This is a genomic window from Streptomyces sp. NPDC127119, assembly GCF_042677425.1.
GTDB lineage: Bacteria > Actinomycetota > Actinomycetes > Streptomycetales > Streptomycetaceae > Streptomyces.
Map to the genome: position 1 here is coordinate 114,509 of NZ_JBHXTO010000001.1, position 88,606 is coordinate 203,114.

Sequence of the window (88,606 nt, forward strand, 5' to 3'; positions counted from 1 at the left end):
CCTACAACCTCACGTCGTCGATCATGCGTGCGGCGGTCGACGACGATGTGATCGCGGTGAGCCCGTGCCGCAGCATCGATCTGCCGCCCATCGCGGTCAAACCGCCGCAGTGGTTCACGCCCGACCAGGCGCAGAGCATCCTCGACCAACTCGCTCCCGCCTGGCGGACGATGTGCCTGCTCGGCTTCTACACCGGACTGCGCTGGGGAGAACTCTCCGGCCTGCACCGCCACCGCATCGACGTGCGCCGCTCGCGCCTGTTCGTGGTGGAGGTCAACACCAAAAGCGGCATCAAGGAATACCCCAAGAGCTCCAAGAGCCGCCGGGAGGTACCGCTCCCGCCCCACGTCCTGGAAGCGTTCGAACGCCACATCCACCGGCTCGACCGCGACGCGGTGGTATTCACCACCATCACCAAGGGCCGCTCCGGGCGCCTACTCGCCGACAGCAACTGGCGCCGGCAGACCTGGTGGCCCGCCGGCGAGGCCGCCTACTGCTTCGGCGACGAGGGCGAGCTGCAGCTCGTCCCGCACTACCCGCCGCACTCCATGCGCCACACCTGCGCCTCGTGGCTCGTACAGAAGGGAGTCTCGCTCTACGAGGTCCAACACCTCCTCGGCCACGAGAGTTTCCAGACCACCCAGCGCTACGCCCACCTGCAGCCGGACGCCCACAAGGCCGTCCTGGGAGCCTGGAAGCGGATGGAGAACCCGCTCACCATCACCACATGAACGTTCCTTCACCCCTGCCCGTGCCCGACAGGGGTGAAGGCATCTCATTACGCAAATCTCGGATAAGGCGCCCAACGAGCGATAAGACTGATCGCATGGCTACAGAACCCCGCCCTCCCATCGTGTCCTCTTGCATCGAGCTTCTCGAGCGTCTTGCCCAGTTCAGCGAGAAGGTGACAAGAACGCTGCGAGGGGTGACCAAGACGTACAAGGAAGCCGAAGCAGCACGCAGCCATCTCCGCGACGCCCTCAAGTTGTCAACGCAGCTGTGCAGGGCCGTCGTTGCCTTCTTCAGGCCCGAGGGCGGAACTGCCGAAGCCTGCTAGACCTGGGCCGGCCGGGTAATGCCGGCTGCCAAGCAGTCGCTACCGTCCGAGCCGGCCGCTTTCCCGATGGTGGCGAGGACATCATGGTCGGGGAGCACGTCCACGCTGGTGCGCCACGGCCGGCCCCCGTCCACATGGCAAACCATCCACAGGCGCAGCACCCCCGACGCCGCCAGGGCTTAACTAAGCCGTGCGGGAGGCAGGTCGTAGCGGCTGACGGCCAGATACGTTTCCGGTGTGGCCGCTTCGAGGAGACCCTCGTCGCCCTCCAGGTCGAGCTTCGGCTCCTGGGGACGGCGCAGCAGGTCGCTCCAGTCACTCGTCGTTCCCCGCTGGTAGGCGTCGCGGAGCAGGGGGCGCAGCCGTGGGCGGGCCTCCTCCTGTTGCTCGCGCAAGATCCGTTGCTGGGTGAGCCGTTGTACTTCCTGGTCTTCGTCGCTGAGCCCCTGGTCGAGGGTCGGCTGATCCTCGGCGCGGAGTCCCGGGGTGCGTTGGGCAATGGCCAGATCTTCTTCGTGGAGACGTGCGCAAGCGGCGAAGAGTTTTCTGGACATGCCGAGGTGGACCTCGGTTCCAGGGATGCGGCAGGTGAGGAAGTCGTCGAGCCCCCAGGAGCGGATCTGGGTGCGCAGAGTGTGCGACTCGATGTGGAGCGCCGCTCCGCGGGCGTCCGCCCGCATGGAGAGGGTGAGGTCGTCGCTCTCCAAGGGGGTGGTCAGTCCGGAACGCCGGTGGCGGGAAGCGCGGTCGGCCGGTACCGGTACCGTGCGCAACTGAGAGGCGGGAGCGGAGCGCAGCGCCAGGTAAGCGAGCATCTGGGCACGGGCTGCAGCGATGAGCGCGTCGTCGCTGTCCCCGAGGTGGTCTTCGAGATTGCCAGGGCCGACCGCTGCGTCGTCAGCGTCGGATCCGGCCGGGGGAAGGGGCGGCTCGCCGGAACGCAGGTCATGGTCGATCGTGAGGAAGAGGTCGTCTCCGGGCCGCACGGACGCCCCGACCAGGACGATACGGTGCTTGTAGGGGCCGAGAATCTTGCTGCCGGCCTCCAGTTGCACCCACCCCTTGCGGAGCTCGCCGACGCCGACACTGCCGCCCTTGGCCTCGATCAGCCAGTACATCCCTTCCGCCTCGTGCCGTCCCCACAGGTCGGGCAGCGTTTTCTTCGGGTCTTTGAAGGTGTCGCTCAGGGCGGGTACAGGGCCGCCGAGTTCAAGGTGGTGGGTCTGTCCGAGGCCGAGCAGGGAGCGGCACGCCCACTCGGTCATCGTCATGCCCAGCCGGTAGGCGGCGGCGCTCTTCGCAGTGCGCTCGGTGCCGTGCTCGTACACCGGGTTCAGGGTCAGACGTCGGCCCTTTGCGCCCGGTACGGGGTGCCGGGACGTGACGGCGTGGGCGCCGAGGTAGGCGTACAGCGGGGAGACCCGGGCGACGAGTTCCCCGTGTGCGTACCGGGGCTGGTTCTGCAGGTGGGGGGTGACGTCGCGGCCGACCTCGGTGGCGGCCTTGATGATCTCTCGCCACGTGGCGGTCGGGGCGTACCAGCCATCGGTTGCCGGGAACCCGTCCGACGCGCTCCACGCCGCATGCTTCGCCGTGCGCCACTGCCTCTTGGGCTTGTCTGCGGGTCCGTTACGGAACAGGACCGGTACGTCGAAGCTGTCGGCGTAGGCGAGCGGCGGCTCGTCGACGGTGTGTGCGGGAATCACAAGGATCACCCTGGCACGGGTCTGGGCCCTTCCGAATACAGGGCAACGGACAGCCGATCTGCTCGACTTCCGTCGTCATGGCGCAGTCGCAGTCGCAGCCGCGTCCGATGGCAACGTGTGTTGTTGGCCTGCCACCCGCCTCACCACGATGCGCCGCTCACGGTCAGTTGGGCCAGAGGGTCGACGAAGACAGCCGGACGGAGGGCAGCTGTACCGTCCGGATCGGTGCAAGAGCGGCTGCTGCAGGTCGAACGGCTTCCTCGTGCAGGAGCCGCGCCTCCGGCAGACCGACTGGCCGCCGATACGGCGGTACGGGTATCCGGCGCCCGGCACGTTGACCTGTTCACGCCGACTTCTCGACAGCCGAGGAAATGGAAACCAGCGTAGAGGGATTTAACGAGGGTCGGCTCCAATTGATTACCGTGCCAATTGAGTCGCAGCCTGCCTGTCGACTGATCTCCCCCCGGGTATGGCCTACCCGGTGTGCTTGACGCGGGACAGACCTGCGATCCCCTGTTTTGCTACCTGCTCATTTCTTGGTTCTTGCTCTGGTTGATTGCAGCCGTGATCTCATTCGGATGTAATCAGTCGATGTCCGGATCGTCGGCTTCTTCGAAGAGATGGGCTGCGAGGTTGTCGGCCCACTCCACGGCCCAGGAGCGGAGCGGTAATGGTGTAGTCGTGGAGCCCTATGCGTCGCAGGAAGCGATATTGGCAAGGTCCAGCTTCAACCGGTCGCCGGTTGAAGGGGGGGCGAACGACGTTCTGTGCGGGCCTTGAGGGGATGTCTTCAATTCCGTGTGGGCCACCCCTGCGGGGCGATGTCAGCGCTTGCGGTGCTTGATCGACTCTAATGTCCAGGATCAGCCGCTGGCGGTCGGCCCTGTGGACGGTGAAGCGGCGTGGTGACGCAGAGTCCTCGGTGGTGTTCTGCGGGATTTTTCTCGACGCTGCGGCAATCGGTCACCCCTGCGCTTCGCCATCTGTATTCCAGGAGTTAACCGCAAATATTTACCGGATTCCCTTCGGGGGCGAGGTGGGTGGCGATTTCTCATTTTTTTCTTGACCGTGATCGATCAAGGTGTGTACAACTGGCATTCCGCTGTGAAGATCGTGTGACCAGGGGGACGCGTGCTGTCGCACATGGGGCTTGACCATTTCCGAGCTCGTCGAAGACGTACACGTGCTGTTGTGATCCTTTTGACGGTCATGGTGTTTCTCATAGAGGTGTCGGGGGCAAGCATCTCGACTGCCGTACCGGCCGCGCATTCCGGCACAGCTCGCACGGATTCAGCGGACGTCACTTCCGAAGCCGAAGCGGCGGCTGCGAAAGCAGCGGAGACCGGCCATCGTGTTGAGGTCGTCGGTGAACGCACCGAATACACGACGACGTACGCGAATCCGGACGGTTCCACGTTTTCCCTCAGCATGTCCGCCGTGCCGGTCCGGGTGAAGGACGCCGAAGGCGGCTGGGTCGAACCCGATACATCACTGGAGCGACGTGCGGACGGCCGGATCGGCCCCAAGGCGGCGGCCGTGGATGTGTCCTTCTCGGAGGGCGGGGACGGAGCCGCTCTGGCGACCGTGGCAGAGGGCGGGCGATCGCTCAAGGTCGGATGGCGGGGTGAACTACCCGAACCGACGTTGAACGGGGACTCGGCGCTATACCCGGACGTCATGCCTGGGGTGGACCTGCGGATGACCGCGACCATCGAGGGTTACCGCGAGGTGCTGGTAGTCAAGACACCCGAGGCAGCGGCGAGCGAGGAGCTGAAGGCGCTGGACTTCCCCGTCGAGACGCAAGGGGTCACGCTGCGCCACGGCGTGGGAAGCGGTCTCGACGCCGTAGACGACAATGGCAATGCCGTGTTCCGCAGCCCCGCGGCACGGCAGTGGGACTCAGCGGGGGACGCGGCGACGGCGGGAACGTCCACCATGTCGCTCCGTAGGGCCGAGGAGCCGGTGCCCGCCGATGGCGACTCGCATCCCGACCCCGCGGCCGGCCCTAGTGACGGCGACAACCTGGCCGTCCTGCCGGTCACTGCGGATGCGGATTCCATCATCGTCGTGCCCGACGCCGCTCTGTTGACCGGTGCGGACACGGTCTACCCGGTGTATGTCGATCCCGACATTTCGTGGGGTGAGTCGGAGCGCACGCTGCTGTCCTCCGACGGCGACACCTTCTACAACTTCTCCGGTGCGGACGACGGCGAAGGCGTGGGCTACTGCGGGACCTACGTGAGCGGAGAATACGGGTACTACTGCGGCTCCGGTTACAAGCAGCGCATGTACTTCGAGTTCGCGCCGACCGCGCTGCGCGGCAAGCGGGTGCTGGATGCCACCTTCCGGGTGACCGAACGCTGGTCGATGTCTTGTGAGAAGACGACCGTGCAGTTGGTGCGGACGCCGAACATCTCGTCGTCGACGCGCTGGCCCGGACCGACGAGCAACTGGGACATCATGGGTGACCGCACCGTCTCGGCCGGTCGCGGCTCGGCGTGCGATCCCGATCAGCCGGACGCACCCATTGAGTTCAATGACGATCCGGCGCAGAACTACGAGAACCTCACCAACACGGTGAAAGCGTTCGCGGCCGGTGATTTCTCCCGCCTGACGCTGATGTTGAAGGCGTACAACGAGTCGGACCCCAACGGCTGGAAGCGGTTCGACGACGATGCCGTGCTGGACGTCGACTACGTCGGTGTTCCGGCCCCGCCCACCAGTCCCGGCGTCCTGTCAGGAGAGGTCACCTCGTGTGAGACGGATGCGGGTGACCCTGATGTCCTCTCGGACCCCACCCCCACGTTCACCGCGGTGGCCCAGACCCTCGCCGGTGGTGAGAGCGGCGCGGACCTTCGCACCCACTTCTACGTGCAGAAGAAGAACGGCAGCGCGTGGGAGGTGGCCACCGAGCCAGTTCGACCGGTCAGCCCTGGATACGTCAACGACGGACAACGGGTGTCGGTCAGTTCTCCGGTCACATTCGCCGACGGCGGCACTTACCGGATGGCGGTGTTCACGCGCTCCTACTACAACGGCGGAGCGAGCTATCTGGAGTCGCACAGCACTGTGACGACCAAAGGCTGGTGTTACTTCAAGGTCGACACCACCGCCCCAAAGGCGCCGATGATCGCTTTCGGCACGACCTACACGTCATGCGCCGCCAACGCCTGCCCACCGGCCGGCGGACCGGGAATCAAGGGCGAGTTCACCTTTGCCCCGGCGTCCGGCGACGCGGCCACCGTGATCGGATACCGCTACAAACTGTCTTCCTCCAGTTCCTGGTCGCCGACGGTCTCCGGAACCACGGTGAAGAAGGCCATCGCACCCGATCTCGCCGGCACGACGGTGCTTCAGGTGCGGGCATTGGACAATGTGGGCAGTGGTCGCTGGGGTGCCACCGCGAGCGTGCGGTTCAACGTCCAGGAGAGCCCGGGTGCCAGCGGTCGCTGGCGTTTCAACGACAGCGCTGTCAATTCCGGTGAGACGCTGGCCGCCGACTCCGCGACAGCCTCGGGCACTCGTCATCCCGCCACGCTGTACACCACCGGATCCGGCTGGTCCGGCTTGGGGCGCCGCGGCTCCAGTGACCGCTCGCTGTGGCTGAATGACGTATCCGATCCAACCCGGCACGCGGGCTACGCCGCGACGTCTTCCGCCGCGGTCAACACCCAGTCTTCATACACCGTTTCGGCCTGGGCCTACCTGACGGAGAACACCGAGTACCGGACCGTGCTGTCCCAGACCGGCACCGACCACTCCGGTTTCGTCCTCTACTGGTCGGCAGGGGTCAAACGGTGGGTGTTCCGCTTCGACTGGACCGACAGCACCGGAACCCGGCGCTACGTCACCAAGAACGCGACGGCCGAAGGACCGCCGCTGAAGGTCTGGACCCACCTAGCGGCCGTCTACGACGCCGAGGGCAGGACGATTCAGCTGTACGTCAACGGACGTGCGCAGGGCGAACCGGTCGCGGTCCCCGCCGGTGGGGAGAAGCAGACCCCCGACGGGACCCTCCAGTTCGGCCGCGCCAGTTATGTGTACGGCAATTACGAGCAGTACTGGCGTGGACGTATCGATGAGGCCGCCGTCTTCCAGGAGGCGCTGCAGCCGGCCGCGATCGCCACCGAGGCCCGGCTGCTGGACTCCACCGGCACCGCGACCTCCACCGAACTCGTGGCGTCCTGGAATCCCGAGGGAGCCACCGGTACCGCACTCGCCGACCCGCTGACGGGATACGGGCACGACCTCGCCCTGTCCGGCGGAGCCTCGCTCGACGGCGAGGCGATCGTCCTGGACGGTGTCGACGACGCGGCCACCACCATGGGCCCGATCATCGACGACACGGGCTCCTTCACGGTCACCACCGAGGTCGAACTCGACCAGAGCGCGCTTAACGCCAAGGGCAACGGCTTCATCGGACAAGTGCTCGGTCAGCGCACCGCGGAAGGTTCCGCCTGGGGCCTGTGGTACCAGACGACCGGCACCGAGACGCGCTTCGACGACGACGACAACCCCTACGAAGTCCCCGTCGGATTCTGGCGATTCGGCCGCTTGGCCGCCGATGGCACCTTCACCGCCGTCGACTCCGACAGCGCGGCCGTCGTCGGCAGCCGGGTCCGTCTGACCGGGACGTACGACGCGCAGGCCGGCGCCGTCGCCCTCTACCTGGACTCCACCCAGAACGACACCGACACGCCCTACACGGCCGTCGTGGGATCCGGTGAGTTCGCGGTCGGCAAGGCGTTCATGAACAACGCGTGGCGTCACCACCTGCCCGGCAAGATCTCCGACATCCGCATCTGGGCCGGCGCAGCGGCCGACGGCACCCAACTGGACACGATGATCGGCGGCTGAACAGCCGCTGCTCCTCTTCCTCCGATTCCTTGGTCCTTTTCCCTCCGTGGCCGTGACAACGGCCGTGCCTTGACAGGGGTATGCCGTGAACACCGGTACGAGAGCGGTTCGTTGGCTGCGCGGCAGACGCGCGGTTGTCGTCGTGACGCTGGCCGTCGCACTGGCCACCGGAGCACTGCCCACCGCGCAACCCGCGGCGGCCGCCACCGGCGGCTTGGGCCGCCCCGACCTGCCGAAGCAACGTGACAGCGAGGTGCACGCGGTCGATGGCCTGGGTGCCGCGCAGGCCCGTGCGGCCGTCGCGACGGCGCGCAAGCGCAATACCGCCCAGACCCAGCGCGCAGCAGGTGAGCAGCGCTCTGCCTGGCCCGAGCCGGGCCGGGTCACGGTCGCCGTGCCCACAGCCCGATCCGACCGTTCGACCGGCCGGGCAGGCGGACTGCCGGTCACCGTGGCCCGGGGCAGCGCAGGCAAGGCGGCGGGCGGCGCATCCACGATCCGTGTCCTGGACCGCCGTACCACTGCCGTCCTCGGCGTCAAGGGCGTGGTGTTCACCGCGGCTGTCACCCGGCCGGGCCGCGCCCGCCTCACCCTCGACTACTCGGCCTTCGCTTCCGCCTACGGTGGCGGATGGGCGAGCAGACTGGCCCTGGTGCGGCTGCCGGACTGCGCCCTGGCCACCCCTCGGAAGACCGAGTGCCGCACCCGCACCACGATCGACTCGGACAACGACACCGCCGGGCAGACCGTCTCGGCCGATGTCGCGCTTGCTCCCGTCTCCTCCGTTGCGCTGTTCGCGCTGACCGCCACCTCGGGTACGTCCGCCTCAGGCGGCGGTGACTACTCGGCGACCCCGCTGTCCGCGTCCTCCGCCTGGGAGGCGGGCGGCTCGTCAGGGGCCTTCACCTGGTCGTATCCGCTGGACACGCCGCCCGCAGCGGTCGGGCCTCAGCCTGAACTGGAGTTGTCGTACGACTCTGGTGGCATCGACGGCCGTACCGCATCCACCAACAACCAGTCCACCCAGGTCGGCGAAGGCTTCGACCTGTCCTCCGGGTCCTATGTCGAGCGGTCCTACGGCAGTTGCGACAAGGACGGCCAGAGCGGCAAGTCGGATCTGTGCTGGAAGTACGACAACGCCTCTCTCGTCCTCAACGGCAAGTCCAGTGAACTGGTCAAGGACGACACGACCGGCCAGTGGCGGCTGAAGAACGACGACGCCTCCACCGTCACCCGCTCCACGGGGGCCGACAACGGTGACGGCGATGGCGAACACTGGACCGTCACCACTGGAGACGGCACCAAGTACGTCTTCGGTCTGAACAAGCTTCCCGGAGTCGGCACGGAACGCACGCAGTCGGTGTGGACGGTGCCGGTCTTCGGTGACGATTCCGACGAGCCCGGATACGACCAGGGATCCACCTTCGCGAACCGCTCCACGACCCAGGCATGGCGCTGGAACCTCGACTACGCAGAGGATCTGAACGGCAACGCCATGACGTACTGGTACACCCCGGAAACGAACTACTACGGCAAGAACGGCGCCACCACCGCCACCGCCGAGTACATCCGCGGCGGCCACCTCGACAAAATTCTCTACGGTCAGCGCGCCAGCACCCTGTTCACCGGCGTCACCTCCAACAAGGTCACCTTCTCCTACAGCGAGCGCTGCACCGCTGCCGACTGTTCGGAGCTGAAGGAGTCCACCGCGGACAACTGGCCTGACGTCCCCTACGACGCGGTATGCAAGAAGGACGCGGACTGCGACGTGCGCGGCCCGTTCTTCTTCACCCGCAAACGCCTCGCCCAGGTCGACACCTTCGCCTGGTCGACTGAGTCGGTCGCGTTCACCGCGGTCGACTCCTGGGCGTTCACGCAGAAGTTCCTGGACGGCGGTGACATAGGCGACACCAGCGACCAGACGCTGGTCCTGGACAGCGTGCGGCACACCGGCAAGAACGGCACCGACATACCCCTACCGCCGGTGAGTTTCACCTACCAGATGCGGGAGAACCGCGTCGACGCCACCGACGACATCCTGCCGCTCAGCCGTCCGCGCATCGAGAGCGTCACCACCGAGACCGGTGCGATCACCCGAGTCACATTGTCCGAACCCGAGTGCGTGCGCGGCTCGAGCATGCCGAGCGCCGTGGACCACAACACCAAACCGTGCTACCCGCAGTACTGGAACATCAACGGCGCCGAGGACGCGTCGCTCGACTGGTTCCACAAATATCGCGTCCTCGCCGTCAACGTCTCCGACCCCACCGGCAAGAACGACGCGGTGGAGAGCCAGTACTCCTACGCCGCTCCCGCATGGCACTACGACGACAATCCGTTCACCCCGGTCGACGAGCGCACCTGGTCCATCTTCCGCGGCTACGGCAAGGTCACCGTCACCAAGGGCACCGGCACCACACGTAGCAAGACCGTCTCGGTCTACCTCCAGGGGATGGACGGCGACCGTCTGCTGGACGCGGACGGCGCACTGGACGCAAGCGCCCGCCGGTCGGCCACCGTCGCGGGAATCGACGTCAGCGGCTTGGACGTCGCCGACCAGACCGACAGCGAGCCGTACGCCGGCCTCCTGCGTGAGAAGATCATCTACGACGGGACCACCCCGGTAAGCGTCGCCGTCCACGACCCCTGGTCGAAGAAGACGGCGACCCAGCACAAGTCGTATGCGGACACCGAGGCGTACTACGTCCGCGAGGCCAAGGCACACACCCACACGTATCTGACCGCCTCGTCGAGTTGGCGCACCACCACCAGTGCCACCGCCTACGACGACTACGGCATGCCGGAAAGCGTCGACAACAGCGGCGACACCGCCAAATCCGGTGACGAGACCTGCACCCGTACCTGGTACGCCCGCAACACCACCCTCGGCATCACGGCTCTGGTCTCCCGCACCCGTGTCGTGGGCCGTCCCTGCTCCGTGGCCGAGACCGCGCTGTCGCTGCCGACCTCGGCAGCGACCCCGGGGGACGTGGTGTCCGATGCGGCGACCGTCTACGACAGCGCTACTGCCACCGCCTGGAGCACCACCCAGACACCGACCCTGGGACTGGCCACCTGGAAGGGCCGTGCCTCCGCCTACCCGGCCACCGCAACCGGCGGGGAGCGCCACCCCACGTCCTGGCAGACGGTCAGCAGAACCGCCTACGACACCACGACAGCAGGACTCGGCCGCCCTCTCTCCATCACCGATGCCGCAGACAACACCACGACCGCCGCCTACACCCCCGTCGGCGCCGGCCCGCTGACCCGCACGGTCCTCACCAATCCCAAGAGCCAGAAGACCCTGACCTACCTGGATCCCGCGCGAGGGTCGAAGACCAAGGTCTACGACGTGAACACCAAGCTGACCGAAACGGCGTACGACGCGCTGGGCCGCGCCACAGCGGTCTGGCTGCCCAACCGTTCCCGCTCCTCCGAACAGTCGGCGAACTACACCTACGCCTACTCCGTCACCGCCGACGCGCCGTCCTGGACCTCCACCTCGACGCTGAAGGCCGACGGAAACACCTACAACACCAGCTACAGCATCTACGACGCCCAACTACGTCCGCTGCAGACCCAGTCCCCGACCCCGCTCGGCGGCCGCCTGCTGACCGACACACGCTATGACAGCCGGGGCCTCGCCCACGAGACGTACGCCCAGATCTTCGACCAGGACAAATCACCGAGCGGCACGTACACACGCGCCGAATACGGTGAGGCGGCCCAGCAGACCGCCACCGTCTTCGACGGGGTGGAACGCCCGACCAGCAGTTCCCTGTTCGTATACGGCGTCAAACGCTGGACGACCACAACCGGCTACACCGGTGATTCCACGGCCAGCTCCGCCCTCACCGGCGGATCCGCGACCCGTGTGATCACCGACGCCCTCGGCCGCACGGTTGAACGTCGTGAATACGCGAGCCCTTCCCCGTCCGACGCCGCCTACGGATCCGGCCCCGGCGCCGCGTACACCTCCACCTCCTTCAGCTACACCGCGGACGGCAGGGAATCGACGGTCACCGGACCGGACGACTCCGTGTGGTCCTACGGCTACGACCTCCACGGCCGCAAGGTCACCTCCGTCGACCCCGACAAGGGGAAGACCACCACCGGCTACACCGATCTCGACCAGGTCTCCTGGCTCAAGGACGCCGCAGGACGCGTGGCGATCTCCGCCTACGACGTACTCGGTCGCGTCTCCGGCACCTGGAGCGCACCGGCCACGGCCGACCTGACCTCCACCATCGAGGAACAGGTACCCGCCAAGCAACTCACCGCCTACACCTACGACACCCTTGCCAAGGGGCAGCTGGACACCGCCGTCCGCTACGTCAACGGCAGCGCGAGTACGGGTACGGCCTACACCAAAAAAGTCACCGCCTACGACGCCCTGTACCGGCCCACCGGTACCCAGCTGGTCCTGCCGGCAGGTGACGCGCTGGTGAGCTCCGGTGCGTTGCCCTCCGCCACGCTCGACTTCTCCTCGTACTACAACATCGACGGCACCCGGCAGTACACCCAGGAACCCGCTGCCGGCGGACTGGCGACCGAGAAGATCACCACCGAGTACAACGGAGTGGGCCTGCCCACCACCGTCTCGGGCACCAGCGGCTACGTCCTGGACACCAGCTACTCGGCGCTCGGAGAAACCGAGCAGCTCACCCTGGGCACGTCCGCCGCGGCCGGAACCAAGAAGGCGTACATCACCAATGCCTTCGAGGAAGGCACGGGCCGGCTCACTCAGGCCATGGTCACCGACCAGACCCACGGATACGAGCTCCAAGAGCTCAACTACGGCTATGACGACGCCGGAAACGTCACCTCGATCACGGATCCCACCACACTCGGCACCACCTCCGCGGCGGACAACCAGTGCTTCGCCTACGACGGCTACCAGCGCCTTACCGAGGCATGGACGCCTAAGAGCGCCGACTGCTCGGCAACCAGCCGCACTGCCGCCAATCTGGGCGGGGCGAGCCCGTACTGGACCTCGTACACGTACCAGGACTCCGGACTGCGCACGACCGAGACCAGCCACACCACCAGCGGCGACACGAAGAAGACGTACTGCTACGACGGCACCCGCAAGCACGCCCTGGCGGCGGTCACCACCGCCTCCTCCTGCACCGGCGTGAGCGCCGCCTACGGCTATGACGCCACCGGCAACACGACCACCAGGCCGGACGGGAGCACCACTCAGACCCTGACCTGGAACGAGGAAGGTGACCTCGGCAAACTCGTCGAGGGCAGCAGCACCACCGGCTACGTTTATGACGCCGATGGCACCCTGCTCATCCGGCGCAACGCCACCGGAGAGACCGTCCTGTACCTGGGCGCCACCGAGGTGCACCTGGATGCCAGTACCTCAACGCCCAAACGCTGGGCCCAGCGCTATTACACCGCCGGGGACGCCACCCTCGCCCTGCGCAGCAACAAGTCAGGCAGCAACACCCTGACCTGGCTCGCCGCCGACCAGCACGGCACCTCCGGGCTGGCGGTCGAGGCGAACGCGCAGGGTGTCACCAAGCGGTACTCCACCGCCTTCGGCGCTACGCGCGCGGGCTCCACCGGCACCTGGGCCGACGACAAGGGCTTCCTCGGGAAGAGCGCCGACAGTGGCACCGGCCTGACCCACCTGGGCGCCCGTGAGTACGACCCAGTGACCGGTCGATTCATCAGTGTCGACCCAGTTCTCACCACCGATCAGACACAGTCCCTCAACGGCTACACCTACGCGAACAACAGCCCCGTCACCCAGTCGGATCCCACCGGCCTGGAGTCTTGCTACCCCCACAACTGCTCGGGCAGCAACGGCACTTATGGAACGTACGAGCCGGAGAACGACCCGGCGTCGGACCAGTACGAGAACCCCAGCCCCAGCAACGGCGCGCCCTCGCTGGGAGCGGCCACCGGCAACAAGACGACGCGGCACGACCAAGCCCGCGACCGGGCGATCAAGGTGATCCAGATGCAGATCAAGAAGCTCGGCGTGAAAAATTTCAAGATCTTCACCACTATGCGAGTGGAAGGAGCGAATAAGAAATGCATGCACCCCGGCAGGAATGTTGGGGCCTCATGCAGTCACGGAGTGCCGGACATAGTCGGCTATGACCCCAACCACGACATTTACTATGTCTGGGAAGTGAAGTCCGCAGGAGTGGCCTCCAAGGCTGTACCGGAAGCCGCCTGGTATGTGAACCGTATGCGTGCGGAGAGCATGAACGCTGTATTGGGTTGGACCATCGGCGGTCCATACCACGTGGTCAATGGTGACCGGGTGATCGGCCCCGAGTCAGGAGCTGTCATCTACGGAAAACCCAACAACAGGAAGTTCAAGCGCGTGCTCAGCTCCAGTCCCGCAGCCGCTCAGCAACAGTCCCAACCTGTGCCGCAACCCACTCCTGGGCCAGCACCGGGCCCTTATCCGGGGACGGTCGATCAGCCCGGACTGGGTATCGTGCCCCAGTCGACTGACGGCGTGAGTCAATTGCCGTTGCTGGTGCCGATCGCCATCGTCGGGCTGCCCTTCGCCGTAGAGGCGGGCGGCGCAGCGGCCACAGTGTCGGTGAGCGCGGGCGTCGCAGCCAAAATTTTCGAACTGGCGGCATGAGCGAAGGAGACGGGCAGCAGCCATGAACCCCCTGGACACCCTCATCAAGCAATATGTGGTTCCGGTCGCCAAGGCGGCCGGTTTCACGAAGAAGGGCAGAGTCTTTCGTCTGGTGTCCGCCCATGGCGACCACCTGCTGATGCACTTCGACACCCATGAGGTCGACCCGGAGAAGTGTGTCTTTGACGTCACTTTCTGGATCGTTCCGTTGCCGCATTGGGAGTTCTTGAGGCGGCAGGACGTCGCCCCGTCCGAGCCCCGCGCCGGCGGTGCCCTAGCGACCTACCCTGTGGTGCCGCCGGCCGTGGTCGCCCACGAACCCGAGGAGGAGATGCCGTTCCGGTCCCGATGGGCCTTCTCCGAACCGGGGACGCGGGATGTATGTGGACGAGAACTGGCCCGTGTCCTGGTCGAGGAGGCGTTCCCGAGGGTGACGCGTCTGCTCGATCGCAAGACTTTCTTGAAGGAGACGCGAGTCAATCCCAACGGTGAGCTGGTCCTGCTGAGGGGTGCTGCGCAGAGCGAGATCATGTTGCGCATCGACGACGACCCGATCGCGGAAGTCATCGCCCTGGTCGACAAAGCGGAGGAGGACGGACTTTCTCCATCCGTCGTCACGTGGGCACGGCAGCGTTTGAAGCAACGCGCGATGTGAGGGTAATCGAGTTCGGAATTCCGGGACGATGACGCAAGAGGCTGGGCTCGGTCGGGCAGGTCACGGTTCCGCGGTCGTGGAGCTCCTCCGCATGCTGAACTCCGGCCTCTTGCGCACGCTCCTGGCCGACGACCGGGCCACCGATCTCGTAGGCGACTTCGCCGACCGGACGTACAGGATCCTGACTGGGGCGGGAAACGGCGTACCCGCCATTAAGGACCAGGGGGTATGGGAGCCGAGTGCGATACATCTTTTGGTGTAGCGCGGGTGCGGGGTGCTGTCAATTGGAGGGCGGCTCCATGTTCACCGGCCGTCGACCGTGACGCTCACTTGACGCTCCAGGTACTCAAGCGCAGGACGGCAAGCCGAGAAACTGGCTCTGAGCTGGTCTTTTCCATGGCCTGCTCAGGACGACAGCTTTTCGATGACGCATCACGTGGAGTGCGTGGCGATCCTTGAACCGGTAGGCAAGGGCGCCTGAGCTGGGGTTTTGTGGTCCGGGGTCCTGCGCTGCGCAGAGCCGGGAGTGCGGCCTGATCGCGCCGTTTGATGCGCATGGCCTGGCTCGCCGTGCGTGTCTTCCTGCGGTTCAACGGCGTCAGCGCCGGTACCGTCCGCCGCTCGTTTCCCTTGCGGCCTCCCTGCCCGGCGTACGGGTCCGGCCAGTGAGGCCGTGCCCATCGTGGCGCCGTACAGGGCGAGGGGCCGTGAACTACTGAGGTCGCGCTCAGCACCAGCGGCATCGGGAAGCGTCGGCCGGTCACCGGGTCAGTGCCTCGGCCAGTTGCTGTGGGCGGGCCGCGAACGGGGTGTGGCTGCCTGGAAGTGTGTGGATGGTGAACTGCTCGGCCGGCAGGGCCCGGTCGGCCTCCGTGATCATCAGGTCCTGTGTGGCCGTCGGCAGCGCTCGGTCGTCCGCGCAGCGCAGGAAGGTGCGGGGGATGCGGCCCCACCGGGCCGCGGTCAGGGTGATGGGCGTTGTCGGGAGGGCGAGGGGCAGGTCGGGGCTGAGCGCGGAGCGCCAGCGGTCGAAGTGGTCGGCGGGCGTGTCGTGGTAGTGGGTCTGCCTCAACTCCTCGACGTACGCGGGGTCCTGCGACAGCGGATCGATGCGTACGGCGCCCAGTGCCTCGGGATCACCGAGGTTGAGGTTCTGGCCCCGTGCGGTGGAGTTCTCGGGCGCGCTCAGGTAGTCGAAGAACCGGGGGCGGCCCGCGGGGACGAACGCGGAGAGGTAGACGAGCTGGTCGACCAGCTCGGGCGCGCGTTCCGCGGCCAGCGACGCGGGGCCGCCGCCCGCGCTGTGCGCGACGAGTACGACACGGCCGTAGCGGCGGACCCGGCGCAGTGTGTCCAGGACGGCATCGGCGCAGTCGTCCATCGTCACGTCGGCGAGCCTGGACCTCTCGGTCAGCAGACCGGGGCGGCCGGGCAGCAGGTATCCGCTGGGCAGGGGAGCGCCGAGGCCGTGTCCCGGCAGATCGACGGCGACGCTCGCGGCACCGAGACCGGCGAGCGCCCGCTGCGTCGCCGCCCACTGCCACGAGCCGTGCCAGGCGCCGTGGACCAGGACGTAGACGGTGTCGGCGGGGGAGGAGTTGGGAGGGGAGGGAGGCATGGTCCCCATCCCAAGCGATCTTCGTCCGTCGATCCAGCAGAAGATATGGCACGCTGAGTGGCGATATCTTTTGCGTATGGAGAGGTGGCAGTGTGGAAGCGCGGCATCTGCGGTATGCGCTCGCCCTTGCCGAGCACCGGCACTTCGGCCGGGCCGCCCGTGCGCTGGGTATCGCGCAGCCACCGCTGTCCAAGCAGATCGCCGACCTGGAGCGCGAGATCGGGGCCCGGCTGTTCGACCGTACGCGCCAGGGTGTGTTCCCGACCGCTGCGGGCGAGGCGTTCCTCGTCAGGGCGCGGCGGGCGCTGGAGGAGATGGCGGCGGCCGGGATCGACGCCGGACGGGCCGCGCGCGGCGAGACGGGACGGCTGCGGCTGGGGTTCATCGCCTCCGCGCTGTTGGACCCGCTCCCGGATGTCCTGGGCCGGTTCGGGCGTGAGCGGCCCGGTGTACGGCTGGAGTTGCACGAGATGGCGTCCGGCCGCGGCACCGCCGCTCTCGTCGCCGGCGAACTGGACGTGGCGGTCACCCTCGGACCGCCCCGGGGCGCAGGCGCCGAGCAGCTGGTGTCCGTCGCGGTCGGCCACGACCATCTGATCGCCGTGGTCGGCAGCGCGCACCCCTACGCGGGCCAGGCGTCGGTGAGCGTGGATCAGTTGCGGCGGCAGCCGCTGATCGTGGCCGCGGGGGAGGACGAGCCCGTCATCCATGCAGGGCTGCGCGTTCTGCTGGGCGAGGACGCGGCGGCGCTGGAAGGGGCCACCGTGGCCAGGGACGTGCACACGATCATGGGCCTGGCCGCCTGCGGGGTCGGGGTGGGCCTGGGGCCCTCCCGTATGCGGGAAGCCGCGCGGCCGGGTATCCGGTTCTGTGAGGTGACCCCTAGGACGGCGTTGCCCGATCTGGTCCTGTCCTTCGCCGACCGGGACCGTTCCCCGGCGCTGGACGCCTTCCTCGATGTCGTCCGCCGGAACTGCCCCGACGTCGGTGCCGCACTCGATCTGCGGTTGGGCCGCCGAGTATGAGGGCTGGAGCCGGCTTGCGTTGATGTGTCTCTCACCGTGGCGGTCGTCGACGCCACCGGTGGTTCATCCGTCCCGTGATGCCCTCCACCGTGCCAGCGCCGCGGGCAGGTGCTCCTCTATATGGGCGGGCAACGGCTCGTTCTGCGTCGTCGCGATGAGGGCTTTCGCCACGTCGTGGACCTTGGTGTTGGAGTGCTGGGACACATGGACCAGGATCTGCCAGCCCTCCTCGGCGGTGCACGACCAGGCCGCCATCAGCACCCCGCGCGCCATGTCGACGATCGGCCGCCGTTCCAGAGCTTTCTTCAGCTGCTCCGATTCCGCCAGGAGCTGCTCCCCGGTCGGCATCCTGCCCTCGGCGCAGCCGACTTCACGGCTGGTCTCGCGCTGTGTGCCGTGCGGGGGCCGTTCGACGAGGTCGCGCCGGGGGCCGGGGCGCTGGGAAGGGCGCATGGTGGGAACCTTCCCGTCCGTTGCTCGTCGACACATCGACACATCGACACATCGATGTGTCGGCAGTTCTGTGCCGGGTCCGGGGCGGGCTCGCCTGCGTGCTGCGTGCTGCGTGCTGCGTGCTGCGTGCCGCGTGGCGGTCCGCTTTGGTCAGCGGCCCAGCGCCTTCGCCAGTTGCTGTTTGTTCATCGACGAACGGCCGTCGATATTGCGCTTCTTCGCCTCCGCGTACAACTGGTCCCTCGTCGGCCCCTGGGCGCCGCTGTGCGCATGCTCGCCGCCGCGTTGCGGGGCCGACTTCTTGTCCCGCGCCGACGTCTTGCTTGCCGTCTTCGACTCGCCGGCGCGGGCCCTCTCCTTGTTCACGGTGCGTGCCGCGATCTCCTTCGCACGCCCCGTCGAGGTGCCGCGCTTCTCGGCGCTCTCCTTGATGTGCTCGTACTGACGCTCGCGCTTCGCGTTGGAACCCTGCGGCATGGCGAACTCCTCCCGGGCCGGGTGCGGGTGGCTCGGCCGGACCCGCGTTTCGATGATGTCCCGCGTACCCCTCGGTCGGTTTCTCACCCGGAACACGCGTTTCCCGTCTCCCATCTGATGCGGTGCCCCACCGGGGGTGCGAGTGGACGGCGACCGAACGGATGAGGGCCCCGACGTTTCACGACACGGTCGACACTGTCGGAGCTCTCGAACTCCTCGAAGTCCTCGAACTCCTCGAACTCCTCGAACTCCTCGACGTTCGCAGCCTTCCTCGTGGCCCACGGATGCATCCCCCGTCCCCTCTCGCCCAGCTCCCGACCCCGGGCCGAACCCAGCCCCCCGACCCCGGCCGACCTCGGTCGAACCCAGCCCCCGCCCACAGCAGAGCGCACCCCTGCGCCCCTCCACCCGGCGAGAACGCCCCCTGAACGTCCGCCGAACACCCCCGCGTACCCAGCCGGTTGCGTCAAGCGCTGTCACTCACGGTGTATGGGTCGCTACGCTTGTTCCGGTGCGGGCGACCCCGTATCGGACCCGCATCGGAAGCGTCAGGAAGGCGGTGCGCGGCGACATGGGTGCCACTGTCAGGGGACTGCTGGACAGCCTGTCTCCAGCGGCGGACGAGGAAGAGCGGCGTGAGTGGGCCGGCGCCTGCGCGCACGCCCTCGGTCTCGGCGGGATCGCGGTCTCTCTGGGACGGGAGCTCGTGTGGTTCAGCGACAGCACCAGCGCACGGCTGGAGGATCTGCAGTTCGTCCTGGGGCAGGGCCCCGGTCTGCTGATCGAGGACGAGACGGAGGTACGGCAGGTGCCCGACCTCGGCCGGCTGCTGGCACGGCAGTGGCCGCAGTTCGCCGCCGAGGCGGAGGAGCTGGACATCGCGGCGCTCTTCGTCTGGCCCGTGCACATCGGAGCCGTACAAGCCGGGACGATGACCGGATACCGGCGTACGCCGGGGCCGCTCACCCGGCAGCAGCTGACCGAGGGCTGGCTGGTCGCCGACGCCCTCGCCCAACAGGTCCTCCAGAACTGGCCGGCCACCTCCGCGGCACGCAACGGCCGCGGCCACACGGGCATGGTGGATCTGCACCGTGCCGAGGTGCACCAGGCCACCGGTGTCCTCAGCGCGCGCCTCGGCGTATCGCTGGCCGAGGCCCTGGACCTGCTGCGGAGCGAGGCCTACACCTCGGGCCGGACCCTGACGGACACAGCCCGGGACATCATCCGGCGGGAGCTTCCGCGATGACACCACCAGACCCGGTCGACCGCACGGAGGAAGCCCTGTGCGGGGGACAAGGAGCTTGCGCATGAGCAGGGAGCAGCACATCGCCCGCACTTTTGTGGAACTCGCCGACACGCTGGTGGAGGACTTCGACGTCATCGGGTTCCTGCAGCAGATGACGGTCCGCTGCCAGGAACTTCTCGACGTCACGGACGCCGCGGTCTTCCTGTCGCACGCGGGACCCCAGCTGTACAGCCCCGCCCCGTGCGACCCCAGTCCCGCCCTGGAGCGCGTACTGGAATGCGCCTGTGGTGAGGGCCCGGCGGTGGACGCCCACCGCACCGCCCGCGCGGTCGACGCGTACGGCCGCGGTGACGCGGACGGTCCGGGCGACGAGGCCTCCCAGTGGCCGGAGTTCACCGCGCACCTGCGGCAGGCCGGTTACTCCCTTGCCGTCGCCCTGCCGATGCGGCTGCGCCAGGAGACCATCGGCAGTCTGCTGCTCCTGCGTTCCGCCGACCGGCCCCTGGACGCCGCCGACCTGGCCCTCGCCCAGACCCTCGCCGACGCCGCCACCATCGGTCTGCTGCACGCCCGCACCATCCGGCAGCAGGACACCGTCAACGAACAACTCCACACGGCCCTGCAGAGCCGCATCATCATCGAACAGGCGAAAGGGTTGCTCGCCGCCCGCCGCGACATCCCCCTCAACCAGGCGTTCGAGATCATGCGCCGGCATGCCCGGCAGCACCGGATGCTGCTCAGCAAGGTCGCCCGGGACGTGATCGACGCCGGCTCCACGCTGCGCAGCTCCGCCGTACTGCCCCAGCCGAGCGCGACCGACTCGGAATGACGACCGACCCGGCGTGACGACCGGGCCGACTGCCGACCGGGCGGGGCGATGACCGGGCCGAGCGATGACCGTGGTGGCCGCGTGCCGACCGGCTGACGACCGCTGACGACCACGATGGGCGAGGCCGCGTGACACCGCCTCGGCGCTGACATGCCGCTGACATGCTGCGGGCGTGGCGCGGTCGTGGTGCGGACATGGCGTGGTCGTGGCGTGGGCGGCTCCGCGAGAAGCGGGGCGGGCGCCCGGCGTGTGCCGCGTACCGCCCACGCCGTCGTGCGCTTTGATCTGCGGAGGAAAGCGTCGCGCCGCGCAGGGCGCCGACGAGGCGACGACTCGTCGACGGAGTGCACGGCATGACAAGGAACACGGCCGGAAACGTGCCTGGGCACGCGGCGGGGAACGAGGCCGGCGAAGAGACGGGCGAAGAGCCCGGCACCGCCCACTGGCTCTTCGGTGACCAGCTCGGCCCCCATTTCATCGATCCCGCGCGCGGCGGCCCGCGCCGGGACGCGCCGCTGCTGATGATCGAGGCCCGCAGTGTCCTGCGCCGACGGCGGTTCCACCGTGCCAAGGCCCATCTGATCCTGTCGGCGATGCGCCACCGCGCCGCCGAACTCGGTGACCGCGTGCGGTACGTCAAGGCGGACACCTACCGCCAGGGGCTGCGCGAGACGGTGGGGGACGCCCGGGTGACCGTCCACCACCCCACGTCCCACGCGGCCCTGGCCTTCGTACGCTCCCTGCCGTCCGTACGTGTCCTGCCGGCCCGCGGTTTCCTCGTGACGCACGACGCGTTCGGGCGCTGGGCGGACGGCCGCGGTACGAAGCATCTGCGCCAGGAGGACTTCTACCGCTGGGTCCGGCAGACGCACGATCTGCTGATGGAGGGCGACCAGCCGGCCGGCGGGCGCTGGAACCTCGACCACGACAACCGGCAGCCCCCGCCGCGCGGCGCCACCGACCTGGGCGTTCCTGCCCCGTACCGCCCCCGCGAGAGCGAGATCGACGACGAGGTGCGGGCCGATCTCGACCGCTGGTCGCGCGATGGGGACGTCGAGTTCGTCGGCGAGGACGGGCCGCGCGGGTTCCCCGCCACGCGCCGGGAGGCACTGGCCGCGCTCCACCGCTTCGTCGAGCACCGGCTGCCCACCTTCGGCGCGTACGAGGACGCGGTGCTCACCGGGGACGCGACGATGAGCCACAGCCTGCTCTCCTCCTCGCTCAACCTCGGCCTGCTGGACCCCGCGGAATGCGCCGAGCGGGCGGAGGCGGCCTGGCGGTCGGGAGACGTGCCGCTCAACAGTGCCGAGGGGTTCGTCCGGCAGATCGCCGGCTGGCGCGAGTACGTCTGGCACGTCTACTGGCACTTCGGCACGCGGTACCGGGAGAGCAACACCCTGGGCCACCACGAACCGCTGCCCGACTGGTTCACGGACCTGTCCCCGGACGGGACCGACGCCAACTGTCTCAGTCACGTCCTCCGACAGGTCAGGGACACCGGCTGGACGCATCACATCCCCCGGCTGATGATTCTCGGGAGCCTCGCCCTGCAACGGGGGTGGGAGCCCGGGGCCGTCACCGACTGGTTCCACCGCAACTTCGTCGACGGCTACGACTGGGTGATGGTCCCGAACGTGGTCGGCATGTCGCAGTACGCCGACGGGGGCCGCATGACCACCAAGCCGTACACGTCCGGTGGCGCGTACATCAACCGCATGAGCGACTTCTGCGGTCCCTGCCGCTACAAGCCGACCGTGCGGGTGGGCGAGGACGCCTGTCCCTTCACCGCGGGGTACTGGAACCTCCTGCACCACCATCGCGACCGGTTCGAGCACAACCCGCGGATGACGCAGGCTGTGCGGGGGCTCGACCGCCTCAACGATCTCGAAGCGTTGCTGGAGCAGGAGCGCGACCGCAGGGACTGAGGGCTGAGGGCTGAGGGCTGGGGGCCGGGCCCCAGCCCCCGCCCCGGCGGTCCATGCCCCGGTCCATGCCCCGGCCCATGCTCGGGCCCATGCCCCGGCCCCTGCCTCGGAGAGGAACAGCACGTGGAGCCCGAACAGCAACCGCTCTTCGAGTGGTCGGACACCGTACCGGCGCCCGCGCGACCCGCGAGCGCAGATGCGGCCGAGGCGGGCCCCGGCCGGCCCGCGGCCGGGTTGTACGCGTTCCGGGACAGCCCCCAGGCCCGCCGGATGCTCGACGTACGGGAGGTGTACGCCGAACCGGCGGCCCTCGACTCCCCGCGCGGGCAGCAGATCATGGCCCGGCTCCCCGGCGTACGGGTGACCGAGGTCGACGGCCACTGGCTCATCCCCTCCCTGCACGGCAACGACGGCAACATCGCCCGCTGGGTCCGTATCAAGACCGACACGCTCGTCCTCGGCGTCAAGCACAGCCTCAGCACGCGCCCCAACGGCAGGTCGGCCGACTGGATCGCCCCCGGCCCCTCCAACGGCTGCGCGATGGCCTGCGCGTACTGCTACGTCCCCCGCCGCAAGGGATTCGCCAACCCCATCACCCTGTTCACGAACATCGAGGCGATCGTGGCCCACGTACAGCGGCACGTACGGGCCCAGGGCCCCAAACCGGAGCCCAACCAGTGCGACCCCGAGGCCTGGGTCTACGACATCGGTGAGAACGGCGACTGCTCCGTCGACGCCCTGGTCTGCGACAACACCGCGGATCTCGTCGCCGCGTTCCGTCGCCTGCCGACGGCGAAGGCGTCCTTCGCGACCAAGTTCGTCAACCCCGACCTGCTCGCACTCGACCCGCAGGGCCGCACCCGCGTGCGCTTCTCGGTCATGCCGACCGACGACGCCCGCCTCCTCGACATCCGTACGAGTCCGGTCCCCGAGCGCATCGCGGCGGCGGCCGACTTCCTCGACGCGGGGTACGAGGTCCACTTCAACCTCTCGCCCGTGGTGCTGCGCCCGGGGTGGGAGCGGGACTGGGCCGATCTGCTCCGCCACCTCGACGACGTCCTGCCCGCCCGGGTGAAGGAGCAGGCGGCGGCCGAGGTCATCATGCTGACCCACAACCAGGCGCTCCACGAGGTCAACCTGGGCTGGCACCCGCGCGCCGAGGACGTGCTGTGGCAGCCGGAGATCCAGGAGACCAAGCGTTCGCAGAACGGGGCGCTCAACGTCCGCTACGCCCTGGAGACCAAGCAGCGGGCCCTCGCGCGGCTGCGGGAACTGCTGGCAGCGCATGCGCCGTGGCTGCGTATCAGGTACGCCTTCTAAGGACGGTTCCGGGAGAGGTCCAGGAGAGGTCCGGGAAAGGTCCGGGAAAGGTCCGGCCATGGCTCCGGGAAAGCTTCCGGAAAGGTTCCGGGAAGGCTCCGGGTGAGAGAGGGAGCGGCGTGGTGCGGTTCCGGACGAGTGATCTCACGGGTCCCGGTTACGGCCGGCGCCGGCACGGCCGCGGCTTCCGCTACCTCGACACCAAGGGCAAGGCCCTCCCCGCCGGCCCGGAGACGCGGCGCGTACGCGATCTCGTCATCCCCCCTGCCTGGCAGGACGTGTGGATCTCCCCGCACCCGAACGGCCACATCCAGGCGGTCGGCACGGACGAGGCCGGCCGCCGCCAGTACCTCTACCACCCCCTCTTCCGCGAGAAGCAGGAAGCCGCCAAGCACACCCGCATCCTGGAGGTCGGCGCCGCGCTGCCCGAGGTGAGACGGCAGGTCGGCAAGGGCCTCGAAGGCTCGGGCCTGACCCGGGAGAGAGTCCTCTCGCTCGGCGTCCGCCTGCTCGACCTCGGCTTCTTCCGCGTCGGCGACGACCGGTACGCGAAGACGAACGAGTCCTACGGGCTGACGACCGTACGGCGGCACCAGGTCACCTGCGGCAAGGGCGCGGTCGGCTTCGACTACGCGGCCAAGAGCGGGCGCCGCTACTGCCGCGAGATCGTCGACGAACAGGTCTACAGCGCCGTCCGGGCCCTGCTGCGCCGCCGCGACGACGACGACCACCTCTTCGCGTACTGGGAGGCGCGCAGCTGGCACACGATCGACGCGACCGACCTGAACGGGCATCTGCGCGACCTCGCGGGCCTGGACATCTCCAGCAAGGACTTCCGGACCTGGCACGCCACGGTGCTCGCCGCCGTCGCGCTCGGGGTGTCGGCCGAGGTGGCGGCGACCTCGCCGACGGCCCGGAAGCGGGCCGCCGCACGGGCGGTCCGCGAGGTCGCCGGCTACCTCGGCAACACCCCGTCCGTCTGCCGGGCCTCGTACATCAACCCGCGCCTGTTCGAACTCTTCGACGAGGGCCGGACGATCGCCCCCGCCCTCGCGTCCCTGGGCTCCGTCCCTGTGGCGGGCGCACTGGCCACACAGCCGGTGGAGGAGGCGGTGCTCCGGCTGCTCAGCCGTTAGCGGCAACCCGTCAGCCGCAACCCGTCAGCGGCAGCCCGTCGGCCGCAACCCGTGGGATGCCGCCCGACGTGCGTACTGCCACGAAGAGCCGGACAGTGGGGAGGGCCGTCCAGCGCGGGGGCCGAGGTCGAGGGAGCGTGCGGACCGTGACGAAGGACAAGGGCAGGGACAGGGACAGGGACAAGAAGCTCAGCAAGGGGGACAAGGTCTCCTGGAGCAGTCACGGGCAGACCGTCCCCGGCAAGGTGAAGAAGAAGATCACGGGCCGCGCCGAGGTGGCGGGCCGTACCGTCGACGCCTCGAAGGACGAGCCGCAGTACGAGGTCGAGAGCGACAAGTCCGGCCGCAGCGCCGTCCACAAGCCCGGCTCGCTGCGCGAGAAGAGCAGCGGTTCATGAGTGGCGGAGGCGGAAAGACCGACACGGATCGCGCGGACACGGTCAAGGAGTTCGCCGAGGCCGTCAACATGACGCCCGGTGCCCTCAAGAAGTGGCTGGACACGGACGACTCGAAGAGCGTGGGCCAGTCGGACGGCGACGGCGACGGCGAGAGCGTGGGGCACGCGTCCGGACGCCGTGTCGTCCGCCTCCTTGAGAAGAAGAAGGCCGACCTGACCGACGCCGACGTCACCCACATGCGCAAGGTCGTCGGCTACGTGCACCGCCACCTCGAGCAACGCCCCTCGGGCGACGTCACGGACACGCCGTGGCGGTACTCGCTGATGAACTGGGGCCACGACCCGAAGGCGTGAGGGGCGTCAGTTCTGGGGATCCATGGAGCGTAGTAGTTCCAGCAGCCCCTGTGCCGGCAGCAACTGGTCTTCGGTGACGGGATCCGGGCTGAAGTGCATCAGTCCGTTGCGGAACTGGCGGCACTCCTCCAGCGCTGCCAGGAAGTGCTCCTGGTCGATGGCCCAGCCGAGCGCGGCCCAGTTCTCAGGGACTCGGAGCAGGTGCTTGTACGCCCCGAAGGTGAGGTTGGCGGCCGAGTTCACCTGGGAGGCGCGTCTCGGGGGGACCGTCGCACGGATGCGGTCGAGCGGGATGAACTGGTCGACCACGCGTCGCAGGCGTTGCTCGATCTCTTCGACGAGAACGAACGGGCGCACGCGGGTGCCGAACTGGACGGTCAGGTCGGAGGCGGTGATCAGGCCACAAACCTTGTGTTCGTGATCCCGCACGAGGACGTATCCGGACTGCTGAACGGTGCCGATCCAGTCGAGCAGGTCGTCCGACCGGTCGGCTTCCTGTCCCCTGACCGTGGCGGCTTCGAGCGTCGCCCGGGGATCTGCCATGCGGGCCCGCCCGATCGACTCCCAGCTGACGACGCCGCGCAGGCGCCCGTCGGCGTCCAGGACGGGGAGCTGGCTGTAGCCGCGCAGCACCATGACGGTCATGGCCGTCGCGAGGCTGTCGCCGACCGCCACGGATTCGGGCATGCGGTTTGCGGATTCGAGGTTGCTCACGCGGTAAGCGACGTCCTGCGGCCCGGGTTCTCCGCTGTCGCGCTCGACGAGGCGCTGCACGGCGTCCAACGCGTTGCCGGGCAGATGCGAGACAGCCGAACTGCTCGACGTGAGCCGGGTCACCGCGCTCGTTCCTGCCTCGTCCGGTTCGGCGCCGCCTGCCAGCACTGCGATCGTGCTGTCGATGCTGCCTTCGGTGAAGGGTGGCACGGTCACCAGACCCCGCTCGTCGAGGTCGTTCTTGATCTGATCGACGGCGGCCGGGTACCGACGCTGGACGCCCCAGACTGCGAGGAAGTCGCGAATGGACAGGGTGAGGGGGTCGTCAGCGGCACGGCGACGCACCTCCTCGTAGAGTTTGGTGGGTTCGGTGAGGCCTGCGGCGAACTCGTCGGCGTCGGGACGTCCTGGATCGGCCTCGCCCCCGGCCAGGGCGGCTACACGTTCCGCTGCCGCGAACCTGCTGAGTTCGAAGACGGTCAGCAGCGAGCCCATGCTGTTCTGGAGGTCGGGCTGGATCGACTGTCTGTCCACGTCCTTGACCAGCCACTCCACCCGCCGGACATGATGTGGTCCGTCGGTGACGTCCGGCCGGTGTTCGTAGTCGCCCACCACGCGGCCCACGGCCACGCGTCCCGACCTCAGCGGCAGTACTGCGAAGTCGCCCACCTGCACTTCGTGGACGAAGCGGTACAACTGGCCCGTCCAGTTCCCGACCGTGTACGGGCCCTCGTCGGGGTACGCGGCCGCCACGGCCGTTTTGATGTCCTCACGCGTGGCGAAGTCGGACAGGTCTCCCAGCTCGTTCCAGCCAACCAGGAGAAGGCCCTCCCCCAGGGCTACGTGCTCCCGCTCCCCGTTGACCCCTGCACGCACCACCCAGGCCCGCATGCTGCCCCTCCCCGCAGAAAAACAAGACACTTGATCGAGTGGCGTGACCTTATAGCGATCTCCGTTTCAACCGCCCCCGAAAACAAGCCACTTGAATATGCTGAAGAGCTGATTTCTTATGGGTCGGACGTGTCGCGCCGGGCCCCCGTAAACTGATCGACGGGATTGCGGCCGGGGGGCCGTAACCGAAGCGTGGGGGTACGAGAGCGCCGATGAAGCCGCTGGACGCCGATGCAGACCCGCCTGTGCTGGGGCCGTTCGAACTGATCGCCCGGCTGGGGGAGGGCGGCATGGGTGTCGCCTATCTGGCCCGCATGATGCCGCTGGTGGGTCACGTGGACGAACTGTCCGCGAGCTACCACCTGATCGAACCCGACGAGGGGGCGGACGCGACCGAATCTCGGTTCGCCGTGCTGAAGATGATTCAGCCCAGCCTGCTGGACCAGCCGCAGGCTCGCGAGCGGTTCAGCATGGAGATCGCCGCTGTGGGAGCCGTCGTCAGTGAACGGGTGCCGGCACTCATCGCGCGGGACTCCGAGGCACCAAAGCCGTGGTTCGCCATGGACTACGTGGCGGGGCCTGATCTGCACACGATGATAAAAGGATCCGGCACTTTCGCTTTGGGCCCGTACGCTGCGCTCGGGCTGGCTCTCGTCGACGCCCTGCGCGCGATCCACGGCACAGGCCTGCTGCATCGCGACCTCAAACCCAGCAACGTCGTCCTGGGTCCCGACGGGCCGGTGGTGCTGGACTTCGGGCTGGCGGTCCTGGTCGAGCGCCAGTCCAGCCAGGCGCTGACGAAGACGGGCGACCGGATGGGCACCCGCCCTTTCATGCCCTTCGAACAGCTCAGGGACACTAAGCACGTCAAGGAACCCGCCGATGTGTACGCGCTCGGGGCCACGCTGTTCTTCGCCCTGACGGGAAGGCCGCCGTATCCCTATATGCCACTCATGGTGCCTCCGACCTGGGATGGCGTCGATGCGGCCTTCCTGCCCCTGCTCGCGCAGATCTTGGTTCACACACCTGGGCAGCGGCCGGATCTTGACGCCGTGGACACCGGCCTGCGCACTCTGCTGGCCGATGCCGATCTGACACCCGAGCAGGCGGCGGAGCAGCTGAGGACACTGGTCGAGACTTCCGGACTGGCCCCAGAATTGCCTCCTGAAGCGCTCGCCGAACATGCCGACCCGTCCGTCCTTGAGCTGGCGCAGAAGGCAATCGACGGAGGTGCCGCACCGGACGCTCCGTGGGGTGGCGGCGCCGCGGAAGCCTCGGACGAGGACCTTGGATTCTTCGGGATCGTCGACACCGAGGAGATCGAGAGGGCCGAGGACGCGGCCGCCGAGAAAGCCGCGCCAAGTGGCTACACACCGACGGCGGTTGACGAGCCAGCGGCCCATCCCACGGCACCGACCCCGCCGGCCTCGCCTTCCGAGGTAGACGCTGACGCACCGGCAGAGCCCCAGTCGGCTCCTCACCGGACGAGCTACCGCCTTCAGCCCCCGCGGCATGCGGCGAACCAGCCCTCTCCTGGTACGCCGCCGGCCGCTCCCCGGGCCGCCTTGCGCGTCGCGGAACGCCTGCGTCGGGCCTACGCGCACAGCAGGACCCTCTAGCCCGGCGCTGCTTTCAGGGCGTTCCCGCCCTACCTCTCCGGAGCCCTAGTCTTCAGGGGACCACCGCCACTGACGGCACCGTCGGCCCGACCCGTTTCACCGCCGCAGGCACTCCTGTACGACCCGAAAGGACCCGCACACCATGTCCGACGCAGTGCCCGGCACCACCGAGGCCCGCCCCGCCCCCCGGGCCACGGCGGTGTCCGAGGGGGCCCCGCCCGCCGGCACGATGATCGAGGTGCGCGACGAGGAGTGGATGGTCCGTAACAGCAAGGAGGTGCGGCCCGGCGAGATCCTGATCGAGGCGGTGGGCGCCTCCGACCTGGTGCGCGGCCACGAGGCCCGCTTCCTCGTGCCCACGATGGACCGGCCGCGCGTGCTGCGCCCCGAGGACACGGACCTCATCGGCGACCGCTCGCCGCACTTCCGGCGCAGCCGCCTCTTCCTGGAGGCCGTGCTGCGCAAGACCCCGCTACCGCAGACCGAACGCCGGCTGGCACTCGCCGACGGGTTCCTCCTCGATCGCATGGACTACCAGCTGCGGCCCGCGCAGAAGGCGCTGGCCAATCCGCTGCGGCCGCGGCTGCTGATCGGTGACGTCGTGGGCTTGGGCAAGACCCTGGAGATCGGGGTGCTGCTCAGTGAGCTGATCCGGCGGGGGCGGGGCGAGCGCATCCTCGTTGTCACGCCGGCTCCGGTCCTCGAACAGTTCCAGCACGAACTGTGGACACGGTTCTCCCTGCCGCTGGTGCGGCTCGACAGCGCGGGTATCGCCCGCATCGAGCGCAAGATCCCGGCGGGACGCAACCCGTTCACATACTTCAAGCGCGTGATCATCTCCATGGACACCCTGAAGAACCAGAAGCGCTACCGCCCGTGGCTGGAGCCCATCCACTGGGACGCGGTCGTCATCGACGAATCGCACAACCTGATCAACCAGGGCAGCCAGCGTCGCGAACTCGCCGATCTGCTGGCGGAGCGCACGGATGCCCTCGTCCTCGCGAGCGCGACCCCGCACAACGGCAACATGCCCGCCTTCACCGGCCTGATCCGCCTGCTCGACCCCATGGCGGTCAAGGATCCCCATGCCCCGAAGGCCGATGAGCTGGAACACCTGATGCTGCGCCGCACCAAGGTCAGTACCGAGGTCGCCAAGCAGTTGGAGGTGGAGGGTCACTGGGCTCCGCGCGGCGAATCCAAGCCCTTGCGCTGCGAGGCGAACGAACTGGAGGAAGAGGTCTTCCAGGAGCTCGCGGAGCACTGGCTGAAGCAGCCCGACCAGGACGCCGGTACGGAGGACCGCCTGTTCCCGTACGTCCTGCTCAAGTCGTTCCTCTCCTCGCACCGCGCCCTGTTCGCCACCGTCCGCCAGAGGCTGACCAGGACGGGACACCACCTCCCCGACGGACACAAGATCATCGACGCTCCTCCCAGCGACGTCGACGTACGCACGCCCGAGGCCGCGTCCCTCCTGCGTCTCATGGAACTCGCCCGTGCCATCGACCGTGCGGCCGGTGAGAAGGACGGGCTGAAGGCCACCTCCAAGCTCGCGGGCCTGGTCGCGGAACTGCGCCGCATCGGCGTGGGGGCGGGCAATCTGCCCAGGGCGGTCGTCTTCTCCGAGCGCAAGGAGACTCTGGACTGGCTCGGCGAGGTACTTCCGCCACTCCTGGACTGGAAGAAGAAGGACGACGCCAGGGCCGCCGTCAAGGTGTTGCACAGCACCGGTGTCTCGGACCGGGTGCAGATGGAGTATGTCGACGAGTTCGCCCGCGCCGGCGGCGATGTACGGCTGTTGCTCACCGGCGACGGAGCGTCCGAGGGCGTCAACCTGCACCGTCAGTGCCACCACCTGATCCACTGGGACCTGCCCTGGAGCCTGATCAGGGTCGAGCAACGCAACGGCCGTATCGACCGCTACGGGCAAACCGAGCCGCCCGAGTTCCGCGCGATGATCCTCGAATCGGCCGTCGAGGGCGCGCTCGACGACACCGACATCGCGGAGAAGGTCCTTGCTCGCGAGGAGAGGGTGCACGCCATCCTCGGCGCCGTCGAGGCGGCGACGAAGGAGAACGAGGGTGCCCTCGAAGAGAAGCGTGTCATGGAGGCGCTCCTCAAGGGGGAGGCGCCGCAGCAGGCGGTGGAGGACCTGGAAGCCGTTCCGCTCGGCGACGACGGCGTCGCCCCGGCGGACCTGCCGCTCGCGCAGCAGCTGAACGCCGAGTTCGGCGCCGACGGCGATCCGTTCGAGGACGCTGCCTTCAGCTTCGACGTGGACTACGAGAGTGAAGCCGGCTTCGACTTCGACGACGATGCCCCGGACACCGCCGAGCCGGCGGACGAGGCACCGCCGTCGGAGCCCGCCGTCGCGAAGAACGACCTGCCTCCGCTCCACTTCGTCGACGAGCTGCGCCTGTTCACGGACCGCCGTGACTACGTCCTGGCCGGCCTCGACGAACTGGCGGACCTGGAGTCCTTCCGGCTGGACACCACCGTGAACGGCACCGACCTGAGCTTCGACACCCCGCAGGACCTGGCCGACCGGCTCGACGTGCTTCCGACCGGATACCTGCGTGACCAGGGGATCACCAAGCGGATGAAGCTCACCTTCAGCAAGAAGGACGCGGCCGAGTCCCTGAAGCGGGCCCGTGAGGACGCGGACTCGTCGTCGCTGTGGCCGGACGCCCACTACGTCGGCGAACTACACCCCGTCATGGAGTGGATCACCGACAAGGTCCTCGTGCAGCTCGGCCGACAGCAGGCCCTGGTGATCCAGGTGGACCGCACGCAGGTCTCCGATCCGGTGTTCCTCACCCAGGGCGTGTGGTCCAACAAGGACGGCAGGCCGACGGTCATCGCCTGGCTGGCCGTCGACCGGCTGGGGCGCTCCGGAGAGGAACCCCGGGTGAGGCCGCTGACCCGCACCCTTCTCAGCGAACTCGGGCTGAGCCCGGACATGCCGGACCACTTCGCCGAGGGCGACCCGACCGCGCTCAAACAGCACGTGCCCGCGGCCGTGGCGGCCACCCGCCAGGAGATGGACCGGCGGCGTGCCGACGCGGAAGAGCTCGTCGACCGCCCGCTGACGGAGTACGAGCAGCGGGTCGGCCTCTGGCGCGAGCAGCCGCTTCCCGGCTTCAGCGGCGGTCGCACCGCCCGCGAACGCGCCGCCGAGAACCTCGAAGAGGCGGCGTCCCGGCTCCGCACGACGGGCGACCCGATGGTGCGGGTCCTGGCCGTCCTGGAGCCCAGCGCATGACCGTCTCTCCGTCCATGACTTCCAGGCCTTCCACGACCGACGCGATCCGGCAGGAGCAGCAAGCGTGAAGTTCGACGCTCTGACCAACGAGGGCGAATACTTCCCGCCCTTCTACTTGGACGAGATCCTGCCCAAGCAGCTCAAGACGGGCCGCCTGAAGGATTGGACGGCCGAGGAGCGCCAGGGCCGCCCGACGCCGCGGCAGGGACTGCGGAACCTCACGAGTTCCTACCTCGACGTACGGCTCAGGGTGGGTGGTGAGGCGGAGAAGTACAACGTCCTGCCCGACGCCGAAGGGATCGCGGCGCAGCAGGCGGCGACCGAGGCGCTGAAGGCCCATCCGGGCACGGACGGGCCGCCCGCGTTTCAGCCCGCGACCGCCCCACGCGCGTACGACGACAGCCCGGAGGGCACCTGGCGTGCGGGCATTGCCGCCTGGCACGTACAGGTCCTGGATGCCCTCGGTTTCACCCCGAGCCCCGGACACCTCACTATGCAGGGTGCTGCCGGTCCCATCGCGGTGCCGGTGGCCCACAGCGAGCCGGGCATCGTCGTCCTCTCTGGCGGTTTCGCCGACGACCTCGCCGCCACGCGCGGCGAGGGCTCCGCCAACCGCCTCGCCGTCCCGGTCCGCATCGCCTCCGGCAAGTCCCTCACCACAGTCGCGGACCTGGCGGCCTGGCTGCTCTCCGCCGACGACGCGCCCCGCTACGCGCTCCTGCTGTTCGGCGGAGTACTCGTCCTCGCCGACCGGGAGAACTACGCACGCGGCCGTCACCTCGCGGTCAGCCTGGAGGTGGCACTGCCCCGCAAGGGCATGAAGGGCGCGACGGCGGGCGAACTCGACGTGATCGCCGCCCTGTTCGGGGCGCAGTCGTTGCGTCCGGCCGAGGACGGCGGGGACGACGACATCGCCCGCCTGGTCGCGGAGTCCCGCGACCACTCGGTCGGCGTGACCGCCGATCTGCGCGAGGGCCTCAAGAAGTCGGTCCAGCTCGTCGCCAACGAGGTCTTGAAGCTGGCCGGTAAGCGGAAGGTCAGGCCCGCCGACCTCCCCGAGTGGCTGCCGGGCCCCCTCGCGGAGCGCGATGCCCTGCCGCGCCTCCTCACCAAGGAGTCGCTCCGCTACCTCTACCGCATTCTTTTCCTGCTGTACGCCGAGGCCCGCCCCGAGCTGGACATCCTCCCGATGAAGAGCCCGGAGTACGCATCCGGCTACAGCGTGGCCCGCCTGCGCGAGCTGGTGGTCCAGGAGAAGCTGTCCAGCGCGTCGCGCGACCGCCACCATTTCCACGACTCCCTGGCCCTGCTGTTCGACAAGGTCTTCACCGGCCACCCGGCCGCCGACACGGTCACCTCGCGCGAGGCGCTTCCGGCCGCCGTGGACAGAGAGACGGCCGAACTCTCCGAGGAGGACGGCTACGAGGGCGTACGCATCGAGGCCCTGCGCTCCCGTCTCTTCGACCCCGAGTCGATAAAGCTCGTGGACCAGGTGATCACTCACCCCGACGACATCGCCCCCGACGGCACGGTCCCCGACACGGCCCGCCGCCTCGACCTGCGCCTGCGCAACAAGGTGCTGCACCAGGTGCTGCGCAACCTGACCGTCGTCGAGGGCCGGGGCCGTGGCGGGCGCGGCGGCTTCATCTCGTACGCCAACCTCAGCATCAACCACTTGGGTGCGGTGTACGAGGGCCTGATGTCCTACACCGGGTTCATCGCTGACGTGCCGTTGTACGAGGTCGCCAAGGGCGGTGATCCCAGCGGCGGTTCGTGGCTGATCCGGGGAAGCCAGATGTCCTCGGGGCGGTACCCGGACGGTCCGGACGACAGCGTGTTCGTGAAGACGGAGGTGAACCCGCAGACCAATGAGCGGGTGCCGCTGCCGCACAAGGTCGACTCGTACGTCTACCGGCTCGCCGGCCGCGACCGCCAGACCAGTGCCTCGTACTACACGCCGGAGTCCCTCACCCAGGCCACCGTCGAGCAGACCCTGCGCTTCCGCCTCGACGAGAAGGGCGAGGTCGATCCCAAGGAGCCGGAGAAGGCCTGGATCAACGCGGCCGACGTCCTGAAATGGCGTGTCTGCGAACCGGCGTTGGGTTCCGGCGCGTTCCTCAACGAGGCCGTCAACCAGCTCGCCGAGCTGTACCTGAAGCTCGCGCAGCGGGAACGCGGCGTCGACATCGACCCCGAGGACTATCAGCGCGAGCTGCAGAAGGCGAAGGCGTACATCGCCCTGCACAACGCGTACGGCGTCGACCTGAACGAGACGGCGGTCGAACTCGCCGAGATCTCGTTGTGGCTGAACACCATGCACCGGGGCATGAAGGCCCCCTGGTACGGCCTCCACCTCCACCGGGGCAACTCCCTGATCGGTGCGGCGCGCAAGGTGTACCCCGGCAACAGCCTCAGCAAGGGCGGCTGGCTGACGTCGAAGGACCAGCAGCGGCCCCGGCACGTGCAGTTGGGCGAGCGGCTGAAGACCCGCGAGGTGCACCAGTTCCTGCTGCCCGCGATGGGATGGGGGTCCATCGGGGAGAAGGTGTCCCTGCGCACGCTGAAGAAGGGGACACCAGAGGAGACGGTCAAGGCCGTGGTCGACGGCGATGTCGTCGACTGGCTGGAGCCGGAACTGGTCGAGGCGATGCGCAAGTGGCGTTCGGCGATGCGCCGCAATCCGAAGGGGGACCCCCGGCGGAAACCGCCGAAGCCGAAGGCGGCGCCCACGCAGGAGAAGCAGGCGGAGAAGGACGCGGAGCGTGGGCAGGGTGCCTTCGATCTCGGTCTGGAGATCTGGGAGCAGCCGTCGCTGGGTGTGTTGTCGGTGGACGGCCTCGGCGGGGGCGATGGCGGTGGGTCCGCACGGGTCAAGGCTGCCGCTGCTTCACCGGCCAGGGCCGTGCAGGACGACGACGAGGAGCCCGGGGTCCGTACTCAGACGGGACGCCTGATCGGGCTCGCCCGGCGCGTCGAGTACCTGTGGGACCTGGTTGTCATGCGGCTGACGCTCTCCGAGCAGGAGATCTCGCGGTACGTGGATGTGTGGGGGGCGCCGGGCCCGGCGGGTGGGCGGCGTTCTCCGATGGACCGGGATGCGGTGTTGAAGGCGTTGCGGCGGAAGGGCACGCCGTACTGGCGGATCAAGCAGGTCATGGACGCTTGGTGCGCGCTGTGGTTCTGGCCGCTGGAGGAGATCGGGCTGCTGGACGGTTCGGACGACTTTCACTACCGGCCGCACGGGGAGGACGTGACCGGGCTGGCGAAGGGTGACGCGAAGCGGCGGGTCGCGCTCAAGTCCCTGGATGACTGGATCGAGTTCGCGGAGTCCGTTGTCGGACGGGTCGACGTCGACACCGAGGGGGAGGGGCGGCAGGCTTCGTTGCTGTCCTTCGAGGGCGTGGGGAGCCTGCGCGAGCTCGATGAGAAGGAGAAGGAGCTCGACTGGAAGATGACCGAGGCCACGGCCTGGTCGCGGCCGGCGGACCTCGGGGGCACGTTCCCCTGGTACGAGACGGTGCAGCGGATCGCCGAGGAACGGGGCTTCTTCCACTGGGAGTTGAACTTCGCGCATGTCTTCGCGGAGGGTGGGTTCGACTTGATGGTGGGGAATCCGCCGTGGGTCCGGCAGGAGTGGTTCGAGAATTCCGTTTTGGCCGAGATTGAACCGTGGTTTGTGTTGGGCGGAAAGGAGGCAGAAGATCATCGGGAACAGAATGTTGCAAAAATCCTGAATGTACCCGAAAATCGGTCATTCTACCTAGGTGAGCTGGAGACTGTTGCGGGTGTCTCTGATTTCCTTTCATCGGCTGACACTTATCCAGAGCTGGTGGGTACGCGTCCAGACATGTATCGCGCGTTCATGTCGTTGGCTTGGCGGGCTTCAGGTGAGCGGGGAGTCGCAGGCCTTATCCATCCGTCGACGCACCTGACGGGTGGGCGAGAGGGGAATTTGAGGCTGGCGGCATATAGGCATTTGCGTTTTCACGCAGACTTTACTAACGAGCTTCTGATCTTTGCAAATCCCGTAGGCAACAGTAGTCATTTTAGCGTCAACGTGTACGGTCGCGACAAAGAGATTAGCTTTCAGCATATGAGCTGGTTGCTGCATCCTAGCGTTCTTATTAAATCGGTGCGGCATGATGGAAAAGGTCCGATGCCGGGCGTAAAGAACGACGGCAAGTGGGACCTGCGGGCGCATGGTGGGCGCATCGTCAGTGTAAACAGCGCCCGCCTTGCGCAGTGGCGCAAACTCGCGGGTGAGGAAAATTCGCCACCTGTTGAACAAACCAAATTGCTCTTCCCGGTAACGCAGGCTGAGGAGGGGGCCCTTGCTGCACTTGCGAACTGGACGCATCGACTCGCTGCGCTCGACCCCCGTGTCACCATCGGATACTACGAGACGACAGACCGTAAAGCTGGCCATTTCGCCTGGAAGCCCGGGCAAGTTGACGGCTGGCGGGATGTGATTCTTCAAGGCCCGCTAATCAATGTTGCGACGCCATATCATAAGCAACCGCCTGAGGGTGGTTCAAAGAGTATGCGTGACTACGAGGCGTGGGATCACCGCAACCTTCCTGAAGATGCGGTGCCGCGTACGAACTACCGTCACGTTGGACCCGGATCAGGATTCACTGCGACACAAGACCGCTGGGTGGACCACGGTCGGATTGCGCAGCTTAGGGGCGACTCGATGGCGGTCGCAGCCGCAGAGGCGGACGTTAAGGCGACCGATTCCGCGCTGGAGGGGAGCAGTCTTAACGAGGCTGTTGAGGAGCTAATGCGAGTGGCGAGCATGCGGCCCTATGCGGAGTTTTACCGAGTGGCGTGGCGTAGGCAGATTGCCTCTAATACCGAGCGCAGTCTTTTCGCGGCACTTATTCCGAACGGCCCAACGCACATCGACCTGGTAAATTCCATGTCGCTTGCTGATCCTGTGAATACTACACTGACTGCCGGTTTCATGGCGGCATTGCCGTTGGACTACTACTTGCGCGCTACTGGGCGCAACGACCTTCGCGTCGGCGAGGCGAGGACGCTTCCTGCTCCCACGTCGGGCCATCCCCTTGGTCCTGCCCTCCTGTTGCGCACCCTCCGCCTCAATTCCCAAACCAATGCCTACGCGCCTCTCTGGGAAGAGCTGTACGACCCCGCCTGGCAACAAGACAGTTGGGCCGCCACCAATATCTGGCCCAACTCCCTGCCTCCGCTCGCCGAGGGTGTAGCCCGTACCTGGACGCGCGACACCCCCCTCCGCGCAGAGTTCTCCCGCCGCGCGGCCCTCGTAGAGATCGACGCCCTCGTTGCCGTCTGGCTTGGCATCAGCGCTGCCCAACTCGTCGCGATGTACGACGCCAGGTTCCCCGTGCTCCAGCAGTACGAGGAGAGCATGTGGTTCGACGGCACCGGTCGCCGTATCGCCAAGGCGCATCAGCAGCACGGTTACGGCCAGCCCAAGGACGCCTGGAAGCAGCTCAGTTCGCACGAGGAGTTTCCGAACGAGGCCACGCTTCCGACCGGCTACGCTGAACCCCTCTACCGAGCCAGTCGCAGGGATGAAATGCGAGCCGCTCACGCCGAGTTCACCCGTCGTCTGCGTGAGGCCGGCTGGGAGCCCGGTGACACCCAGCCTCCGGAGGCCACCGGCACCTGATCCGGCGTACCACGCACAAGAGCCCTGCCGCCCGCCCGACAAGGACCGGCAGGGCTCTTGTATACGTAAGACCGTCAGGCGGTGTGCTCCACGAGAGCCGCCCCGACGAACCCCGCCCACGCTTCACGCGACACGTGTACGACCGGTCCGGCCACGGCCTTCGAGTCCCTGACGTGTACAGCTTCCGTACCAGCCGCGATCTCCACGCACTGACCACCCTCGGTTCCGCTGTAGCTGCTCTTGAACCAGGTGAGGTCCGACACGACGGCCGAGGACTCAGCGTTGTTCATAGCGATTCCAACAACCCTTCGATGAAAGCCAACGACTCTCGCGGAGTGAGAGCCTGTGACCGGATAATCCCATAGCGCGCAGCAGCGAGAACCGTCTGTTCCGGATCGGTCTCAAGGGCGCTGGTGGCGTGTGCCTCTGAGTACACGAACTTCCTGCTGTCCTTGCGCGTGACGACCGTGAACGGGCCGTTCACTCCGGCGTTGTCCTCGCAGTCGAGCGGCATGACCTGGATCTCGACGTTTCGGTTCTGGCCGATCATGAGGAGGCGCTGCAACTGTCCCCGCAGCACATCGTTGCCACCGTAGCGGTGCCGCAACACAGCCTCGTCCATCACGAAACCGAGTAGTGGCGAGGGGCGTCGGTCGAAGATGTCCTGCCGAGCCAGCCGCGCGGTCACCCGCTGATCGATTGTCCCCTGGTCCAGGGTCGGACGCCGCATGGCAAGCAGTGCCCTCATGTACTCCTCGGTCTGGAGCAGACCGTTGACGACGTGCGTGTCGTACATGAGCAGCTCGATGCACTCCTTCTCCAGCGCTGCCATCCCCTGGAAGAAGACCGGGTACTGAGCCCGCTCCACCTGCTCCTTCCACACGGTCAGCAGCCCGCCCGCTTCCAGTGCTTCATCTGCTTGGTCGATGGTTCTGGGCGACGGAATCCTGCGTCCCTGCTCGAACGAGGCGATGCTGGCGGCCGAGTACCCCAACCGCTTTCCGAACTCCTCGCGTTCCATCCCTGCCCGCACCCGCAGCGTCTTCATGCTCTGTCCGAACGCGGCCACTACACTGTGGCCGGACTTGTCGGCAGCCCGTGGCGCGGTGCCGTCGTCGTTGTCCCAGCCCTCCCCGAAGGTCACCGCCGCCCCCTCGGCCCCCGCAACGACCCCCGCCCCCGCGCCCACATCCCCACGCTGATCCACCACTACCGCCTCCCCTGGCCCAACGCTCTCCTGGGAGCGTCGTCACGCCGCGCGTCTCGTACCCGTAGAGGCACCGCACGTACAACCAGATCGCGTCGGTGCGTCACCACTGGTCACGCTACGCGACTACCAGGACCGTTATCGCCATGACGAGCAAGCCCGGCAGCCCCAGCCGCATCGCCCAACCCGCGCGCCCCATCGATCACTTGATCGCCCCGCACCCCCTGTTCGACCACACCTTCGAGATGTGCTTCACCTCCACACCCCGGGGTGCGCGCCTCGCCCGGAGACTGGTCGCGCACCGGCTGGACACGTGGGGGATCCCGTACGACACCGGCCCGCACGACACCATCGTGCTGATCGCCGCCGAGCTGACCGCCAACGCCGTCCGGCACGGGCACGTCTCCGGCCGGGACTTCCACCTACGCCTGCGCGCGACCACCCACGCGCGGACCGCCCGCGTCGAGGTCACCGACGCCCGCGCCGAACGCGTACCACCCCGGCCGGGAGCCCTGCTCGCCCCGGATGTCGAGTACACCGGCGGCCGAGGGCTCCTCCTCGTCGCCGAACTCGCGACCCGCTGGGACTGGCACCTGCGGCCTGACGGTCCGGGCAAGACGGTGTGGGCGGAGTGCGACATCCCGGGGCGTGACCCTTCGCCCGAGAGGTCGCAGTAGGGCCGTGTATTACGTAGAGATCACCGCGTCGGAGTTCGACCGGAACGCTTCGAAGATCTTGGACGCCGCCGAACGCGGCGAGCGCATCACTGTGACCAGGAACGGGCGGCCGGTCGCCGTACTGTCGCCGGTGACGGACGACACCGTGCTGCTCCACCCCGTCGATCCCATGGGCGAAGACGCATATGCGCCCGTCCTCCACAGTGGCTCGGCCGTCGATGGGTCGACCGGACGCGGCTTCCGCTTCACGGGGTTCGGCGCGGCTCGTCGCCGATTCGTAAGGAGCGTCCGCGTCCCCCGACGCGGACGCTCCCGAACCCGCGGTGCGCCAAAAGGCCGCGGTTGCCGCGTCCGACTTCACCGCGCGCCCCCGAGGCGCCTGCCGCGTTCGGCCACTGCCGAGCACGCGCATCGCGCCCGCGCCGCCGAAGCAGCGGCGCTCGCGCACGTCCGCGACCAGGCGGCCGTCCGGCGGTACGCGGTCCCGGAGGTGGAGCCACACCTATCCACCGCCCTCGTTACCATGCGCCGGTACCCGCAAATCGGGCTGACGGACACGATGAACGTGGTGATGGCCGTCGAGTACCGTACGGACGCGATCCTGACCCTGGACCGGCGCCACTTCAGGATGGTCAGGCCTCTGACGGGGCACACGGCGTTCCGTCGCTGGCCGGACGACCTGTGAGTGAGGGGCGCGTCAGCGGGTCCGGCTGATCCCGCCGAACGCCGGAGCGCTGTCAGACCTCCACCGTAAAGTAGGGCGTGATCGATTCCGATCGTCGTGGTTCGCATTTCGGATTCCAGGACGGTTGGTCGGATCGCATGCCGGAACACGGGAGACGGGGGCAGGGCGCGTCATGAGACCCACACTCGCCGCGCAGACGCTGCGCGACACCACGGTCGAGTATCTGACGACGACGTTCGCGCTGGCCGAGCCCGACACCCAGGACGCGCTGGAGGACTTCCTCACCGACCCGGCCGACGGGCTGTTCCGTGGCCCGTACCTGCGCATCCGGCGCCCCTTCCGGCCTGCGGTGGACGGGTGGCAGCGGCACTTGGACTGGCAGCAGAAGGACTTCCAGCCCTACGCGCACCAGGCGGAGGCGTTCGCCCGGCTGACCAGCAAGGACGGGCACCGGCCCGAGCCGACCCTGGTGACCACCGGTACCGGCTCCGGGAAGACGGAGTCGTTCCTGATCCCCGTGCTCGACCACTGCCGCCGGGAGCGGCAGGCCGGGAAGGCCGGGATCAAGGCCGTACTGCTGTATCCCATGAACGCGCTGGCGGGCGACCAGGCCGGCCGGCTCGGCAACCTGCTCGACGAGGACCTCCGGCTCTCCGACGTCACGGCGGGGCTGTACATCGGGGAGGCGTCCGCGGCGCGCGGCTCGCAGCCGCCGTACGGGCGGGTGATGGTGGACCGCGCCGAGATCAGGCGCAACCCGCCGGACATCCTGATCACCAACTACAAGATGCTCGACCTGCTGCTCCAGCGGCAGCAGGACGCTCCCCTGTGGCGGGACGCCGACGTCGCGTACGTCGTGATCGACGAGTTCCACACCTACGACGGGGCGCAGGGCACCGACGTGGCGATGCTGTTGCGGCGGCTCGCTGCCGTCGTCGGAGCCGCGGAGCAGGGCCGGCCGCTCGGGTCGATCTGTCCCGTGGCGACGTCCGCGACCCTCGGGTCAGGGAGCGCGGCGGGCGGGGCGCGGGCCATGCTGGACGTGGCCTCGCAGGTGTTCGGCGTACGGTTCCCGGACGACGCCGTCGTGGGGGAGGACCGGCGGGACATCGAGGAGTTCCTCGCGCCGGTCGATCTCTCGTTGCCGCTGCCGTCCCCGGCGGAGCTGGCCGGCCTACCGGACCCGGTGCCTACCCTCGGTGGAATGGACGCGGTGGCGCGGGCCACCGTGGCGTGCGACACGGCCGACCCGCGCGAGCTGGGCCGGCGGCTGCTGGCCCACCCGCTCACACACGCCCTGCTGCGCACGAAGGACGCGCCACTGACGGCCGTCGAGGTGCTGGAGGAGTTCGACGCCACGTCGGCGTGGCGGGCCGCGGCCGTACAGGACCCCGAGACCGCTGCCGCCGCCCTCGCGCGCTTCGTGGCACTGATCTCCGTGGCCCGCGACCCCGAGGCGCCCGTCGGCAAGGAGCGGCCGCTGCTGCTGGTGGAGACACACCTGTGGCTGCGGGCGCTGTCCAGGGTGCTGCGGTTCGTCGCGCCCGAGCCGGTGTTCTCCTGGTCGGACGACGACCAGGCGGCCCTCGCGGCACAGGACCGCGCCGACGCCGAGCGGCGGGTGGTGGCGGTCGCCGCGCAGGTGGAACGCCGACGGAGGGTGCGGTCCTCGGGACGGCTGCCCGCCGCCTACTGCCGGCACTGCGGCCGGTCGGGATGGTCCGCGATATGCCCTGACCGCAATCCGCAGGACCTGGTGCACGAGCCGGACGAGATCTACCGCGCCAGCGTGACCGGCGGCGCCGCCAAGGGCCGCGTGCGGGCCATGGTCCAGGCCACCCCGGCGGAGGCCGCCGAGCAGGCCCGCGCGACGCTCGCCCGCCGCGTCCAGCGCGGTCGCCGGGGCGCCGCGCACGACGCGACTCTCATGGTTTTGGAGGACAACGGCAAGGCATTGCGCAGACTGGATCCGGACGAGGTCTTCCTCGACGGAGGCGGCATCGCCGCCGCTCCGGACAACGGTGTTTTCGTGTGGGTCTGGTACGAGAACCAGGAAGCGGGCGACTACGCCAAGCAGGACCGCTGCCCGGCCTGCGGGCAGGCCCAGGGCATCCGCTTCCTCGGTGCCGGTGTCGCTCCGCTCGCCTCCGTCGTGGTGACCCAGCTCTTCACGGGTGGCGAACTCCCCGACCGTGACGAACAGAAGCGGGACCGCCGCAGGACACTGATCTTCAACGACTCGGTGCAGGACGCCGCCCACCGCGCGGGCTTCGTGGCCAGCCGTGCCTGGAAGTTCTCACTGCGCTCGCTCATCCACGAGCAACTGGCCGAACGTGTCCGCACGGATGCGGGCTTCGCGGCCGACGGCGTCCCCCTCAACGAGCTGATCGCCGCCCTGGTGAGCCGGGCCGCCGTACCGGAGGAGAAACTCCTCGCCTCCGTGGTGCCGCCCGACCTGCACGACGTGGACCCGGTCAAGCGCCTGCTCGCGGGCAAGAGGCGCATCCCGGAGTCGACATGGGACCTGGTCGGCGAGCGCCTCGCCTTCAACACGCTGCTGGAGTTCGGTCTGTACTCCCGCCTCGGCCGCACTCTCGAACTGACCCGTACGGTCGCGGCCGAGGTGCATCTGCCCAACGCCGAGCGGGCGGCCCAGACGGCAGCGGCCCTGTTCCGTGTCCACGAGGAGCGGCTCCTGCCCGTCGCCGCGGTGGCAGCCGACGAGCAGGCCGCAGGCCCCGAGGCGGATGGCGTCGGTACCGGTGCGCCGAAATACGCGCTGCCCGCCGAGGGCAGCCCCGAGCGCCTGCGCTACTTCGAGGGGTACATTCGCGGACTCCTCGAACACATCCGGCAGATCGGCGGCATCCACCACACCTGGCTGGACGGCTTCATCGACCAGGAGGGCCGCAGCCGCCATCCGGTCTCCACGGGCCGCCCGCCGGGCATGCCCGCGTTCGGCCGCCGCTCAGAGGCACCCGCGTTCGTCCTGGTCGGCGCCCGCAGCGGAAGTACCGACTTCGAGCGGGTGGACACCCGGGACAGCTGGTACGTCGACTTCACGCAACGCTGCCTCGGCCTGGACCGGGATCTCGCGGGAGCCTACCTGGCCGAACTGTTCGAGCAGCTGGCGGACGACCAGATCGGCGCGCTGGCGCGGCGGCGGACCAATCCGGCCGACCGGCAGCGGGAGCACGGCGTGTACGGGCTCACTCCGGGCCACGTACGCGTGCGGCCATTGGACGACGAGCAGACCGCCCTCGCCGTGCTCACCTGCCCCGCGTGCGGCTGGACGCAGACCGTGCCGCCGGAGCGCGCCTCCGTGTGGCAGGGCATGCGCTGCCCGCTGAAGCGCTGCGAGGGCGCTCTGACCCGGCCGTCGGCCGAGGCGGGCGGCCGGGCCGCCCGCGACTACCGCTCCGACTACTACCGCCGCCTGTACCGGGAGGCCAAGCCGTACAGCGTGGTCGCCGCCGAACACACCGGAGTGCTCAAGCGTAAAGAGCGCGAGGAGGTGGAGAAAGGCTTCCGGCGCGGCGTCAAGCACACCGACCCGAACGTGCTGTCCTGCACCCCGACTCTCGAACTCGGCATCGACATCGGACAGTTGGAAGCGGTCATCCTAGCCTCCCTGCCGCCGTCCACGGCCGGTTACGTGCAGCGGGTCGGTCGCGCCGGACGTTCCACCGGCAACGCCTTCATGGTGTCGCTGGCCGACACCAGCCCCCGTGCGCTGTACCACCTCGCCGAACCGCGACACCTGATCGCGGGTCCGATCCTGCCGCCCGGCTGCTTCCTGAGCGCCGGTGAGCTGCTGTGCCGCCAGTACACCGCGTTCCTCGTCGACCGGGCGGCCCGGGGCGCCCTGGAAGGTGTCCTCCCGCTGCCGGACCGGGTCACGCAACTCGTCGGCCGTACCGGGTGGCTGAAGCAGTTCCGCAAGGCCACGGCCGACCGGGTGGACCTCGCGAACGAATTCCTGCGTCTCTTCCCCGAGATCGACGGGGTCCCCGGCTCGGGCGCCTCGGCCGACGCCCGCAAAGCGCTGCGCCGGTTCGCGAGCAGCGGACTGGCCAAGGCGCTGGACGACGCGGAGCGGGCGTGGGAAGCCGAACGCGCCGAACTCGCCGAGCGCCGCGTCATGATCAACGAAGCGGCGGACGCGCTCCAGGAAGCCGTGGAGGACGAGGCGAAGGAGAAGCGGTCCCTGGTCCGCGAGGCGGCCGGCGTCGCCAAACGGCTCCAGCAGATGGCCCAGTCCGACGCCCAGGGCTTCCTCGTCGAGCACGGGCTGCTGCCCAACTACAGCCTCGTCGAGGACGGCGTACGGCTGGAGGCGATGCTCAGCTACAAGGAACCCGCGCGCAAGGCACGTACGGCGGACGGGGGAGGCGAGAAGGCCGACGCGCCCAGAGCGAAGTGGAGCACCGACCCCCGCGTCTACGACCGGCCGGCTGAGGCAGCCCTCACCGAACTGGCCCCGGGCAACGCCTATTACGTACGCGGCTACAAGCACGAGGTCGACGGCTTCGACCTCGGACCCAGCAGGAAGGACACGCCCGGCGGCGTCCCTGTGGGGCTGCAGAGCTGGCGGGTCTGCAAGGAGTGCGGACACGTCCGCACCGGCGCGCATGCCGAGCAGGACACCTCGCCCTGCCCGCGCTGCGGCGGCCCCGGCATCGGCGGGCGCAACGCCCTGTTCCAGGTGGTCGTCCCCCGCAAGGTGACCGCCCACGACAAGCGGGACGACGCCCGGATCGTCGACGACCACGACAACCGCATCCGGACCACGTACAACACCGTGACCGCCGTCGACGTCGACCCGAAGGACATCAAGGAGACCTGGCGGCACCAGAAGACCACCTTCGGTGTGGACCACGTCCGCGAGGCGGTCATCCGTCGCTTCAACCTCGGCAAGTCCAGGCACGGCCGCCGCAGCGACACCTACTTCGCCGGTACGGAGGTGGCGACCCCCACCGGATTCACCGTCTGCCCGCGGTGCGGAGGCGCCACCGACCGGGAACCCGGCCACGGTCCCACCCAGGACTCGCTCAGCCAGTCCCTGCTCGGCCGGGCTGAGCTGGCACACCACCGGCCATGGTGCTCCACCCGGCGCCGCGACAAGCAGGCCCGACCCGAAGACGTGCAGGTGATCACCGCCACCGAGCACCGCACGGAGGCACTGCGCATCCTGCTGCCCGCCGCCACCCTGAACGTGCCCGAGCGCCTCGCCTCCTTCTCCGCGGCCCTGCACCTCGGCCTCGCCCTGCGCTACGGGGGCGACCCGGCGCACATCCGCTCCGCGCCCGCCACCGAACCCGACCGGGAGACCGACCTCACCCGCAACTACCTGGTGCTGTACGACGCCCTGCCCGGCGGGACCGGTTATCTGCAGCGCCTGGTGGACCGCGACGGTGAGGAGTTCCGCGCGGTGCTCGCCGACGCCCAGCGCGTGCTCCGGGCATGCCCCTGCGCCGACGGCCCGCGCCGAGCCTGCCACCTCTGCCTGCTCGGCTACGCCCCGGAACGGGACTATAAGGACCTCGACCGACAAGAAGCCCTGTGGATGCTGGATGACCTGCTCGGCGCCGACGGGCGGAGCCGGTGGGACGTCCGCAAGGAGTCCGCCGACGCCGAACTGCGGTTCGTCGACCAGGCGGAGAGCGACCTGGAGCGCCGCTTCATCGAATGCCTCGACCGCTGGATCAAGGACCCCGGGAACGAGGCCTCGGCGGGCCACGACCAGACACCGACCGGCAGGCACGGCAAACAGCTCACCCTCACCCGGCCGGACGGCGGCCCGGTCCGCTGGGAGGTCGTCGCCCAGAAGGACCTGCACGGCTACCGCACCCGCCCCGACCTGCTTTTCCGCCCCGTCGCCGGAGAAACCGCGACCGACGGGGCACCTCCGCTGCCGATCGCCGTGTATCTCGACGGCTACCGCTGGCACGCCTCCTCCCGCACCAACCGGATCGCGGCCGACTCGGCCAAGCGGGCCCTGCTGCGCGCCGACGGAATGTTGGTCTGGCAGATCACCTGGGACGACGTCATGGTTTGGGAGAAGGAGCTGAAGGCCGAGCCGGCGGACGTGGACGGGGCGCGCGATCCGCTCGCCCCCGTCCTCGCGGGTCCCGAGGCCGATGCGGCCTGGCCGCCGTACGACGTGACATCCGACAGCGGAGCGGGCGCCATGGTGCGCAAGCAGTGGGCAGCCTCAAAGCGCGATCCCTCGGAAGTGGACGCCCTCCTGTACGGCGGAGCGATTCCCTCCCTGCTGGCGTTCCTCCGCGACCCACGGCTGAACAAGTGGCAGCAGCTCGCCCAACTCGCCGTCAGCGCACCCGCGTTCCTGCGCAAGAAGGACCTCGTGGACGCCGACCCGGCCACCGCGGCCGGATGGATCGAGGCCGCCGTCCGTGACGAGCCCGGCCCGGCCGTCGCAGGACAGGGACTCAAGCTGCTGCCCTTCCGGGACTGTTCGGGGCTGCCGCTCACCCTGGCCGGAGCGCGGCGTGCCGACGGCAAGGGACTGCGCTGGAGCGCTCTCGTCGTACTCGACGACCGGCCCGAAGCCGTCGAGGGTGACAGGCCCGAGCACCGGCGCCGTTGGAAGGCATGGCTGAGCTGGGGCAACATCATCCAGTTCCTCGATCCCACCGGCGCGGGCCAGGCGGACGGGCTCGCTCTCGCCCGTACCACCCTCGACACCTTCGACGCCTCTCTGCTCGCTGCCACCGCCGGTCCGGGCACCGGCCTGTTGCCCGCGCTGCGTGGCGAGGCACCGGGCACGGGGCTCCACCTGGCGTACGACATCGACGAAGCCGAGGACGGCTCGCCTGTCGGAGCCGGAGCCACGGAGGGCGAAGAGCGACCGGCAGCCGAACGCGAAGGTCAACCGGCTGCCGAGGCGCCCGCGGACATGACGCCTGTGGAACGAACAGCCTGGGAGCTGGTCCTCGGAGAGCTCTCCAAGTGGGGCGACCCACAGGTCGCGGCCCTGGCGCAACGCCTGGCGGCTCATGCGGATGTCCCGGCAGGCAAGACGAGTTGGGACGTCGACGGTGTGTCACGCACGGTCGAACTCGCCTGGCCCGCCCATAAGATCGGTATCGTCCTGTCGGAGGACGCCGAGGACACCCAGTACATGGCGCAGTGCGCGTCAGCGGGCTGGCACGTACGCGCGCCGGGTGACTGGGACGTGGAGGAACTCGCCCGCATGCTGGGTGAGAAGGGGGTCGCGCGATGAGCAACGGGGTGGGCCGTCCGGTGGGCGGGGCCAGGACGCGGGTGCAGGTGGGGTTGCAGGCCCACGAGGACATTCGACGCCGTGGCGGTTCCGTGGGTGACACGGTCGGCACCTTCGTCCACCGGCTGCGCGCCGACCGGACCAACCGGGCACTGCGCCGAACCTTCCTGCGGGCCGCCGGCGACAACGGAGACCTCTACCTCGCGCACGCCGACACCCACTGCATGGTCCTGCTCCTGTCCACCGACGACGGGGACGAGATGCGCGTCCTCGCGGTGCGCGACGGATCCCTGGCCCGCGATGAACTCGCCCGGCTGACGGTCGAGATCAACACGGTGTCGGGTGCGATCGAGGTGGTCGACCAGAGTGAGGTCAGCGCCGAGGTCGTCGCTCTGCCCGATCGGTCCGAGGCCGCTCAGGGGGAGGACGCCCCGGAGGAGGTCACCGCGGAGAAAGCCACAGCGGACCAGACTGCCACAGCTGCCGCACCCGCCGACCCGGCTCCGGCTGTCGCTACCGGCGCACCGGGCGCCGCCACCAGCAGTCTTCGCACCCCGCTCTTCGCCCGCCACGACGATGAGGTCCTCGTCGAACTCGGCGTGGTCCCCTCACTCCTCCCGGCCCTCCGGAAGGTCTGTACGGACGAACAGTTCAGGGGGCTGCTCAGCCACAACCTCCCGGAACTCACCCGTGACGTCCTCCTCGCTCTGTACGACCAGACGGATCCAGGCGATGTCCGGCAGCACATCACCGACAAGTGGCGTCCCGAGGAGGACGTCAACCCTCGCGACTGGTCTCGGGCAGCCAGGCGTGCCGTCTCCCAGTCGGAGACCGATGACGACGCCGTGCTCGGCGCTCTCGGTAAGAGCTTCGATGCCTGGCGGCTGTTCCTGCATCCGGAGCAAAAACGTCTGGCCGTCGGCGACTTCAAGGGTTCAGCCAAAGTGACGGGCGGTCCCGGGACCGGTAAGACGGTGGTGGCCCTCCACCGAGTGCGCCACCTTGTGGACCGCCTGCCGGCCGGTTACTCCCGTCCTGTTCTGCTCACCACCTACAACGCCAACCTCGCGCTGGATCTTCGGGACCGGCTGCGCTTGCTGGGCGGTGACGAGCTACTGCGCCGCGTCGACGTCAAGTCCGTCGACGCTCTGGCTCGCGAGATCGTCCAGGAGTCCCGAGTGGAACTGGGCCAGCCGATGAACGACGAAGCGGCCATGAACCTGTGGCACGCCGTTCGCGCCGAGACGGACATCACCGAGTACGACGCCGACTTCCTGGACGCCGAGTTCAAACACGTGGTGCTTGCCGGCCGGTGCGGTTCGTGGGACTCCTACCGACGCGTGGGCCGCTCGGGCCGCCCCCGTATCAGCACGGCCCAGCGTCACGACGTCTGGCAGCTGGTGCAGGCCTACCGGGCCCACCTGAACGCCCCGCCACGGCGGACGACGTACGCACTGATCGCAGACCAGGCCGCCGAAATCGAACAGCGGCGCATGGCGCGGGTCGAGGAGCAGGCCCGGTACAAGGAAGAGCAGGGCGGTCGCGACCTGGTCCACCGGGAGGCCGGCAGCGGCATGTGGCTCACGCCCCGCTACCACCACGTCGTAGTCGATGAGGCACAGGACCTGTCGGCCTCGCACTGGCGGATGCTGCGCGCCATGGTCCGCAAGGGCCCGAACGACATCTTCCTCGTCGGGGACGCCCACCAGCGGATCTACGCCAACCGCGTTGTCCTCAGTCATCAGGGCATCGAGATCCGTGGCCGGGCATCGAAGCGTCTCACCCTCAACTACCGCACCACCCGCCAGATCCTGAGCAGCGCCAACGGCCTGCTCAGCGGTGCCACCTTCGACGATCTCGACACCGGAACGGACACTCTCGACGGCTACCGCTCCGTCCTCACGGGATTGGCACCCCAGTTCTGGCGTGCTCCCGACCGGTTGACCGAGATGCGCGCCGTGGCCACCCTCATCAAGGAGCGCCACGACGCCCACGGCACGCCGTACTCCGCGATGGCCGTGAGTGTCCCCGACGGGAGCTCCGCCCAGGAGTTCGCCAACGTCCTGGCGCTGGAACCCTTCTCCATTCCGGTGGTCGAACTACGCAGGGACGGAGTCCCCGCCGACCGGGACGCCGTACGCATCGGCACCATGTACCGGTTCAAGGGCCTCGAATTTCAGCGTGTCTTCCTGACCTCCGTCGGGGAGGGGCAGGTACCTCATCAGCGGATCGAGCAGTACCGGTTCAAGAACCCGGACCGCTACCGGCAAGAAGAACAGCGGGCTCGCTCACTTGTGTTCGTCGCCGCCACGCGCGCCCGGGACGAGCTCATCGTCACCTGGAGCGGCAAGGCCAGCCGTTTCCTTCCGCGGGACGCCGACGAGACCGCCCACCGCGCCGTCGCCCTGTTGCAGCAGGACGGACCGCCGTCCGGTTCGTCGAGATCCGCCGCTTGAGCCGGTGATCCTGGCTCCGGTCGGCGCCGGGATACGTCGTACGTGCGTCGCCGCCAGCCGTTGCCGGGCGCTCCGGGGCGGCGCGCAGGGGAGCACAGCAGACGCCTCCGACACTCCCGCACACCCCCATTTCGGGTGATACGGCTGAACAAGCACTGGCCGAGACCGAGGACTTCCCGCTACTCATGAAGACGTGGGGCAGAGGACAGGGGGATCCGATGCTGCTCGTCATGGCTCTACTGGTGCTCGGTGGCACCGCTCTGGTGTCGCGCTGCGGAGGGCCGACCACCTTTCATCGGCCCTGTCGCCGTAGGCGCAGAGGGCTGTTCGCCCGCTGCCAGGACCATACGTTCACCTTGATCACGGTCACCGATCTGGCGGGGCTGGCACTGTACGGGCTGGCCTGTGGCATGTGGATGCTCTTGGGTTCGGCCGCCTGATGGGGCGAAAGCGGAGCCAAGGAGGATGGGCTGCCGTTCCCTGGTGGGCGTGGGGTGCGGGTGCTCTGGCCGGGGGCAGTGGCTTGTGGCGGTTGGCCGAGCAGTGGCCGGTATGGACAGGTATCGCGCTGACCGTCGCCGCGGTGATGGGACTGGGGCTGAAACCGGGGTGGCCGGCTGTACGGGGATGGGCCGGCCGCTCGGCACTCCCCGCGGGGCCCGTGCGTTTCTCGCTGGCGCATCTCGACGCTCTGGACCCCAAGGCGTTCGAACTGGCGGTCTGCTCCTTGCTGCGCCGGGACGGACTGAGCGCGGAGCACGTGGGCAGAGCGGGGGACAAGGGCGCCGACGTGCTCGTCGTCGACCGTTCGCGACGACGGGTCGTCGTGCAGTGCAAACGGCTGCGCCCGGACCGAAGGGTCGGGGACCAGGATGTACAGCGCGTCAACGGCACGTACCGCCACGACCACGGCGCCCAGTTCGCGGTGATCGTGACCACGGGAGGATTCACGGCGGCGGCGAGGGCCAGTGGCCCTCGCTATGGGATCCACCTGGTGGACCGGGGTGGGCTGGAGAGGTGGGCGGACCTGGGCGAGCCGTTGTACCGAATACTCCGGGTGCCGGACGAGGGTGCACGACGCGGGCGCTGGGCGCTCGGAACGTGGCGGCGGGAAAAGGCAGCGGGGTGACGGCGTATCAGCAGCGCTCATCGTCTCTGGCACACGCCACAGGCGGTGAGGCGACGGTATGAGGGGGATCATGGCAAACGAGATCGAGTCCGCACGCATCCAGGTGTTCGGCGCCGACCCACGGCATGCGGAGCTCGAAGCACGTGAGCTCCGTGACGTTCTGAAAGGGCTGGACGGGGCCGAGGTGCGCTTCGCCACGGCTGAGGCGCCGCGACCTACGGAGGGCGCGAAAGGGACCGAACTGCTGACTCCGGAGGTCGTACTCATCCTCACGACGGGCACCCTCACATTGGCGAGGACCGCCATCAGGGCGTGGGTCGACGTTCGTAAGAGCCGCAAGGTACGTGTCGTGCATCCCGACGGAACGGTCATGGAGTTCCAGGGCGGAGTGTCCGGCGACGAGGTGACCGCATTGCGGGACGGCAGGGGCGACAGCCCGGGCCCGGACGCTCGTCTGGGAGACGGTCGATGAGCCGCAAGCACGCCTTACTCATAGGCACCGCTTCCTATGACGACGTGCGCTTTCCCGCACTACCCTCCGTACGCGCGGACGTCCACTACCTGAGTCAGATTCTGGACATGCCCACGGTTGGGCGATACGAGAAGTGCGTGCGGGTCGAGGACTCGTCCAAGACGGCGATCAAGCAGGCCGTCGAGCGTTTCCTGGGGGACCGCGAGCCGGACGAACTGGTCGTGCTCTACCTCAGCGGCCACGGAGCGTACGAGCGTGAGGACGGGCAGCTCTACTACGTCACGACGGACACCGAGGCGGACCATCTGCAGCACACGGCGCTCGAAGCGTCCTATGTGACGGACCAGCTGGAGAAGTGCGCGGCCCGCCGCAAGGTTCTGCTGCTCGACTGCTGCTTCAGCGGCAGCGCCGTGCAAGGGTTCCGCAGCAAAGGGGCCGCCCACAAGACCACGGCGCCGTTGATCGAGGCCAGTGGGGTGCACGTCATCACCGCGTCACAGCACTGGGAGCAGGCGTTCACCACCGACGCGAACAAGCCCTCGCAGTTCACCAACGCGCTTGTCGAGGGGCTGCACTCGGGACAGGCGGATCTGGACGGAGACGGCCAGGTCTCGGCGAACGACCTCTTCCGGTACGTCAGCCGTGAGTTGCGCAGAGCCCCTGACAGCCGTCGGCAGACGCCGACCCAGTCCAGCCTCGCAGTGACTGGCGACATCTACCTGGCCGTTGCTTCCACCGGCCGACAGATCCCCGCTCTCAAACCGTTGCCCGCCGGACTCACCGCGGTCGTCGACGCGGCAGGCGGGACGACGCCGGCACCGGTCCAGGCGACCAAGGCGCCGCACGACGACTCCGCTTTCACCGAAGCCGATTGGACGAAGCTGCTGACGTATTACCAGCACTGTCTGGAGGCGGAGACATCCACGGACGAACTGCTTCCTCTGGTGGGCAGCGACCCGGCACCCGTGGTCTGGCCGGCAGGAGAGGAAGTACTGCTTTCCGGTACGGAAGCCACGGTACAAGCGCCGGAGCGCGTCGTGGACCTCGCCGAGCGTGCCATGAAAGACGGCGCCGACCTCTGGTACGGATATCCCGTCGCTGTTCTCTACGACGGCAAGCGGCAGGTGTGCGCACCACTCGCCATGCGGCAGATCGACGTCGCCCCAGGTCCGCAGGGGCGCAGCAAGGTGACTCCCACTGGGCCGATCGTTCCGCATCCCAAACTTGTCCTCGAACGCCTGGGCAAGGATGAGGGCAAGGAACTGCTCGCGGCCTACCAGCCCAACTGGCGGCCGGGATTTCCGGACGACATGGTCCGCGACCTGCGCAGTCTGCTGCAAGAGCTGGGGCTCGCCGACACGGAGCACCTGGACCCCGGATCGCTCGGTGACGGCCAGTCGCTGTACGCCGCGCACGAAGGCGCCCGCAATGTGGCCATCGTCTTCGCCTCACGACCGGACTCGGCAGCCACCGCGCAGCTGATGAAGGACTACAGAACGCTGCAGAAGAGCGTCGGACAGTTCGCCGGCACCGCGCTCGGTGCGTTCACAGGGCTTGAGAACAGAGGAAGGGACGAGAGTGCCGAACAGGGGGTACAAGTCGTTGCTCCGCTCGAACTGAACGAGGGGCAGGAGGCGGTCATCCGGGGCGCCATGGTCCGCCGGCTCACCGTCGCCACCGGACCACCCGGCACTGGGAAGAGCCAGCTCATCGTCAACGCGGTCGCCACGGCCAGAGCGGCCGGTCAGACAGTCCTTGTCGCATCCACCAACAACAAGGCGGTGGACGAGGTCTGGGAGCGCTGCGAAGCATTGGCTCCGGGCCTTCTCGTACGTACCGGCAACCAGGCAGCCGTCGAGGAAGAGCTGCGGACGCTGGAGAAGCTGACACGCAGCGTGCCATCCCGCCAGTCCTCCCAGATCCAGCGGGGAGATCTGCGGAACCGTCTCCGGGAGCAGGAGGCATGGCGTCGTCGACTCGCGGAAGTCGCCTGTCGGGAGCGGTCGTTGGCCGACCTCGGGGAAGCGCGCACCTCCTATGCCGAACAGCACCATGCCGACCCTCGGGAACTCGCTACGGCCCTGGGCGACGATGTGTCCCTCGGCCGATGGCTGCGCCGGGCGCGTACGGCGGTGCGCTTCGGGGTCTTCGGTGGTTGGCTGCGAAGCCGGTGCCTGCGCGGGCTGCCACTACCCGTACAAGTAGCAGGGCGGCCGGAGTTCGCCGACCTGGTGTCGTTCGGGGAAGCAGAGGCCGCCTGGCGGCGGAAAGGTATCGAGGCGGACGCGGCTGAGGGCGATCACCAACTTCTGACGGGGCTTCGGGAGACCGATCGCCGGGTCCGGGAGACGGCGACAGTTCTGCTGCGGTCGTTGCTGGCGGAGCAGGCAGAGATCGTGCGTGCGGCCATCTACGACCGTATCGAAGCGGTGAAGGCACGGTCGTCGCGGCAGTGGTCGTCCCTGGAACGGATTCTGCCGCACGTGTCGGGCTGGGCCGTCACCGCGAGGTCCGCACGGCGGTTCCGGGACCGGGCTGCCCTGTTCGACCTGGTCATCGTCGACGAGGCGAGCCAGTGCTCGATCCCGGATGTGCTGCCCCTGCTCTTTCGCGCACGGCGGGCTCTCGTGATCGGTGACCCCATGCAGCTCCAGCACATCACGACACTTCAGCCCCGGCAGGAGGCCGAGGCCTACCGTGGGGCGGGATTGCGTGCGAGCTGGCTCGACGAGCACCGGTTCGAGCACCGCCACTACTCCGCCTTTCACGCCGCTGCCCACGCTGCAGGAAAGACTCTGCTGCTGGACGAGCACTACCGTTGTCATCCGGACATCGTCGGTATCTCCAACCGGCACTGTTACAGCGACCGACTGACCGTGCTCACCGAACCCCGGTCGTTGCGGCGCCTCTCGGGAGTCGACGCAGTGCAGTGGCTCGATGTCGCGGGAACAGCGCACAGGGGCGCAGGCGGATCATGGACGAATCATGAGGAGGCTGAGCGCGTCCATCTCTCGGTGGAGCGATTGCTGCACAAGCTGCCCGAAGGCTCGAAAGTAGGAGTCGTCACGCCCTTCCGGGCCCAGAAAGAACTGATCGCCAAGCGCTGGGAGCACGAATCACGCGTGCGGGTGGGGACGGTGCACACCTTCCAGGGAGGCGAGCAGGACGTGATCCTGGTGTCACTGGTCGCGGGCACGAGAATGCGCCCCAGCGCGATCAACTGGCTCTGCCGCGAGGTCAACCTCTGGAACGTGGCGATCACTCGCGCTCGTTCGCATCTGATCGTGTTCGGCGACCGTGATTTCTGGTCGGTCCGCTCAGGCATGCCGCACGTGCTGTTGGAAGCGGCTGAAGCAAAGGCCAGGCAGGCCGCAGCCAACACGGAATCCACAGGGCAGCATGAGACCGTCGGCGACCGGCTTCAGAGCCTGCTGACGCATGAGCTCCCCGGCGTCCTGCTCGACCGGCATGTCACGGCCGACGGCTACGCCTACGATTTCGACGTCTGCCGGGGCACCGGCACGGCGCAGGTGCAGCTGGACCACGGGGCGCTCGACGACGTGGAGGGTGTCCGCCACTTGCGGCTGGCTCTCAGCCACGCGGCTCTGCTGCCGAACGGTGTGCGCCTGCCTGCCTGGCATGTGTGGGCCGGCCGAGTGGAACGGGTGAGGGAGCGCCTCGGCAGCGGATGAGAGCGGAGCGTGAGACCTCGTCGAGGGCACTCCGTATATGTCTCCATAACTCAACTTCCGCGCACTAGCATGACGTTGGGGGATCTCGGTGATGTGGCCTGTGTGCCGGTGACCGGCACAGGGGCATGCCGTTTGAGCTTCTCCGACGACCGAATTCTTCGCAGTCCGCCAGGAGCCCGACGTGCCATATACGGCCGAGATCAGCCGCAGCAATCCGACCAGCATCATCTTTCTCGTCGATCAGTCGACGTCCATGAGTGATCCCATCGGCGGTGAGGTACCGCAGCAGAAGGCTGATGTCGTTGCCGACGCCATCAATCGGCTTCTGACCGAACTCTCGGTCAAGTGCGCGAAGGAAGAGGGAGTACGCGACTACTTCCACGTTGCTGTCGTCGGCTACGGTGCGACCGTCGGTTCGGCGTTCGCGGGTTCACTCGCCGGCCGGGACATCGTCCCCCTCAGCGAGGTGGCGGACAATCCGGCACGAGTCGACGAGCGAAGCAAGAAGGTGCCCGACGGTGTCGGTGGCCTGGCGGAGACCGTCGTCAAATTCCCGCTGTGGATGGACCCGGTCGCCCACGGCGGAACCCCGATGAACCGTGCGCTCCAGTTCGCAGAGAGCCTGGTCGCGGGGTGGACCGAACGCTATCCGGCCAGTTTCCCGCCCATCGTCATCAACCTGACGGACGGCGAGTCGACCGACGGTGACCCCACGGCGGCAGCCGAAGCCGTCACCTCGCACGCCACGGCCGACGGCGCGGCACTCCTGTTCAATCTGCACGTCTCCGCGGCAGGCGGAACCCCCACCGCTTTCCCGGACACGGCCGACGGGCTCCCCGACAGCTACGCCCGAACCTTGTTCGCCATGTCGAGCCCGCTGCCCAGTCACATGCGTTCGTACGCCGCGTCGCAGGGACAGAAGGTCAGCGAGACCACTCGCGGCTTCGTCTACAACGCGGACATCACCACGGTCGTGCAGTTCCTCGACATCGGCACCCGAGCCACCGAACTGCGGTGACGACTTTCACCTCATGCGTGTACGTCACGCACCTTGTAGCTCCCAAATACGGCAGCACAGAGGCGGAATGCGAAGACGCCATCACCGTGCTGCCCGGCCGCCCCTATGACTACATGCTGCAGGAGCCGATCACCGCAGGCGTTTGCGACGGAGCGACGGAGAGCGCACTGTCCAAGGACTGGGCCGGTCTTCTGTCCGGCGCGGCGGCTGAGGACGCCATGCAACGGCCTCACGTTCTCGCAGGCGGCACCGCCTTCGAAGAGTTCGCCGCATCTGCCGTGGCGCAGTGGGAACCCTGGCTCGCGCGGTACACGCAGGACCGCGAGGCCGACGGGCGTCCATTGAAGTGGTACGAGCACACCAAGCTCGAAGAAGGCGCCTACGCGACCCTGCTCATGGTGCGGATCGACCCGGATACCGACTCGCCTACCGGAACGTCCGAACCGGCCTGGCGGTGGAGTGCTGCCGCGCTGGGCGACAGCTGCCTGTTCCATCTGCGTGACAACCGGCTGGTACAGACGTTCCCGGTGGCGTCGGTCGAAGAATTCGGTACGAATCCAGATCTCTTCAGCAGTCGCAATCACGACGCGGCACTGCTGGCCCGGCGCACGCGTTTCACCGAGGGCAGATGCCGTCCCGGCGACCGGCTGCTCCTGATGACCGACGCCCTGGCAGCGTGGCTCATGTCGGCCGGAGACCAGGAAGATGCCGTGAGCCAACTGCTGGAATATGCCTCGCCCGACGATCTGGACGATTTCAAGCAATGGCTGAACGGTCTGAGGGAGCGTCGACAACTGCGCAACGATGATGTGGCGCTCGTGCGGATCGATTTCGAGGGGCGGTGACCGTGGGCTCGGCCACAAGTCCGCATCGGCAGTTCCCGGGCGGCGCTGAATACGCGGAAGCGCTGCAGCACACACAGTCGTGTTTCCAGCACCCTGAACTCAGAGGCGCACAGCCTGAACTGTCCAAACTCGGTCTGCCGCGTGCCATCTCCGGCGCCTTCGCGAGCGTCTTCTCGCTGACCTCGCCCACCTCGGGCCGACGATACGCAGTCAAATGCTTCACCCGCCACGTTCCCGACCAGGAACACCGCTACCAGGCCATCAGCTCCCAGCTCGCTCGGCTGGACCCGGCCGAACTCTCGCAACCGTGGAATCTGGGATTCGAATACCTGCCCGACGCCATCAGCGTCGGGCGGGAGCGCTATCCGGTCCTGAAAATGGAATGGGCCGAAGCCGTCACCCTGTCCTCCTGGCTCGACGACAATCATGCCCACTCGTCCGCGGTCACCCGCCTGGCCGATCGGTTCGAGGCACTGACGCGCGACCTGGCAGCCCACGAGATAGCACACGGAGATCTCCAACACGGCAACCTGCTTGTCGCGAGCGATGACACGTTGCGTCTGGTCGACTACGACGGCATGTACGTGCCGGCGCTGGCCGGCATGGGAGGCACCGAGCGAGGACACCGCAACTACCAATCACCCCTGCGAGGGAACGACGACTTCGGAGAAACCCTGGACCGGTTCTCCGCCTGGGTCATCTTCTTGTCGCTGAAGGCGATCGCCTCCGACCACGCACTGTGGAAGCGGCTGCACGAGCCAAGTGGCGACTTCCTGCTGCTCAAGGATGAAGACTTCAAGAGTGCAGGAGGCTCCATAAGACTGCAGACATTGCTGACCCACCCCGACCGGACGGTGAGTGGCCTCGCCGACCACGTACGCTCCTTGGCCTTCCAACCGTTGGACGTGCTGCCCCCGCTCGCGCAAGCCGTCCCCCGGCAGCGGACCGCCACGACGACCACAGCTGCTTCGGCCTCTGGTGCATCTGCTGCTCCCGGCGCCGGCGGACTGCCCGGATGGATGACCGGGCACATACCGACGCAGCCCACGCCCAAGCAGACCGTGGTGCCAGTCACTTCACCGGCGGGCTTCCATTCCCGGACGTCGCTGGATGTCGTCACGGCTGTGCTGTGGCCGTTCATGCTGATTGCGGCCATCGTTCTGGTTGTCGCGGGATTCGCGGCGCCTTTGATCGGGGCGGGAGCGCCTTTTCTCACCGCCCTTTTCTTCACCAGTTTCGCCCGGGGTCGGCGCACGGAGCGCACACAATCACTGGCTGTCCTGTCCAAGCTGACACACGACCTGGCCCAGCTCGACAACCCGATCAAGGCAGCCGAGAAGCTGGACAAGGACCGGGCGAAGTTCGAAGCCGAGGAGGTGAAGCGAGCCGCCGCCTTTCCTCGCGCGCAACAAGAACTCACAGCTAACTACCATGCCGAGCTCAAAGAGGCCGAACAGCGCAGGGTCCGCAAGCAGCGCGACATGGACAAGAAGATCGACGGGCTGTCCGAAGAACTCCGAAAAGCTCTGGCCAAGGCACTCAGTGACAAGCAGTCCGCGTATGTACGGGATCGACTCAGCCGACAGCTGATCGCCCAGTCCCCGCCGCACGGAATCGGACCGAAACTCGCTGCGCGTCTGGCAGCGTCAGGTATCCGTACGGCAGCAGACTTCACGGGCTACCGGTCCGTACAGAACGCGCAGTACAACAGCACTGGCGCGATGCTTGTATTGCGCAGCGGCCATGCCGTCGACGTCCACGGCATCGGTGAGGCCAAGGCCGTCGCCCTCGATGTATGGCGCAGAGGCTTGGTCGCGTCCGCCGAAGCCCAGCAGCCGAAGGCTCTCAACGCGTCGGAGCGGCAGCCGATCGAGCAGGGCATCTCGCGCCGCCGAACGCAGTTCACCGCACAGCGGAAGGCTGTGAAGGCCGAGACGGACGCACTGCGTGTGTTAGCACTGAAGAAGATGGAGGACGGGCAGAAACGGCTCGCCAGGGAGAACACCGATGCGGGTGACCAAGCTCGACAACGGCGGCAGGAGTTCAGTACGCGCACGGTCGCGTTGCAACAGAACAGCGCGCTCCACGGAACACTGAGCGCCTCCCTCAAGACAGCCAGACTCCGGAGGCGCGGACTGTCATACGCGCGCTACACGCGTTTTATCTACTTGGGTCGCTGAAGGTTCGACCACATTCAGGTGCAGAACGTCCGGGTCGGTCCTCAAGGACCGACCCAGACATCATTCTTGAGTGGCTGAGCTAATTCAGACCAGGTCGAAGCGGTCCGCGTTCGAGACCTTGACCCAGGCCTCGACGAAGTCCTTCACGAACTTCTCCTTCGCGTCGTCGCTCGCGTAGACCTCCGCGAGCGCGCGCAGCTCGGAGTTCGAGCCGAAGACCAGGTCGGCACGGGTGCCGGTCCACTTGACCTCGCCCGTGGAGGCGTCGCGGCCCTCGAAGGCGGTCTGGTCGGACGAGGTGGAGCTCCACGTCGTACCGAGGTCCAGGAGGTTGACGAAGAAGTCGTTCGTCAGGGTTCCCGGCTTGTCGGTGAGGACGCCGTGCGCCGACTGGTCGTGGTTCGTGCCCAGGACGCGCAGACCACCGACGAGGACGGTCAGCTCGGGAGCGCTCAGCTTGAGCAGGTTCGCCTTGTCGATCAGCAGGAACTCGGCAGGCAGGCGGTTGCCCTTGCCGAGGTAGTTCCGGAACCCGTCAGCGGTCGGCTCCAGAGCCGCGAACGACTCGACGTCCGTCTGCTCCTGCGACGCGTCGGTACGGCCCGGGGTGAAGGGCACCTCGACGTCGACGCCGCCGTCCTTCGCGGCCTTTTCGACGCCCGCCGCACCGGCGAGGACGATCAGGTCGGCGAGGGAGATCTGCTTGCCACCGGTGTGAGCGGAGTTGAAGGACGACTGCACGCCTTCGAGGGTCCGCAGCACCGAGGCGAGCTGGTCGGGGTTGTTGACCTCCCAGCCGCTCTGCGGCTGAAGGCGGATGCGCGCGCCGTTGGCGCCGCCGCGCTTGTCGCTGCCACGGAACGTCGAGGCCGAGGCCCACGCCGTGGACACCAGCTCGGAGACCGTGAGGCCCGAGGCGAGGATCTGGCTCTTCAGCTCGGCGATGTCCGCCGCGTCGACCAGCTCGTGCGTGACCGCCGGGACCGGGTCCTGCCACAGCAGGGTCTCCTCCGGGACCTCCGGGCCGAGGTAGAGGGACTTCGGGCCCAGGTCACGGTGGGTGAGCTTGTACCAGGCACGGGCGAAGGCGTCCGCGAACTGGTCCGGGTTCTCGTAGAAGCGGCGCGAGATCTCCTCGTACGCCGGGTCGAAGCGCAGCGCCAGGTCGGCCGTCAGCATCTTCGGCGCGTGGCTCTTCGACGGGTCGTGCGCGTCCGGGATCGTACCGGCGCCCGCGCCGTCCTTCGCGACCCACTGGTTGGCACCCGCGGGGCTCTGCGTGAGCTCCCACTCGTACTCGAACAGGTTCTTGAAGAAGCCGTTGCTCCACTGGGTGGGCGTGCTCGTCCAGGTGACCTCAAGGCCACTGGTGATGGTGTCGCCGCCCTTGCCGGTGCCGAAGCTGTTCTTCCAGCCGAGGCCCTGCTCCTCGAACGTGGCCGCCTCGGGGTCGTCGCCGACGTTCTCCGACGGGCCGGCGCCGTGGGTCTTGCCGAAGGTGTGACCGCCCGCGATCAGGGCGACCGTCTCCTCGTCGTTCATCGCCATGCGGCGGAACGTCTCACGGATGTCGCGGGCCGAGGCCACCGGGTCCGGGTTGCCGTTCGGGCCCTCGGGGTTGACGTAGATGAGGCCCATCTGGACGGCGCCGAGCGGGTTCTCCAGCTCACGGTCGCCCGTGTAGCGCTCGTCGTCGAGCCAGGTGGTCTCGGGACCCCAGTAGACGTCCTCGTCGGGCTCCCACACGTCGGCGCGGCCACCGGCGAAGCCGAAGGTCTCGAAGCCCATGGTCTCCAGGGCGACGTTGCCGGTGAGGATCATGAGGTCGGCCCAGGACAGGCTCTGGCCGTACTTCTTCTTCACGGGCCACAGCAGACGGCGGGCCTTGTCGAGGTTGACGTTGTCCGGCCAGCTGTTCAGCGGCGCGAAACGCTGCTGACCGGCGCCGCCGCCACCGCGGCCGTCGCTGATGCGGTACGTGCCGGCGCTGTGCCAGGCCATACGGATCATGAGCGGGCCGTAGTTGCCGAAGTCCGCGGGCCACCAGTCCTGCGAGGTGGTCAGTACCTCGGCGATGTCACGTTTGACCGCGGGGAGGTCGAGTCCCTGGAACGCTTCCGCGTAGTCGAATTCCTCACCGAGGGGGTTCGACACGGCCGGGTTCTTGGCGAGGATCTTCAGGTTGAGGCGCTCGGGCCACCACTGACGGTTGCCGCCGCCTTGGGTCGGGTGCGGGGCGCGGCCGTGCGCGACGGGGCAGCCGCCCGCCTCCTGCGGCTCGGGGTCCGTGACGATCGCGTCATGGTTGTCGGTCATAAGGAATTCCTTCCGAACGGGGTGGATCGCATGCTCAGGAACTGAGGGGGGTGGAAGCGGTGGAAGCGGTGACGCAGGCGGGGCACAGGCCCCAGTAGATGACCTCGGCCTCGTCGACCGAGAAGCCGTGGTCCTGGGACGCGGTGAGACAGGGGGCGTGACCGGTCGCGCAGTCGACGTCGGCCACGACTCCGCACGACCGGCACACGAGGTGATGGTGGTTGTCCCCGACACGACCCTCGAAGAGGGCCGGGCTGCCGGGCGGCTCGATACGACGGACGAGTTTCACCGTGGTCAGCGCGTGAAGTGCCTCGTACACGGCTTGCAGCGAGATGTGGCCCACACGGGCCCGTACCTCGGTGGCGATGGCCTCCACACCGAGATGATCACCCGCCCGGACGGTTTCGAGCAGCGCGACACGGGCGGCCGTCACCCGCAGGCCGGCACCGCGCAGCTCTTCGGCGGTCGTCGGTGTCCCGGGGGCGGTCATGGACCCAACCTACTGACATAAACACGAACAGTTCAAGTAAACGAACGGTACAGGTTTAGGTGTGTGGGCTTGAGGTGCCGTTCACCTGCCGGTGCGGGTGTCGGTGCAGGTCAGTGGGGGCCTTGTCCTGCAAGGGGTGTGGGCCTGTGGGGGTGGTGATTTGGGTGCGGGCCGGTGGGTGCGGGCCGCGCAGTTCCCCGCGCCCCTCAAGGGCGCGCCCCCGGAAGGGCGAGGTACGTCCGGGTCAGTACACGTCTCTGACGTATCGCTTCTCCGTCGCCAGTTGTTTGACGTACGCGGTGGCCTCCGCCTCGGCCAGGCCGCCGTGGGTGACCGCGATGTCCCGCAGGGCCCGGTCGACGTCCTTGGCCATGCGGGAGGCGTCGCCGCAGACGTAGAAGCGGGCGCCGTCCTGGAGCCAGGACCACAGCTCGGGTCCGTGTTCGCGCAGCCGGTCCTGGACGTAGACCTTCGCGCGCTGGTCGCGGGAGAACGCGGTGTCCAGCCGGGTGAGGGTGCCGTCGGCGAGGAAGCCGTCCAGCTCCTCCTCGTAGTAGAAGTCGGTCGCCCGGTGCTGCTCGCCGAAGAACAGCCAGTTCGGTGCCCGGTGCCCGAGGGCCCGCCGCTCCTCCAGGAAGCCGATGAAGGGTGCGACGCCGGTGCCGGGCCCGACCATCACCATCGGCGTCGCCGGATCCGCCGGAGGCCTGAAATGCGGAGACCGCTGTACGAACACGGGTACCGGTGTCCCCGCCTCGGCATCGGCGAGAAAGGGCGAGCAGACCCCGCCACGGGCCCGGCCGCCCAGATTCTCGTACCGCACGACGGAGACCGTGAGTGACACGTGGTGCGGGTCGGTGAGCGGGCTGGACGATATGGAGTACAGGCGGGGCTGGAGCCGCTTCAGGACGTCGGCCCACTCCTGGGCGCTCGCCCGCACCGGATGTTCGGCGATGACGTCGACGGCCTGCCGTCCCCAACTCCACCGCGCCAGGCCGTCCTTGTTGTCGGGCCGGAGCAGATGCTTCAACTCCCGGTTGTCGCCGGTGCGTTCGGCGACGAAGCGCAGCAGATCCGGGGAGATCCGGGTGATGTCGAGGTGCCGTACGAGGGCGTCGGTGACGGAGGTGTGCTCGACTCCCGCGACCTCGACGCCGGTTGAGGGGTCGAGCCCGGCCACGTCCAGCCATTCCCGTACCAGGGTGGACGAGTTGAGTGGCCGTACGCCGAGCGCGTCCCCGGCCTCGTACGTCAGCGGGATGTCACCGCTCCGGGTGTCGAAGGTGAACCGGCGTACTTCCTTGCCCGCCCCGGGCAGGCTGAGCAGCCGGTTCCCGACGAGCCGGGCGGTGACGGCGGCGGGTTTCCGCGACGCAGACGACGCGGGGGCCGGTGCGGGTTCCGGGTCGGCTGCGAGCGCGCCGACCACCTGGTCGAGCCAGGCCCGCGCGGACGGCTCGTAGTCCGGCTCGCAGTCGGTACGCGGAGCGAGCCGCACCCCGCCCAACTCGTTCAGCCGCTGGTCGAGCCGCCGCCCGTGCCCGCAGAAGTCGTCGTACGAGGAGTCGCCGAGCGCGAGCACGGCGTAGCGCACGCCGTCCATGCGGGGCGGCTCGGGCGACTCCTGGGCCAGCGCCGCCCAGAACCCGGAGCCGTTGTCGGGCGCGTCCCCGTCGCCGAACGTACTGGTGATGAGCAACAGGTCGGCCCCCGCGGGCAGTTCACGGGGGTCGGTGTCGTCCATTCCGAGGAGTGTGGCCTTGTGCCCACCGGCGACGAGCTGTGCGGCAGCCGCACCGGCGAACCCCTCGGCGTTCCCGGTCTGCGAGGCCCAGAGGACGACGACTTCGCGGACGGGGGCGGCGGCCTCGGTGGCCCGCGGGGTGTCGGCGGCGCGGGAGTACATTCCGGCGAGAACACCGTTCACCCAGAGCGCGTGACCCGCGTCGAAGGGCGCGTCCGCCGGAAGCACGGGCACCCCGGGCGAGCCGGCGGGCAGCCCGGCGAGAAAGCCGGTGAGGTAGTGGCGCTCGGAGGCGGAGAGGCGGGGCGGGGGGCTGGGCTCCAGCCCGAAGATCCCTTCGGCCCCCGTACTCTCAGCTGCTCCGGCGCGCGCGACGTCAGCCCCTCCGGCGTTCGAGGAGCGGAGGTCCGGGGGCAGAGCCCCCGACGGGGTCCGGGGCGGCGCCCCGGTTACGGGAAGGGGCGGGGTGGGGGAGGAAACCCGGGTCAGAGCCACCGCGCACACCTTCAACTCCGGCTGGAACGACACAGGATCAACGGCGTCACTGGTGACGGCATTGACGCTCAGGTACTCCCCGAACAGGTCGTTCCAGTGAAACGGCGCGAACAGGTTCCCTGGCTGCACCCGGTCCGTCACCACCGCAGGCAACACGGCCCGCCCCCGCCGAGAGGCGACCTCGACCCGATCCCCGTCACCCACGCCGAGCGAGACCGCATCCTCCGGATGCACCTCCACGAACGGCCCGGAATCAAGCTTGTTGAGTTTGGCCACCCGCCCGGTCTTGGTCAGCGTGTGCCACTGATGCTGAAGCCGCCCGGTGTTCAGCACGAACGGGAAGTCGTCGTCGGGCGACTCGGCGGCGGGCAGATGCGGCCGGGCATGGAACACGGCCCGCCCACTCGCCGTAGGAAAAACAGGCCCCCCGTCCCCGGCGGACGACCCGACATACCGCATCGGATTCCGGTCGGGCCCCTCCACGTCCGCAGCCGGCCACTGCACGGAAGTCCCCCGCAACCGCTCGTACGTGATCCCGCGCAGATCCCAGCCCGTCCCCGGATTCCACGCCCGCTTGATCTCCTCGAAGATCTCCTCCGCGCTCGTGTACGAGAACCCCTTCTCGTACCCCATCTCGCAGGCCACCCGCGCGATGAGCCGCCAGTCCGCGAGCGCCTCGCCGGGCGGGTCCACGGCGGGCCGCGCGAGCGTGAGGTTGCGCTCGCTGTTGATGAGCACGCCCTCGGTCTCGGTCCACATCGCGGCGGGGAGCACGACATCGGCGTACGCGTTGGTCTCGGTCTCGGCGAACACGTCCTGCGTGACGACGAATTCCGCGGCTTCGAGGCCCTCGATGACCGTCCGGCGGTTCGCCACCGAGGCGACCGGATTGGTGCAGATGATCCAGCAGGCCCTGATCTCGCCGTCGGCCATCTTCTGGAACATCTCGACCGTGCCCTTGCCGACCCCGTCCTTGCGGAGGGTGCCGGGCGGCAGCTCCCACAGCTCCTCGACGAAGGCACGTTCGTCGTCGACCAGCACGGAACGCTGTCCCGGCAGACCGGGCCCCATGTACCCCATCTCGCGCCCGCCCATGGCATTGGGCTGCCCGGTGAGGGAGAAGGGGCCGGACCCCGGACGGCAGATCGCGCCGGTGGCGAGATGCAGGTTGACCAGGGCGTTCGTGTTCCAGGTGCCGTGCGTGGACTGGTTGAGGCCCATGGTCCACAGGCTCATCCACTCGCCCGCCTCGCCGATCAGCCGCGCGGCCGTGCGGATGTCGTCCTCGGGGATACCGGTGATCTCGGCGACGGCGGCGGGCGGGTAGTCGGCGAGGAAGCCGGGCATCGCCTCCCAGCCCTCGGTGCGGGCCGCGATGAAGGCGGGATCGGTGTGCCCGTTCTCGTGGAGCAGATACAGCAGCCCGTTCAGCAGGGCGAGGTCCGTGCCCGGTTTGATCCGCAGATACAGGTCGGCCTTGTCGGCGGTGGCGGTGCGCCGCGGGTCGACGACGATCACCTTCGCGCCCGCCGACTTCACCCGGTCCATCATCCGCAGGAACAGGACCGGATGGCAGTCGGCCATGTTCGAGCCGATGACGAGGAAGACGTCCGCCGACTCGAAGTCCTGGTACGAGCCGGGCGGTCCGTCGGCCCCCAGCGACAGCTTGTAACCGGCACCCGCGCTCGCCATGCACAGCCGTGAGTTGGACTCGATCTGGTTCGTCCGTACGAAGCCCTTGGCCAGCTTGTTCGCCAGGTACTGGGCCTCCAGGCTCATCTGCCCCGAGACGTAGAAGGCGAAGGAGTCCGGGCCGTGCTCGTCGATGACCGCGCGCAGCCGCCGCGCGGTCTCGGTGATCGCCGCGTCCACGGACACCGGCGCCGGCCCGGCCCCGCGGTCCTCCCGTACGAGCGCGGTGGAGAGCCGCCCCGGCGCCGCGAGCATGTCCGCGGTGGTCGCCCCCTTGGTGCAGAGCCGGCCACGGTTCGCCGGGTGCGCCTTGTCCCCGGACGCCTTCAGGACCGTACGCCGTCCGTCGGGGCCCATGCCGATGTCGAGGACCATGCCGCAGCCGACACCGCAGTACGAGCAGACCGTGCGCACCTGGGAGGCGGGGGAGGACGAGGACATGGGGGAGGTCGTGCTCACACGCTGCCCTTCTCCGGCTTTTCTCGGGGGCTCCGACTGTACGAATTGCCCGTTACGCCTGTGTCACGTGGCGTGATCTTGAGGGGTTACGCCCGTCACACAACGGCAGTCGGCCCGGTGTGAGGGGTCGGTGCGCGGGGCGGCGCGAAGACCGGTGTGAAGGCCGGTTCGAGGGCCGGTTCGAGGGTTCAGCAGCCTACGGCGGTCGGCTGCGGACCGTGTCGCATTCGGCCGAACGGGTGACCATGCGCAACAATGGCCTGACAGTGACCCGTGCAGGCAATCAGCACGATTCCGGGCACTGCTCAGGACAACAATCAGGGCACGACAGGCGGGGGGAGCCGGTGAACAGCCACGACGTCACCGATGAACAGTGGGAAGGGCTCGCCCAGGTAGTTCCTCTGCGCGGGCGCGATGCCTGGCCGTCGGCGGTCGGCCATCGGGCGCTGCCGGACGCGGAGACCGAGACGCGGCGCCGTTTCGTGGTGCTGCGCATCAACATCTTCGCGGACGCCCGCGAGGTCGCGGAGACCCTGATGGCCGGAATTCCGGTCCTTCTGGATCTCACCAGCGCCGAGACGGACGTAGCCAAGCGTGTACTCGACTTCAGTACGGGTGTGGTCTTCGGCCTGGCGAGCGGGATGCACCGGGTCGACAAGAACGTCTTCCTGCTGACGCCGCCGGGTACCGAAGTGGCGGGGCTGATGCAGGGGGCCGGGATTCCCGGCGTGTGACGCACCCGGCGCGGCCGTGTTCGGCGCGGGTCTTCCGGCAACCTCCGCGACCGGGTACCCCGATCGTAGGAAGGTCCGCGGACGAAACGGTTCCGCCTCCGGGCGGAGTCCTACGGTCCGGACATGACCGTGTCTCCCCGCGTCCCCCGTCAAGGCGAAAAGATCGCGCCGTTCCCCGCGCTCCTGGGTGGGCCGGCGTCCCCCGTGAGGAGCGCGGGGAACGGCGCGGCCGACCACGACGAAGCCGCAGAACCGCGCAGGCCTCGGGCGCCTCGCGCGGAGGCGGTAAACGCGGCAGAAGCGTCTCGTCCCGACCGGCCGTGCGTCACCGAGTTGCGGTTGTCCGCGTTCGGGGTGCACCGCGGGGCCGGGTTTCCGCTCGGGCCGCTCACTTTGCTGTGCGGGCCCAGCGGGAGCGGCAAGTCAAGTGCCCTGCGGGCGTACGAGGCACTGGCCCGGCTCGGCGGGGGTGCCGAACTCGGCGAGGTGTTCCCGGACGCGGCCGACTGCGTGCCCGAGCGGGCCCGCCCCGACGCCCAGCGGCGCCGCGGCTTCCGTATCGGCTGCACGGCGGACGGCCCCGAGGGCCCCGTACGACTCGATGTGGCCGTACAGGCCGAGCCCCGACTCCGTATCGTCGGCGAGCGGTTGACCGCCGGAGGGCGCACCCTGCTGGAGTCGGCCCTGCGGGACCCGGCCCGCCGGGCGGTGCAGGCGGCCTGGCACACCGCGGGCTCGTCCCTCGTGACGAGGGCGCCGCTCCCCGACGACCGGCTCGGCACCGCGCTCCTGCCGCTGCGGGTCGCGGGCCGGACGGACGGCCAGCGCCAAGTCCTCGCCGCAGCCGAGCAGATGGTGGTCGCGCTGCGGTCGGTCTTCGTGTGCGACCCGCTGCCCCGCGCCATGCGCGCCGACGCCCAGCTCGGCGCGGGCAGGCTGCTGCGCGGCTGCGGCAACCTCGCCGAAGTGCTGTGGCGTACGCGTTCCGAGTGCGGGCGGCGGCACGGGCTGCTGGTCGACGCGGTGCGGGCGGGGTGCGCGGGCCCGGTGTACGACGTCCTGGCGGAGCCCGGGGCCGACGGAACGGGCGCGGGCGGCACGGTCCGGGCGCTGCTCGACCGGGGCGACGGGCTGCGGACACCGCTCGGCCGCCTGGGGAACGGGGAACTGCGCTACCTCGCCCTGGCCCTGGTGCTGCTCACCGGGCCCGGTGTCCTGGAGGTCGACCCGGCGGGCGAGGTGCCCGCGGCGCTGCAGACGCTCACCGTCCTCGTCGACGGGTTCGACCGTGATCTGGACGCCCGGCAGCGCGAGGGGCTCGTACGGCTGGCGGCCCGGATGTGCGAACGAGGACACATCCGGCTGGTGGGAGCCGTGAGCGACGCGTCCTGGGCGGCTGGGGTCGGCGGGGTGACGGTGGTAGACCTTGCACCGTGACCGAACTCGATGTGGCGACCCTGCAGCGCCGACTGGCCGCGTTCGCCGCGGCGCGCAACTGGGAGCCGTACCACACGCCCAAGAACCTCGTCGCCGCGCTCAGCGTGGAGGCGTCCGAACTCGTCGAGATCTTCCAGTGGTTGACGCCCGAGGAGTCGGCCCGGGTGATGGACGACCCGAAGAAGGCGCCCCGCGTACGGGACGAAGTCGCGGACGTACTCGCGTACTTGCTCCAGTTGTGTGACGTCCTCGGGGTCGATGTGCTCGCGGCGCTGGACGCGAAGATCGACCGGAACGAGGGGAGGTTCCCGGTGGCGGAGTGACGCACTCCGATCGGCGCGGTCGGCCGACTGCCGTCTGCCACCGACCGCTCGGCTCTGCCAACTCGACCAACTGTGCCAACTTCCCCGCTGTGTGCCGAAAAGCGGACCAACAATTCCGATTGTCACTCTCCGGAGTTGTTGATCTGCTCATATTCGATTCCGTGTCCGCAGATTTCAGACTTCCTCTGGCTTTTCGTCCCGAGGCAGCTCACTCTGGGTAGTGGCAGGCGGAGTTCGGGCAGGCGTGTGCACAACGCGTCGGGACAGACGGGGACAGCGGATGGATGCGGTGCGGCTCATCGGTGCGAGCAGGTGTGCCCTGATGAGGAGCGGCGACGCCTCCGAGACGATGGCCGAGGCCTGGCAGGCGCAGGCCCTCGCCCAGGCGATAGGCAGTCGGCTGGCGGTGTCCGGACCTCCCGAACTACGGGGAGAGGCGCTGGGGTTGACGGAGCTGGCCGGTCGGGGGTGCGGGGTGCTGGGCGCTCCGGCGCTCGATGTCAGCCTCTTACGGGCGGCGCAGCTGACCGAGCTGGGGGATGCGCGGGGCGCGCTTCTCGAACTCGGCGGGTTGCTGGGGGAAGTGGGGATCGCGCTGGTGGGGATAGCCTGCGGGGCTGCCGACGAGGGGACGTACTGGCAGTGCATGGAGGCGATCGACGCGGCGGACGAGTCGCGGGACCGGGTGCTTGAGATGCTGCGGAGACTCGCGGTGCGGGATCAGGGGGCGGCGGCGGGGTAGTGGGCGGGGCGTTTTCCCTCGGCCCCGCCGCTCCTGCCCTTCCCGTCACTGTGTCCTCAAACGCCGGACGGGCTGGAAGGCACACGGCCGACGGATTTCACCCGACCGGGGACGCGGGCGACCGGCGGTACCGATGGCGCCGACCGGCGCACCACCGTGCAGGATGGAGGCATGGATCTTCGAATCTTCACCGAGCCCCAGCAAGGGGCGACCTACGACACCCTGCTCGCCGTGGCGAAGGCCACCGAAGACCTCGGCTTCGACGCCTTCTTCCGCTCGGACCACTACTTGCGCATGGGGTCCGTGGACGGGCTTCCCGGGCCGACGGACGCCTGGATCACCCTCGCCGGACTCGCCCGCGAGACCAAGCGGATCCGCCTCGGCACCCTGATGACCGCCGGTACCTTCCGCCTGCCCGGCGTCCTCGCGATCCAGGTCGCCCAGGTCGACCAGATGTCCGGCGGCCGGGTCGAACTGGGCCTGGGCGCGGGCTGGTTCGAGGAGGAGCACAAGGCGTACGGCATCCCGTTCCCGAAGGAGAAGTTCGCCCGCCTGGAGGAACAGCTGGCGATCGTCACCGGACTGTGGGAGACCAAGCCCGGCGAGACCTTCTCCTACGACGGCACCCACTACCAGCTCACCGACTCGCCCGCGCTGCCCAAGCCCGCGCAGTCCAAGGTGCCGGTGCTCATCGGCGGCCACGGCGCGTCCCGTACGCCGCGCCTCGCGGGCCGGTACGCCGACGAGTTCAACATGCCCTTCGCGTCCGTCGAGGACAGTGAGCGCCAGTTCGGCCGCGTGCGGGCCGCCGCGGAGCAGGCCGGCCGCAAGGGCTCCGACCTCGTCTACTCGAACGCCCTCGTCGCCTGTGTGGGCAAGGACGACGCCGAGGTGGCCCGCCGGGCCGCGGCGATCGGCCGTGAGGTGGACGAGCTGAAGGCCAACGGCCTGGCGGGCTCCCCGGCCGAGGTCGTCGACAGGATCGGCCGTTTCGCGGAGATCGGCTCCCAGCGGATCTACTTCCAGATCCTCGACCTCGACGACCTGGACCACCTGGACCTCATCTCCTCCCAGGTCCAGTCCCAGCTCTGAACGTTTGCGCGACGGGTGCCCCGCAGGGGCGCGGGGCCGTCCCGACGGCCCCGCGCCCTCGAAAATCCCTGCGTGCGGCAGAAGGGTTCGCTGTACGTTGGGCGGGCGCGCGGAAACGGCAGGTTTCCGCAGTTCAGAAGACGTTTCGAGGCAGACCAGTGTTCCTTGCGATCAGTGCGACCGGCGCCCCTGAGCGCCCCGCGACCGACCTCGGCTATCTCCTGCACAAGCATCCTGACAACGCGCAGGTGTTCTCCACCTCCTACGGCAAGGCGCACGTCTTCTACCCCGAGGCGAGCCCGGAGCGCTGCACGGCGGCGCTGCTCCTGGAGCTGGACGCGGTGGCACTGGTCCGGCGCGGCAGGGGCAAGGGCCGCGGCGGAGCGCCGGACGCGGCTCTCGCGCAGTACGTCAACGACCGCCCTTACGCCGCCTCCTCGCTCCTCGCCGTGGCGCTGAGCAGCGTGTTCACCAGCGCGATGAAGGGCAGCTGCCAGGCGAGGCCGGAGCTCCCCGCGCGCCCGCTGCCCCTGCGCATCGAGGTGCCCGCACTGCCGGCGAGCGGCGGCCCCGGTCTCGTACGCGCGCTGTTCGAGCCGCTCGGGTGGACGGTGAGCGCGGAACCGGTGGCGCTGGACACGGAGTTCCCCGAGTGGGGCGACTCGCGGTACGTGAGCCTCGTACTCGAAGGGGAACAGCGTCTCGCCGACGCGTTGCGGCACCTGTACGTCCTCCTGCCGGTGCTCGACGACGCCAAGCACTACTGGGTCTCCTCCGACGAGGTGGACAAGCTGCTGCGGGCCGGGGAGGGCTGGCTGCCGGACCACCCGGAGCAGGAGCTGATCACCAGCCGCTATCTGGCGCGCCGTTCGACGCTCACCCGGCAGGCCATGGAGCGGCTGGAACTCGTACGGCTCGCCGAGACGGACGACAGCGCGGTCGAGGAGATCGACAACGCCGTCGACGAACGGACGGACACCGAGGAGGCGCCCGTACCGCTCGCGGTCCGGCGGCGGGAGGCGATCGTCGCCGCGCTGCGGGCGGCCGGTGCCGCCAGGGTGCTCGATCTCGGCTGCGGACAGGGCCAGTTGGTGCAGGAACTGCTCAAGGACACGCGGTACACCGAGATCGTCGGGGTCGACGTGTCGATGCGGGCGCTCACCGTCGCCGCGCGGCGGCTCGGCCTGGACCGGATGGGGGAACGGCAGTTCGCGCGCGTCACCCTCGTCCAGGGCTCGCTCGCCTACACCGACAAGCGGCTCAAGGGGTACGACGCGGCGGTGCTCAGCGAGGTCGTCGAACACCTCGACCTGCCGAGGCTGCCCGCCCTGGAGTACGCGGTGTTCGGCTCCGCGCGCCCCAGGACGGTGATCGTGACGACCCCGAACGTCGAGTACAACGTCCGCTGGGAGACCCTCCCGGCCGGCCACGTCCGGCACGGCGACCACCGCTTCGAGTGGACGCGCGCCGAGTTCAGGACCTGGGCGGGCGAGGTGGCCGAACGGCACGGCTACGGCGTGGAGTTCGTACCGGTGGGGCCCGACGACCCCGAGGTGGGCCCCCCGACCCAGATGGCTGTTTTCGCACTGCGCGCACAGGACACGCGCGCTCAGGACACGCACGTACAGGACACGCACGTTCAGGACCCGAAGGAGGCGAAGGCCGCATGAGCGACAACGAGACCGGGGTGCGTACCCTGCCCGTCACCGACCTCTCCCTCGTCGTGCTGATCGGCGCGTCCGGGTCGGGCAAGTCCACCTTCGCCCGGCGGCACTTCAAACCGACCGAGGTGATCTCGTCGGACTTCTGCCGGGGCCTGGTCGCCGACGACGAGAACGACCAGAGCGCCAGCAAGGACGCCTTCGACGTCCTCGGCTACATCGCTGGCAAGCGCCTCGCGGCGGGCCGCCGCACCGTCGTGGACGCGACCAGCGTGCAGTCGGACAGCCGCAGGCAGCTGATCGAACTGGCCAGGAAGCACGACGTACTGCCCATCGCCATCGTGCTCGACGTGCCCGAGGAGGTGTGCGCCGAACGCAACGCCGCGCGCACCGACCGCGCCGGCATGCCGCGCCGCGTCATCCAGCGGCACATCCGTGAACTACGGCGCTCACTCAAGCAGTTGGAGCGTGAGGGCTTCCGGAAGGTGCACGTCCTGCGGGGCGTCGAGGAGGTCGAGACCGCCGAGGTCCGTACCGAGAAGCGGTACAACGACCTGACCCACCTCACCGGCCCCTTCGACATCATCGGCGACATCCACGGCTGCGCTGCCGAACTGGAGTCGCTGCTGGTGAAGTTGGGCTACGCGGACGGCGTGCACCCCGAGGGGCGTACGGCCGTGTTCGTCGGCGACCTCGTCGACCGCGGCCCCGACTCCCCGGGCGTCCTGCGCCGGGTGATGTCCATGGTCGGCTCGGGCGACGCCCTGTGCGTACCGGGCAACCACGAGAACAAGTACGGCCGCCACCTCAAGGGCCGCAAGGTCCAGCCCACCCACGGCCTCGCCGAGACCATCGCCCAGATGGAGCACGAGAGCGACGAGTTCAAGGAGCAGGTGAGGGAGTTCGTGGACGGGCTGGTCAGCCACTACGTCCTCGACGGCGGCGGCCTCGTCGTCTGCCACGCGGGCCTGCCCGAGAAGTACCACGGCCGTACGTCGGGCCGGGTGCGCTCGCACGCGCTGTACGGCGAAACCACCGGCGAGACCGACGAGTTCGGGCTGCCCGTGCGCTATCCGTGGGCCGAGGACTACCGGGGCCGGGCGGCCGTCGTCTACGGCCACACCCCCGTGCCGGAGGCCACCTGGCTCAACAACACCATCTGCCTGGACACCGGAGCCGTGTTCGGCGGCAAACTCACCGCGCTGCGCTGGCCGGAACGCGAACTCGTCGACGTACCGGCCGAGAAGGTCTGGTACGAGCCGGTCAGGCCGCTGGCCTCCGAGGCGCCGGGCGGCCACGAGGGACGGCCGCTCGACCTCGCGGACGTGCACGGCCGCCGCGTCGTCGAGACCCGGCACGCCGGCCGCGTCTCCGTGCGCGAGGAGAACGCCGCCGCGGCCCTGGAGGTCATGAGCCGCTTCGCCGTGGACCCCCGCCTGATGCCGTACCTGCCGCCGACGATGGCGCCCACGGCCACCTCCCGTGTGGAGGGCTACCTGGAGCACCCTGCCGAGGCCTTCGAGCAGTACCGGGCCGACGGGGTCGAGCGGGTCGTGTGCGAGGAGAAGCACATGGGGTCGCGGGCGGTGGCACTGGTGTGCCGGACCGCGGAGACCGCGCGCGAACGCTTCGGGACGACGACCGGGGTCACGGGCGCGCTGTACACCCGTACGGGCCGCCCCTTCTTCCCGGAGCCGACCGGTGGTTCCGGCGGCTCCGACGGTCTGGGCGCGGGTGCCTCCCTCACCGAGGAGATCCTCGGCCGGGTGCGGGACGCCGCCACGGAGGCCGGTCTGTGGGAGGAACTGGAGACGGACTGGCTGCTGCTCGACGCCGAGCTGCTGCCCTGGTCGCTCAAGGCCTCCGGGCTGCTGCGCTCGCAGTACGCCGCCGTGGGCGCCGCGGCCGGGGCGGTGTTCCCGGGTGCGGTGGCCGCGCTGGAGAGGGCCGCGGCGCGGGGCGTCGAGGTGGGCGACCTGCTCACCAGGCAGCGGGAACGGGCCGTCGACGCGGCTGCCTTCACCGACGCGTACCGGCGGTACTGCTGGCCCACGTCCGGTCTGGAAGGAGTGCGGCTCGCCCCCTTCCAGCTCCTCGCCACCCAGGGCCGGAGCCTGGCGGCCGTACCGCACGACGAACAGCTGGCCCTGATCGACCGGCTGGTGACGGCCGACCCGTCCGGGCTGCTGAGCACCACCCGACGCCTCTTCGTCGACACGGCAGACCCGGCGTCGGTACAGGCCGGGATCGACTGGTGGCTGGAGATGACCGGCCGCGGCGGCGAGGGCATGGTCGTCAAGCCCGTCCGGGCGGTGGCCCGCACGGCCAAGGGCCGACTGGTCCAGCCGGGCATCAAGTGCCGGGGCCGGGAGTACCTGCGGATCATCTACGGGCCGGAGTACACCCGCCCCGAGAACCTCGACCGCCTGCGAGGCCGCTCCCTCAACCACAAGCGCTCCCTCGCCCTGCGGGAGTACGCCCTGGGCCTGGAAGCGCTGGACCGGCTCGCCGACGGGGAGCCGCTGTGGCGGGTGCACGAGGCGGTGTTCGGGGTGCTGGCGCTGGAGTCGGAGCCGGTGGATCCTCGGTTGTAGGGTTTTCCTCGCCCCCCGTATCGCGCTGACGCGCTCGTCCTCAAACACCGGACGGGCTAGGAATTAGCCTCTCCGGCGTTTGAGGAGCGGGGGTTCGGGGGCTGGCCCCCGAGTCGTTGACGGGACGGGTAGGGGCGGCGGGGGCGAGGAAACCCTCACCCCACCAACCGCAGCCGCCGCCCGCAAACCCCCACCCGCACCGTCTGCCCCCACGTGAGTTCCAGTGCGTCTCCCTCCATTCCGTCGCCGAACGCGATCAGGCGTTCGGATTCGGCGGTGAGGGTGAGGTGGGAGGTGGACGACAGCTGGCCCGCCACCTGGGACGTGCCGGTTGCCGGGGACGGCCAGGCCTCGCGGACGCACCACACCAGGCGGTCCTCCGTGGGGCGGGGGAGGGGCAGGGGGTTGCCTCGTTCCTGCCATACCGACCTGATCCATCCCGTCGCCCCCGTCCCCGTGCCCACCAGCACCCCGGAGGAGGCCTGCGCCTCGATCACGTCTTCGTCGGCCGTGGAGGCTCCACTGTTCTCGATTCCCAGGCGGTACCGGGCCGTCTGGTGGCCCGCCGCCCCCAGGTAGATCTCGTTCAGGGCGAGCAGTCGTTGTGTGTCGTCGGCGACCGCCTCGACCATGGTGAGTTCGTCCACGGACGTCGTGGCCGAGAGTGCCGCGGGCAGCAACTTGCCCGCGTCCGTGGGTCGGTGGCGTACCAGGACGCCCGCGTTGCGGCCGGGATCCGCGTCGATGCCCACCACCGGCTGGCCGCTGAGGTATTTGGCCGCGTTCGCCACCAGGCCGTCCTGGCCGACCACGACCACCACGTCCTCCGGGGCGAACAGGAAACGGTCCAGGTCGGCTCGTTCGACGCGGCTCTGACGCCAGGTCAGAGGGATCGCCGCGGTCACGTCGGACAGCGCGCGCCTCGTGCGGTGGTGGCGTTCCGCGACCTCCTCGATGTCCCGGCCGCGTGAGGAGAGGAAGAAGGCGGCCTGCCCGTGCGTGCCGTGGTGGGCCACCAACTCGTCGTACTCCGTGGTGCGGTGGACCAGTACGATCCGCGGGGCGAGGCTCATGTGCCGTCCTGTACGCCCAGCTTGGCCAGCAGGCCGGTCAGTACGTCCGGCGAGATGGTCACGCTGTCGATGTTCGGCAGGTTCTCCGCGAGCCGCGTCCCGGTGAGGGCGTGCAGCGTGCTGACGTCGACGTCCGCGTGCACCCGCAGCCAGGCGGCCTGGGCCTGCGCCCGCGCCTCCCCGACCTCGCGCGCCGCCTCGGCCTCCGCCCGCGCGAGCCGTACCGTCCGTTCGGCCTCCGCCTTGGCCAGCCGCTCGGTCCGCCTGGCCTCGGCGTCCGCGAGCTGTACGGACCGTTCGGCCTCCGCCCCGGCCAGCTTCACCGTACGGGCCGCCTCGGCCTCGGCGCGTACCGCGTCCGCCGACGCGTGCTCCTCCGCCTCGCGGCGCGTGTTCGTTCCGCGCTGCTCGACCAACTGCTCCTCGCGCCGGGCGAGTTCGATCTGGCTCGCCAGTTCGTTCTCGGCGATCGCCCGCTCCCGTTCGACGGCCACCGCCCGCCGCTCGTACGTGGCGCGGTCCGCCTCCTGCTGGATCTGCTCGCGGGCCGGGGTGCGCAGGGCCCGCTCCACCTCCGGCTCCGGGCGCAGCGCCACCACGCGCACGGCGACCACCTCGATGCCGGTCGCGGGCAGCCGCGGCTCCGCCGCCAGCCCGGCCGCGACCCGCTCCCGTACCGACGCCACGCCGTCGACCAGCGCCGACGCCAGGGTCGTACGGGCCAGTACGTCCAGGGCGTGCTGCTGGGCCGACTCGGTCAGCAGGGTGCCCAGCTGCTCCAGCGGCGCGCCCCGCCACACCCCGGTGTCGGGGTCGATGGAGAAGTCCAGGCGGGCGGAGGCGAGTGCCGGGTCGCTGACGCGGTAGGTGACGGTCGCCTGCACCGCGATGTCCTGGAAGTCGGACGTACGGGCGTGGAAGGTCATCGCCAACTCGCGGTCGTCCACCGGCACTTCGGACAGCGCGGCGCTCAGCGCGCGGTACCAGAAGCTGAGTCCGGGTCCGTCGTGCAGCAGCTCCGCGCCGCGGTGGTGCCGGATGTGCGCGGTCGGAGCGCCGCGCAGGTGGCGCCAGCCCAGGCGCCGGGTGATGTCGGCCATCGGATTCCCCTCTTCCCCCTCGTTTGTCGTCCGGTCGACGATAACCAGTTCTCCCCTTAATAGTCAATAGGACTATTAAGGGGAGAGGGAGGGGTGTGGGAGTGCTCAGGCGAACGCGTGGGCGAAGAAAGTGCCGACCGGTGGGTCAAGCGGCCCTCCGGTGGTCAGGATGGAGTCATGGGATTCCACGTCGACTCCGAAGCCGGGCGGCTGCGCCGCGTCATCCTCCACCGGCCGGACCTGGAGCTCAAAAGGCTCACCCCCAGCAACAAGGACGCCCTCCTCTTCGACGACGTGCTGTGGGTGCGCAGGGCGCGCGCGGAGCACGACGGGTTCGCGGACGTCCTGCGCGACCGCGGCGTCACCGTCCATCTCTTCGGCGACCTGCTGACCGAGGCCATGGCCATCCCGGAGGCCCGGTCGCTCGTACTGGACCGGGTCTTCGACGAGAAGGAGTACGGGCCGCTCGCCACCGATCACCTGCGGGCCGCCTTCGAGAGCCTGCCGGCGGGCGAACTGGCCGAGGCGCTGGTCGGCGGGATGACCAAACGGGAGTTCCTCGACGCGCACCCCGAGCCGACCTCCGTGCGCTTCCACGTCATGGACCTCGACGACTTCCTCCTCGGGCCGCTGCCCAACCACCTCTTCACCCGCGACACCTCCGCCTGGATCTATGACGGCGTCTCCATCAACGCCATGCGCTGGCCCGCGCGCAGACGCGAGACCGTGCACTTCGAGGCGATCTACCGGCACCATTCGCTGTTCCGCGCGGAGACCTTCCATGTGTGGTCCGAGGGGCAGGCCGACTATCCGTCCACCATCGAGGGCGGCGACGTCCTCGTCATCGGCAACGGCGCCGTGCTCATCGGCATGAGCGAGCGGACCACGCCTCAGGCCGTGGAGATGCTTGCCCACAAGCTCTTCGCCACCGGTTCGGCGCAGTCCATCGTGGCGCTCGACATGCCGAAGAAGCGGGCACTGATGCACCTCGACACGGTGATGACGATGGTCGACGGCGACACCTTCACCCAGTACGCGGGCCTCGGCATGCTCCGCTCGTACACCATCGAACCGGGAGTCGGCGACAAGGAGCTCAAGGTCACCGACCATCCGCCGGAGCACATGCACCGCGCGATCGCCGCCGCGCTCGGGCTGAGCCGGATCCGTGTCCTGACCGCCACCCAGGATGTGCACGCCGCCGAGCGCGAGCAGTGGGACGACGGCTGCAACGTCCTCGCGGTCGAACCGGGCGTCGTCGTCGCGTACGAGCGCAACCAGACCACCAACACCCATCTGCGCAAACAGGGCATCGAGGTGATCGAGATCCCCGGCAGTGAACTGGGGCGGGGGCGGGGCGGCCCGCGCTGTATGAGCTGCCCGGTGCAGCGGGACGGTGTGGGCTGACCGGCCCGAACGGGAGCCGGGCGCGAACAGGGGGCCGTATAGAAATGTGGGTCGTCGTATAGAATTCCAAGAGTCCCTGTTGACGTAACCCTGGAGCGCCCCCATGGCGACAGTCCCGTACGCCCTCGCCGGCCGCCACTTCCTGAAGGAGCTGGACTTCTCGCAGGAGGAGTTCCGCGGCCTGATCGAGCTCGCCGCCGAGCTGAAGGCGGCGAAGAAGGCCGGGACGGAGATCCAGCGGCTGCGGGGCCGGAACATCGCGCTGATCTTCGAGAAGACGTCGACGCGTACGCGCTGCGCCTTCGAGGTCGCCGCCGCGGACCAGGGCGCGTCGACCACGTACCTCGACCCCTCCGGTTCGCAGATAGGGCACAAGGAGTCCGTGAAGGACACCGCGCGGGTGCTCGGCCGGATGTTCCACGCGATCGAGTACCGGGGCGACAGCCAGGAGGGCGTCGAGGAGCTGGCGGCCCACGCCGGGGTGCCGGTCTACAACGGTCTGACCGACGCCTGGCACCCGACCCAGATGCTCGCCGACGTGCTCACGATGGTCGAACACTGCGACCGGCCGCTGAACGAGATCGCCTTCGCCTACCTCGGCGACGCCCGCCTCAACATGGGCAACTCCTACCTGGTCACCGGCGCGCTGCTCGGCATGGACGTACGGATCGTCGCGCCCAGGGCCTACTGGCCCGCCGAGGAGGTCGTGGCACAGGCGCGCGAGCTGGCCGTGCTCAGCGGGGCGCGGATCACGCTCAGCGAGGAGGTCGGCGAGGGGGTCCTGGGCGTCGACTTCGTCGCCACGGACGTGTGGGTGTCGATGGGGGAGCCCAAGGAGGTCTGGGACGAGCGCATCACCGACCTCGGCCCGTACGCCGTGACCATGGACGTCCTGCGGGCCAGCGGCAACGCGGACGTCAAGTTCCTGCACTGCCTGCCCGCCTTCCACGACCTGGGCACCAAGGTCGGCCGCGAGATCCACGAGCGGCACGGGCTCGACTGCCTGGAGGTCACCGACGAGGTCTTCGAGTCGGCCCACTCGGTCGTCTTCGACGAGGCGGAGAACCGGCTGCACACGATCAAGGCGGTCCTGGTGGCGACGCTGTCCTGAGCGGTGTCCGGGGGCCGTCGGCCCGGGGCTGCGCGAGGGCCGTCAGGCGGACCCCGTCAGGCGGACCTTCGCTGGTGGGGTACCACCGGCAGCCGGAACCAGACCGCCTTGCCGGACTCCGTCGGGCGGTGGCCGCACGACGAGCTGAGGGTCCGGATCAGCAGCAGCCCGCGGCCGTGCTCCTGCCAGGGATCGGGCTCGCGCGACGGATCCGGGATCGTGAGGTCGCCCGGCGGGGACGGGTCCCGGTCGTGCACCTCGACCTGGCATCCGGTGGGCAGCAGCTCCACGACCAGCTCTATGGGCGCGTCGCCCCGGGTGTGCTCCACGGCGTTCGCCACCAGCTCCGCGGTGAGCAGCTCCGCGGTGTCGCAGTCGGCGGACAGCTCGATCTCCGCCAGCGCGGTACGGACCAGTGCGCGGGCGACCGGCACCGCCGCGACGGTGTGCGGCAGGGCGATGCGCCAGGAGGCTGGGGCGTGGGGCTCGTGCAAGGCGGATCCGTTCATGGAGCAGGATGTCCTGCTTTCAACTTTAGGAATGGTACGTCGCATCCCGACAGAGGCGCTCGGTGGGCTTTTTTCGGGACGTTCGGCCCGGTTCCGGGCTGTCTACCCGGAGGAACGGTTCGCCTCCCGGGACTGCTCCCGCCGTTACCGGGCTATCGACGAGTCGTGACTCGGTGACCGGTCGTGTCACGACAGCAGAAGGCCGGGCACCTTGTCGCTGGTGCCCGGCCTCGTACGGTCCTGCGGTCGGATCGGGGGTCGGATGGGTGAACGGGTCGGTGGTCGGGGCGGCGGTCAGATCGTGGCGGCTGCCTCGCTCAGGTCGACCATGCCCGCCGTCAGCGTCGCCCCGTCCGCCGGGTCGATCAGGATGAACGCGCCGGTACGGCGGCTGTCGGCGTAGTCGTCGAGCGCGAGCGGCTCGGCGGTGCGCAGGGTGATCCGGCCCAGGTCGTTGGCACGCAGCCCCGTCTCTCCCGCGGCCAGGCTCTTCACGACGGCCTTCACCGTGCGGGTCGTGTGTCTGACCAGCACACGGTCGCCGACGTGCAGCGGACGGTCGGCCAGATGGCAGACGGCGGCCCGGACGTCCCGGGTGAGCGCGGGCGCCGCCGCCCCGCTGGTGATCATGTCGCCGCGGGAGACATCGAGGTGGTCCGCCAGGCGCAGGGTCAGCGACTGCGGCGCGTACGCCTCCCGCACCTCCTCGCCGAGTACGTCGATGCCCTCGATCGCGGACGTCCCGCCGGAGGGGTGGACGGTCACGCGGTCGCCCACGCGCAGCGAGCCGGAGGCCAGCTGGCCCGCGTAGTGACGGGCCTCGCCGTGCCGGATCACGTACTGGACGGGGAACCGGGCGGGTGCGCCCGTCGGGTCGGCGCCGACCGGGACGGACTCCAGGTGCGCCAGCAGCGCGGGGCCCTCGTACCAGTCCATGTGCGCGGAACGGTCCACCACGTTGTCCCCGGCCAGCGCCGATACGGGGATCGGGGTGAAGCCAGGCAGATCCAGCTCGGCGGCGTGGCCCGCGAAGTCCTCGACGATCCGGTCGAATTCCTTCGCCTCGTACCCGACGAGGTCCATCTTGTTGACGGCGAGCACGACGTGCGGGACGCGCAGGAGAGCGGCGATCGCCGCGTGGCGGCGGGTCTGCTCGACGACGCCGTTGCGCGCGTCGACCAGGATGATCGTCAGTTCGGCGGTGGAGGCGCCTGTGACCATGTTGCGGGTGTACTGCACGTGGCCCGGGGTGTCGGCGAGGATGAAGCGGCGCTTGGCGGTGGCGAAGTAGCGGTAGGCGACGTCGATGGTGATGCCCTGTTCGCGTTCGGCGCGCAGGCCGTCGGTGAGCAGGGCGAGGTCGGGGGTGTCCTGGCCGCGGTTGCGGGAGGCGTGTTCGACGGCTTCCAACTGGTCGGTGAGGACCGACTTGGAGTCGTGCAGCAGGCGGCCCACGAGGGTGGACTTGCCGTCGTCGACGGAACCGGCGGTCGCGAACCGCAGGGTGTCGACCGAGGAGCCGGGCACGGCCGTCGTGGGCTCGGCGGATCCGATGGTGCTGGTCATGGTTAGAAGTACCCCTCGCGCTTGCGGTCTTCCATCGCGGCCTCGGACATCTTGTCGTCGGCGCGGGTGGCGCCCCGCTCGGTGAGCCGGGAGGCGGCGATCTCGGTGATCACGGCCTCCAGCGTGGTGGCGTCGGAGTCGACCGCGCCCGTGCAGGACATGTCGCCGACCGTGCGGTACCTGACCTGCCGTTTCTCGATGGTCTCGCCGTTCCTGGGGCCGCCCCAGTCGCCGGCGGTGAGCCACATGCCGGCGCGTTGGAAGACGTCCCGTTCGTGCGCGAAGTAGATCTCGGGCAGGTCGATGCCCTCGCGGGCGATGTACTGCCACACGTCGAGTTCGGTCCAGTTGGAGAGGGGGAAGACGCGGACGTGTTCGCCGGGGGCGTGGCGTCCGTTGTAGAGGTTCCACAGTTCGGGGCGCTGGCGGCGGGGGTCCCACTGGGAGAACTCGTCGCGCAGGGAGAAGACGCGTTCCTTGGCGCGGGCCTTCTCCTCGTCCCGGCGTCCGCCGCCGAAGACGGCGTCGAAGCGTTCGGCCTGGATCTTCTCGGTGAGGGGCACGGTCTGGAGCGGGTTACGGGTGCCGTCGGGACGTTCCCGCAGCACACCACGGTCGATGTAGTCCTGTACGGAGGCCACATGGAGCCGCAACCCATGCTTTTTGACCGTGCGGTCCCGGTATTCCAGGACTTCGGGAAAGTTGTGTCCTGTGTCCACATGGAGCAGGGAGAAGGGCACCGCGGCGGGTGCGAACGCCTTCAGTGCCAGGTGGAGCATGACGATGGAGTCCTTGCCGCCGGAGAAGAGCACCACCGGCCGCTCGAACTCGCCCGCCACCTCACGGAAGATGTGCACCGCCTCGGACTCCAGCGCGTCCAGATGGCTCAAGGCGTAGGGGCGTACGGGCGCCCAGGCAGTCGTCGTCGAGAGAGTCACACCAACCCCCTGGCCGCCAGCACCGCGTGCACCGCATCCGCCGACTGCTCGGGTGTCTGCGACCGCGTGTCCAGCGCGAGCGCCGGGTCGAGCGGGGGCTCGTACGGGTCGTCGACGCCGGTGAGCCCGGTCAGCCGGCCGGCCGCCTGCCGCGCGTACAGGCCCTTCACGTCCCGCTCGCTGCACACCTCGACCGGTGTGGCGACATGCACCTCGATGTAGGGCGTCCCGCTCGCCTCGTGGCGCTTGCGCACCGCCTCGCGGCTGTCGGCGTACGGGGCGATGACGGGGACGACGGCGAGGACGCCGTTGCGGGCCAGTACCTCGGCGACCAGGCCGATGCGCTGCACGTTGGTGTTGCGGTCCTCGCGGGAGAAACCGAGTCCCGCGGAGAGGAAGCGGCGGATCTCGTCGCCGTCGAGGACCTCCACGCGATGGCCCTCGGCGCGCAGCCGGCCGGCGAGGAAGCGGGCGATCGTCGTCTTGCCCGCGCTCGGCAGCCCGGTGAGCCAGACGGTGGCCCCCTGAGCGGTCGGGGGCTTCTGGCGGCCCCTTGCCGTGGTGGTCATGCGTGGTGTCCTTTCGCGGCGTCGGCAATGCGGTGCCGTTGTTCGGGAGAGGCAAGTTCGCTGAACAGGGCCTCCCAGCGCGGGTGCACCGCGTCCGGGCCGTACGAGGCCGCCGTCAGCACGGCCGCGACGCCCATGTCGGCGCGCAGCGCCCGGTCGCCCATCAGCCTGGCCATGGACTCGGCGAGCGCGTCGGGGTCCTCGGGCGGTACCAGCAGGCCGTCGACGCCGTGGGTGAGCACGTCCGAGGGGCCGGTCGGACAGTCGAAGGCCACCACCGGCAGCGAGTGGCTCATCGCCTCGATCATCACCATCGGCAGTCCCTCGAAGCGCGAACTGAGCACGTAGAAGGAGGCCTTGGCGAGTTCGTCGTCCAGCCGGTCCGTGTGACCCATCAGGAACACATGGTTGTAGAGGTGGTGCTGCTCGATGAGCGCGCGCAGCTCGGCCTTCTTCTCGCCGCTGCCGTAGATCCTCAACTGCCAGTCGGGATACGCCTCGACGAGCCTCGCCCACGCCGGTATCAGCAGGTCGAAGCCCTTCTGCGGGAAGAGCCGCCCGGCCGCCACCGCGATCTTCGACCGCTGGTCCGACGGAACCTGGTCGAGGGAGTGCACGGCGTTGGGGATGCGCACCACCCGGGCGCCGGGCAGCAGTTGCTCGTACTCCTCGCGGTCCCGTTCCGTCAGGACGGCGACCGCGTCGAAGCGCGCGTAGGTCTCCCGGATGCGTCGCTGCACATCACGTTTGTGCGTGCCGTGGTTCATGTGTTCCTGCGCCACCCGCACGACACAGCCCGTCGCGTGCTCCGCGGCGAGGAAGTTGAGCGCGGGCCGGGTGGTCACGAGGATGCCGTCGCGCAACGAGGAGAGGTACGCGATCAGCCGCTGCTCCACGTACCGGTTGAAGTACCGGTAGCCGAACTCGCCCGACGGGATGTGCCGTGCGGGCCGCTCGGTCAGCCGCCCGCGGCGCCAGTCCCGCCAGCGGCCTGCCACGCCCTGGCCGGGGGAGTGGGCGCTCTCGCGCAGGTCGACGACCGTGCTGACGCGGACGCGCGGGTCGAGCGGGAACTGGAGGTCGTCCCGGCGGCGCAGCGCGCTCACCAGCTCGACCTGCCAGCCCGCCTGCACCAGGGAGTTGGCCTGGTTCATCACCGTACGGATGGTGCCGCCGCGGCCGTAGGCGTGCAGCAGGAGATAGCGGACCTTCGGCCGTCCGGTCGCGTCCGCCCGGAGCCCGGCCGCGTCCGCCCGATGCCCGGTCGTGTCCACCCGGTGCCCGGTCGTCTGATGGCCCGTCATGAGGCGCCTCCCGTACGACACTCCAGTGAAAGGTTGTCCTTCACCGTGTAGTACGGGCGCACGCGCAGACCGCGTACGTGCTGCTCGGGGAAGACCATGATCTTCTTCTTGCCGTGGATGTCGTCCAGTTGGCGTCCGGCCCTCAACCGGGCCTCGCCGTCGGTGAGATGGATGTCCCACTCCTCGATCCCGGCGGGGTCCGGCGTCACCAGGTCGGCGAGGGGCAGCTCGCCCTCGAAGCGGTCGCCCTTCACCTGCGCGGGGTAGTCGAGCGGGCGGCCGGTGTGACCGCGGCGGGTGAGCAGCAGCCGCCAGTCGCCCTCGGCGGGACGTCCGTGGATGCGACCGACGAGCCGTACACGGCCGTCGCGCGGCCACACCTCCGCTATCTCGGCGTGCGGCTTCACGAGCTGTATCCCCAGGCCGTGCACATGGGCCGCAGCAGCTCCGGGATCTCGTCCTCGGCGGGCAGCGCGCGTCCGCTCTGCACCCGGCCGGTGCGGATCTTGTCCCGCCAGTCGCCGAGGCCCTTCACCACCTGGGTGTCGTCGCGGCGGCCGTAGTCCAGCATCGACGGTTCGAAGCCGACGCCGAGGAACGCGCAGAGGTCGCGCATCTCCTGCTCGGCGTCGGCGGTGAGGTCCTCGTAGCGCAGGGTGTGGTGGGTGGCGTCGCCGCCGGGGCGGCCGTCCGGGTGGCTGCCGCCGGCCGCCTGCCGGGCGTTCTCGACGGCCTTCATGTAGCGCAGGGCGTCGGCCGCGGCCTCGTCGAAGGTCCGCTTGTCGGGGTCGCCCTCGTGCCAGGACCGGGCGATGGACACCGGGTGGCGGAGCAGGAAGACGAAGCGGGCGTCGGGCCAGCAGTCCCGGATGCGCCGGTGGACGAACGCGTTGCTCGGCGTCTTCTCGACCAGCACGTCCTTGCCCGACCTGACCAGCTCCCGGTGCAGGACCCGGTCCCAGAGCAGGTGCTCCAGGTCGCCCCGCTCCAGGTCGAGGGCGCTCATGGCGCGCTGCGAGAGTCTGCTGCCGAAGTCGACCTCAAGACGGCGGATGTGCAGCTCGTGCGGGGAGTGGAGGAGCGGGTGAGCGTTCAGGAGCATCCGCAGCAGGGTCGAGCCGGAGCGCACGGGAGACATGATGAAGACCGGCCGCCGCAGCAGCCGGTCCGTGGCGAGATCCCCGGGGGCCGGACATTGGTACACCGGCGTGGGCCGCTTGCCGGGTTTCGCCCCGGCTCCGGCCCTGGTCGGCTGTGGCGGCGCGGCGGGAGCGGCCCGGCGCACCTGAAGGCCGGTGGTGGCGGAGAGCGCCCGGTTCAGATTGCCCATCAGACTCATGGGTCCCGACGCTAGGTAAGGATTATGAGAAGAGGGATTGAGCGACCTGAGCGTTGCCTTAGCGACGAGGATTGTGCCTCACGTCACATGGGTTCGGGTTTCGGTGTGGTGTGGCGCCACATGTGGTGCGGCATCACGTGAATTCTGGCCTGGATTCAGGCCTGGATCCGAGCCCGGATTCGGGCCCGGGTTCGGCAAGGCCTTTGGGGACGCCCGCGAAGGCCGCCCCGGCGTCCCGAAGCCGCTCGTGCAGGGCCCGGAAGACGGCGGCGGAGCGGGCTCCGGGCCACTCCGGCGGCAGCAGCGAGGCGGGCAGTCCCGGATCGGTGTACGGGAGGTGGCGCCAGGAGTCGAGGGCGAGCAGATAGTCGCGGTACGCCTCTTCCGCGGGGGTGTCGGCCCTGTTCTCCCAGTCGTGCAGCACGCGCGCGTGCCGGTCGAGGAACGCCTCGTGCTGCTTGGCGATGCCGGCGAGGTCCCACCAGCGCGCGACCGCCTCGGCCGTCGGCGCGTATCCCAGGTGTGCGCCGCGGAACAGATCCACGTACGCGTCCAGTCGCAGCCGTTCCAGCGTGTGGCGGGTCTCTTCGTAGAGGCGGGCCGGGGCGATCCACACGCCGGGGGCGGCCGTCCCGAAACCGAGGCCGGCCAGGCGTGAGCGCAGTACGTGACGTTTCTGCCGCTCGGACTCCGGCACGGAGAACACGGCGAGGACCCAGGTGTCGTCCTCGGGCGGCGAGGCCGCGTAGACCCGGCGGTCGCCGTCGTCGAGGAGCTGCCGCGCGCCCGGCGACAGGACGTACCCGGCGGCGCCGGTCTCTGTGCGGGCCGGCAGGAGCAGCCCCCTGCGTTTGAGTCTGGACACCGACGAACGTACGGAGGGCGCGTCCACGCCGGCCGCGGCGAGAAGCCGGATCAGCTCGGCGACGGGTACGGGACCAGGGGCGAAGCGGCCGTACGCGCCGTAGAAGGTGACGATGAGGGACCGGGGGGCGTGCTGCTCGGACACGTTGATCACTCTAGATCGTCACCGTCACGCGAGATCACCATCCGGGGGCAGGGGCTCACTTTCCGTTCGTACGGAACGGCCTTGCGTGCGTGCCGGGTTGACGTTCTCGGGCCTGGCGGAGGCGCGCGGTACGTCGGCGCCGGGCCGGCCACTGTGGTGCGGCACCACATGTCCGGAGGCCTGTCGGTGTCGCATCAGAAGCGTATCGGCTTCGTGACGGCAGTCAACGGGTCGCGATAGGGCGTCCGGGGCCGAGGAAGGTCGGGCCGTGACGTCGCGAGGGCCGGGAGAGGGCCGGGGAGAGGTCAGGCGGCGATGGCCAGCTGCTCGACCGGCACCCGGTGCGGGGCGACGACCCGTCCGTCGGGCAGCAGCGCGCCGGTGTCGTCGAAGACGATCGCGCCGTCGCACAGCAGGTACCAGCCCTGCTCGGGGTGCGCGGAGACGATGTGCGCGTCGGAGCGGTGCGAACCGTCCGAGCGGTCCGCGCGGTCGGAGCGGGCGGCGGACGGGCACGAAGACCGGTGAGAACACATGGTGAGCCTCCACGTGCGAGGAGTCGGGCGGCGTTTTCGTCGCCCGTATGGATAGACCATGCGCCCGCCGCGAACTCATCGGAACAGCCGGACGGGAACGGTGACAACACGCGGACAACACTCGGACGAGTCCAGGACGGACGGTGCGGACCCGTGGTGCGCACCCGTGGTGCGGGCACGCCGTCAACTCGCCACCAAAGGGGTGAGGGTCACGCCCGCGGGTCCGCCGGGCCGGTACCCCTGGAGGCCCTCGCTCCACCCCCACTCCGGGAGGTACTCCGATGAGATTTCACCAGGTCGTCAGTTCGGCCACCGTCACGGCGGCGCTGCTGCTGCTCGCCGCGCCGTCCGCGGGCGCGGTGTCCGGGCAGGGCGGCTCCGCCGGACAGGCAGCCCAGGCAGCCCCGGCGGTCGCGGCAGGAACGTCCCGGCTGTCGGAGACGGTGACCGTCGATCCGACGGGCCGCCTCGCCGCCGACGGCACCGTCACCCTGTCCGGCACGTACCGCTGCACGGGCGGCACCGGCCGGACCTTCGTCAGCTCCTCCCTGAGCCAGGGGGAGAGCAAGGTACGCAAGGGCGTGGGCGGCACGCAGGCGGTGTGCGACGGCGCCGAGCACCGCTGGACGAACACGGACCGGACGGACCCGGGCCGCTTCGAACCGGGCGCGGCGACGGTCGAGGCGTCGGTGATGGAACTGCGCTCCGGCGGCCTGCCGCTCCCGATGTTCCACGCGGCCGCCGAACGGTCCGTGACGCTCGTGGCACCCGAGGCGTCCGAGATGTCGCCCGTCGTTCGCTGACGTCCGGTGAGGCCCGCTGACGTCACGTCAACGGCGTCACGTCCCGGCCGTGCCCCGGGCGCCCCCCGCCCGGGGGCCGGCCCGCGGGGCGGGCGGTCCGGGGGCCGGGGCCGCCGGCGGGGTGACGTGACGGCCCGCCGCGGGCCCCGCGCGGG

56 protein-coding genes and 1 pseudogene (1 of these 57 only partly in view) are annotated in these 88,606 nt (G+C 69.1%); 36 read left to right on the forward strand and 21 right to left on the reverse strand.

The window, feature by feature from the left end; all coding sequences use genetic code 11:
- A protein-coding gene (locus ACFVH5_RS00455) for a tyrosine-type recombinase/integrase (protein WP_385830860.1) crosses the window boundary here: on the forward strand, positions 1-731 show its 3' portion. The gene continues 358 nt to the left of window position 1, outside the view; only the last 731 of its 1,089 coding nucleotides appear in the window; its start codon lies off the left edge, out of view; the stop codon is at positions 729-731.
- A gap of 505 nt (positions 732-1,236) precedes the next feature.
- Here the strand turns inward: ACFVH5_RS00455 and ACFVH5_RS00460 are convergent.
- Positions 1,237-2,763 (reverse strand): gamma-glutamyltransferase, encoded by a 1,527-nt coding sequence (locus ACFVH5_RS00460; protein ID WP_385830861.1) that lies wholly within the window; start codon positions 2,761-2,763, stop codon positions 1,237-1,239.
- 1,428 nt (positions 2,764-4,191) lie between these two features.
- On the opposite strand from ACFVH5_RS00460, the gene ACFVH5_RS00465 reads away from it, so the two are divergent.
- The 3 genes from ACFVH5_RS00465 (at position 4,192) to ACFVH5_RS00475 (ending at position 14,888) form a co-directional block, all read left to right on the forward strand.
- Positions 4,192-7,620 (forward strand): LamG-like jellyroll fold domain-containing protein, encoded by a 3,429-nt coding sequence (locus ACFVH5_RS00465; protein ID WP_385830863.1) that lies wholly within the window; start codon positions 4,192-4,194, stop codon positions 7,618-7,620.
- 85 nt (positions 7,621-7,705) lie between these two features.
- Positions 7,706-14,233: an RHS repeat domain-containing protein gene (locus tag ACFVH5_RS00470; protein ID WP_385830865.1), complete on the forward strand. Its 6,528-nt coding sequence runs from the start codon at positions 7,706-7,708 to the stop codon at positions 14,231-14,233.
- Between the two features lie 22 nt (positions 14,234-14,255).
- Complete coding sequence (locus ACFVH5_RS00475; RefSeq protein ID WP_385830868.1) at positions 14,256-14,888, forward strand: hypothetical protein; 633 nt, start codon at positions 14,256-14,258, stop codon at positions 14,886-14,888.
- Positions 14,889-15,648: 760 nt separating this feature from the next.
- Here the strand turns inward: ACFVH5_RS00475 and ACFVH5_RS00480 are convergent.
- Positions 15,649-16,506, reverse strand: a complete 858-nt coding sequence (locus ACFVH5_RS00480; protein ID WP_385830870.1) for an alpha/beta hydrolase — start codon at positions 16,504-16,506, stop codon at positions 15,649-15,651.
- A 92-nt stretch (positions 16,507-16,598) separates the two neighbouring features.
- On the opposite strand from ACFVH5_RS00480, the gene ACFVH5_RS00485 reads away from it, so the two are divergent.
- A complete protein-coding gene (locus ACFVH5_RS00485) occupies positions 16,599-17,531 on the forward strand; it encodes a LysR family transcriptional regulator (protein WP_385830872.1) in 933 nt (310 codons plus the stop codon).
- Between the two features lie 63 nt (positions 17,532-17,594).
- Here the strand turns inward: ACFVH5_RS00485 and ACFVH5_RS00490 are convergent, their stop codons facing one another.
- Positions 17,595-17,984: an ANTAR domain-containing protein gene (locus ACFVH5_RS00490; protein ID WP_385830874.1), complete on the reverse strand. Its 390-nt coding sequence runs from the start codon at positions 17,982-17,984 to the stop codon at positions 17,595-17,597.
- 150 nt (positions 17,985-18,134) lie between these two features.
- Positions 18,135-18,461, reverse strand: coding sequence for a plasmid stabilization protein (locus tag ACFVH5_RS00495; protein ID WP_385830876.1), 327 nt, complete (start codon positions 18,459-18,461; stop codon positions 18,135-18,137).
- A gap of 571 nt (positions 18,462-19,032) precedes the next feature.
- Here ACFVH5_RS00495 and ACFVH5_RS00500 point away from each other — a divergent pair.
- From ACFVH5_RS00500 to ACFVH5_RS00530, 7 genes are all read left to right on the forward strand, one after another.
- Entirely contained in the window at positions 19,033-19,707 is a 675-nt protein-coding gene (locus tag ACFVH5_RS00500; protein ID WP_385830878.1) for an ANTAR domain-containing protein, read from the forward strand.
- Positions 19,708-19,768: 61 nt separating this feature from the next.
- The gene (locus tag ACFVH5_RS00505) at positions 19,769-20,536 is read left to right on the forward strand and encodes an ANTAR domain-containing protein (RefSeq protein WP_385830880.1); all 768 of its coding nucleotides are present in this window, start codon (positions 19,769-19,771) and stop codon (positions 20,534-20,536) included.
- A gap of 353 nt (positions 20,537-20,889) precedes the next feature.
- The gene (locus ACFVH5_RS00510; RefSeq protein ID WP_385830882.1) at positions 20,890-22,461 is read left to right on the forward strand and encodes a cryptochrome/photolyase family protein; all 1,572 of its coding nucleotides are present in this window, start codon (positions 20,890-20,892) and stop codon (positions 22,459-22,461) included.
- Positions 22,462-22,584: 123 nt separating this feature from the next.
- Positions 22,585-23,781 (forward strand): spore photoproduct lyase family protein, encoded by a 1,197-nt coding sequence (locus ACFVH5_RS00515; protein ID WP_385830884.1) that lies wholly within the window; start codon positions 22,585-22,587, stop codon positions 23,779-23,781.
- Between the two features lie 122 nt (positions 23,782-23,903).
- The gene (locus ACFVH5_RS00520) at positions 23,904-24,917 is read left to right on the forward strand and encodes a DNA topoisomerase IB (protein WP_385830886.1); all 1,014 of its coding nucleotides are present in this window, start codon (positions 23,904-23,906) and stop codon (positions 24,915-24,917) included.
- Between the two features lie 146 nt (positions 24,918-25,063).
- On the forward strand, positions 25,064-25,315 hold the full coding sequence (locus ACFVH5_RS00525; RefSeq protein ID WP_385830889.1) for a DUF2945 domain-containing protein: 252 nt from the start codon (positions 25,064-25,066) through the stop codon (positions 25,313-25,315).
- Positions 25,312-25,668: a DUF3140 domain-containing protein gene (locus tag ACFVH5_RS00530; protein ID WP_385830890.1), complete on the forward strand. Its 357-nt coding sequence runs from the start codon at positions 25,312-25,314 to the stop codon at positions 25,666-25,668. Before ACFVH5_RS00525 ends, ACFVH5_RS00530 begins: the two co-directional genes overlap by 4 nt.
- Before the next feature lie 6 nt (positions 25,669-25,674).
- Here the strand turns inward: ACFVH5_RS00530 and ACFVH5_RS00535 are convergent, their stop codons facing one another.
- Entirely contained in the window at positions 25,675-27,273 is a 1,599-nt protein-coding gene (locus tag ACFVH5_RS00535) for a CBS domain-containing protein (protein ID WP_385830892.1), read from the reverse strand.
- Positions 27,274-27,485: 212 nt separating this feature from the next.
- On the opposite strand from ACFVH5_RS00535, the gene ACFVH5_RS00540 reads away from it, so the two are divergent.
- The 3 genes from ACFVH5_RS00540 to ACFVH5_RS00550 all read left to right on the forward strand — a co-directional run bounded on the left by ACFVH5_RS00540 (position 27,486) and on the right by ACFVH5_RS00550 (position 37,804).
- Positions 27,486-28,892 carry a serine/threonine protein kinase gene (locus ACFVH5_RS00540; protein ID WP_385830894.1) on the forward strand — a complete coding sequence of 469 codons (1,407 nt, stop codon included), beginning with the start codon at positions 27,486-27,488 and terminating at the stop codon, positions 28,890-28,892.
- A gap of 142 nt (positions 28,893-29,034) precedes the next feature.
- On the forward strand, positions 29,035-32,151 hold the full coding sequence (locus ACFVH5_RS00545) for an SNF2-related protein (protein ID WP_385830896.1): 3,117 nt from the start codon (positions 29,035-29,037) through the stop codon (positions 32,149-32,151).
- 64 nt (positions 32,152-32,215) lie between these two features.
- Entirely contained in the window at positions 32,216-37,804 is a 5,589-nt protein-coding gene (locus ACFVH5_RS00550) for an Eco57I restriction-modification methylase domain-containing protein (RefSeq protein WP_385830898.1), read from the forward strand.
- Between the two features lie 74 nt (positions 37,805-37,878).
- On the opposite strand, the gene ACFVH5_RS00555 is transcribed toward ACFVH5_RS00550, so the two are convergent.
- Both ACFVH5_RS00555 and ACFVH5_RS00560 read right to left on the reverse strand, forming a co-directional pair.
- On the reverse strand, positions 37,879-38,094 hold the full coding sequence (locus tag ACFVH5_RS00555; RefSeq protein ID WP_385830899.1) for a DUF397 domain-containing protein: 216 nt from the start codon (positions 38,092-38,094) through the stop codon (positions 37,879-37,881).
- Entirely contained in the window at positions 38,091-38,948 is an 858-nt protein-coding gene (locus tag ACFVH5_RS00560) for a Scr1 family TA system antitoxin-like transcriptional regulator (protein ID WP_385830900.1), read from the reverse strand. Before ACFVH5_RS00560 ends, ACFVH5_RS00555 begins: the two co-directional genes overlap by 4 nt.
- Positions 38,949-39,157: 209 nt before the next feature.
- On the opposite strand from ACFVH5_RS00560, the gene ACFVH5_RS00565 reads away from it, so the two are divergent.
- The 11 genes and pseudogenes from ACFVH5_RS00565 (at position 39,158) to ACFVH5_RS00615 (ending at position 59,411) form a co-directional block, all read left to right on the forward strand.
- Positions 39,158-39,688, forward strand: a complete 531-nt coding sequence (locus ACFVH5_RS00565) for an ATP-binding protein (RefSeq protein WP_385830902.1) — start codon at positions 39,158-39,160, stop codon at positions 39,686-39,688.
- Between the two features lie 4 nt (positions 39,689-39,692).
- Positions 39,693-39,767: pseudogene (locus tag ACFVH5_RS00570) on the forward strand (hypothetical protein); the annotation flags it as partial.
- A gap of 444 nt (positions 39,768-40,211) precedes the next feature.
- Positions 40,212-40,373: a hypothetical protein gene (locus ACFVH5_RS00575; protein WP_385831016.1), complete on the forward strand. Its 162-nt coding sequence runs from the start codon at positions 40,212-40,214 to the stop codon at positions 40,371-40,373.
- Between the two features lie 172 nt (positions 40,374-40,545).
- On the forward strand, positions 40,546-47,619 hold the full coding sequence (locus ACFVH5_RS00580; protein ID WP_385830903.1) for a DEAD/DEAH box helicase: 7,074 nt from the start codon (positions 40,546-40,548) through the stop codon (positions 47,617-47,619).
- Complete coding sequence (locus ACFVH5_RS00585) at positions 47,616-50,075, forward strand: UvrD-helicase domain-containing protein (RefSeq protein ID WP_385830904.1); 2,460 nt, start codon at positions 47,616-47,618, stop codon at positions 50,073-50,075. Before ACFVH5_RS00580 ends, ACFVH5_RS00585 begins: the two co-directional genes overlap by 4 nt.
- 532 nt (positions 50,076-50,607) lie before the next feature.
- Positions 50,608-51,204 (forward strand): restriction endonuclease, encoded by a 597-nt coding sequence (locus tag ACFVH5_RS00590; RefSeq protein ID WP_385830905.1) that lies wholly within the window; start codon positions 50,608-50,610, stop codon positions 51,202-51,204.
- Positions 51,205-51,274: 70 nt separating this feature from the next.
- Entirely contained in the window at positions 51,275-51,676 is a 402-nt protein-coding gene (locus ACFVH5_RS00595) for a hypothetical protein (RefSeq protein WP_385830907.1), read from the forward strand.
- Positions 51,673-55,368: an AAA domain-containing protein gene (locus ACFVH5_RS00600; RefSeq protein WP_385830908.1), complete on the forward strand. Its 3,696-nt coding sequence runs from the start codon at positions 51,673-51,675 to the stop codon at positions 55,366-55,368. The genes ACFVH5_RS00595 and ACFVH5_RS00600 overlap by 4 nt, the downstream gene beginning before the upstream one ends.
- A gap of 181 nt (positions 55,369-55,549) precedes the next feature.
- Positions 55,550-56,386 carry a vWA domain-containing protein gene (locus tag ACFVH5_RS00605; protein ID WP_385830909.1) on the forward strand — a complete coding sequence of 279 codons (837 nt, stop codon included), beginning with the start codon at positions 55,550-55,552 and terminating at the stop codon, positions 56,384-56,386.
- Positions 56,383-57,231: a hypothetical protein gene (locus ACFVH5_RS00610; protein ID WP_385830911.1), complete on the forward strand. Its 849-nt coding sequence runs from the start codon at positions 56,383-56,385 to the stop codon at positions 57,229-57,231. Before ACFVH5_RS00605 ends, ACFVH5_RS00610 begins: the two co-directional genes overlap by 4 nt.
- A gap of 2 nt (positions 57,232-57,233) precedes the next feature.
- Positions 57,234-59,411, forward strand: coding sequence for a hypothetical protein (locus ACFVH5_RS00615; protein ID WP_385830912.1), 2,178 nt, complete (start codon positions 57,234-57,236; stop codon positions 59,409-59,411).
- Positions 59,412-59,495: 84 nt separating this feature from the next.
- Here ACFVH5_RS00615 and katG read toward each other — a convergent pair whose 3' ends face one another.
- From katG to ACFVH5_RS00630, 3 genes are all read right to left on the reverse strand, one after another.
- On the reverse strand, positions 59,496-61,727 hold the full coding sequence (gene katG, locus ACFVH5_RS00620; protein ID WP_385830914.1) for a catalase/peroxidase HPI: 2,232 nt from the start codon (positions 61,725-61,727) through the stop codon (positions 59,496-59,498).
- A gap of 34 nt (positions 61,728-61,761) precedes the next feature.
- Positions 61,762-62,217, reverse strand: coding sequence for a Fur family transcriptional regulator (locus ACFVH5_RS00625; protein ID WP_384798459.1), 456 nt, complete (start codon positions 62,215-62,217; stop codon positions 61,762-61,764).
- A 244-nt stretch (positions 62,218-62,461) separates the two neighbouring features.
- Positions 62,462-66,589, reverse strand: a complete 4,128-nt coding sequence (locus ACFVH5_RS00630; RefSeq protein ID WP_385831012.1) for a molybdopterin-dependent oxidoreductase — start codon at positions 66,587-66,589, stop codon at positions 62,462-62,464.
- Positions 66,590-66,951: 362 nt separating this feature from the next.
- On the opposite strand from ACFVH5_RS00630, the gene ACFVH5_RS00635 reads away from it, so the two are divergent.
- From ACFVH5_RS00635 to ACFVH5_RS00665, 7 genes are all read left to right on the forward strand, one after another.
- Positions 66,952-67,341, forward strand: coding sequence for a cell division protein SepF (locus ACFVH5_RS00635; protein WP_328493403.1), 390 nt, complete (start codon positions 66,952-66,954; stop codon positions 67,339-67,341).
- A gap of 123 nt (positions 67,342-67,464) precedes the next feature.
- The gene (locus ACFVH5_RS00640; RefSeq protein ID WP_385830915.1) at positions 67,465-68,778 is read left to right on the forward strand and encodes an ATP-binding protein; all 1,314 of its coding nucleotides are present in this window, start codon (positions 67,465-67,467) and stop codon (positions 68,776-68,778) included.
- The gene (locus tag ACFVH5_RS00645) at positions 68,775-69,101 is read left to right on the forward strand and encodes a nucleotide pyrophosphohydrolase (protein WP_385830917.1); all 327 of its coding nucleotides are present in this window, start codon (positions 68,775-68,777) and stop codon (positions 69,099-69,101) included. The genes ACFVH5_RS00640 and ACFVH5_RS00645 overlap by 4 nt, the downstream gene beginning before the upstream one ends.
- A gap of 280 nt (positions 69,102-69,381) precedes the next feature.
- Positions 69,382-69,843, forward strand: a complete 462-nt coding sequence (locus tag ACFVH5_RS00650) for a DUF6099 family protein (protein WP_384798450.1) — start codon at positions 69,382-69,384, stop codon at positions 69,841-69,843.
- Positions 69,844-70,014: 171 nt separating this feature from the next.
- Positions 70,015-70,935, forward strand: coding sequence for an LLM class F420-dependent oxidoreductase (locus ACFVH5_RS00655; protein ID WP_385830918.1), 921 nt, complete (start codon positions 70,015-70,017; stop codon positions 70,933-70,935).
- Positions 70,936-71,093: 158 nt separating this feature from the next.
- Positions 71,094-72,605 carry a 3' terminal RNA ribose 2'-O-methyltransferase Hen1 gene (locus ACFVH5_RS00660; RefSeq protein ID WP_385830920.1) on the forward strand — a complete coding sequence of 504 codons (1,512 nt, stop codon included), beginning with the start codon at positions 71,094-71,096 and terminating at the stop codon, positions 72,603-72,605.
- A complete protein-coding gene (locus ACFVH5_RS00665; RefSeq protein WP_385830922.1) occupies positions 72,602-75,190 on the forward strand; it encodes a polynucleotide kinase-phosphatase in 2,589 nt (862 codons plus the stop codon). The genes ACFVH5_RS00660 and ACFVH5_RS00665 overlap by 4 nt, the downstream gene beginning before the upstream one ends.
- Positions 75,191-75,345: 155 nt before the next feature.
- On the opposite strand, the gene ACFVH5_RS00670 is transcribed toward ACFVH5_RS00665, so the two are convergent.
- Positions 75,346-76,263: a hypothetical protein gene (locus ACFVH5_RS00670; RefSeq protein ID WP_385830924.1), complete on the reverse strand. Its 918-nt coding sequence runs from the start codon at positions 76,261-76,263 to the stop codon at positions 75,346-75,348.
- Positions 76,260-77,363, reverse strand: a complete 1,104-nt coding sequence (locus tag ACFVH5_RS00675; RefSeq protein ID WP_385830925.1) for an SPFH domain-containing protein — start codon at positions 77,361-77,363, stop codon at positions 76,260-76,262. Before ACFVH5_RS00675 ends, ACFVH5_RS00670 begins: the two co-directional genes overlap by 4 nt.
- Before the next feature lie 177 nt (positions 77,364-77,540).
- Between ACFVH5_RS00675 and ACFVH5_RS00680 the strand changes: the two genes are divergently transcribed.
- Both ACFVH5_RS00680 and argF read left to right on the forward strand, forming a co-directional pair.
- On the forward strand, positions 77,541-78,767 hold the full coding sequence (locus ACFVH5_RS00680) for an arginine deiminase (protein WP_385830927.1): 1,227 nt from the start codon (positions 77,541-77,543) through the stop codon (positions 78,765-78,767).
- Positions 78,768-78,870: 103 nt separating this feature from the next.
- Entirely contained in the window at positions 78,871-79,878 is a 1,008-nt protein-coding gene (gene argF / locus ACFVH5_RS00685) for an ornithine carbamoyltransferase (protein ID WP_385830929.1), read from the forward strand.
- A 56-nt stretch (positions 79,879-79,934) separates the two neighbouring features.
- Here the strand turns inward: argF and ACFVH5_RS00690 are convergent, their stop codons facing one another.
- The 9 genes from ACFVH5_RS00690 to ACFVH5_RS00730 all read right to left on the reverse strand — a co-directional run bounded on the left by ACFVH5_RS00690 (position 79,935) and on the right by ACFVH5_RS00730 (position 87,648).
- Positions 79,935-80,387 (reverse strand): ATP-binding protein, encoded by a 453-nt coding sequence (locus ACFVH5_RS00690; protein ID WP_384798406.1) that lies wholly within the window; start codon positions 80,385-80,387, stop codon positions 79,935-79,937.
- A 294-nt stretch (positions 80,388-80,681) separates the two neighbouring features.
- Complete coding sequence (locus tag ACFVH5_RS00695; RefSeq protein WP_385830930.1) at positions 80,682-81,953, reverse strand: sulfate adenylyltransferase subunit 1; 1,272 nt, start codon at positions 81,951-81,953, stop codon at positions 80,682-80,684.
- Positions 81,954-81,955: 2 nt separating this feature from the next.
- Positions 81,956-82,891: a sulfate adenylyltransferase subunit CysD gene (cysD, locus tag ACFVH5_RS00700; RefSeq protein WP_385830932.1), complete on the reverse strand. Its 936-nt coding sequence runs from the start codon at positions 82,889-82,891 to the stop codon at positions 81,956-81,958.
- Positions 82,888-83,460, reverse strand: coding sequence for an adenylyl-sulfate kinase (gene cysC / locus ACFVH5_RS00705; protein ID WP_210889005.1), 573 nt, complete (start codon positions 83,458-83,460; stop codon positions 82,888-82,890). Before cysC ends, cysD begins: the two co-directional genes overlap by 4 nt.
- Positions 83,457-84,764, reverse strand: coding sequence for a glycosyltransferase family 4 protein (locus ACFVH5_RS00710; protein WP_385830934.1), 1,308 nt, complete (start codon positions 84,762-84,764; stop codon positions 83,457-83,459). Before ACFVH5_RS00710 ends, cysC begins: the two co-directional genes overlap by 4 nt.
- Complete coding sequence (locus ACFVH5_RS00715) at positions 84,761-85,171, reverse strand: hypothetical protein (protein WP_385830935.1); 411 nt, start codon at positions 85,169-85,171, stop codon at positions 84,761-84,763. The genes ACFVH5_RS00710 and ACFVH5_RS00715 overlap by 4 nt, the downstream gene beginning before the upstream one ends.
- Positions 85,168-86,103, reverse strand: coding sequence for a sulfotransferase family protein (locus tag ACFVH5_RS00720; protein WP_385830937.1), 936 nt, complete (start codon positions 86,101-86,103; stop codon positions 85,168-85,170). Before ACFVH5_RS00720 ends, ACFVH5_RS00715 begins: the two co-directional genes overlap by 4 nt.
- A gap of 133 nt (positions 86,104-86,236) precedes the next feature.
- Positions 86,237-87,121, reverse strand: coding sequence for a PaaX family transcriptional regulator C-terminal domain-containing protein (locus ACFVH5_RS00725; RefSeq protein ID WP_385830939.1), 885 nt, complete (start codon positions 87,119-87,121; stop codon positions 86,237-86,239).
- 296 nt (positions 87,122-87,417) lie between these two features.
- Positions 87,418-87,648, reverse strand: coding sequence for a DUF5999 family protein (locus ACFVH5_RS00730; RefSeq protein ID WP_385830940.1), 231 nt, complete (start codon positions 87,646-87,648; stop codon positions 87,418-87,420).
- A gap of 281 nt (positions 87,649-87,929) precedes the next feature.
- Here ACFVH5_RS00730 and ACFVH5_RS00735 point away from each other — a divergent pair, with 281 nt between their 5' ends.
- The gene (locus ACFVH5_RS00735; protein WP_385830942.1) at positions 87,930-88,451 is read left to right on the forward strand and encodes a DUF6299 family protein; all 522 of its coding nucleotides are present in this window, start codon (positions 87,930-87,932) and stop codon (positions 88,449-88,451) included.
- Positions 88,452-88,606 lie beyond the last annotated feature (155 nt).

Coding starts and splice junctions, on each gene's coding strand:
- ACFVH5_RS00675 (WP_385830925.1), bottom strand. CDS start 77,363: ATGGCCGACATCACCCGGCGCCTGGGCTGGCGCCACCTGCGCGGCGCT.
- ACFVH5_RS00695 (WP_385830930.1), bottom strand. CDS start 81,953: ATGACCAGCACCATCGGATCCGCCGAGCCCACGACGGCCGTGCCCGGC.
- ACFVH5_RS00600 (WP_385830908.1), top strand. CDS start 51,673: ATGAGCCGCAAGCACGCCTTACTCATAGGCACCGCTTCCTATGACGAC.
- katG (WP_385830914.1), bottom strand. CDS start 61,727: ATGACCGACAACCATGACGCGATCGTCACGGACCCCGAGCCGCAGGAG.
- ACFVH5_RS00465 (WP_385830863.1), top strand. CDS start 4,192: ATGTCCGCCGTGCCGGTCCGGGTGAAGGACGCCGAAGGCGGCTGGGTC.
- ACFVH5_RS00495 (WP_385830876.1), bottom strand. CDS start 18,461: ATGCCGCAGGGTTCCAACGCGAAGCGCGAGCGTCAGTACGAGCACATC.
- ACFVH5_RS00630 (WP_385831012.1), bottom strand. CDS start 66,589: ATGTCCTCGTCCTCCCCCGCCTCCCAGGTGCGCACGGTCTGCTCGTAC.
- ACFVH5_RS00500 (WP_385830878.1), top strand. CDS start 19,033: ATGGGTGCCACTGTCAGGGGACTGCTGGACAGCCTGTCTCCAGCGGCG.
- ACFVH5_RS00720 (WP_385830937.1), bottom strand. CDS start 86,103: ATGAGTCTGATGGGCAATCTGAACCGGGCGCTCTCCGCCACCACCGGC.
- ACFVH5_RS00580 (WP_385830903.1), top strand. CDS start 40,546: ATGAGACCCACACTCGCCGCGCAGACGCTGCGCGACACCACGGTCGAG.
- ACFVH5_RS00490 (WP_385830874.1), bottom strand. CDS start 17,984: ATGCGCCCTTCCCAGCGCCCCGGCCCCCGGCGCGACCTCGTCGAACGG.
- ACFVH5_RS00540 (WP_385830894.1), top strand. CDS start 27,486: ATGAAGCCGCTGGACGCCGATGCAGACCCGCCTGTGCTGGGGCCGTTC.
- ACFVH5_RS00650 (WP_384798450.1), top strand. CDS start 69,382: ATGGATGCGGTGCGGCTCATCGGTGCGAGCAGGTGTGCCCTGATGAGG.
- ACFVH5_RS00690 (WP_384798406.1), bottom strand. CDS start 80,387: ATGAACGGATCCGCCTTGCACGAGCCCCACGCCCCAGCCTCCTGGCGC.
- ACFVH5_RS00480 (WP_385830870.1), bottom strand. CDS start 16,506: ATGCCTCCCTCCCCTCCCAACTCCTCCCCCGCCGACACCGTCTACGTC.
- ACFVH5_RS00565 (WP_385830902.1), top strand. CDS start 39,158: ATGACGAGCAAGCCCGGCAGCCCCAGCCGCATCGCCCAACCCGCGCGC.
- ACFVH5_RS00505 (WP_385830880.1), top strand. CDS start 19,769: ATGAGCAGGGAGCAGCACATCGCCCGCACTTTTGTGGAACTCGCCGAC.
- ACFVH5_RS00680 (WP_385830927.1), top strand. CDS start 77,541: ATGGGATTCCACGTCGACTCCGAAGCCGGGCGGCTGCGCCGCGTCATC.
- ACFVH5_RS00595 (WP_385830907.1), top strand. CDS start 51,275: ATGGCAAACGAGATCGAGTCCGCACGCATCCAGGTGTTCGGCGCCGAC.
- ACFVH5_RS00665 (WP_385830922.1), top strand. CDS start 72,602: ATGAGCGACAACGAGACCGGGGTGCGTACCCTGCCCGTCACCGACCTC.
- ACFVH5_RS00735 (WP_385830942.1), top strand. CDS start 87,930: ATGAGATTTCACCAGGTCGTCAGTTCGGCCACCGTCACGGCGGCGCTG.
- ACFVH5_RS00510 (WP_385830882.1), top strand. CDS start 20,890: ATGACAAGGAACACGGCCGGAAACGTGCCTGGGCACGCGGCGGGGAAC.
- ACFVH5_RS00545 (WP_385830896.1), top strand. CDS start 29,035: ATGTCCGACGCAGTGCCCGGCACCACCGAGGCCCGCCCCGCCCCCCGG.
- ACFVH5_RS00655 (WP_385830918.1), top strand. CDS start 70,015: ATGGATCTTCGAATCTTCACCGAGCCCCAGCAAGGGGCGACCTACGAC.
- ACFVH5_RS00555 (WP_385830899.1), bottom strand. CDS start 38,094: ATGAACAACGCTGAGTCCTCGGCCGTCGTGTCGGACCTCACCTGGTTC.
- ACFVH5_RS00475 (WP_385830868.1), top strand. CDS start 14,256: ATGAACCCCCTGGACACCCTCATCAAGCAATATGTGGTTCCGGTCGCC.
- ACFVH5_RS00535 (WP_385830892.1), bottom strand. CDS start 27,273: ATGCGGGCCTGGGTGGTGCGTGCAGGGGTCAACGGGGAGCGGGAGCAC.
- ACFVH5_RS00670 (WP_385830924.1), bottom strand. CDS start 76,263: ATGAGCCTCGCCCCGCGGATCGTACTGGTCCACCGCACCACGGAGTAC.
- cysC (WP_210889005.1), bottom strand. CDS start 83,460: ATGACCACCACGGCAAGGGGCCGCCAGAAGCCCCCGACCGCTCAGGGG.
- ACFVH5_RS00530 (WP_385830890.1), top strand. CDS start 25,312: ATGAGTGGCGGAGGCGGAAAGACCGACACGGATCGCGCGGACACGGTC.
- argF (WP_385830929.1), top strand. CDS start 78,871: ATGGCGACAGTCCCGTACGCCCTCGCCGGCCGCCACTTCCTGAAGGAG.
- ACFVH5_RS00710 (WP_385830934.1), bottom strand. CDS start 84,764: ATGACGGGCCATCAGACGACCGGGCACCGGGTGGACACGACCGGGCAT.
- ACFVH5_RS00625 (WP_384798459.1), bottom strand. CDS start 62,217: ATGACCGCCCCCGGGACACCGACGACCGCCGAAGAGCTGCGCGGTGCC.
- ACFVH5_RS00640 (WP_385830915.1), top strand. CDS start 67,465: ATGACCGTGTCTCCCCGCGTCCCCCGTCAAGGCGAAAAGATCGCGCCG.
- ACFVH5_RS00730 (WP_385830940.1), bottom strand. CDS start 87,648: ATGTGTTCTCACCGGTCTTCGTGCCCGTCCGCCGCCCGCTCCGACCGC.
- ACFVH5_RS00575 (WP_385831016.1), top strand. CDS start 40,212: ATGCGCCGGTACCCGCAAATCGGGCTGACGGACACGATGAACGTGGTG.
- ACFVH5_RS00585 (WP_385830904.1), top strand. CDS start 47,616: ATGAGCAACGGGGTGGGCCGTCCGGTGGGCGGGGCCAGGACGCGGGTG.